The organism is Streptomyces sp. NBC_00354 (assembly GCF_036106915.1).
Taxonomy (GTDB): domain Bacteria; phylum Actinomycetota; class Actinomycetes; order Streptomycetales; family Streptomycetaceae; genus Streptomyces.
Genome location: NZ_CP107983.1, coordinates 6,607,387 through 6,719,950, shown reverse-complemented (window position 1 = coordinate 6,719,950; position 112,564 = coordinate 6,607,387). Strand labels below are relative to the sequence as shown.

Genomic DNA, 112,564 nt, shown 5'->3' with positions numbered 1-112,564 from the left:
GTGGCCTTCGACGCGAGCGCCGAGGAGCGAGAGACGCGCGGGTTCATCTCGATGACGATGACGCGGCCGTCGGCCGGGTCGATCGCGAACTGGATGTTGCAGCCGCCGGTGTCGACGCCGACCTCGCGGATGATCGCGATGCCGATGTCGCGCAGCCGCTGGTACTCGCGGTCGGTGAGGGTCATCGCCGGGGCGACGGTGATGGAGTCGCCGGTGTGGACGCCCATCGGGTCGAAGTTCTCGATGGAGCAGACGACGACCACGTTGTCCTTGGTGTCGCGCATCAGCTCCAGCTCGTACTCCTTCCAGCCGAGGATGGACTCCTCCAGGAGCACCTCGGTGGTCGGGGAGAGCGTCAGGCCCTGGCCGGCGATGCGGCGCAGCTCGTCCTCGTCGTGGGCGAAGCCGGAGCCGGCGCCGCCCATGGTGAAGGAGGGGCGGACGACGACGGGGTAGCCGCCCAGGGTGTCGACGCCCTTGATGACGTCGTCCATGGAGTGGCAGATGACCGAGCGGGCGGACTCGCCGTAGCCGATCTTGGCCTTGACGGCCTCGACGACGCCCTTGAAGAGGTCGCGGTCCTCGCCCTTGTTGATGGCCTCGACGTTGGCGCCGATGAGCTCGACGCCGTACTTCTCCAGCACACCCTGCTCGTGCATGGAGATCGCGGTGTTCAGCGCGGTCTGGCCGCCGAGGGTCGGGAGCAGCGCGTCGGGGCGCTCCTTCGCGATGATCTTCTCGACGAACTCGGGGGTGATCGGCTCGACGTACGTGGCGTCGGCGATCTCCGGGTCGGTCATGATCGTCGCCGGGTTGGAGTTCACCAGGATGACCCGCAGGCCCTCGGCCTTGAGGATGCGGCAGGCCTGGGTGCCGGAGTAGTCGAACTCGGCGGCCTGTCCGATGACGATCGGGCCGGAGCCGATGACCAGGACGGACTGGATATCGGTGCGCTTAGGCACGCTCGGCCTCCATCAGGGCGGTTTCCATCAAAGACGTGAAGCGGTCGAAGAGGTACGCGGCGTCGTGCGGGCCGGCAGCCGCTTCGGGGTGGTACTGGACGGAGAAGGCCGGCTGGTCGAGCAGCTGGAGGCCTTCGACGACCTGGTCGTTCAGGCAGACGTGGGAGACCTCGGCGCGGCCGTAGGGGGTCTCGGAGACCTTGTCGAGCGGCGCGTCCACGGCGAAGCCGTGGTTGTGCGCGGTGATCTCGACCTTGCCGGTGGTGCGGTCCTGCACCGGCTGGTTGATGCCGCGGTGGCCGTACTTCAGCTTGTACGTGCCGAAGCCGAGCGCGCGGCCCAGGATCTGGTTTCCGAAGCAGATGCCGAAGAGCGGGGTCTTGCGCTCCAGGACGCCCTGCATGACGGCGACGGGGCCGTCGGCGGTGGCCGGGTCGCCCGGGCCGTTGGAGAAGAACACGCCGTCCGGCCGGACCGCGTAGACGTCCTCGACGGTGGCGGTGGCGGGCAGCACGTGGACCTCGATGCCGCGTTCGGCCATCCGGTGCGGGGTCATGCCCTTGATGCCGAGGTCGATGGCGGCGACGGTGAACTTCTTCTCGCCGATGGCGGGGACGACGTACGTCTCCTTGGTGGCGACCTCGGCGGAGAGGTTCGCGCCCTTCATCTGCGGGGCGGCCTGGACCTTCGCCAGCAGGGCCTCGTCGCGGACGTGCGCCCAGGCCTCGCCCGAGAAGATGCCGACGCGCATGGCGCCGCGCTCGCGCAGGTGGCGGGTCAGCGCGCGGGTGTCGATGCCGGAGATACCGACGACGCCCTGCTTGACCAGCTCCTCGTCCAGCGAGCGCTGCGAGCGCCAGTTGGACGGGACGCGGGCGGGGTCGCGTACGACGTACCCGGCGACCCAGATGCGGGAGGACTCGGGGTCCTCGTCGTTGACGCCGGTGTTGCCCACGTGCGGGGCGGTCATCACGACGACCTGCCGGTGGTACGACGGGTCGGTGAGGGTCTCCTGGTAGCCGGTCATGCCGGTGGAGAACACGGCCTCGCCGAAGGTCTCCCCCACAGCGCCGTAGGCGCGGCCGCGGAAAATCCGACCGTCCTCCAGGACGAGTACGGCGGGAGCTTTGGCTGCTCCCCTGGTGGAGGTCGTCATCGTTCGGCGCCTTCCGTCGTGATGGATTGGTTCATGAGATTGAGTGCTTCGACCCAGGCGGCGTGTTCGGCCGCGCGGTCGGAGCGGAATCCGGAGTCGATCAGCTTGTCGCCGTGCGCCCAGGTGACGACGAGGAGACCGCCCTCGGTGAGTACCTTGCCCGCGATTCCCTTGTCGAGGCGGGCGCCGCGCAGCTGCGCGGCCGGTACGAAGAAGTCGGTGGCACCCGGACGGACCACGTCGAGGCCCGCGTCGGTGAGCGTGAGCTCGACCCGGCTGCGGACGCCCAGACCGTGGGCGACGATCCGGTCGAGCCACTGCCCGGCGGTGGTGGACCCGTGGTACCGGCCGGTCAGGGCCAGCCGGTGCTCGGGGAGACCGCCGGGGGCGGCGGGCAGCTCCGGCAGATCGCTCTGCAGGGCGCCGCGCCATTTCCAGCCCTGCCGCATCAGCCAGTACACGAACGCGATGAAGACGAGCAGACCGATCACCCACGCGAAGCGGGCGCCCCAGTCCGTCACCTCCGCCGACCGTCGTTCGGCGGCCTCGGCGGCCAGTTGGATTACTGCAGGTGTCACGCCAGATTCCCGTCCACGACCGTTGCCCGGCCCCGCAGGAAGGTGTGAGTGACGCGACCCGGCAGCTCACGGCCCTCGTAAGGCGTGTTGCGGCTGCGGGAGGCGAAGTGTGCGGGGTCCACGACACCACGGTACGAGGTATCGACCAGCGTCAGGTTCGCGGGTTCACCTGCCGAGACGGGGCGGCCGTGGTTGTCCAGGCCGCCGATCCGCGCCGGGGCGAAGGACATGCGCTCGGCGACGCCCGCCCAGTCGAGCAGTCCGGTCTCCACCATCGTCTGCTGGACGACGGAGAGCGCGGTCTCCAGGCCCACCATGCCCATGGCGGCGGCGGCCCACTCGCAGTCCTTGTCCTCGTGGGGGTGCGGGGCGTGGTCGGTGGCGACGATGTCGATCGTGCCGTCGGCGAGCGCCTCGCGCAGGGCCATCACGTCGCGCTCGGTGCGCAGCGGCGGGTTGACCTTGTAGACCGCGTTGTACGAACGGACCAGCTCGTCGGTGAGGAGGAGGTGGTGCGGGGTGACCTCGGCGGTGACGTCGATGCCGCGGGACTTGGCCCAGCGGACGATCTCGACGGAGCCCGCCGTGGAGAGGTGGCAGATGTGCACGCGGGAGCCGACGTGCTCGGCGAGGAGGACGTCGCGGGCGATGATCGACTCCTCGGCGACGGCCGGCCAGCCGCCCAGACCCAGCTCGGCGGAGACGACGCCCTCGTTCATCTGGGCGCCCTCGGTGAGGCGGGGCTCCTGGGCGTGCTGGGCGACGACGCCGCCGAAGGCCTTCACGTACTCCAGGGCGCGGCGCATGATCACGGCGTCGTCGACGCACTTGCCGTCGTCGGAGAAGACGGTGACGCGGGCCGCGGACTCGTGCATGGCGCCCAGCTCGGAGAGCTGCTTGCCCTCGAGGCCGACGGTGACGGCGCCGATGGGCTGCACGTCGCAGTAGCCGGACTCCTTGCCGAGCCGCCAGACCTGCTCGACGACGCCGGCCGTGTCGGCGACGGGGAAGGTGTTCGCCATGGCGAAGACGGCGGTGAAGCCGCCGGAGGCGGCGGCACGGGTGCCGGTCAGGACGGTCTCGGAGTCCTCGCGGCCGGGCTCGCGCAGGTGGGTGTGCAGGTCGACGAGGCCGGGGAGGAGGACCTGGCCCTCGGCCTCGATGACGGTGGCGCCCTCGGCGGACAGGTTCTGACCGACCGCTGCGATGGTCTCGCCGTCGATCAGGACGTCCTGCGCCTCGCCGCCGAGTACCTTCGCCCCACGAATCAGGATCTTGCTCATGATTACTTGCTCTCCTCGATACGGGGGGTGCTGGTGGTGGTGACGGCGGGCTCGGAGCCTCCGAGCAGCAGGTACAGGACGGCCATCCGGGTGGACACGCCGTTGGCGACCTGCTCGACGGCGGTGCAGCGGTCGGAGTCGGCGACCTCGGCGGTGATCTCCATGCCGCGGTTCATCGGGCCGGGGTGCATGACGATGGCGTGCTCGGGCATCTTGGCCATGCGGTCGCCGTCGAGCCCGTACCGGCGGGAGTACTCGCGCTCGGTCGGGAAGAAGGCGGCGTTCATGCGTTCGCGCTGCACACGCAGCATCATGACCGCGTCGGACTTCGGCAGCACCTCGTCGAGGTTGTACGAGACCTCGCAGGGCCAGCTCTCGACGCCGATCGGGACCAGGGTCGGCGGGGCCACCACGGTGACCTCGGCGCCGAGCGTGTGGAGCAGCTGGACGTTGGAGCGGGCGACCCGGCTGTGCAGGACGTCGCCGACGATGGTGATGCGGCGGCCGTTCAGGTCCTTGCCGAGCCCGGCGTCGCGGCCGACCAGGCGGCGGCGCATGGTGAAGGCGTCCAGCAGGGCCTGGGTGGGGTGCTCGTGGGTGCCGTCGCCGGCGTTGACGACGGCGGAGTCGATCCAGCCGGAGGTCGCGAGCCGGTAGGGGGCGCCGGAGGCGTGGTGGCGGATGACGACCGCGTCCGCGCCCATGGCCTCGAGGGTCAGCGCGGTGTCCTTCAGGGACTCGCCCTTGGAGACCGAGGAGCCCTTGGCGGAGAAGTTGATGACGTCGGCGGAGAGCCGCTTGGCGGCCGCCTCGAAGGAGATCCGGGTGCGGGTCGAGTCCTCGAAGAAGAGGTTGACGACCGTGAGGCCGCGCAGGGTGGGCAGCTTCTTGATCGGCCGGTCCGCGACGCGTGCCATCTCCTCGGCGGTGTCGAGGATGAGGACGGCGTCGTCGCGCGTGAGATCGGCGGCCGAGATGAGGTGGCGCTTCATCAGGGTGCTCCGTAAGTCGGTGAGGTCAGAGCGGCGGACTGGCTGGAGTGCAGGCAGGGCAGGCTCGCGCGCGGGCCCCGGCTTCGGGGCCCCGTCACGCGTACGGGCTACTGCCCGGCTGCCGTGTCGGTCCGCTGGCCGAGCAGCACGGCGTCTCGGCCGTCCTCCTCCTGGAGCTGGACCTTGACGGTCTCCCGCAGCGACGTGGGGAGGTTCTTGCCGACGTAGTCGGCGCGGATCGGCAGCTCGCGGTGGCCGCGGTCGACGAGGACCGCGAGCTGTACGGCGCGGGGGCGGCCGAGGTCGCCCAGTGCGTCGAGGGCGGCTCTGATGGTCCGGCCGGAGAAGAGCACGTCGTCGACGAGGACGACGAGGCGTCCGTCGATGTCGTCGCCGGGGATCTCGGTGCGGCCGATCGCGCGGGCGGGCTTCATCCGCAGGTCGTCGCGGTACATGGTGATGTCGAGGGATCCGACCGGGATCTTCGTGCCGGTGATCTCTTCGAGCTTGGCGGCCAGCCGGCGGGCGAGGTACACACCGCGGGTGGGAATGCCGAGGAGCACCACGTCGTCGGCGCCCTTGGCGCGTTCGACGATCTCGTGGGCGATGCGGGTCAGTACCCGCGCGATGTCCTGTGCCTCGAGCACGGGGCGCATCGCCTCGATGCCCTGGGCATCGACGTTCTGAGCAGTCTGAGCGTCCATGAAAAGGACCTCCTTCTCCGCCTCACGGGACGGACCTTAAAGGACGTCTGATGTACGTCCTCCACGGTACCAGGACCCTGGCGGGGAACCGGCACCGGGCCTGTGTGCGCCCCTCGTACGTGGGCGTCGGAGAGCATTCGGCTTGACGCATGCAAGTAACGCTGCGTAACCTCACAGTGAGTTACCAGCCGCGCGGCGGAGCCGCACGTGGTCCATGTCGTCAGTGTCCATGTCGTCAAAGCGTCACAGCGTCCGGGAGCGTTATGTCCAGCGAATACGCCAAACAGCTCGGGGCCAAGCTCCGCGCCATCCGCACCCAGCAGGGCCTCTCCCTCCATGGTGTCGAGGAGAAGTCCCAGGGCCGGTGGAAGGCCGTGGTGGTCGGATCGTACGAGCGCGGGGACCGCGCCGTGACCGTCCAGCGCCTCGCCGAGCTGGCGGACTTCTACGGGGTGCCGGTGCAGGAGCTCCTGCCGGGCACGACTCCCGGAGGGGCGGCCGAGCCGCCGCCGAAGCTGCGCCTCGACCTGGAGCGCCTCGCGGGCGTGCCCGCCGAGAAGGCCGGGCCGCTGCAGCGGTACGCGGCGACCATCCAGAGCCAGCGCGGGGACTACAACGGCAAGGTGCTGTCGATCCGTCAGGACGACCTGCGCACCCTCGCCGTCATCTACGACCAGTCCCCCTCGGTCCTGACCGAGCAGCTGATCAGCTGGGGCGTGCTCGACGCGGATGCGCGTCGCGCCGTGGCGCACGAGGACATCTAGTCCTCGCGCCCAGGACCAGCAGAAACGTTACCGGCGTGGGCCGGGAGCCGGCCGTGGCTCCCGGCCCACGCCGGTTTCGCGTCTCCGGGCACAGCAGCGGAAGCGGAACCGCAGCAGGAGCACGAACAGAAGCAGAAACGGAGGGCCCGCGGCGCATGTACGCTGCGGGCCCTCCGTTCTCGCCTGACCGCCGGGAGCTACTCGCCCCGGCGCAGGCTCGGCTTCAGGTCCTTGAAGCGGGCCAGCAGCCCGTTCACGAACGAGGGGGACTCGTCCGTCGAGAATTCCTTGGCCAGCTGGACGGCCTCGTCGATGGCCACGGCGTCCGGGGTGTCGTCCACCCAGATCAGCTCGTAGGCACCGAGCCGCAGGATGTTCCGGTCCGCGACCGGCATGCGGTCGAGCTCCCAGTCCACGGCGTAGGTGATGATCAGGTCGTCGATGCGATTCACCTTGTCGGCGTAACCCTCGACGAGATCCATCGTGAAGGCGCTGACGGGCGGTTGCCGGTCGTCCGACCGCGCGTGGCGGATCCAGTCCGCGAGGACCTCGCGCACGGGCACCCCGCGCTGGTCGGCCTCGAACAGGATCTGGAAGGCGCGCTTGCGCGCGTTGCTGCGGGCAGCCACGGTTAGCTGCTCACCCGGCCGAGGTAGTCGCTGGTGCGGGTGTCGACCTTGACCTTCTCGCCCGTGGTGACGAAGAGCGGGACCTGGATCTCGTAGCCGGTCTCCAGGCGCGCCGGCTTGGTGCCACCGGTGGAGCGGTCGCCCTGGACGCCCGGGTCGGTGTGCTCGATGACGAGCTCGACGGCGGCCGGGAGCTCGACGTAGAGCACCTCGCCCTCGTGCTGGGCGACCGAGGCGGTGAAGCCCTCGATGAGGAAGTTGGCGGCGTCGCCGACGGCCTTGCGGTCGACCATCAGCTGGTCGTAGGTCTGCATGTCCATGAAGACGAAGTAGTCGCCGTCCATGTACGAGAACTGCATGTCGCGGCGGTCGATGGTGGCCGTCTCGACCTTCGTGCCGGCGTTGAACGTCTTGTCGACGACCTTGCCGGAGAGCACGTGCTTGAGCTTGGTGCGCACGAAGGCCGGGCCCTTGCCGGGCTTGACGTGCTGGAACTCGACGACGGACCAGAGCTGGCCGCCGTCGAGCTTGAGCACCATGCCGTTCTTGAGGTCGTTCGTGGAAGCCACGGTTGCGGAATCTCCTGCACTGGAAGACCACGGGTGCGCGCACAGCCCGCCGCAGCGGGCTAGAGCGCGAGCAGCTCCTTGGTCGTAATGGTGAGTAGCTCGGGACCGCCGTCCGCCTCGGGGCGTACGACGAGCGTGTCATCGATCCGGACACCTCCCCGGCCCGGGAGGTGAACCCCCGGTTCGACGGTGACCGGCACGCAAGCGTCCAGTTTACCCATTGCCGTAGGTGCAAGCTGCGGGTCCTCGTCGATTTCGAGGCCGACGCCGTGTCCGGTCCACGGAGCGATCGATTCACCATGTCCTGCGGAGTCCAGTACGGACCGCGCGGCACGGTCGACCTCGCGGTACGCGGCGCCGGGCACGAGGGCCTCGCGTCCGGCCCGCTGGGCCGCGAAAACAAGATCGTAGAGCTCGATCTGCCAGTCGGCAGGGCTGGTGCCGATCACGAACGTCCGGCCGATCTCGCAGCGGTAGCCGCGGTAGTTGGCCCCGAGGCAGACGGAGAGGAAGTCGCCCTCCTCGACGCGGCGGTCGGACGGCCGGTGCCGGGAACTGCCCGAGTTCGGCCCGGTGCCGACGGAGGTCGGGAAGGCCGGTCCGTCGGCTCCGTGGTCGACGAGGCGGCGCTCCAGCTCCAGGGCGAGGTGGCGTTCGGTGCGGCCCACCAGGATCGACTCCAGCAGTTCGCCGAGCGCCTGGTCGGCGATCTCGGCGGCGATCCGCAGGCAGGCGATCTCCTCCTCGTCCTTGACGAGGCGCTGCTGCTCCACGGAGGTCCCGAGGTCGGCGAGCCGCAGCTTGGGCGCGACGGAGCGCAGGGCGCGGTGCCGGGCGACGGTGAGGTGGTGCTCCTCGACGGCCAGCGATTCGGCGCGCAGGGAGCCGGCCATGTCGCCGGCGGCGACGGCGGCGTCGCTGCCGGGGGCGGACAGCACGGAGAGTCTGAGCTGATCGTCGAGGCGGCCCTCGTCGGCTTCGCCGCTGGGCGGACCGACGGTGAACAGCATGTCCTCACCGCCCGGCCCGACGAGCAGGACGGCGCCCGGCGGGGACGCCCCGGCGAGGTAGCGGACGTTCGCCGGACGCGTGATCAGCGCGGCGGCGTTCCCCGCGGCGGCGCAGCGGTCGCGAAGCAGGCCCCGGCGGGCCGCGTACACGTCTGACATGTCTTCGAGCGTACGAGCGCCCCGCGCATCCGGCCTGGTGAGCACGCCCGTACGGGGCCCGGCCGCGCGGGGACGGTCAGAAGGCGGGTGCCGCGATGGCCCGGGCCAGGGCTTCGTCCAGGGCCCGGGACGTGCCTTCCACGTCGAGGTCCGAGTTGTCGATGATCGGCAGACCGGAGCCGTACCAGCCGGCCATCCGGCCGTGGATGCGGGCGACTTCCTCGTCGGAGAGGCGCCGGTTCCCCGAGCGGGCGGCATTGCGCTCGAGGACGATCTCCAGGCCGGGGAGGAGGACGACGGGCAGCAGGGCGGGGCCGACGTGACGCTTCCAGCCGCCCAGGCCGACCACGGGCCGGTCCGGGAAGACGGCGTCGTCGAGGATGCAGGAGATCCCGTTGGCCAGGAAGTTGCGGGCGGCGAAGCCGCAGGTGCGGCGGGCCAGCCGGTACTGGGCCTCGGAGTGGTCGTTCCAGCCGGCCTGCGGGTCCGCGAAGCCCGCGCACACCCATTCCCGGACGTCGTCCAGGCTCACGTGCGCGGTCGGCACCGGCCGGGTGCTGGCCCAGTGCCGGGCCACCGTGGTCTTCCCCGCGCCCGCCGGGCCGATCAGCAGCACGGCCAGCGTGGCGCCGCCGGTGCGGGGCACCGCGGGCGGCAGCGGAATGTGCCCCGTCGTGGCCTCGGGGCCGGACGGCGGTGGCGGCGGCACGTGCGGCGGCGGTGCCTGCGGCGGCGCAGGCACCGGCCAGCCCTGCGCAGGGGGTATCGGCGGCTGCGGGGGCGCCGTCGGCTGATGTCCCGGCTGCCCCCAGCCCGCCCCGCCGCCCCCCACTCCTTGCTGCATCCGCTGCCACTCCGTCTCGTTTCCACCGACTGATGCGAGAACGTTATATGACCGCAGGGGCGAAGCCGCCCACCAGCACCGTCAGACTTCGTCCGCCAGTGCGCGCAGCGCCAGCCGGTACGAGCCGATGCCGAAGCCCGCCACCGTTCCGGTCGCCACCGAGGCGATGACCGACGTGTGCCGGAACTCCTCGCGGGCGTACGGGTTCGAGATGTGCACCTCGATCAGCGGCGCGGTGCGCTGCGCGGCCGCGTCCCGCATGGCGTACGAGTAGTGCGTGAACGCACCCGGGTTGATCACGACCGGGATCTTGCCGTCCGCCGCCTCGTGCAGCCAGCGTACGATCGCGCCCTCGTCGTTGGTCTCGCGGACCTCGACGTCGAAGCCGAGCTCCTCGCCCAGCACGCGGCAGCTCTCCACGAGCCCGGCGTACGAGGTGGCCCCGTACACGTCGGGCTCGCGCGACCCGAGCCGGCCCAGGTTGGGGCCGTTCAGCACGAGCACCTTGCGGCTCACGCCGACACCTCGCCGTACGCGGCGATCAGGTGCGCCGGGTCGGGGCCCTCGAGAACGGTGGGCTTGGCCAGTCCGTCGAGGACGATGAAGCGCAGCAGGTTGCCGCGGGACTTCTTGTCGACCTGCATGGTCTGGAGCAGCTGGGGCCACTGGTCGCCCCGGTAGGTCAGCGGCAGGCCGACGGCGGCGAGGATCTCCCGGTGCCGGTCGGCCGTCGCGTCGTCGAGCCGGCCGGCGAGCCGCCCGAGTTCGGCGGCGAAGACCATGCCGACCGACACGGCAGCGCCGTGCCGCCACTTGTAGCGCTCGTTCTTCTCGATGGCGTGCGCGAGCGTGTGCCCGTAATTGAGCATCTCGCGCAGCCCGGCCTCCTTGAGGTCGCTGGAGACCACGTCCGCCTTGACCTGGATGGAGCGCGTGATCAGCTCCGCGGTGTGCGGGCCGTCGGGCGTGCGGGCCGCCGCCGGGTCCGCCTCGATCAGGTCGAGGATCACCGGGTCGGAGATGAAACCGGCCTTGATGATCTCTGCGAGGCCGCTGACGTAGTCGTTGACCGCCAGCGAGTCCAGTGCCGCCAGGTCGCACAGCACCCCGGCCGGCGGGTGGAACGAGCCCACCAGGTTCTTGCCCTCGGCGGTGTTGATGCCGGTCTTGCCGCCGACGGCCGCGTCCACCATCGCGAGGACGGTGGTCGGTACGGCGATCCAGCGCACCCCGCGCAGCCAGGTGGCCGCGACGAAGCCCGCGAGGTCCGTGGTGGCTCCGCCGCCGACGCCGACGATCACGTCGGTGCGGGTGAACCCGGACTGGCCGAGCGCCTTCCAGCAGTACGCGGCGACCTCGGCCGTCTTGGCCTCCTCGGCGTTCGGCACCTGGATGGCGACCGCCTCGTAGCCCTGCCCGGCCAGGTCGTCGCGCAGTGCCTCACCGGTCGAGGCCAGCGCCTCGGGGTGGATCACGGCGACCCGCTGGGCCTTCGTACCGATCAGTGCGCCGAGCTCGCCGAGCAGCTGCCGGCCGACCAGCACGTCGTACGCGTCGTGTCCGGCTACTGCGCCGACCTGGATGCGCGTCACCTGGTCTGTCATACGTCCTTCAACTCCAGAGCGTCGAGGACCGCCTGGGCGACCTCTTCGGGGGTGCGGTCGTCGGTGGCCACCACGACGCGCGCGACTTCGGTGTACAGGGGGCGACGGGCCTCCATCTGCTCGCGCCACTGGCGGCGCGGGTTGACGGCGAGCAGCGGGCGCGCGGCGCCCAGGCCGACGCGCCGGACGGCTTCCTCGACGTCCATGGAGAGGTAGGCGACGGGCAGCCCGGCCAGCAGCTCCCGGGTGCCCGCGTCGAGGACGGCGCCGCCGCCGAGGGCGAGGATTCCGGTGTGCTGGGCGAGGCCGGCGGCGACCGCCTGCCGCTCCAGCTCACGGAAGTACGGCTCGCCCTCGTCGACGAAGATGTCCGAGATCTCGCGGCCCTGGGCCGCGACGATGTCGGCGTCGGTGTCCCGGTAGGGGACGCCGAGCCGTTCGGCGAGCAGCGCCCCCACCGTGGACTTGCCGGACCCCATGGGGCCGACGAGGACGACCAGTGGTCCGCCCGTCACCGGATCTGCAGGTTGTCGAGGTACGACTGAACGTTGCGGCGGGTCTCGGGGACGGAGTCCCCACCGAACTTCTCCACGACGGCGTCGGCCAGCACCAGGGCGACCATGGCCTCCGCGACGATGCCCGCGGCGGGCACGGCACACACGTCGGAGCGCTGGTGGTGGGCCACCGCTGCTTCGCCGGTCGCCACGTCCACGGTCGCGAGGGCCTTCGGCACGGTCGCGATCGGCTTCATCGCGGCCCGTACGCGCAGCAGCTCGCCGGTGGTCAGTCCGCCCTCGGTGCCGCCGGAGCGGCCGGAGGTGCGCCTGAGGCCCTCGGGGGTGGAGACGATCTCGTCGTGGGCCTGCGAGCCCGGTACGCGGGCCAGGTCGAAGCCGTCGCCGACCTCGACGCCCTTGATGGCCTGGATGCCCATCAGCGCGGCCGCGAGGCGGGCGTCCAGGCGGCGGTCCCAGTGCACGTGCGAGCCGAGGCCGACGGGCACCCCGTACGCGAGGACCTCGACGACGCCGCCGAGGGTGTCGCCGTCCTTGTGGGCCTGGTCGATCTCCGCGACCATCGCCTTCGACGCGTCGGCGTCGAGGCAGCGCACCGGGTCGGCGTCGAGCTTGTCGACGTCGGCGGGGGTCGGGTAGACGCCGTAGGGGGCCTTGGCCGCGGCCAGCTCCACCACGTGCGAGATGATCTCGATGCCCGCGGTCTCCTTGATGAAGGACCGGGCGATGGCACCGAGGGCGACACGGGCGGCGGTCTCGCGGGCGCTGGCGCGCTCCAGGATCGGGCGGGCCTCTGCGAAGCCGTACTTCTGCATGCCCGCGAGGTCGGCGTGACCGGGGCGGGGGCGGGTCAGCGCCGCATTGCGGCCGGTCTCCTTGAGCAGCGAGGGGTCGACCGGGTCGGCCGACATCACGGTCTCCCACTTCGGCCACTCGGTGTTGCCGATCATGACGGCGATCGGGGACCCCTGCGACAGCCCGTGGCGGACGCCGCCGAGGAAGGTGATCTCGTCCTGCTCGAACTTCATCCGGGCGCCGCGGCCGTAGCCGAGCCGGCGCCGGGCCAGGTGTTCGGCCACCAGCTCGGTGGTGACCGGGACGCCGGCGGGAAGCCCCTCCAGCGTCGCCACCAGCGCCGGACCGTGCGACTCCCCGGCGGTCAGCCAACGCAACCTGCTCAACGATGCTCCTCATGCTCGCGCCTGGTACTGCGGCGGCGCGGCCGGGTGCGCGGCCCGGACCCGCCATACCCGATCCTCCCACGTCCGGGCCGGTGCACCGCCCTCCGGTCCAGCTGGCGGACGCCGGTGCACCCTCCCCACCCTGGCGGGTCGGGTTTCACGCGAGCAAGATCAGTGTGCGCAGTGCATCAGGTGTGCCGGCCGGGCCTGGCCATGATCCGCCGGACACCCCCTAGTGGCGGGCGCGCAGGGCGGCCTCGCCGGCGGCCCGTATGGCGGCCAGCGGCGCGGTGTGGCGGCCGGTCATCTGCTCGACCTGGAGCACCGCCTGATGGACGAGGAGGTCCAAGCCGCCGAGGAGGCGGCCGCCGCGCTGCGACCAGGCCGCCGCGAGGGCGGTCGGCCACGGGTCGTACAGGACGTCGAACAGGGTGCCCGGGCCGGCCGGTACGGCGGCTGCCAGCCAGTCCGTGGCGCTGGCCGGGGTGGTCGCGATGACCAGCGGCGCGCCGAGCCCGTCGGCGGCGTCCGCCCAGTCGGCCGTGCGGACGGCCACGCCGAGGCGCTCGCCCCACTCCTGCATCTCGTCGGCGCGGGCCCGGGAGCGCACGTACACCGTGACCTCGCCGGAGCAGATCCGGGCGAGGGCGGCCAGTGCCGAGGAAGCGGTGGCGCCGGCGCCGAGGATGGTGGCGTTCTCCACCTTGTCCACGCCGCGCTCGTGGAGCGCGGAGACGATGCCGGGGATGTCGGTGTTGTCGCCGAGGCGCCGCCCGTCCTTGGTCAGGACGACCGTGTTGACCGCCTCGACCGAGGCGGCGGTGTCGCTGATGCCGTCGAGCAGCGGGATGACGGCGCGCTTGAGCGGCATCGTCAGGGACAGCCCGGCCCACTCGGGGCCGAGGCCGGCGACGAACTGCGGGAGCGCGGCCTCGTCTATCTCGAAGCGGTCGTAGGACCAGTCGTCGAGGCCGAGCTCCTGGTACGCGGCGCGGTGCAGCACCGGTGAGAGGGAGTGCTCGATCGGTGAACCGAGCACGGCTGCGCGTATCACTGCCCTGCCTTCTTCCGTTCCTCTTCGTACTTCTGGCGGTTCTGGTTGTGCTCCGCGTTCGTCACGGCGAAGAGCGTCTCGTTCTCGTTCACCGACACGAAGTAGTACCAGGGTCCGGTGGCCGGGTTGATCGCCGACTTGAGCGCGTCCGGGCCCGGGTTGCCGATCGGGCCGGCGGGCAGGCCCTTGATCTTGTAGGTGTTGTACGGGTCGTCGAGCTTGCGCAGGTCGCTGACGGCACCGACGTCCAGGGTGCTCTGGCCCTTGATGTAGTTGACCGTGGAGTCGAAGTCGAGCAGACCGTACGTCTCGGTGTTGCCCGGCTTGAGACGGTTGTAGACCACCCGGGAGATCTTGTCGAAGTCGTGCTGGTACTTGCCCTCGGCCTGGACGAGGCTCGCGACGGTGACGAGCTGCAGCGGGTTCGCGAGGCCCAGCTTGGAGGCCTGCCCCTGGAGGTCCGCGCTCGCGTAGGCCTCGTTGGACTTGGCCACCATCTGCTTGAGCAGCGACTGGGGGCTCGCGTCCTTGCTGAGGTCGTAGCGGGCCGGGTAGAGGAAGCCCTCCAGCGGGTCCTTGATGTCCTTGCTGTTGTTGGCCCACTCGGGCAGACCGAGGTTCTTCGCCTCCTTGAAGGCAACGTCCTTGGTCGTGCCCTCCTTGAGCTTGAGCTTCTCGTCGATGGCCTTGTAGACCTGGATGTTCTTCCAGCCCGGGATGACGTCCAGGGCGTTGACCCCGGCGCCGTTCACCATGAGGTCCACGGCGGCCTTGCCCGACATGTGCTCCTTCATCACGTAGGAGCCTGCCTGGATCGCACCGCCCTTGGGGTTGGCCTTGGCGGCGGCGACGAAGGCGTCCGCGCTCTTCACGACGCCGTGCGACTTGAGGATGCGGCCCATCTCACCGACGCCGGTGCCCTTGGGGATGTCGATGGCGACGGAGCCCTCGCCCTCACCGGTGTAGTCCTCGCCGGTGCTGAACTTGGACTTGATGTAGTCGTAGCCGTAGTAGCCGCCACCGCCGATGACGCCCACGATCACGACGGCTGCGATCAGGCAGGCCGCGCCGTTGCGGCGCTTGGGCTTGCCCTTCGGGCGGCCGCGGCGTCCGCCGGCGTCCGGCTCGTCGGAATCGTCGTCGCCTCCGCCGCCGCCGGGCAGGATCGAGGCCTCCTCGGCCTCTTCGTCGGCGTACTCCGCCTCCGGCTCTTGCTCCTGCTCCGTGACCAGGTGGCGCCGGCCCGGGGGCTGCGGCGGCGGGTAGGCCTCGGGGGTGCCGTAGAGGTCGGGGGCCTCGCCCGGGTAGCCGCCGACGGGCTGCTGGACGTACGGGTCCGCGCCGAGGTACGGGTCGGCCTGCGGGACAGCGGTGTACTGGCCCTGGCCGGTGTCCCAGCCCTGGCCGTCGTAGACCGGCTGCTGCTGCGGCTGCGGGTGCAGCAGCTGTTGCTGCTGCTGGTGAGCCTGGTGGGGCTGCTGTGGGGCATAGCCCTGCTGCTGCTCCGGGTACTGCCCCTGCTGCCCGTACTGCTGCTGGTACTGGAGGTCCTGCTGGTACTGGAGGTCCTGCTGGTACTGGTCCTGCGGGTACTGCTGATACTGCGGGTTCTGCTGGTACTGCTGCGGGTCCTGCTGGTACTGCGGCTCCTGCGGATGCTGCTGCGGGCCACCGGCATAGGGCATCCGAGCCTGCTGGGCCTCGTGCCCGGTCCACCCCTGGTCCCCGTACAGGGGGTCCTCCGGGTGCCACGGTTCGGGGCCACGGCCCCGGCCATACTCAGTCATCGATCCCCTAGAGCCGCGAGACGGAGGCAACGGCTACATCCGCCGCGGCACCCGGTTCCGCCTCTGAAGTGGTGGGCGACGACTTGTTCGAATGCCGCCGCATCGCGCGGAACGTTACCGTATCGCGATCAGACAACCACTTCGACGCACTCACCGGGCGGATTACCTGATACCCGTTCGGTCTCAAGAGCGTTCTGAAGGATCACCACTGCGGCCGCCTGGTCGATCACCGAACGGCCCTTTTTCGCGTTCTTCCCCGAGGCCCGCAGCCCCTGGGCGGCGGTGACCGTGGTCATCCGCTCGTCCACGAGACGGACCGTCACCGGCTTGATTCCCTTGGCGAGTTCCGTGGCGAAGACGCGCACCTTGGCCGCGGCCGGCCCCTCCCGCCCGCTGAGCGAGCGGGGCAGACCGACCACGACCTCCAGGGGTTCGTACTCCTCGACGAGCTGCCGCAGCCGCCGGTGGGCGAAGGGGATGTCCCGGCCCGGAACGGTTTCCACCGGTGTGGCCAACACCCCATCGGGATCGCACGAGGCGACCCCGATACGGGCGTCCCCGACATCGATGGCGAGACGGCGGCCGCGGCGCAGAGTCATCGTCAGACCGTCTCGACGACGAGGCGCTCGACCGCGGCGATGGCCTCGGGGATGGCGGCCGGGTTCTGGCCGCCGCCCTGGGCGACGTCCGGCTTGCCGCCACCGCCGCCGCCGAGGGTCTTGGCAGCGGTGCGGACCAGGTCGCCGGCCTTGAGACCGCGCTCGCGGGCGGCCTCGTTGGTGGCGATGACGGTCAGCGGGCGGTCGTTGGCCGTGGTGAACAGGGCCACGACGGCCGGGCGGTCGCCCTGGATGCGGCCGCGGACGTCGAGGACCAGCTTGCGCAGGTCGTCGGCGCCGGTGCCGTCCGGGACGGTGCCCACGACGAGGGCGACGCCGCGGATGTCCTGGGCGTTCTCGGCGAGACCGGCGGCGGCCTGGAGGACCTTCTCCGCGCGGAACTTCTCGATCTCCTTCTCGGCGTCCTTCAGCTTGCCGAGCATGGAGGCGATCTTCTCCGGCAGCTCCTCCGGACGGCCCTTGACCAGCTCCTGGAGCTGGGCGACGACCGTGTGCTCCTTGGCGAGGAAGTTGTACGCGTCCACGCCGACGAGGGCCTCGACACGGCGCACGCCGGAGCCGATGGAGGACTCGCCGAGCAGCTTCACCAGACCCAGCTGGGCGGTGTTGCCGACGTGCGTACCGCCGCACAGCTCCTTGGAGAAGTCGCCGATGGTCACGACGCGCACGCGCTCGCCGTACTTCTCACCGAACTCGGCGATGGCGCCCTGCTTCTTCGCCTCGTCGATGCTCATGATCTCGGCGGTGACGTCGAGCTCGCGCGACAGCACGTCGTTGATCTTCTGCTCGACGTCGGTGAGGACCGTGCCGGGGACGGCGTTCGGCGAGCCGAAGTCGAAGCGGAACCGGCCGGGGCTGTTCTCGGAACCGGCCTGGGCGGCCGTCGGACCGAGGGCGTCGCGCAGCGCCTGGTGGGTCAGGTGCGTGGCCGAGTGGGCGCGGGCGATGGCCCGGCGGCGGTTGATGTCGATGGCGGCGTACGCGGAGGCACCCACCGTCACCTCGCCGACCTGGACCGAGCCCTTGTGCACGGAGACACCGGGGACCGGCTGCTGGACGTCGCGGACGTTGATGATGGCGCCCGAGTCGAGCTTGATCCGGCCCTGGTCGGCGAGCTGGCCGCCGCCCTCGGCGTAGAAGGGGGTGCGGTCGAGGACGACCTCGACCTCGTCGCCCTCGGAGGCGGCGGGCGCGGAGACGCCGTTGACCAGGAGGCCGACGATGGTGGACTCGCCCTGGGTGGTGGCGTAGCCGGTGAACTCGGTGGCGCCGGAGCCGTCGGCGATCTCCCGGTAGGCGGACATGTCCGCGTGGCCGGTCTTCTTGGCCTTGGCGTCGGCCTTGGCGCGGTCGCGCTGCTCCTGCATCAGGCGGCGGAAGCCGGGCTCGTCCACGGAGAGGCCCTGCTCGGCGGCCATCTCCAGGGTGAGGTCGATCGGGAAGCCCCAGGTGTCGTGGAGCAGGAACGCCTTGTCGCCGGAGAGGACCGTGCCGCCGGCGGCCTTGGTCTCGGTCACGGCGGTGTCGAGGATGTTCGTGCCACCCTTGACGGCCTTGAGGAAGGCGGCCTCTTCGGCGAGCGCGACGGTCTCGATGCGCTTGCGGTCGGTGACGAGCTCCGGGTACTGCTGGCCCATCGTGTTGATCACGACGTCGACCAGTTCCTGGACGACCGGGCCGGTGGCGCCCATGAGGCGCATGTTGCGGATGGCGCGGCGCATGATGCGGCGCAGCACGTAGCCGCGGCCCTCGTTGCCGGGGGTGACTCCGTCGCCGATGAGCATGACGGAGGTGCGGATGTGGTCGGCGACCACGCGCATCGAGACGTCGGTGCCCCGCGCGGCGCCGTACTGCACGCCGGTCAGCTCGGTGGCCTTGTCCATGACCACGCGCAGGGTGTCGGTCTCGTACATGTTCTGCACGCCCTGCAGGATCATCGCGAGGCGCTCGAGACCCAGACCGGTGTCGATGTTCTTCGACGGCAGGTCGCCGAGGATCGGGAAGTCTTCCTTCCCGTCGCCGGCGCCGCGCTCGTACTGCATGAAGACCAGGTTCCAGATCTCCACGTAGCGCTCGTCGTTGACGGCCGGGCCGCCCTCGACGCCGAACTCGGGGCCGCGGTCGTAGTTGATCTCCGAGCACGGGCCGCACGGACCCGGGACGCCCATGGACCAGAAGTTGTCCTTCTTGCCCAGGCGCTGGATGCGCTCGGCGGGGACGCCGACGACGTCACGCCAGATCGTCTCGGCCTCGTCGTCGTCGAGGTAGACGGTGATCCAGAGCTTCTCGGGCTCCAGGCCGTAGCCGCCGTCCGCCACGGAGCTGGTGAGCAGCTCCCAGGCGTACTTGATGGCGCCTTCCTTGAAGTAGTCGCCGAAGGAGAAGTTGCCGCACATCTGGAAGAACGTGCCGTGGCGGGTGGTCTTGCCGACCTCTTCGATGTCCGGCGTACGGACGCACTTCTGCACGCTGGTGGCCCGCGAGGCCGGGGGCTTGGTCTCGCCGAGGAAGTACGGCTTGAACGGGACCATGCCCGCGTTGACCAGCAGCAGAGTCGGGTCGTCCGCGATGAGCGACGCCGAAGGGACAACGGCGTGACCGCGCTCCTCGAAGAAGCTCAGCCAGCGGCGGCGGATTTCAGCCGACTCCATCAGTGGTCCTCATTCCGGTTGTACGAACCCGTCGAGCGGTTCTCGTGGCTCGAGCGGTGGGTGGTCTTGTCGTTCTGGATGGCCCGCAGCCGCCGCTGCCCCGGGAGGGCGGTGACGTTGTCGGGCCGGGCTGGGTCCATGGCGTCCCGCCTGAGCCCCAGTGCGTCGTTCAGCTCGTCCTCGCGCTGCGACATTCCCGCCTTGACGTCGAGGGCGAAGTCCTTGAGGCGGTGGCCCGCCTCCACGGCCTTGTCGGCGGCCTGGGCGGCGAGGCTCTCCGGCGTCAGCTTCTTGAGCTGGCGGTTGACCTTGGTGGTGGCCCACACGCCGGCGGCTGCGCCGGCGGTGAACCAGAAGGCTCGGCGGAACATCGGAGGTTTCAGCCCTTCTGCTTCCGGCGCCGGGTCGTCGGCACCGTACGGCCAACGATCACGGTGCGTCGGGGCGCCTTCTGCGGCGCGTCTTCCGTGGATTTGCCCAGTGCCTTGCGGACGCCGTAGCCGAAGGCCGCGACCTTGACCAGCGGCCCGCCGAAGGTGGAGGCCACGGTGGAGGACAGCGCGGAGGCGTTCGAGGTGACTTCCTGGACGTCGCTCGCGATGGCGTCGACCCGGTCGAGCTGGGTGCGTGCGGAGCGGACGGTGGTGGAGGCGTCCGCCAGCAGCGGGACGGCCTGGTCGGTCACGTCGGCCACCAGCTTGGTCGTCGCCTTGAGCACCTGGGCCAGCCTCACCAGCACCACGGCGAGGAAGGAGACCAGAATGGCCCAGAAGACGGCCACGAGGATCCCGGCCACCTCTCCACCGGACACGTTGCACCGCTCTCTGCCTGTTGATCACTACGTAGAAAAGTCGTTCTCCGACCCTATCGCGCCGGAGATCCACCGCCGTACCGGAATTCGAAGTCCGGCGGAACCGCCTTGTACGCAGCGCATCCGGACCAGTACCCTCCGTGTCCCATGCGACAGAGGCCCGTGCGACAGAGGACCTGCGGCAATCTTCCCTCGGAGCTGAGCCGCTTCGTCGGGCGGGGTGCGGAACTCGCCGAGGTCGGGAGGCTGCTGGAAGCCTCCCGGCTGGTCACCGTGACCGGCGTCGGCGGGGTGGGCAAGTCCCGGCTGGCGCTGGCGGCGGCCCGGGAGGCGGCCGAGGCGGCGGGTGCTGCACAGGAACGCTACTGCGACGGTGTGTGGCTGGCCGAGCTGTCCTGCGTACGCGATCCGGCGCTGCTCGAACTCACGCTGGCGGAGTCGCTCGGGCTCACCGACCACACCACGCGGCCGCCCCGGACGGTCCTCGCCGAGCACCTCGCCGAGCAGCGGCTGCTGCTGGTCCTGGACGGGTTCGAGCAGCTGGTCGACGAGACCGCCGAGCTGGTGCGGGAGCTGCTGCGCCGCTCCCCCGGCCTGCGGGTGCTGGCCGCCGGGCGGCGGCCGCTGGACCTCGACGGGGAGCAGGCCTTCCCGCTGGCGCCGCCGGGCCCCGAGGAGGCGCTGGAACTGCTGGCCGAGCGGGCGGCGGCCGCCGATCCCGGCTTTGCTGTGACCGCGGCCAACCGGGCCGCACTGGTGGAGCTGTGCACCCGGCTCGACGGGATCCCGCTGGCGCTGGAGCTGGCGGCGGGGCGGCTGCGGGCGCTGTCGCCGGAGCAAGTGCTGACCCGGCTGGAGGACCGGTTCGCGCTGCTGACGGGCGGGGCGCGCGGGGCCCTCCCGCGGCACCGGGCGCTGCGTACGGCGATCGGCTGGAGCCACGAGCTGTGCACCGCGCAGGAGCGGCTGCTGTGGGCGCGGCTGTCGGTGTTCGCCGGGCACTTCGACCTCGATGCCGTCGAGTACGTGTGCGCGGGAGCGGACCTGCCGGTGGAGTCGGTGCTGGACGTGCTCGGGGAGCTCCTCGCCCAGTCGCTGCTCGCCCGGGAGGAGACTGCGGCCGGGGTGCGCTACCGGATGCTGGAGACCGTACGGGTGTACGGGGCGGGGTGGCTGGAGTCGCTGGGCGACGCCGGGCGGCTGCGGCGGCGCCACCGGGACTGGTACGTGGGGCTGGCGACCTGGTGCGAGCTGGACTGGTTCAGCCCGCGCCAGCAGGAGGTGGCCGCGCTGGTGGAGGCGGAGCTGCCGAATCTGCGGCTGGCGCTGGAGTGCTGTCTGGGGGATCCGGACGAGGCCCATCTGGGCCGGTACCTGGCGGGGACGCTGTGGTTCTACTGGGCCGGCTGCGGCCGGCTCACCGAGGGCCGGTACTGGCTGGACCGGACGCTGGAGCCCGGCCCGGCGGAGTCGGAGCACACGGGGTCGCGGCTGAAGGCGCTGTGGGTACTGGGCTACGTGGCGGCCCTGCAGGGCGATGCGGTGGCCTCGATGAGCGCCCTGTACGAGTGCCGGGACGGGGCGGCGCGGACCGGGAACCCGGTGGCGGAGGCGTACGCGGTGCACCGGCTGGGCTGCCTGGCGCTGGTCTCCGACGACATGGCGCGGGCCGGGGAACTGCTGGGCTCGGCGCTGGAGCGGTACCGGGACGCCGGGGAGCTGAACAGCAATGTGCTGATGTGCCAGGTGGAGCTGGCGATGGCGATGGCCTTCCAGGGGGATCTCGCGGGCGCGCTCTCGCTGTGCCGGGAGGTCCGGGACATCTGCGAGGAGCGCGGGGAACGCTGGACGAAGGCGTACGCCCTGTACGTCATCGCGTACGCGGCCCTGGACGCGGGGGGCACGGCCGAGGCCCGGCTGCTGCTGACCGAGTGCGTGACGATCAACCACACCTTCCGCGACCTGGTCGGGCTGGTGCTGGCGGTGGAGCTGCTGGCCCTGGTCACGGCGGTCGAGGGCCGTCCGGCCGAGGCGGCGGTGCTCCAGGGCGCGGCGGAGCCGATGTGGGACGGGGTGGGCCTTCAGCTGTTCGGCTCGGGCTACTTCAACGCCCCGCGGCTGATGTGCCGGGAGCGGGCGGGCGAGCTGCTGGGGGCGGAGCGGTACGAGGCGTGTGCGCAGCACGGCCGGAGCCTGTCGCCGGAGGAGGCGGTCGAGCGGGCGCTGCGGGCGCCGGAGCCCGTGCCGGCGGCGCCGGAACCGCTGCCGAGGCCGAGGGCCGGGGAAGCGCCGGGCACGGCGGGCGGTCCGGGGGGTCCGGGCGGTCCGGGGGGTGCGAAAAACAGGAAGCCCGTCGGCTCCCCCAAGGGGGAACCGACGGGCTGACCAGCCTGTGAGGCTACGGCCGCTGGATCAGCGGGCGTAGTACTCGACGACGAGCTGCTCGTCGCAGATGACCGGGATTTCCTTGCGGTTCGGGTCGCGGTCCAGGCGGAAGGCCAGGGCCTTCAGGTTGACCTGCAGGTAGCGCGGGGTCTCGCCCTCGCCTGCGTAGCCACCCTCACGGGCAACCTGGAACGGAACCTTCTCGCGGCTGCGCTCGCGCACGGTGATGACGTCGTCCGGACGGACACGGAACGACGGCTTGTCGACCTTGCCACCGTTGACCTCGATGTGGCCGTGAACGACCATCTGGCGGGCCTGGTAGATGGTGCGGGCGATGCCCGAACGCAGGACCAGGGCGTCGAGGCGACGCTCGAGCTCGACGACCAGCGCCTCGCCCGTCTTGCCTTCGGCCTTCTTGGCGCGGTCGTACGCGCGGGCCATCTGACGCTCAGAGATGTCGTACTGAGCGCGCAGACGCTGCTTCTCGAGCAGGCGAACCTTGTAGTCCGAGTTCTGCTTGCGGCCACGGCCGTGCTCGCCCGGCGGGTAGGGACGAGCCTCGAAGTACTTGACGGCCTTCGGGGTCAGCGCAATGCCGAGGGCACGCGACTTCTTGACCTTGGGTCGCTTCTGGTTCACGGGGAACCTACCTCCATGTAAGTTAGGTGAGGCTTACCTTAGCGAGGAGGACGTAATGTCTCGACCACATGGGATCCCCCTGCCCAGTGCGCAGCGCAGTTCGAATTCAGACGAAACAGAATCCGCTTGCGCCGACGATAAGCAAGGTCAGCCGCGTCCCAGGGAAGGCGTTCGGCAGCTCACCGGAGCCGAACGCGTACGAACCCTCGTAGAGTCCAACGCCTCAGTATCCCTCACGCTGCCGGGTGCTGTTGACCAGCTGCGATCTCTTGACCTGGCAGAGTTCGGGACAGGGATGCCGGCCGCTCGGACCGTCACCCCGGACGGGGACGTGATTCTCCTGGTGTCAGGGGAATCCGCGGCTGCCAGGGCAGCCGCTTACGCCCAGGACGACGACCTCACCGCCGTGATCGAGATCACGGATGTGGCGCCGGTGTCCGTGCCCCATCGTATCCGAGGCCGTGCGCGGCTGGCCGGGTGGCTGACGCAGGTGCGCGGGGACGACCGCGCGGCCTGCGCGGCGCTGCTGGCGGAGCGCCGGCCGGTGGGCGAACTCCTCGGGCTGCACGGCCGGCCGTCCTTCGTGATGCTGCGCCTGGAGGTCGGCGAGATCTCGGTGGACGACCTGTGGGGCGCGGAGCACGTGGAACCGGAGGACCTGGCCACGGTGGAACCGGACCCGATGGTGAACCACGAGACCGAGCTCCTCCAGCACCTGGCCGCCGCGCACCACGACCGGATCGCGGACCTGTGCGCGCTGCTGGGTCCACGGGAGAACGCCGGCATGACCGCGGTCCCCCTGGCCCTGGACCGGCTGGGCCTGCGGGTCCGCTTCACGGGCGACGGATCCTCCTTCGACGCCCGCTTCGACTTCCCGGCGCCGGTACGCGACGTCTGCGACCTGCGCCGGGCGATGCACCACCTGTTCGCGGCGGCGGGTCACCAGTAGCGAGGAAACCGTGATCGCCGGACACGCATGATCTTCCTGTGCCACCGTGATGTCGCTGGGTGACGTCACGGCTACACGGAGGAGCACAATGGCTGTCCCGACCCCTGAGCAGAGCGCGGCTGTCGACTCCTTCAGGCGCGGGGACCACCTGGTCCTCCAAGCGGGCGCCGGGACGGGCAAGACCACGACCCTGGCCATGCTGGCGAAGGGCACGGCGGCACGCGGCCGGTACATCGCCTTCAACAAGTCCATCGCCGTGGACGCGGCCGGCAGGTTTCCCGGCACGGTGGAGTGCAGGACCGCCCACTCCCTTGCCTTCGGCGCGGTGGGCCGGGGCTATGCCTCGCGGCTGAACGCCCCGCGGGTCCCCGGCTGGAAGACCGGGGCCCGGCTCGGCATCGCGGTCGGCATGCGCGTGCGGATCGGCGAGCGCAACGTCAGCAACAAGGCGCTGTCGTACACCGCGCTGCGGACCGTCACCCGCTTCTGCCAGTCCGCGGACAGCACCATCCGGCGCCACCACGTCCCGCGGCTGCGCGGCATCGAGGCCGAACATCTCCACGCCCAGCTCGTCGACGTGGTGCTGCCTTACGCGCTCAAGGCCTGGGAGGACCTGCAGAACCCGCACGAAGGCGTGGTCCGGTTCGACCACGACCACTATCTGAAGATCTGGGCCCTCACCGATCCCGTGATCCCGGCCGACTTCCTGCTGCTGGACGAGGCCCAGGACACCAATCCTGTGGTCGAGAAGATCTTCACCGCGCAACGCGACCACGCCCAGCTGGTGATGGTCGGCGACTCGGCCCAGGCCATCTACGGATGGCGCGGCGCCAGGGACGTGATGAGCGACTTCGACGGGACCCAGCTGGCCCTGTCCCAATCCTTCCGCTTCGGCTCCGCGCTCGCCGAGGAGGCCAATCGGTGGCTGCACCTCGCCGAATCCCCGATCCGGCTGACCGGCACCCCGGCCATCGAGACCCGTCTGGAGCGGGTGGAGAAGCCGGAGGCCATCCTGTGCCGGTCCAACGTCGGCGCCATGCTCGAAGTCATGCGACTGCTGGAGGACGGCCGCAGGGTCGCCCTCGTCGGCGGCGGCGAGGCACTGAGCGCCCTCGCCCGGGCCGCGCGCGACCTCAAGGCCGGCAAGCGCAGTACGCACCCCGAACTGATCCTCTTCGACTCCTGGGGGGAGCTCCAGGAGTACGCCGAGTACGACCCCTCGGGCCGGGACCTGCTGCCGCTCGTCGATCTGGTGGACGAGCACGGTGTCGACGTCATCCTGAGCGCCGTGGAACGGCTCTCCGCCGAACAGGGCGCCGAGATCGTGGTCTCCACAGCGCACAAGGCCAAGGGCCGCGAATGGGCCTCGGTCCGCATCGGCGAGGACTTCACCGAACCGGTGGATGCCGAGGAGACGGACGAGAACGGGGATCCGCTTCCCGGTGAGATCGACGACGCGGAGGCACGCCTCGCCTACGTCGCCGTCACCCGCGCGCGTCTCCGGCTCGACATCGGCGGCCTCGGCTGGATCAACCGGCGTCCCGACGGCCGTCCGGGCGCCGGCCCCGCCGGCCCCTGGGACACTCTGGGACCCGCCCCGGAGTGACGGACCCGGGCGCCGGCGGCGCGGTCAGGCACCTCCGCGGAGGCGTTCTCGGACTTTCTCCACCACATCCGCGTACCGCGCCTCCGCGCCGTACCGCGTCGGCTCGTAGTACCGCTTCCCGTGCACCGCATCAGGGGCGTACTGCTGTGCAGCGATCGCGCCCGGCACGTCGTGCGGGTACACGTACCCCACCGCGTGGCCCAGCTTCGCCGCGCCCTTGTAGTGCCCGTCCCGCAGGTGCGTCGGCACCGGGCCCGCCAGCCCCGCCCGGACATCCGCCAGCGCCGCACCGATCGCGGTCGTCGCGGTGTTCGACTTCGGGGCCAGGGCCAGCGCGATCGTCGCGTGTGACAGGGTCAGCGCGGCCTCCGGGAATCCGATCATCGCCACCGCCTGCGCCGCGGCCACCGCGAGCGGCAGGGCCGTCGGGTCCGCCAGCCCGATGTCCTCGCTCGCCGAGATCATCAGGCGGCGCGCGATGAACCGCGGGTCTTCCCCGGCCTCGATCATCCGCGCCAGATAGTGCAGCGCCGCGTCCACGTCCGAGCCGCGGATCGACTTGATCAGCGCACTCGCCACGTCGTAGTGCTGGTCCCCGTCCCGGTCGTACTTCACCGCCGCCCGGTCGACCGCTTCCTCCACCGTCCGGAGGCTGATCTCGGACTCCCCCTTGGCGATCGCCGAACCGGCACCGGCCTCCAGCGCCGTCAGCGCCCGCCGGGCATCGCCGCCGGCGATCCGCAGCAGGTGCGCCTCCGCGTCCGCCGGCAGGGTCACCGCCCCGCCCAGGCCCCGCTCCTCCGTCAGCGCCCGCCGCATCAGCGCGCTCAGGTCCTCGTCCGTCAGCGGCTCCAGCGTGAGCAGCAGCGACCGCGACAGGAGCGGGGAGATGATCGAGAAGTACGGGTTCTCCGTGGTCGCGGCGATCAGCGTCACCCAGCGGTTCTCGACGGCCGGGAGCAGCGAGTCCTGCTGGGCCTTGCTGAACCGGTGGATCTCGTCGAGGAAGAGGACCGTGTCCTTGCCGTACCCGCCGGCCGCCCGCTTGGCGCCCTCGATGACGGCGCGTACCTCTTTCACGCCCGCCGTGATCGCCGACAGCTCCACGAACCGCTTCTGCGTCGCCTGGCTCACCACGTACGCCAGGGTGGTCTTGCCGATGCCGGGCGGGCCCCACAGGATCACCGACGAGGCGCCGGCCGGACCGCCCGCCCCGTCCCCGACCAGCCGCCGCAGCGGTGATCCGGGCTTCAGCAGGTGCTGCTGGCCGACGACCTCGTCCAGGGTGCGGGGGCGCATGCGGACGGCGAGCGGGGAGCTCGCCGGATCCTTCTCCCGGCGGTCTTCGGCAGCGGCGGTGAACAGGTCTGGTTCCACACAGGAAGCCTATGCGAGCCCACTGACAGCCCACCGACAGCGGGCCGCGGGCTCAGGGAGGCCTCAGGAGGTCCAGAAGTCCCACCAGCGCGTCAGGATCAGCATGCCGATGATCCCGACGTGCAGGACCGGCAGCACCCAGGTGAACTCGTCGAGGAAGGAACGCAGCCAGCCCGGGGCGGGCAGCAGGCCCTCCCGCACGTTGTGCGCGGTGACGTACCAGAACATGAAGATCGTGGCGACCCATGCCAGCGAGCACCACAGGCACAGCGAGTTGATGTTGTACAGCGACTGGTACATCAGCCAGGCGCAGAAGACGACGCCGAACAGCATGCCCGCGTTGAGGGTCAGCCAGTACCAGGGGCGGAAGCGGGCCCCGGCCAGCACGCTCATGCCGACGCAGACCACGATCCCGTATGCGACCAGCCCCAGCATCGGGTTCGGGAAGCCGAAGGCGGACGCCTGGTCGCTCTTCATGATGTTGCCGCAGGAGACGATCGGGTTCAGGCTGCAGCCCGGCGTGAAGTTCGGGTCCTCGAGCAGCTTGAACTTGTCGATCGTGATCACCCAGGCCGCGAGCAGTCCCGCGGCGCCCGTGATCACCAGCAGCAGGGCGAGTGCCCGGCTGGCGCCGACCGTCCGCGGGGCGGTGTCTGCGTCCGTACCTCGTGTCGTCATACCGCCCGCTCCACATCTGCAAGGTCAACAAGCACCGGCCATTGTGCCGTACTGAGCCGGTGTCCACCGTTCGGTGGACATAAGGACGTACGCACGGGGGGACCGGTGGAGCGGGTTCCGCCACACCATTTGAGACATGACACGGAACGCGGTGGAAGTACGGGGGCTTCGCAAGCAGTACGGCGAAGTCACCGCAGTGGACGGACTCGATCTGACGATCCGGCAGGGCGAGGTCTTCGGCCTCCTCGGGCCGAACGGCGCCGGCAAGAGCACGACGGTGGAGATCCTGCAGGGCCACCGGGAACGGGACGGCGGCGAGGTCACCGTGCTCGGCGCGGACCCGGCCGCCGCCGGGCGGGCATGGCGCTCGCGCGTCGGGATCGTCTGGCAGGACGAGTCGGCGCCCGCGGAACTGACGGTACGGGAGACGGTCGAGCACTTCGCCCGCTACTACCCGGCCCCGCGCGACCCGGCCGAGGTCATCGCCCTGGTCGGCCTGGAGCAGAAGCGGGACCAGCGGGTGAAGGGCCTCTCGGGCGGCCAGCGGCGCCGGCTCGACGTGGCGCTCGGCGTCATCGGCGATCCCGAGCTGCTGCTCCTCGACGAGCCGACCACCGGCTTCGACCCGGCGGCGCGGCGCCAGTTCTGGGACCTGATCCGGCTGCTCGCCGCCGAGGGCACCACCATCGTGCTCACCACGCACTACCTGGAGGAGGCCGAGGCCCTCGCCGACCGCCTCGCGGTCATCGCGAGCGGCAGGGTCGTCGCCGACGGCGAACCGGCCGAGCTGCGCTCCCGGTTCGGCACCGGCGCCACCGTCGAGTGGACCGAGGCCGACGGCAGCCCCCGCAGCATCGCCACCGAGACCCCCACCCGTACGGTCGCCGAGCTCATGGCCCGCTTCGAGGGCGAGATCCCGGGGCTGAAGATCGGCCGGCCCACCCTGGAGGACGTGTACCTGCGCCTCACGGGCCAGCTCGTACCCACGACCGCGCAACAGCCGGAGGACGCACGATGAGCACGACCGCCACGACCGCGACGACCGGCGGCAGGGCCGCCGCGGCTGCGAAGGCGCTGCCCGGCGCCTGGACCCTGGGCCTGAGCCACGGGGCCCTGGAGATCAGGCAGTTCGTCCGCCAGCGCGACGCGATGATCTTCACCTTCGCCTTCCCCATCGTCTTCCTGGCCCTCTTCGCCTCGATCTTCCGCGACAGCGTGGAGAACACCGGGATCACCGCCTCCCAGCTGTACGCGGCCGGCATGGTCGCCGCGGGCATCATGTCCACCAGCTTCCAGTCGCTCGGGATCTCGATCGCCGTCGAACGGGACGAGAAGGTGCTGCGCCGGCTGCGCGGGACGCCGATGCCCCCGGCCGCGTACTTCCTCGGCAAGGTCTGGATGGTGCTGGCCACCGGACTCGCCGAGACCGCGATCCTGCTGCTCGTCGGCTCCACCCTGTTCGGCCTCGACCTGCCGGCCTCCGCGGCCAAGTGGCTCACGTTCGGCTGGATCTTCGTCCTCGGCCTGACCGGGTGCGCCCTGCTCGGCATCGCCATCAGCAGCCTGCCCAAGTCCGGCAAGAGCGCCAGCTCGGTGGTCGTCCTGCCGTTCCTGATCCTGCAGTTCATCTCCGGCGTCTTCATCCCGGTCAACGCGATCCCGGACTGGCTGCTGAACATCGGCGCACTGTTCCCGCTCAAGTGGATGTGCCAGGGGCTGCGCGGGGTGTTCCTGCCGGAGTCCGCGGCCGTCCTGGAGCAGGCGGGCAGCTGGGAGTACGGAAAGGTCGCCCTGGTCCTGGGGGCCTGGGTCGTCGGAGGATTGGTCCTGTGTCTGCTGACCTTCAAGTGGAAGAACCGCCGCGACGGCTGAACGGGTTCACGGGGACGGCCGGAGCGCGCGAACCCCACGTCTGGGACCGCGCGTTCGGGCCGTGGGACCTCTACTTCGGCGTCGTGTGGGTCGCGACCGCGGCCTTCGTGCTGGGCGCGGACTTCCCTTCGCTCTCGTACCGGATCCCCGCCGTCGCCCTGCTCGCGCTGCTGATCCCCTGGTACGCGTGGGCCGGCCGGCCCCTGCTCCTGATGGATCCCGGCGCCGAACCGGGGCTGTCCCTGCGCTACCTGGGGGTGATGCTGGCCCTGTTCCTGCCCGCCGCCTGCCTGGTCGGCGAGACCCGGCTGATCACCTTCGCGCTCGCCCCGCACTTCTTCATGCTGCTGCCGCTGCGCCGGGCGATCGGCGCGATGGGGGTGGTGGCCCTGCTGCCGGTGGCCGGGTGGGCGCTGCTGTGGCGGCCGACGGGCCACATCGTCTTCGTCAACGCGGTCAGCTCGTTCGTCACGTTCGCCTTCTCCGCCTTCTTCGGCGCCTGGATCCTCCGGATCATCGAGCAGAGCCAGGGGCGGGCCTCGCTGATCGCCGAACTCGACGCCAGCCGGGAGGAGGTGGCCCGGCTGTCCGCCGCTCAGGGCGCCCATGCCGAAAGGGAACGCATGTCCCGCGAGATCCACGACACCCTCGCCCAGGGCTTCACGAGTCTGCTGATGCTGGTCCAGGCCGTGCAGTCGGAGATGGACACGGATCCGGAGCAGGCCCACCGGCATCTGGAGCTGATGGCCGCCACCGCCCGGCAGAACCTGGCCGAGGCCCGGGCACTGGTCTCGGGCGGCGCCCCCGCGGACCTGGACGCCGGCTCGCTGCCGGACGCGGTACGCCGCCTCGCGGCCCGGCAGGACCCGCCGGCGGCGGTGTCGGTGACCGGGGAGGTCCGGCCGCTGGCCGCGGTACTGGAGGTGGTGGCCCTGCGGTCCTGCCAGGAATCGCTGTCGAACGCGTCGAAGCACGCGGGGGCGGCGGCGCGCTGCGCGGTGTCCCTGGCTTACGGTGACTGCGAACTCACCGTCACCGTCAAGGACACCGGGCGGGGCTTCGACCCGGCGGCCCCCGCCCCGGGCCACGGCCTGCGGGGGCTGCGCGCCCGTGCGGCGGAGGTCGGCGGGACGGCGGTGATCGACAGCGCGCCGGGGACCGGCACGACGGTCACGGTGGCTCTCCCGACGACTCGCTGAGGAGCCGTACGACATGATCCGCATCCTGCTGGCCGACGACCACCCGGTGGTACGGGAAGGCCTGCGCGGCATGCTCAGCGCCGAGCCGGACCTGGAGGTCGTCGCGGAGGCCGCGAACGGCCCGCAGGCGGAGGCGCTGGCCGCGCAGCTGGTCCCCGGCCTGGACCTGATCCTGATGGACCTGCGGATGCCGGGCGGCGACGGCGTCGAGTCCATCGCCCGGATCAGTGCGGCAGGGCTGCCGGTGCGGGTGGTGGTCCTGACGACGTACGAGAACGACCGGGACATCCTGCGGGCGGTGGAGGCGGGGGCGGCCGGCTACCTGCTGAAGGACATGGCGCGGGCCGAACTGGCCGACGCGATCCGCGCGGCCGTGCGGGGCGAGACGGTCCTGGCCCCGTCGGTGGCGGGCCGCCTGGTCGACCGCCTCCGCACCCGCCCCGAGCGCCCCCGCCTCTCCGACCGCGAGGTCGCGGTCCTGCGCCTGGTCGCGGAGGGGGCGACGAACGCGGAGATCGGCCGGCGCCTGTTCGTCGCGGAATCCACCGTCAAAACGCACCTGCTGCGCATCTTCGCCAAGCTGGAGGTCACGGACCGCACGGCTGCGGTGACCACAGCCATGCGGCACGACCTCCTCTGAGGGCCTGCGTCAGGCCAGCTTGGTCCGGAGGACCTCTACGACGTCCGTCACGGCGACCGGGGACTGTTCCCCGGACTCCATGTCCTTCAGCTGGACGACACCCTCCGCCAGGTCGCGGTCACCCGCGACGATCGCGAAGCGCGCACCGCTGCGGTTCGCGTCCTTCATGGAGCCCTTGAGGCCCTTGCCGCCGTACGACATGTCCGCCGCGACGCCCGCCTTGCGCAGCTGCGTCACCAGCCCGAACACGGTCGGCTTCGCCTCGCCCAGCGCCACCGCGAACACCGACGTCGACGCCGGGATGTCCAGCTCGACGCCCTCGGCCTGGAGCGCGAGCACCGTACGGTCCACGCCCAGCGCCCAGCCCACCGACGGCAGGGCCGGTCCGCCGATCATCTCGGACAGGCCGTCGTAGCGGCCGCCGCCGCCGACCGCGGACTGCGAGCCCAGGCCGTCGTGGACGAACTCGAACGTGGTCCGCGTGTAGTAGTCCAGCCCGCGCACCAGCTTCTCGTCGTCCTCGAAGGCGACGCCGGCCGCCGTGATCAGCGCCCGGACCTCCTCGTGGTACGCCTTGCACGCGTCGCACAGGTAGTCGCGCAGCACCGGAGCTCCGACGAGCTGCTTCTGCACGTCGGCACGCTTGTCGTCGAGGACGCGCAGCGGGTTGATCTCGGCCCGGCGCACGGTCTCCTCGTCGAGGTCGAGACCGCTCAGGAAGGACTGCAGTGCCTCCCGGTACACCGGGCGGCACTCCTTGTCGCCCAGCGAGTTCAGCAGGATGCGGAAGTTGCGCAGGCCCAGGGTGCGGTACGCCTGGTCGGCCAGGATGATCAGCTCGGCGTCCAGCGCCGGGTCCTCGGCGCCGATGGCCTCGGCACCGACCTGCGAGAAGTGGCGGTAGCGGCCCGCCTGCGGCTTCTCGTAGCGGTAGTACGAGCCCGAGTACCAGAGCTTGACCGGCAGGTTGCCCTTCTTGTGCAGGCTCGCCTCCAGCGCCGCGCGCAGCACCGAGGCGGTGCCCTCCGGGCGGAGGGCCAGCTGGTCGCCGCCCTTGGTCTCGAAGGCGTACATCTCCTTGGAGACGATGTCGGTGGACTCGCCGACGCCTCGGGCGAAGAGGCCCACGTCCTCGAAGCCGGGCGTCTCGATGTAGCCGTATCCGGAGTTGCGGAGCGGGGCCGCGATGGCCTCGCGCACCGCCAGATACGTCACGGAGACCGGCGGGATCAGGTCGTACGTGCCCTTGGGGGCCTGGAAAGTAGCCACGAAACTCTCGTCACATTCCTCGTCGTGGAGCGGCCGTCGGGTCCGCTCCGAGGCCGGCGGCGACCTCCCGCAGGTACGGGTTCGTCGCGCGCTCACGGCCGATGGTGGTCTGGGGACCGTGGCCGGACAGCACCACGGTCGAGTCGTCGAGCGGCAGGCACACGCGGGCCAGCGACTCGAGCATCTCGGCGTGGGAGCCGCCGGGCAGGTCGGTGCGTCCGATGGAGCCGGCGAACAGCAGGTCGCCCGAGAAGAAGACCGGCGGGATGTCCGCCAGCTCGGGCATCCGGAAGGTCACCGACCCCCTGGTATGCCCGGGCGCGTGCGCCACCGAGAAGTCCATGCCGGCCAGCTTCAGCCCGGCGCCGTCCGTCAGCTCGCGGACGTCGTCCGGCTCGCCCACGGTGAGCTCGCCCATCAGCGGCATCCCGATGGAACGCCCCAGCGCCTTCTCGGGGTCGCTCATCATGAAGCGGTCCTCAGGGTGGATCCAGGCCGGTACGTCGTGCGCTCCGCACACCGGGACCACCGAGGCCACGTGGTCGATGTGGCCGTGGGTGAGGACGACCGCGACGGGCTTGAGCCGATGCTTCTTCAGCGTCTCCTCGACACCCTGGGTGGCCTGGTGGCCCGGGTCGATGATGACGCACTCCTCACCTGCGGCGGGGGCGACCACGTAACAGTTGGTCCCCCAGGCCCCGGCGGGGAACCCGGCAATCAGCACGTTCGTCCTCAATCGTCGTCCGGCGGGAGCTTCAGCAGCGGCCGAGATCGGAATGCTGCTGCTCAGAGCCTACCGGCGCCGCTCGTTACACAGCGAACCCATATACGGTACGGCCTAACCGAGCCCGGACAGCGGTGCCAGACACGTACAAGGAGACGACCCGGTGGTCACGAGCGATCAGCGGCGGCGACAGCTCGCCAAGGAGAAGTACGAGCGCCAGCAGAAGCGCCGGGCCGAGGCCCGGCGGAAGTCGCGCCGGCGTGCGGCCGTGATCGGGGCGGCGGTGGCCGTGGTGGTCGCGACGCTGGTCGGCCTCGTGGTGGGCGGCGTCTTCGACAAGGACAAGAAGGACCAGGCGGCGGATCCGGCGGCGAACCCGTCGGCCTCGCCCTCGCCGAAGCAGTCGCCCTCGCCGGCGATGGCGATCGACAAGAACGCGAAGTACACGTTCGGCCTGAAGACCAGCGCGGGCGAGATCAAGTTCGAGATGGACGCGGCGAAGACGCCGGAGACCGTCAACTCGTTCAAGTCGCTCGCCGACAAGGGCTTCTTCGACAACACCAAGTGCCACCGCCTCACCACGTCCGGGATCTTCGTACTCCAGTGCGGCGACCCGGAGGGCACGGGCATGGGCGGCCCCGGCTACACCATCGCGGACGAGAACCTCGACTCGCTGGGCAAGCCGAACGAGCAGGGCCAGGTGATCTACCCGGCGGGCACGGTGGCGATGGCCAATACCGGCCAGCCGCACAGCGGCGGCAGCCAGTTCTTCCTGGTCTACAAGGACAGCCCGCTGGCTCCGTCGTACACGCCGTTCGGCAAGATCGACGCGGCGGGCCTGAAGGCGCTCGAGGCGGTGGCCAAGGCCGGTACCGCCGACGGCGGCCAGGACGGGGCCCCCAAGACCCCGGTGACCATCGAGAAGGGCGCCGTCACCCAGAACTGACGGGCCGCGGCGGCCTCGGGACCGGCCGCTGTCCGCCCCCTACGGCGATATTCCGTCGTGCGGGATGCGGACAGCCGGCCCGGCGGTCGCCTATGTTTGCGTTGTGCAGGGCGGGCGCTGCCCGCCCCCGGAAACTGTGGACGATGCCCAGGGGGTGAACCCCTCGCAGGCATCAGGTGGAGGAGGCGCTGTGAGCAGCGACCCGTGGGGCCGCGTCGACGAGACGGGCACCGTGTACGTGCGTACTGCCGAGGGCGAGAAGGTCGTCGGCTCTTGGCAGGCGGGCACCCCTGAGGAGGCCCTGGCCTACTTCGAGCGCAAGTACGAGGGCCTGGTGGTCGAGATCGGCCTCCTCGAACGGCGGGTGCGGACCACCGATCTGTCCGCCAAGGACGCGCAGACGGCCATCGACCACCTGCGCACGCAGGTGGAGGAGCACCACGCCGTGGGCGACCTCGACGCCCTGCGCGTCCGGCTGGACAAGCTGGTCGCGACCGTGGACTCGCGGCGCGAGGAGCGCAAGGTCCAGAAGGCCAAGCAGACGGACGAGGCCCGTGCGGCCAAGGACGCGCTGGTGGCCGAGGCCGAGCAGCTGGCGCAGAGCGACCAGTGGCGCAGTGCGGGCGAGCGGCTGCGGGCCCTGGTGGACACCTGGAAGGGTCTGCCGCGCCTCGACCGCAAGTCGGACGACGAGCTGTGGCACCGCTTCTCGCACGCCCGTTCCGCCTTCTCCAAGCGCCGCAAGGCGCACTTCGCCTCGCTCGACGCGCAGCGCGAGGACGCCCGCAAGGTCAAGGAGAAGCTGGTCGCGGAGGCCGAGTCGCTGTCGAAGTCGACCGACTGGGGTCCGACGGCCGCCCGCTACCGCGAGCTGATGGCGGACTGGAAGGCGGCGGGCCGGGCGCAGCGCGAGTCCGAGGACGACCTGTGGAACCGCTTCCGCGGTGCGCAGGACGTGTTCTTCGCGGCGCGCGGCGAGGTGTTCGCGGAGCGCGACGCCGAGCAGGTGGAGAACCTGAAGCTGAAGGAGGAGCTGGCCGACGAGGCCGAGAAGCTCGTCCCGATCACGGACCTGAAGGCGGCCCGGGCTGCGTTCCGCTCCCTCAACGAGCGCTGGGAGGGCATCGGCCACGTGCCGCGGGACGCCCGTCCGAAGGTCGAGGGCCGGATGCACGCGGTGGAGCGTGCAATCCAGGAGGCCGAGGAGGGCGAGTGGCGTCGTACGAACCCGGAGGCGCGGGCCCGTGCGGCCGGTCTGACGGGTCAGCTGCAGGCGGCGGTCGACAAGCTGCGTGAGCAGATCGACGCGGCCCGTGCCGCGGGCAACAACGCGAAGGCCGACAAGCTGGCCCGCGAGCTCGAGGGCCGCCAGGCCCTGCTGGACCAGGCGCTGAAGGGCCTGGAGGAGTTCGGCGGCTAGTCACGGCGCTTGTACGTGCAAAAGGGCCCCGGTACGGAATGTCGTACCGGGGCCCTCGTACGTGCGCTGCGCGCGCCCGGCTACGGCCTGCGGGCCGAGGTGACGCGGTAGACGTCGTAGACGCCCTCCACGCCCCGTACGGCCTTCAGGACGTGTCCCAGGTGCTTCGGGTCGCCCATCTCGAAGGTGAACCGCGAGGTGGCCACCCGGTCGCGGGAGGTCTGGACGGCCGCGGAGAGGATGTTCACGTGCTGGTCCGACAGCACCCGGGTGACGTCCGACAGCAGCCGGGACCGGTCCAGCGCCTCCACCTGGATGGCGACCAGGAAGACCGAGGACTGGGTCGGCGCCCATTCGACTTCCAGCATCCGCTCGGGCTCCTGCGAGAGGGAGTCCACGTTGACGCAGTCCGCCCGGTGAACCGATACGCCACTGCCGCGCGTGACGAAGCCGACGATCGGGTCGCCCGGGACCGGGGTGCAGCAGCGGGCCAGCTTGACCCACACGTCGTCGACGCCCTTGACGACCACGCCCGGGTCGGCGTTCTTGCGGCGCGTGCCCCTGGTCCGGGACGGCGGGACGCTCTCCTCGATGTCCTCGTTCGCGGCTTCCTCGCCGCCGAGGGCCTGCACCAGCTTCTGTACGACACCCTGCGCGGCCACGTGGCCCTCGCCGATCGCCGCGTACAGGGAGGAGATGTCGGGGTAGCGCATCTCGTGCGCGAGGGTGACGAGCGAGTCGCCGGTGAGGATGCGCTGGATCGGCAGGTTCTGCTTGCGCATGGCCCGCGCGATGGCGTCCTTGCCGTGCTCGATGGCCTCGTCGCGGCGCTCCTTGGAGAACCAGCCGCGGATCTTGTTGCGGGCCCGCGGGGACTTGACGAAGCCGAGCCAGTCGCGGGACGGGCCCGCGCCCTCGGCCTTGGAGGTGAAGACCTCGACGAGGTCGCCGTTGTCGAGGGTCGACTCGAGCGGGACGAGGCGGCCGTTGACGCGTGCGCCTATGGTCCGGTGGCCGACCTCGGTGTGGACGGCGTACGCGAAGTCCACCGGGGTCGCCCCGGCCGGCAGCGCGATGACGTCGCCCTTGGGCGTGAAGACGAAGACCTCGTTGCGGGAGAGGTCGAAGCGCAGCGAGTCGAGGAACTCGCCCGGGTCCTCGGTCTCCTTCTGCCAGTCCAGCAGCTGGCGCAGCCAGGCCATGTCGTTGACGGTGTCCTGCCCGGCGCTGCCCTTCGCTGCCTGCGGGACGTCGGTGCGGACCTTGGAGGTGCCGGCGACGGTCTGCTGCTTGTACTTCCAGTGCGCGGCGATGCCGTACTCGGCGCGGCGGTGCATGTCGAACGTGCGGATCTGGAGCTCGACGGGCTTGCCGCTGGGTCCGATGACCGTCGTGTGGAGCGACTGGTACATGTTGAACTTGGGCATCGCGATGTAGTCCTTGAACCGGCCGGGGACCGGATTCCATCGCGCGTGCACGGTGCCGAGGGCCGCGTAGCAGTCCCGTACGGTGTCGACGAGGACGCGGATGCCGACCAGGTCGTAGATCTCCGCGAAGTCGCGGCCGCGGACGATCATCTTCTGGTAGACGCTGTAGTAGTGCTTGGGCCGGCCGGTGACGGTGGCCTTGATGCGGGCGGCCCGGAGGTCGGTCTGCACCTCGTCGGTGACGACGGTGAGGTACTCGTCGCGCTTGGGCGCCCGCTCGGCGACGAGGCGGACGATCTCGTCGTACATCTTGGGGTAGAGGATCGCGAAGGCGAGGTCCTCGAGCTCCCACTTGATCGTGTTCATGCCCAGCCGGTGCGCCAGCGGGGCGTAGATCTCGAGGGTCTCGCGGGCCTTCTTCTCCTGCTTCTCCCGCTTGAGGTAGCGCATGGTGCGCATGTTGTGCAGGCGGTCGGCGAGCTTGATGACCAGGACGCGCGGGTCCTTGGCCATGGCGACGACCATCTTGCGGACGGTCTCGGCCTGGGCGGCCTCGCCGAACTTGACCCGGTCGAGCTTGGTGACGCCGTCGACGAGCAGGGCCACGGCGTCGCCGAAGTCGCGGCGCAGGTCCTCCAGCCCGTACTCGGTGTCCTCGACGGTGTCGTGCAGCAGTCCGGCCATCAGGGTGGCCGGGTCCATGCCCAGCTCGGCGAGGATGGTGGTCACCGCGAGCGGGTGGGTGATGTACGGGTCGCCGCTCTTGCGCTTCTGACCGCGGTGCCAGCGCTCGGCGACCTGGTACGCCTGCTCGATCTGGCGCAGCGTCGCCGTCTCGATCTTCGGATCGTTGCTGCGGACTATGCGGAGCAGCGGTTCCAGTACCGGGTTGTACGGGTTGGAACGCTGGACGCCGAGGCGGGCGAGCCGGGCGCGCACGCGGTTGGAGGACCCGGCCGACTTCGCGGGCGCGGGCTTCACGGGCGGGGCCGGCGGGGGCGTGGCGGGGGGCGCCGCGGCCTGCTCGGCCTGCGGGTCGGGCTGCGCGGCGGAGAGTGGCTGGACCTCGTCTGGCAAGAGCGCTCCTCTGGGGGTCCCCCCGGACGAAGTGTGGGGGAGGATCCGGTGCCCGTGTCCGGTCCGGATAACCCATGGTAGCGATGGTTCCGGCCCCCCGTTCGCCGAGCCCCGGGCTCCGGCCCCGGCCCCGCCTGCGTGCGGGGCGCGGGGGACCGGGGGCAGAGCCCCCGGCAACGGCACCGCACACGCGAACGGCGGGTACCCGGGATGGCCCGGATACCCGCCGTTCGGCAGATGAAGAAGGTCAGACGACGATCAGTGCGTCCATCGGGGCCCCCGCAAGGGCGCCGGCCAGCCGCTCACGGCCCGGCAGGAACGACAGCTCCATCAGGACCGCCACACCGGCGACCTCCGCCCCGGCCCGCCGGATCAGCGAGAGCGAGGCCTCGGCGGTACCGCCCGTGGCCAGGACGTCGTCGATGACCATGACCCGGTCGCCGGCCGACAGGTCCTCGGCGTGGACCTCGATCTCCGCCGTGCCGTACTCCAGCTCGTACGACTGCGCGAGCGTGGCGCCCGGCAGCTTCCCGGCCTTGCGCACCGGCACGAAGCCGATGCCCGCCTGGACCGCCACCGGAGCCGCGAGGATGAACCCGCGCGCCTCCAGCCCGACGATCTTCGTCGCCCCGTACTGCCCGGCCAGCTCCACCAGCGCGTCCGTCAGGGCCGCGAAGGCCTTCGGGTCCGCCAGCAGCGGGGTGATGTCCTTGAACATCACGCCCGGCTTCGGGTAGTCCGGGACGTCCTTGATCCGGCTGAGCAGCAGCTCGCGCGCCTCGGGGGACAGCGTGCTCACCGGCGCCGTCCCGGCCGGCCCTGGGCCACGACCTGCGGGGCGTCGCCCGCCTCGTTGCCCTCGTCGTCCGCGGACTCGCCCTTCGCCGCCGCGGCCGCCCGCTTGGCGAGCACCCGCTTCTTCAGGGCCTTCATCGCCGGCTCGCGCTCCTTGAGGTCCACGACCAGCGGGGTCGCGATGAAGATCGAGGAGTACGCACCGGCCGCGAGGCCGACGAACAGCGACAGCGAGATGTCGTTCAGCATGCCGGCGCCCAGGAAGCCGCCGCCGATGAAGAGCAGCGCCCCGACGGGGAGCAGCGCGACGACCGTGGTGTTGATCGAGCGGACCAGGGTGCCGTTGATGCTGCGGTTGGCGATCTCGCTGAACGTGTAGCGGGTCTGCTTGGTGATGTCCTTCGAGCCCTCCTTCAGACCGTCGAAGACGACGACGGTGTCGTAGAGGGAGTAACCGAGAATCGTCAGCAGACCGATCACGGTGCCCGGCGTGACCTCGAAACCGACCAGCGCGTACACGCCGACGGTGATGGTGAGGTCGTGGATCAGGGCGATCAGCGCGGCGACCGCCATCCGCCACTCGAAGGCGATGGCGAGGTAGATCACCACGAGGACCATGAAGACGCCGAGGCCGGTCCAGGCCTTGTTCGCGATCTGGTCGCCCCAGCTGGGGCCGACCAGGTCCGCGTTGATGTCGGCCTCGGTGACCTTGAGGTCGGTGGCGAGCTGCTTCTTGACGCCCGCCGCGTCGTTCGTGTCCAGACCCGAGATCTGGATGCGCATGCCGCCCGTGCCGAGCTCCTGGACGATCGCGTCGTGGCCCGAGGCCTTCTCCGCGACCTCGGTCGCCTTGGCGACGGAGACGGCCGTCTTCGGGGTGGTGAAGACGGCACCGCCCTTGAACTCGATGCCCATGTTGAGGCCCTGAACGGCCAGGGCCACGATCGCCGTGATGGTGATCAGGATGGAAACGCCGTACCAGATGAAACGCTTGCCGACGAAGTCGTAGCCGACCTCACCGCGGTACAGCTTGGCGCCGAGATCTCCCAGCTTCGACATCTCTCACGCCTCCTTTACGTCGACGGGAGCGGTGACGGAACCGGAGCCGGTACGGCGGGACCGGCGCAGCGGCGGCTTGGCGCCAAGCCGCTTCGGGTCCAGTCCGGACCAGGGGTGACCGCTGGAGAAGAACTTCGTACGGGCCATCAGCGTCATGATCGGCTTGGTGAAGAGGAACACCACGACCACGTCGAGCACGGTGGTCAGACCCAGCGTGAAGGCGAAGCCCTGCACCTTGCCGACCGTCACGATGAACAGCACGGCGGCGGCCAGGAACGACACGAAGTCGGACACCAGGATGGTGCGCCGGGCTCGCGGCCAGGCCCGCTCCACGGCCGGACGCAGGGTGCGGCCCTCGCGGATCTCGTCGCGGATGCGCTCGAAGTACACGATGAACGAGTCCGCGGTGATGCCGATCGCGACGATCGCACCGCAGACGGCGGGCAGGTTCAGCGCGAAGCCGATGCCCTTTCCGAGCAGCGCCATGATCGAGTACGTGAGGATCGCGGACACCAGGAGGCTGACGATGGCGATGAAGGCCAGGCCCCGGTAGTACACGAGCAGGTAGATCACGACGAGGGCGAGGCCGATGGCACCGGCGATCAGGCCGGCCTTCAGCTGCTCGCCGCCGAGCGCGGCGGTGACGGTGGTGACGCTGTCCTCGCTGAAGGAGAGCGGCAGGGCGCCGTACGAGAGCATGTTGCCCAGGTCCTGCGCGGACTGCTGGTTGAAGCCGCCGGAGATCTCGGCGTTGCCGCCGGTCAGCGCCTGGCTCACGGACGGGTCGGAGACGACCTCGCCGTCGAGCACGATCGCGAACTGGTTCTGCGGCATCTGCTTGGTGGCCAGCTCACCGGTGATCTTGGCGAACTTGTCGGCGCCCTTGTCGGTGAACTGCATGGTGACGATCCACTGGCCGCGCTGCGGGTCGATGACGCCCTTGGCGTCCTTGACGTCCGTACCGGCGACACCGGCGGGGCCGAGGATCCACTTGCCCCAGGCGTCGCCGCGCTTGCCACAGGCCAGCGTCGCGTCCTCGGGCTTGGCGCCCTTGCCGACGGCGGCGCGCTGCGCCTCGTTGGTGCAGTCCAGCGCGGCGAACTTCGCCTGCAGGTCGGCGGCGGCCGCCTCGATGCCCGACGGGGTCGGGGTCGGGGACGGAGCCTTGTTGTCGTCTGCCTTCTTCGACTCGCTCGCCGAGGGCGAGGGAGTGGCGGTGGCGCCCGGGGCCTTGAGGGCCTCGCTGAGCGCACGGCCCTGGGAAGTGGCGCTGGACGACGGGGTGGCCGGGGTGCCGGGCTTGCCGCTGCCCTCGGCCTTCGGGGCGCCGGAGCTGCTCGCGGAGGGGCTCGGCGTGGCCTCGGGGGCTGCCGGGGCACCGTCTGCGAAGGCCAGGACCGGGCGGAAGTACAGCTGGGCGGTGGTACCGACCTGCTCGCGAGCCTGCTTCTCGTTCGTCCCCTTGGGGATGTTCACGATGATGTGGTCGCGGCCCTGCGTCTGGACCTCGGACTCCGACACGCCGAGACCGTTGACACGGCGCTCGATGATGCCGACCGCCGTCTCCATGTTGGTCTTGTTGATCGCGTCCGGCTTGCCGGGCTCGCTCTTGGCCTTGAGCGTGATGCTCGTACCGCCCGCGAGGTCGATGCCGAGCCGGGGGGTCGTCTGCTTCGTGAGGAACATCCCCGCGGTGAGCGCCACCATCGCGATCAGGATGATGGCCAGGGCGCGCCCCGGCCTCCCCTGAGCCCCCGTGGGCCGCCGGCCCTTCTTCGGTGCTGCCACCTTGTCGTATCTCCCTGTCCAACCGCCCTGCGCCGGGTCAGCGCGCGGACGGCCACGAAAAATGTGTGGTGGGGACCCCTGCCCCCCGCAGAAGTGTGACTGACGGGGACCGCGCCGGCCGCCGGTCAGGCGCCTTCACGGTCCCCGGCCGCGCGCTACTTCGTGCCGGCCTCGCCGTCGGCCTTGCCGTTCTTGGGCTCGTCCTTGGGCTCGTCGGCCTTGGGCTCGTCGGCCTCGGGCTCGTCCTTCTTGCCCAGGTCGAGCTTCGGGGCCTCGCCCTCGGGCTTGTCCGCGTCCTTGTCCGCGTCCTTGTCCAGGGTCAGCGAGGAGGCGTCGTCCGGAACTACCGGCGTGTCGATCGTCAGATCATCGCCGGCTCCGTGGACGATGCGGTTGTATTCCGCGTCCTCCAGGACGGCGCCGATGGAGTTCTTCGCGTAGATCGCGTGGACACCGGGGGCCACCTCGAGGGTGACGGTGTCGTCGCCGATCTCCTTCACCGTGGCGTACATGCCGCCGATGGTGCGGACGCCGGTGCCCGGCGCCATGTGGTCACGCATCTGCGCGGCCGCCTGCTGCTTCTTCTTCGCGGAGCGGGTCATCAGGAACATCGCCCCGATGAGCACGATGAACGGGAGGAGTGTCACGAGATTCACGGGACGGAGATCCTTCGCACGACCGCACGGGAGACGGCCTTCTTCTACGGGGGTGGGCATGCCGGCCTGAAGGGTCGGCATCGGCGGAGTCTAGGCGAGTCCGCACCGATGGAACAACGCCCAGCATGGCACCGCAGTTCCTGAGCGGGCGAACCTCCGCGCCGTCAGGCCCCGAACAAGCCCTGTTGTCCGCTTGATCCACTCCCGTGCTGCTGGGGCGGGACAAGGCCCAGGTGAGCCCATGCGGCGGGGGTCGCGACCCGGCCCCTGGGCGTACGGGCGAGCAGCCCCTCGCGTACCAGGAACGGCTCGGCGACCTCCTCCACGGTCTCGCGCTCCTCGCCGACGGCGACGGCGAGGGTGGACAGCCCGACGGGACCCCCGCCGAACAGCTTGAGCAGGGCTTCGAGCACGGCCCGGTCGAGCCGGTCGAGCCCGCGCCCGTCCACCTCGTACACCTGCAGGGCGGTGCCGGCCACCTCGCGGTTGATCACGCCGTCGGCCCGGACCTGCGCATAGTCCCGGACCCGGCGCAGCAGGCGGTTGGCGATGCGCGGGGTGCCGCGGGAGCGGCCGGCGATCTCGGCGGCGCCGGCGGTGTCGATCTCCACGTCGAGGAGGCGGGCGGAGCGGTGAATGACGCGTTCCAGCTCCTCGGGGGCGTAGAACTCCATGTGCCCGGTGAAGCCGAAGCGGTCGCGCAGCGGCGGCGGGAGCAGGCCGGCGCGGGTCGTCGCCCCGACGAGGGTGAAGGGCGGCAGCTCGAGGGGGATGGCGGTGGCCCCGGGCCCCTTGCCGACGATCACGTCGACGCGGAAGTCCTCCATGGCCATGTACAGCATCTCCTCGGCGGGCCGGGACATGCGGTGGATCTCGTCGAGGAAGAGGACCTCGCCCTCTTGGAGGGAGGACAGGATCGCGGCGAGGTCGCCGGCGTGCTGGATGGCGGGGCCGGAGGTGATCCGGATGGGCGCTCCCATCTCGGCGGCGATGATCATGGAGAGGGTGGTCTTGCCGAGGCCGGGCGCGCCGGAGAGCAGGACGTGATCGGCAGTGGCGCCGCGCTGGCGGGCCGCCTTCAGCACCAGATCGAGCTGCTGGCGGACCTTCTCCTGGCCGACGAACTCGCCGAGGTCCTTGGGGCGCAGGGCCGCCTCGACGGCGGTGTCCTCGCCGTCCGCTGCCGCCGCCACGATCCGGTCGTCGCTCTCGTCATCCCAGTTCACGCTGTCAGTCTGCCTTTTTCGGTTCGTACGGTGGTCTCGGGGACTGCCCCGCGCAGCGGTACCCGTCCCGGCGCCGGCGAGGTCAGCGGGCTCGGTTCAAGGTCTGGAGGGCCGCTCGGAGGAGCTGGGGGACGGGGGCCGAGCCGCCGGCGGCGATGGCGGCCTCCGCCTGCGGGGTCACTGCGGACACCGCCTCCTCCGCCTCCCTGGAGGCGTACCCCAGGCCGATCAGGGCCGCCGAGAGCTGCTCCGTCCAGGGGGCCGGCCCGGAGGCGGCAGGGGCGCGCTGTGCGCCGACCAGCGGTACGCCGAGCTTGTCCTTCAGCTCCAGCAGCAGCTTCTGGGCCCCCTTCTTGCCGATCCCGGGGACGGCCATCAGGGCCTTCTCGTCCCCCGTCGAGACGGCCACCCGCAGCGCATCCGGACTGTGCACCCCCAGCATCGCCTGCGCGAGCCTCGGCCCCACCCCGCTCGCCGTCTGCAGCAGTTCGAAGACCTGCCGCTCGTCGTCGTCGGCGAAGCCGTACAACGTCAGCGAGTCCTCCCGTACGACCAGCGACGTGGCCAGCCGCGCCGTCTCCCCCATCCGCAGGCCGGCGATGGTGTTCGGCGTGCACTGCACGGCCATGCCCACTCCCCCGACCTCGATCACGGCCAGGGTGGGGGCGAGCGCGGCGACCGGGCCGCTGACGAAGGCGATCATGAGGGGCGGCCTTTCGAGGCGTGCAGGGCGACCGCCTGCTGAAGGCGGTTCTGGGCGGGGGCCCGCCAGATGTGGCAGATGGCAAGCGCGAGGGCGTCCGCGGCGTCGGCCGGCTTGGGCGGGGCGGACAGCCGCAGCAGCCGGGTCACCATCGCCCCGACCTGCGCTTTGTCGGCCCGGCCTGATCCGGTGACGGCGGCCTTGACCTCGCTGGGGGTGTGCAGGGCGACCGGTATCCCGCGGCGCGCGGCGCAGAGCATGGCGACGGCGCTCGCCTGGGCGGTTCCCATCACCGTCCTGACGTTGTGCTGGCTGAACACCCGCTCCACGGCGACGACTTCGGGCCGGTGTTCATCGAGCCACTGCTCGATGCCCGCTTCGATCGCGACGAGCCGGTCCCCCAACTCCGCGTCCGCGGGCGTCCGTACGACCCCCACGCCGATCATGGTCAGCGGACGGCCGGCGACGCCCTCGACCACGCCGACACCGCACCGGGTCAGCCCCGGGTCCACGCCGAGTACGCGCACTCCGCCCCCACCCCCTTCGATTGCCAGTGCGTGCAGGCTAGCCGGTGGCACTGACAAAGCGGCGGGCCGACGGGGTGTGTCCCCGTCGGCCCGCCGCTGATGCCCGATCAGGCGTCGACCTTCTCCATGACCTCGTCCGAGACGTCGAAGTTGGCGAAGACGTTCTGCACGTCGTCGCTGTCCTCGAGTGCGTCGATCAGCTTGAAGATCTTGCGCGCGCCCTCCTCGTCCAGCTCGACCTGCATGGTCGGCAGGAAGTTGGAGTCGGCCGAGTCGTAGTCGATGCCCGCCTGCTGGAGCGCGGTCCGGACCGCGACCATGTCGGTGGCCTCGCTGATGATTTCGAAGCTGTCGCCGAGGTCGTTGACCTCTTCGGCACCCGCCTCGAGCACCGTCTCCAGGACGTCGTCCTCGGAGAGCTCACCCTTGGGCAGCAGGACGACACCCTTGCGGTTGAACAGGTACGAGACCGAGCCCGGGTCGGCCATCGAGCCGCCGTTGCGGGTCATGGCGACACGCACGTCGGACGCGGCACGGTTGCGGTTGTCGGTGAGGCACTCGATGAGCACCGCGACACCGTTCGGACCGTAGCCCTCGTACATGATCGTCTCGTAGTCGGCGCCGCCGGCCTCAAGACCACCGCCGCGCTTGACCGCGGAGTCGATGTTCTTGTTCGGGACCGAGCTCTTCTTGGCCTTCTGGATGGCGTCGAAGAGGGTCGGGTTGCCGTCGATGTCGGCGCCGCCCATACGGGCCGCGACCTCGATGTTCTTGATCAGCTTCGCGAAGAGCTTGCCGCGCTTGGCGTCAACCACGGCCTTCTTGTGCTTCGTCGTAGCCCATTTAGAGTGGCCGGACATCTGCCTGTCTCCTTCGCGTCACCAACAATGTTCGCCTCAGATCCTACCGGGACGCCGTTACAGCCCCGCGCGCACCATGTCGACGAAGTACGCGTGGACCCGGTCGTCACCCGTGAGCTCCGGGTGGAACGAGGTGGCGAGGACATTGCCCTGGCGCACGGCGACGGTGTGACCGTCGTACGTGGCGAGCACCTCGGCGGCGCCGCCGACGGACTCGACCCAGGGTGCCCGGATGAAGACGCCCTCGACGGGGCCGCCCTCGATGCCCGCGAAGTCGACCTGCGCCTCGAAGGACTCGTTCTGCCGGCCGAAGGCGTTGCGGCGCACGATCATGTCGATGCCGCCCAGGGTCTCCTGGTCCTCACGGCCGTCCAGCAGCTTGTCGGCGAGCATGATCATGCCGGCGCAGGTGCCGTAGACCGGCATCCCGGCGCGTACCCGCTCGCGCAGCGGCTCCAGCATGCCGAACAGCACGGCGAGCTTCGACATGGTCGTGGACTCGCCGCCGGGGATCACCAGGGCGTCGACCTCGGCGAGCTCCTCGGGACGCCGGACCGGCCTGGCCACGGCGTCAGCCGAGGCCAGGGCGATCAGGTGTTCCCGTACGTCGCCCTGGAGGGCAAGTACCCCGACGACGGGGTCAACGGGGGTGTTCGTCATGGTGATGACTACCAGCCGCGGTTGGCGTAGCGCTCGGACTCGGGGAGGGTGTCGCAGTTGATGCCGACCATGGCCTCGCCCAGGTTGCGGGAGGCGTCCGCGATGATCTTCGGGTCGTCGTAGAAGGTGGTGGCCTTCACGATGGCGGCGGCACGCTTGGCCGGGTCGCCCGACTTGAAGATGCCGGAGCCGACGAAGACGCCCTCGGCGCCGAGCTGGCGCATCAGGGCGGCGTCGGCCGGGGTGGCGACGCCACCGGCGGAGAACAGCACGACCGGGAGCTTGCCGAGCTCGGCAACTTCCTTGACGAGCTCGTACGGGGCGCGCAGCTCCTTGGCGGCGGCGAACAGCTCGTTGTTGTCGTAGCCGCGCAGGCGGGCGATCTCGTTCTTGATCTGGCGCAGGTGGCGGACGGCCTCGACGACGTTGCCGGTGCCGGCCTCGCCCTTGGAGCGGATCATGGCCGCGCCCTCGGCGATGCGGCGCAGGGCCTCGCCCAGGTTGGTGGCACCGCAGACGAAGGGGGTGGTGAACGCCCACTTGTCGGAGTGGTTGACCTCGTCGGCCGGGGTCAGGACCTCGGACTCGTCGATGTAGTCGACGCCGAGGGACTGCAGGACCTGGGCCTCGACGAAGTGGCCGATGCGGGACTTGGCCATGACCGGGATGGAGACGGCCTCGATGATCTCTTCGATCATGTTCGGGTCCGACATGCGCGCGACGCCGCCGTCCTTGCGGATGTCGGCGGGGACCCGCTCGAGGGCCATGACGGCCACGGCGCCGGCGTCCTCGGCGATCTTCGCCTGCTCGGCGTTGACCACGTCCATGATCACGCCGCCCTTGAGCTGCTCGGCCATGCCGCGCTTGACGCGGGACGTGCCGATCGCGGACTCAGCGGACTGCGGGGTGGAGGGAAGCGTGCTCACGGATTGACCTCACTCGAAGGGAAGACGGGTGCTGCGGTGGTACTGCGCGCAAGTGCTGCGGTGGTACTCCGCCGAGCAAACCGCCCCCGACCAGTCCACCGCAAGGGCCAATGAGGAGCCGGTGGCCTCTTTCAAATTGGCCTTTGGGTACAACTAGGGCCGGCCGGGGCCACTACGGCCGGTCGGCAAGATCCACCGGGGGCTCATCGTCCATTTCGAACGCGAGCGGGAACGGGGCGTGGCCGGCCAGCCGGAACCAGCGGACCTTGCGGTGGCGGCGCAGCGCCCGGGCGGCCCGCACGGCGTCGTTGTGGAACCGCCGTGCCATGGGCACCCGGCGGACCGCCGCGGCCAGCTCCTCGGCGGCCGCCTCGCCGCCGGGGGCGGCCTTGAGCACCTCGACCTGGGCGGCATCGGAGAACACCGCGCGCAGCGCCTGGCTGAGCTCGCTCTCGGCGACCTCGCGGTGTTCCTCCTCGGCCTGGCGGGCGGCGTGTGCGGCCTCGTACAGGACGATGGAGGAGGCGGGGTCGAGCGCCCCGGAGGCGGCCACCTCGATCACCACCGAGGCGCGCCGCACGAGCTGCGCGTCGAGGGCGGCGCGGGCGGCGTCCATGCGCGAGTGCAGCCGGTCCAGCCGTCCGGCGGTCCAGCTGAGGTAGACCCCGATGACGCCGAGCGCCAGGGCAGTCCAGACAAGGGTTTCGATCACGGCCCGCGACAATACCCTCCCCGTCGACGCGCCCCGTGCACGGCTGCCCCGGCGGGCCCGCCCGCGGCCCGCCGGGCCCCGGGAGGGGGCCCTCAGGCCGACGGGTCCCGGGTGAGGCCGAGGCGGGTGCGCAGGCTGACGCGCTCGTCCGTGGCCACCGCAGCCGCGCCGTCCGTCACCGTTTCGTAGACCGCGAGGATGTCCGCTCCGACCGTCGACCAGTCGAAGCGGCGTACATGCGCCGAGCCGCGGGCGCTGAGCTCCGCCCGGCGGGCCGGGTCGCGCAGCAGGGCCACCGCGCCTGCGGCCAGCGCGTCCGCGTCCTCGTTGGTGAACAGCTCCCCCGCCGCGCCCTGGTCCAGGACCTGCGCGAACGCGTCCAGGTCGGAGGCGAGCACCGCGGCCCCCGCCGACAGCGCCTCGACCAGGATGATGCCGAAGCTCTCACCGCCGGTGTTCGGGGCCACGTACACGTCGACGCTGCGCAGCAGCCGCGCCTTGTCCTCGTCGGAGACCATGCCGAGGAACTCGACCCGCGCCCGCAGGTCGGCGGGCAGGGAGGCGACCGCCTCCTCCTCGTCGCCGCGGCCGGCCACGAGGAGCCGTACGTCCGGGCACTGCGCCACGATGCGCGGGAAGGCCGCCATCAGCACCGGCAGGCCCTTGCGGGGCTCGTCGATCCGGCCGATGAAGCCGAGGGTCTGCCCGGACCAGGCGGGATTCGGCTCGGCTCCGGCGAAGAAGTCCACGTCGACGCCGTTGGGGATCACGACCGCGTCCCCGCCCAGGTGCTCGACCAGCGTGCGCCGCGCGTACTCGCTCACCGCGATCCGCGCGCTGATCTTCTCCAGCGCCGGCTGGAGGATCGGGTACGCCGCGATCATGGCGCGCGAGCGCGGGTTCGAGGTGTGGAACGTGGCCACGATCGGGCCCTGCGCCGCCCAGCAGGACAGCAGTCCGAGCGAGGGCGAGGCCGGCTCGTGGATGTGGATCACGTCGAAGACGCCGTCGTGCAGCCAGCGCCGCACCCGGGCCGCCGACAGGAAGCCGAAGTTCAGCCGGGCCACCGACCCGTTGTACGGCACGGGCACCGCCCGCCCCGCCGAGACCACGTACGGCGGCAGCGGCGTCTCGTCGTCCGCCGGGGCCAGCACCGACACCTCGTGGCCGAGGCGGATCAGGTGCTCGGCGAGGTCCCGGATGTGGAACTGGACGCCGCCGGGCACGTCCCACGAGTACGGGCAGACAATGCCGATCTTCACGCGGAGCGCTCCTCCAGGTCGTCCAGCCACAGCCGCTGCAGCATGTGCCAGTCCTCCGGGTGCTCGGCGATCCCCTGGGCGAAGGCGTCGGCCACCGCTTGGGTCATGACGGCCGTCTGCTCGGCCCGGGTCCCTGTCTTCGGCACCGCCACCTCGGGATGGATCCGGCCGTACATCTTCGGCGACTCTCCGTAGTGCAGGGTCGCCGGGAGCAGCACCGCCCCCGTCTGTTGCGCCAGCAGCGCCGGCCCGGCCGGCATGCGTGCCGCCGAACCGAAGAAGTCCACCTCGACCCCGGAGGCCGACAGGTCGCGATCCGCGACCAGGCACACCAGACCTCCGGAGCGGAGCCGGCGGGCCAGGGTCCCGAAGGCCGTGCCGCCGCTGTGGGGCAGCACCTCCATGCCGAGGCTCTCCCGGTAGGCCACGAAGCGGTCGTAGAGGCTCTCCGGCTTGAGCCGCTCGGCGACCGTGGTGAACGGGACGCCGATGTGGCCGATGGCCCACGCTCCGGCGAGATCCCAGTTGGCCAGGTGCGGCAGGGCGACGACGACCCCGCGCCCGGAGGCGAGTGCCTCGCGCAGGAGGTGCTCGTCCTTGAACTCGACGTCCGTGCTGAAGCGCTTCGGGTCCATCGTCGGCAGCCGGAAGGATTCCATCCAGTACCGCATGTACGAGCGCATGCCGGCCTGCGAGAGCTCCCGCAGCCGCTCCGGACCGGCGTCCGGCACGACTCGAGCCAGGTTCGACTCCAGCCGCAGCACGCTCTTGCCGCGCTTCTTCCACGCGAAGTCGGCGATCCGGCGGCCGAGGGCCACCGCGGCCGGCTCCGGCAGCTTCTTCACCGCGGCCCAGCCGAGCCCGTACACGCCGTCGACCAGCTTGTCCTGCACCGTGCCCATCAGGCCGCGCCGCCCTCGGCCACGGCGGCCGCCGCGTCGGCCTCCGCCGCCTCACGGCGTACGGTGACCACCCGCTGGATCAGCGTGACCAGCGAGCCCACGGCCACGACCCACAGGGCGACCGGCAGCAGCACCCCGATCCAGGAGGGCGCCCCGAAGGTCTCCAGCCCGGACAGGCCGGCCGCGACCAGCGAGATCACCAGCCGCTCGGCGCGCTCGATGAGCCCGTTGACGGCGACCGGCAGCCCGATCGACTCGCCGCGGGCCTTCGTGTACGAGACCACCTGGCCGCTGGCCAGGCAGAAGATCGCCACCGCGCACAGCACGTTGTCGTTCCCGTTGCCCGCGTACCAGAGCGCGAGGCCGCCGAAGATCGCCGCGTCGGCCACCCGGTCGAGCGTCGAGTCGAGGAACGCGCCCCAGCGGCTGGAGACGCCCGCCTGGCGGGCCATGTTCCCGTCCACCAGGTCGGAGAACACGAACAGGGTGATGGTGATCGTGCCCCAGAAGAACTCCCCCCGGGGGAAGAAGACCAGCGCTCCCGCCACCACTCCGGCCGTGCCGATCAGGGTGACCGCGTCCGGGCTCACCCCCCGCCGGAGGAGAAATGCGGCGAATGGCGTGAGAACACGCGTGAAGAATGCACGCGCGTACTTGTTCAGCATGGCCTTCCCGGAGGGTCGCTGGGCCGCACGGCCACATCGGCCACCGGCTGGCCCATCGTAGCCAGCGCCCCGGGCGCCCACTGCCGCGCACCCACCGGTTCGCGCCAGACAATCAGCGCTCCATGCCCGCGACACGCTCCGGACAGCGCCGGGTACTACGTATGGACGCAGTGTGACGCCAGTGCAAAGCTCGAAGGACCCCGATCAACCTCCTCACCGTCACACCGGGAGGCACGAGCACCATGGGAGCCACATCACACCAAGCCGGAGCCGCCGGCAGGGCACCGACGGCCGACCGGCCGTCGTCCGTACGGAACGTCGTGCTGGTCGGCCACAGCGGAGCCGGCAAGACCACGCTGGTCGAGGCCCTCGCCCTGACGGCAGGCGCCGTCAACCGGGCCGGCCGGGTCGAGGACGGCGGCACCGTCTCCGACTACGACGAGATCGAACACCGGCAGCAGCGGTCCGTACAGCTGTCCCTCGTCCCCGTCGAATGGGACGGAATCAAGATCAACATCCTGGACACCCCCGGATACGCCGACTTCGTCGGCGAGCTCAGGGCCGGTCTGCGCGCCGCGGACGCGGCCCTTTTCGTCGTCTCCTCCTCCGACGGCATCGACGGCGCCACCCGCATGGTCTGGGACGAGTGCGAGGCCGTCGGCATGCCCCGCGCCATCGTCGTCACCCATCTGGAGGCCGCCCGGGCCGACTATGCGCAGATGGCCACCGTCTGCGGCGAGATCTTCGGAGCCGAGGACCCCGACGCCGTCATCCCGCTCTACCTGCCCCTGTACGGGCCTCCCGGCCCCGACGGGCACACCCCGGTCGCCGGCCTGCTCGGCCTGCTCTCCCAGCGCGTGTACGACTACACCTCCGGGGAGCGCGTGGAACGCGACCCCGCGCCCGACGAGCTCGCCCTCATCGCCGATGCCCGCTCCCGCCTCATCGAGGGGATCATCGCGGAGAGCGAGGACGAGAGCCTCATGGACCGCTACCTCGGCGGCGAGGACATCGACATCAAGACACTCGTCGACGACCTCGAGCGCGCCGTGGCCCGCGGCACCTTCCACCCCGTCCTGATGGCCGCCCCCGCCACCGACGGCGCCCGCCAGGGCCTCGGCACCGTCGAGCTCCTGGAACTGGTCACCGGCGGCTTCCCCACCCCCCTGGAGCGCGCCGCCGTCGCCGTCACCGCCCCGGACGGCGCCGACCGCCCGGCCGTCACCTGCGACCCCGACGGGCCGCTCGTCGCCGAGGTCGTCAAAACCTCCTCCGACCCCTACGTCGGCCGCGTCTCCCTCGTCCGCGTCTTCTCCGGCACCCTGCGCCCCGAGGAGACCGTGCACGTCAGCGGCCACGGCCTGGCCGACCGCGGGCACGAGGACCACGACGTCGACGAGCGGATCGGCACCCTCACGTCCCCCTTCGGCAAACAGCAGCGCAGCCTCACCCAGGTCATCGCCGGCGACCTCGCCTGCGTGGCCAAACTCACCCGCGCCGAGACCGGCGACACCCTCTCGGCCAAGGACCGGCCCCTGCTCATGGAGCCCTGGTCGATGCCCGACCCGCTGCTCCCCCTCGCCATCGCGGCCCACAGCAAGGCCGACGAGGACAAGCTCTCCCAGGGCCTGGCCCGGCTCGTCGCCGAGGACCCCACGATGCGGCTGGAACAGAACCCGCACACCCACCAGGTCGTCCTGTGGTGCCTCGGCGAGGCCCACCAGGACGTCGCCCTCGAACGGCTGCGCACCCGCTACGGGGTCCAGGTCGACCCCGTCCCGCACAAGGTCAGCCTGCGCGAGACGTTCGGAGCCAAGGCCGCCGGCCGCGGCCGCCACGTCAAACAGTCCGGCGGACACGGCCAGTTCGCCATCTGCGAGATCGAGGTCGAACCCCTCCCGCCCGGCAGCGGCATCGAGTTCGTCGACAAGGTCGTCGGCGGCGCCGTGCCCCGCCAGTTCATCCCGTCCGTCGAGAAGGGCGTACGCACCCAGGCCGCCCGCGGGGTCGCGGCCGGCTACCCGCTGGTCGACGTACGCATCACCCTCCTCGACGGCAAGGCGCACTCGGTGGACTCCTCCGACGCCGCCTTCCAGACCGCGGGCGCCCTCGCCCTGCGCGAAGCCGCCGCCGAGGCCCGCATCCACCTCCTCGAACCGGTCGCCGAGCTCGCCGTCCTCGTCCCCGACGAGTACGTCGGCCCCGTCATGAGCGACCTCGCCGGCCGCCGCGGCCGCGTCGTCGGCACCGAACAGGCAGACCCCGGCCGCACCTGCGTCCGCGCCGAGATCCCCGAGATCGAGATCGGCCGGTACGCCGTCGAACTGCGCTCGGTCTCGCACGGCACGGGCCGGTTCACCCGCGCCTACGCCCGGCACGAGCCCATGCCGCCCCAGATCGCCGACAAGGTGCGTGAACAGGCCGAGAAGGGAACCTGATTGACATAGCGCCAAAGACGCCTTGGAAGCCGCCCACCCAACCCGCTTGCGGTGGGCGGCATTTCCCTGTCCCATGACCATGGGAAGAGATACGCCGATAGGCTCATCTGCGCGGCAAAAGAGCACAACGCACAGCGATGGGGGCAACGGTGGCGGACGACGGATTCGACTTCAGGCCCGGGGCACAGGTCCCCCTCCAGGGGGGTGGGGGCCAGACCGCGGCGACCAACGCCCTCGCCTCGGCCGCGTACCGGGACGGCGGCAAGGACTCCAAGCTGTCCGACCTACTCAAAGCCGACAACGAGTACCACAAGTCGACGATCAAACCCCCCAAGGTCTCGCTCTTCGAACCCAACCTGGGCGAGGCCTTCTGCCGCGCCGTCGAGGCCCGCACCCTCGCCTCCGGCCGCAAACCGCTCATCCAGTCCTTCGGCCTCGACCCGCAGACCGTCGTCGAGCACTGCCTGGCCGCCTCCCGCCTCCGCAAGGAGCGCGACCGCAAGCTGCGCCTGATCATGCTGGTCGCCGGGGTGCTGTTCCTGCCCGGCCTGCTGCTCTGGCTGGGCCTGTTCCAGCTCCGCAAGTCGCTGGCCAAGGGTGACGGCAAACGCTCGTCCTGGATGGGCACCCTGCTGCTCGTCGGCGTCGCCGTCGTGGCGGCCGTGCTCATGTTCCGGCTGCCGTTCACCGGCTTCCTGGGCCTCTACCTGCGCGGCATGATCATCGTCCCCGCCGTGGGATGGCTCCTCGCCCGCCGGATCTGCGAGGCCACCGCCGCCGACATGCGCTCCCGCTGGGACGGTCTGCTCGCGGGCGACGGCATCGGCGCCAAGATTCCCGAGGCGGTCCCCGGCAACCCGGACGAGAAGGCCCGCGAGGACCTACGGCACTCGCTCGCCAAGCTCACGGCCGAGGACCGCAGCAACTCCGTCTTCTACGCCGGCCCCAAGGGCATCCTCGGCATGGGCACCCGCTGGGGCAGCTGGCAGATGGCCGAGGAGCTCGCCCCCAAGACCGAAGGCATGGAGATCCACCCGTTCCGCAGCTGGGACGTCATACGCGCGATCGACACCGAACTGCGCAAGCTGGAGCGCGGCCCGCTGCACACCGGCGGCCTGCCGCCCGCCTCGATCCAGCACTGGATCGTCACCCCGGTCGGCGAAGGCGCCGCGGAGGTGGCCCGCCCCACCGGCGCCGACGTGGACACCTTCCTCGTCAAGCCGCACGAGATCACCCGGATCTGCAACGAGCAGCAGTTCAGCGGCGGCAACCGGCACTACCTCGGCATCCAGTACCCGCTCTGGGACGGCCAGCTGGTGATCACCATGCTGGTGACGGTCACCGTGCTGTACAAGACCCTGCGCGTCGAGGTGACCGGCCACGCACTCGGACCGGTGCACGGCCTGTTCACCACCAAGTCCGCGGCCCCCAAGGTCGAGGTACCGAAGTCCGTCCGGTTCTGGGAGACCGTGGAGCGCACGCTGCCGCTGGTGGACGCCCAGGAGGTGGTCCGTCTCGCCGTCCGCGCCCCGCTGACCTGGTTCCCGCCGATCCTCGATTTCTTCGGCGGCAAGCTGGTCCTGCCCGAGCCCTTCGGTCTGCGCCACGTCTGGGCGGGCCAGCCCTGGCGCCACCGCTTCATGGCCGACGACGCACTCCGCGCCGCCACCCCCGTCCTGCGGGCGGTGCACGCGGCCGCGATGCGGGTCCTCGAGGAGAACGGCGCCGACATCGACCGCTTCAGCAACCGTTCGATGATCGTCAGCGGACTCGTCCAGGACGCCGCCCCGCGCAAGGCGGACGTGTACGACGCCTAGACGGGGCGCCCCGGGGCCGGCCCGCGGCCCCGGGGGGCGCCCGGCCGTCTCAGTCGGTGGGCCAGGCGTCGGCGAGCATCTGGCGGGTGTCCGCCAGAAGTTGGGGCAGCACCTTGGTGTGGCCGACGACCGGCATGAAGTTCGTGTCCCCGCCCCAGCGGGGCACGATGTGCTGGTGCAGGTGCGCCGCGATGCCGGCCCCCGCGGCGGCGCCCTGGTTCATGCCGATGTTGAACCCGTGCGCCCCGGACGCCTTGCGCAGCGCGATCATGGCCCGCTTGGTGAGATCGGCCAGCTCGGCCGTCTCCGCCGCGTCGAGCTCCGTGTAATCGGCGACGTGCCGGTACGGGACGACCATCAGGTGGCCGCCGTTGTACGGGTACAGGTTCAGCACGGCGTAGACGTGTTTGCCCCGGGCCACGACCAGGCCGTCCTGGTCGGACATCTCCGGAATCCCGCAGAAGGGACAGCCGTCCCCGGCCTCCGGACCGGTCGGCTTGTTCTCCCCCTGGATGTACGCCATCCGGTGGGGCGTCCACAGACGCTGGAACGCGTCCTGCGTGCCCACACCGATCTGCTGCTCCGGCTCAGTCGTCATGGGATGCAGCATATGACCTTGCCCCCGAAGGGCGTGTCGCCGGGGCGAAGACCGGCGGTACGGCCGCGATGCTGGGCCCATGCGCGAACAATCCGAGACCCGGGACGCAGCCTGGGAGCGCCGTACCGAGCTGCCCCTCTTCTATGCCTCGCTGGTCTTCCTCGCCGGGTACGCGGTCCGCGTCCTGGCCAACGACGCCCACAGCGTCTGGCGGGACATCGCGAGCATCGTGGTCTTGGTGACCTGGCTCTGCTTCATCGTGGACTTCCTGGTGCGGCTGATCCTCAGCCGCCAGCGGCCGCGGCGTTTCATCCGGACACACTGGCTGGACGCCCTGGTCGTCCTGCTGCCGACGCTGCGGCCGCTGCGCATGGTCAAGGTCCACGACGCCATCCAGGCCAAGCACCACGACCGCCCGCGCCGCAGCCTCTACCCGCGCGTGATCACGTACGCCGGTCTCTCGTCGGTGCTGCTCGGCTTCTCCGGCTCGCTCGGCATGTACCACGTCGAACACACAGACCCGCAGTCCCCGATCCGGACGTTCTGGGACGCGGTGTGGTGCGTGTGCCAGACGCTGACGACGGTCGGCTACGGCGACGTGGTCCCGGTGACCCCGGAGGGACGGCTGATCGCGGTCGCGCTGATGACCTTCGGCCTGGGCCTGCTGGGCGCCGTGACGGGTTCCTTCTCGTCCTGGCTGATCCAGGTCTTCCGCCGGGAAGGCGAAGACGAGGGGCCCTCGGGAGACGGAAGTTCCCCGGGGGCCCCTCAGAAATGAGCTGCGCCGGTCAGACCTGGACGCGGTCCTCGACGACCTTGGCCAGCTTGGCCAGGGCCTCGTCCTTGGCGATGCCGTTCTCCTGCGACCCGTCGCGGTAACGGAAGGAGACGGTGCCCGCGGCCATGTCCTCGTCACCGACGATGATCATGAAGGGGACCTTGAGCTTCTGGTGGTTGCGGATCTTCTTCTGCATCCGGTCGGAGGAGGCGTCCACCTCGACCCGCAGGCCCTTCTTCTTCGCCTCGGCGGCGAACTCCTGCAGGTACTCGACGTGCCCGTCGCCGATCGGGATGCCGACTGCCTGGACCGGGGCCAGCCACGGCGGCATGGCGCCCGCGTAGTGCTCCAGCAGCACGGCGAAGAACCGCTCGATGGAGCCGAACAGCGCGCGGTGGATCATGACCGGCCGCTGGCGCGAGCCGTCGGGCGCGGTGTACTCGAGGTTGAACCGCTCCGGCAGGTTGAAGTCCAGCTGCACCGTCGACATCTGCCAGGTGCGGCCGATGGCGTCGCGCGCCTGCACGGAGATCTTCGGGCCGTAGAAGGCCGCGCCGCCCGGGTCGGGGGTCAGCGGGAGGCCCTGCTTCTCGGCCACCTGCTGGAGGACCGCGGTCGCCTCCTCCCAGACCTCGTCCGAGCCGACGAACTTCTCCGGGTCCTTGGTGGACAGCTCCAGGTAGAAGTCGGTCAGACCGTAGTCGCGCAGCAGGTTCAGCACGAAGGTGAGGGTCCGGTCGAGCTCCTCGGCCATCTGCTCACGGGTGCAGTAGATGTGCGCGTCGTCCTGGGTGAAGCCGCGGGCGCGGGTCAGGCCGTGGACCACGCCCGACTTCTCGTACCGGTACACGGTGCCGAACTCGAACAGACGCAGCGGCAGTTCGCGGTAGGAGCGGCCGCGCGCGTCGAAGATCAGGTTGTGCATCGGGCAGTTCATGGGCTTGAGGTAGTAGTCGGTACCACCGTCGAGCTGCATGGGGGGGTACATGCCCTCCGCGTACCAGTCCAGGTGGCCGCTCTTCTCGAAGAGCGCGCCCTTGGTGGCGTGCGGGGAGTAGACGAACTCGTAGCCCTCTTCCTCGTGCCGGCGGCGCGAGTAGTCCTCCATGGTCCGGCGGATGATGCCGCCGCGCGGGTGGAAGACGGCCAGGCCGGAGCCGATCTCGTCCGGGATGGAGAAGAGGTCCAGCTCGTTGCCGAGCTTGCGGTGGTCGCGCTTCTCGGCCTCGGCGAGGAAGTCGAGGTGGGCCTTCAGCTCCTCCTTCGACGGCCACGCGGTGCCGTAGATGCGCTGGAGCATCGGGTTCTTCTCGCTGCCGCGCCAGTAGGCGGCCGCGTTGCGCATCAGCTTGAACGCCGGGATGTTGCGGGTGGTGGGCAGGTGGGGACCGCGGCAGAGGTCCTTCCAGCACAGCTCGCCGGTCTTGGCGTCCAGGTTGTCGTAGATGGTCAGCTCGCCGCCGCCCACCTCGACGTTCGCACCGTCGTCGGTCGAAGCGGAGCCCTTGATGCCGATGAGCTCGAGCTTGTACGGCTCGTCGGCGAGCTCCTCGCGGGCCGCCTCGTCGGTGACCACGCGGCGGGAGAACTTCTGCCCGCGCTTCTGGATCTCCTGCATCTTCTTCTCGACGGCCTTGAGGTCCTCCGGGGTGAAGGGCCGGGCCACGTCGAAGTCGTAGTAGAAGCCGTTCTGGACCGGCGGGCCGATGCCCAGCTTGGCCTCGGGGAACAGCTCCTGCACGGCCTGAGCCATGACGTGCGCGGTCGAGTGGCGCAGGATGTTCAGGCCGTCCTCGGAGGAGATCTCGACGGGCTCGACGATCTCGCCGTCCTCGACGACATACGCAAGATCCTTGAGCTCGCCCGCCACACGCGCGGCGACGACGGTGCGCTCGCCGGCGAACAGCTCGGCCGCCGTAGTGCCCGTGGCCACCACGCGCTCGTCCCGCTCGGAATCGCGTTGGATGATCACACGGACGTCTGACACCGGTCTCTCCTGACTCAGGGGATGCGCCAGCGAACGCTGCGCGCCTGAATCGTACCGAGCCGAGAGGCTCCGCCGCGAAACGGTTGTGCCTTCCCGGGTTGGTTACGGTGGACCCGCTGCCCCCGCGCCACCCTGCTCCGGAGGAATCGTGCCCGTGCCGAACCCGCTCGACGTCCGGCCGCTGGACCTGGCCGAGGACTCCGCGGCGACGGCGGTCCACCGGATCGGCCGGGCCGCGTACGCCGTGGAGGCGGAGCTGATCGGCTTCGACGGCATCCCGGCGCTGCGCGAGAGCCTCGCGCAGATGCGGGAGCAGCCGCTGCACTGGCTCGGCGCGGTCGCGCAGGACGGTGGGATCGCCGGTTTCCTGGCGTGGCAGGAGGAGCCGGACGGCAGCGCCTGCATCGACCGCCTCTGCGTGTCCCCGGCCTGGTTCCGCCGAGGCGTCGCCTCGCTCCTGCTCCGTCACGTCCTGTCCGAGCTCCTCCCCGCCGTCACGGTCACGGTCACCACGGGCGCGGCGAACACCCCCGCACTGACCCTGTACACCCGCCTGGGCTTCACCCGCGGCCCGGACTTCTCCCCCGCTCCGGGCCTCACGATGGCCTCCTTCACCCGCAGACCCGGCCCCGCCGGCGTTTGAGGCGCGGAGTCCGGGGCGGAGCTCCGGGCCCCTGTCAGTCGTCCGTCGGAAGGACGTCCCCCGGATCGAGCGCCTCGTCCAGCGACTTCATCAGCCGGTCCCGCTCGACCTCGTCCAGCGGGACCGGCGTCACATCCGTGGCATCGGTCAGCCGCCGGAACCCGCCCCGGCGCTGCAGCCGCCCGCTCACCCGGATCGGCACGCCCACCAGATGCGCATGCCCCGCCACCCGGTACGCCTCCTCGTCGAGGACGGCCCGTACGTACGGGATCTCCGCCCCGGCGAGGACCCGCAGCCGGATCGTGCCCCCGCCGCCCGGGGCCGAGCGCCGCATCCGGACCACCGCGCCCGCCACCCGCACGGGAACCGCCGGTTCGTCGCGGGTGTAGCGCGCCGCCGCATCCCGGAGCACCGGCAGGTCCCCCGGCGAGAACTCCACCGGCTCCGGCCGGGCCGCGCACCCCGCCGGGACCCCGGCCGCCGGCGCCCAGGCCAGGGCGATGCGGGCCCCCTCCGAACCCCGCACGAGCGCGATCAGCGCATCGGCCAGCTCCCGGCTGACCCCGGCCTCGACCGCCGCGTCGAAGGCCTCCATGCCGCCGGTGGCCCGCCGGTAGTCCACGGCCTCGCGCGCCGCGTGCAGGGCGTGGTGCAGCCGGGTCATGGTGCCCCGCCCGCCGTCCACCGGGACGTACGCGGTGAGCCTGCGCCCGCCGGGGGCCGGCCCCACCAGGACCCCGTCCAGGGCGCGTTCGGCCTGTCCGCGGTGCCGGGCCCCGTAGTACCCGGCCCTGGCCCGGTCCGCGAGGGCCCCGGCGAGCAGGAGCTGCCTGGCGGCCGAGCGGAGCTGTTCCTGCACGGTCCACGCCGCCGCGCCCCGGGGCCCGTACGGCCCCTCGGGACCCTCGGGGATCCGCCGGTCCCAGCGGATCTCGTCGCTGGGCACGCTCAGTCCGTACAGCACCTCCCGTGCGGACGGCAGCGCGCTGCGCGCGAGCGCGGTCAGGGCCTCCTCCAGCAGGTCGACGCAGTCGGGGAAGGCCCGGCTCTCCGGAACGAGCAGGCTGTTCCCCCCACCGGCCGGCCCGGGAAGGGCAGGCGGCGTCCAGCGCCCGTACCGCCCGGCGGCCCCGCCCCGGCGCTGCCAGCCGTGCCGGTGCAGCAGGGCTCCCAGCACGGCCGGGTCGACGTGGGCGGGATCGGGCGTCCCCGAGTCGGAGAAGTCCCCGTACTCGGACGGGGACGTCACCGGTTCGAGGTTCGGTGAGTGCCAGTGCATCAAGGTGTCCCTCCCGACCCGACCCGGGTCATGATCTCGCACAGCGCCCGGTCGTCGAAGATCCGCGTGGTGGGGATCCGCACGGTGGTCCGGCGCCGGCCGGTCACGGGGTGCCCGGCGAGGTTGGTCCAGTAGCAGCAGTGCCGCAGGTCGAGCCGGTCGTGGCCGGCGGCCAGCCACTGGTCGCGTTCTCGCGGGACGAGCATCACGACGAGGATCTTGTGGACGGCGACCGGCGTGCGGGCCAGCTTCACCAGGTGCTCGTTGTCGAGGGTGAACGCGAAGGTGGGCCCGGCCGGTCTGGGCGGTATCTGGTAGGTCGCCTTCAGCTGCACCTTGATGGTGACCTCGTCGTCGACGAGGTGCTCGGGCGCGCCGTGGTTGACCTGCCAGTCGATGCCGTTGTCCGGAAAGGGCTGGGAGAGCGAGCAGCCGGCCGCGGCGGCGACTGCGTGCAGGTATCCCACCTGGAGGGTCTCCATGCAGGCGGTGGTGGCGAGTGTGCCGCGCAGCGGTCCGGTCCGCGCCTCACTCCGCGGATCGGTCCGCCCCTGCAGCATCCCGCCCGGTTCGGGCTGCGCGAGCGCCATGGCCGGCTCCCCATGCCTTCCGGGCCCTGCCGAATGTGGGTGGACGGGGTGATGACCGGTCATGCGTGCGGTCCCCCAGGGAAGTTGTCTCCGTACCAGAGGGCCCGCAAACGGCGTACGGCGCAAACAGGCCGGGTATCACCGATGCGGGCAAGGGTGGCACGTTCCGAGGCGGCGGCGCCCGGTTGCACCCAACTGCCGATCGGGAACGAGGAGTTCGCCATGACGCGCTGGTACGAGGGCCCGCTGGCCGCATTCGACACGGAGACGACCGGGGTGGACGTGGAGCAGGACCGGATCGTGTCCGCCGCTCTCGTCGTACAGGAGTGTGCGGGCGGCCGGGTCCGCTCCACCCGCTGGCTGGTCAATCCCGGGATTCCGGTGCCCCCGGGCGCCACGGAAGTGCACGGTCTGACCGATGACCACCTCCAGCGCAACGGGCGGTGGCCCGCGCCGGTCGTGGAGGAGATAGCCCGTGCGCTCGGGGAGCAGCAGGTGGCGGGCCGGCCGGTGGTGGTGATGAACGCGCCGTTCGATCTGACGCTGCTGGACCGGGAGTTGCGCCGGCACCGGGCGTCGACGCTGGCGCGCTATCTGGACAACCGGCCGCTGACGGTGCTGGATCCGCGGGTGCTGGACAAGCATCTGGACCGGTACCGCAAGGGCCGCCGGACGCTGACGGACCTGTGCGCGCACTACGGGATAGAGCTGGAGGGGGCGCATGACGCGGGTGCGGACGCGTTGGCCTCGCTGGAGGTCGTACGGGCGGTGGGCCGCCGGTTCGCGGCGCGGCTGGAGCGGCTGACGCCGGCGGAGCTGCACACGCTGCAGGCGGTATGGCATGCGGCGCAGGCGCGCGGGCTGCAGGCGTGGTTCACGCGTCAGGGGACGCCGGAGTCGGTGGATCCGCACTGGCCGCTGCGGCCGGAGCTGCCGGCGGCTGCGTAGGCAACGACCCCCGGAGATGCGGAAGGCCGGTCCGTCGTGTGACGGACCGGCCTGACCCGGTGGGCGATACTGGGATCGAACCAGTGACCCCTTCGGTGTGAACGAAGTGCTCTCCCGCTGAGCTAATCGCCCGGGAACGAGTTGAACCATACAAGAGGCACGGGGTCTGGTTCAAACCGCTTCCGGTGAGGCCGCCAGACGGGCGGCGAGGGCGCGCCGGCCGGCCCGCATCATCAGGGCGTGGTTGAGCCGGAACGCGGGCCGCGCGGGGACCGCGAGGCGGCGCAGCAGGGGGCTGCGCACCTCGACCTCCTGCTCGTACAGGGCCCGTGTCGCGCGCCCGCCGGCGCCTCGGCGGGCTCGTACGGTCCACCGCGCCCAGCCCTCGATGTCGCCGTGCAGGGCGGCCTCCAGGAGGCCCCGGCCGGGGTCGCGGAGGAGTTCGGTGGCGGTCATGCGGATCTCGTACGGGAGGACGGAGCGGATGTGCAGGGTGCCGCTGTGTCCGTCGATCTGCTCGACCGCACGGACCTGGGGCCACCAGCGCGGGTAGTCCCCGGTCCGTTCGAGCACGGCGTAGACCCGGGCGGGCGGGGCGTCGAGGTCCCACACGCTGCGGAAACGGTAGCGGTTCCAGCGGTCCCGGTGGCGGCGGTCCGTGTTCCCTGCGCGGCTGCGGTCCGTGTTCCCTGCGCGGCTGCGGTCCATGCCTCCAGTCTGGACCGGCGGACCTTCGCGCGGGCGCCGCTCTCGTACATCCACTCCTTCCGTGCGTACTCAGGGCGGATCTGAGTACGCACGCCCATGTCCTGACGGCGTGACGGGCACCACACTCCGGAACATGGCGACTCCACCACCCGACATCCCCCTCCCGCCCGGCCGGGAGCTCGTGCTCATCGACCGTGAGCTGGCCCAACTCGACGCCCGGCGCGGATATCTGCTGGCCCGCCGGGAGTGGCTGCTGCGGCTTCCGGCGCCGGGCGGGTGGGTGACGCCGGGCGTCCCCGCCCGTCCGCAGGAGGCCTCGGCCCCGAGTGCGCAGAACGTGCTGCTGACCTTGGGCGCGGTGCTGCTGGCGGTGGCTGCGCTGGCGTTCACGCTGGTCAGTTGGGGGTCCATGGGGATCGCCGGGCGCAGTGCGGTGCTGGCCGTGGTGACGGCGGCCGCGCTGGGCGCGCCGGCGCTGCTGCTGCGCCGGGGTCTGCGTTCGACGGCCGAGTCGGTGGCGGCGGTGGGGCTGCTGCTGACGGTGCTGGACGCGTACGCGGTGTTCGCGGTCGCCGCGCCGGACACCGACGCCGCGGCGTACGCGGCGGGGGCGGCGGCCGTACTGGCGGCACTGTGGGCGGGGTACGCCCGGGTGCTGCCGGGGCTGCTGATCCCGCTGCCGGCGGCGGTGCTGACGGCGCAGCTCCCGCTGCCGCTGGCGGCGGTGGCCTCGGCGGCGGACCCGGTGGGGGTCGGCTGGGCGCTGCTGGCGACGGCGGCGCTGGACGCGGCGCTCGTGCTGTCGGCGCCGGGGGTCCGCGCGCGGGCGTCGGTGTTCGGTCCGACGGCGGTGAGCGGGGCCGTCCTCGCGGCGGGGGCCCTGCTCGCCGGGCTGTCGGAGTCGTTGCAGGCCGGCTCGGCGACTGCGGCGGCCGGTCCGGCGCTGCTGCTGGCGGCCTGCGCGGTGCTGGGCGTGGCGGTGGCCTGGCGGGAGCCTTCGGCGATGGCCGCCGCGGTCGCCGGCGCTCTGGCGGCGGTGGCGGCGCTCGGCGGCCTGGCCCGTCCCGTGCTGTCGCGGGAGTGGACCGTGGTGGTGTTCCTGCTGCTCGCCCTGCCGCTGCTGGCGGCGGTACGGGCCGGCGCGCTCCCGGTGGCGGTCCGCCGCGGCCTGGCCCGGGCCGGTGCGGGGGTGGCGGCCCTGACCGCGGTGTCGGCGCTGCTGCCCGCGATGGGCTCGCTGGTGTTCCGGGCCGGGGTGCTGGGCGAGGTGTGGGCGGCGACGACCCCGCCCCGCGACGCGTACGGGCCGGGCCCGGCGGCCGCGGTGACCCTGCTGGTCGCGGCGGGGGCCGCCGGGTGGCTGGCGCGGGTGCTGCCCCGCCCGGAGCCGGGCGTGATCGCGGTGGTCCTGGCCTGGGCGGGGCTGTTCACGGCGCCGCTGGCGTACGGGCTGCCGGTCGCGGCGGTGCTCGCGGCCCAGCTGGTGGTGACGGCGGCGGCCGGGGTGTGCGCGCTGCGGATCGCGCGCGGCCCGGGGTACGCGGCTGCGGTGTGCGCCGCGGTGGGGGCGCTGGACCTGTCGGTGGCCGCGCTGGACGGCCGTACGGCCACCTTCGCGGTGTTCGGGCTGCTGGGTGCGGGCTGCGCGGCAGGGGCGGCGTACAGGCCCGCCGCGCTGCCCACACGGGCCGGCGGGGCGGTGCTGGCCGTCGGGTACGCGGCGGGCACGGTGGCGGCGCTGGGGGTGGTGTGGGGGCTCGCGGTGTCCTGGTGGGCGCTGCCCCTGCTGGCGGTCCCGGCCGCGGTGGCGGCGCTCGGCCCGCGCCTGGGCCGGGTGCGGATCCCGGCGGAGATCGCGGCGGCCGTGGTCGGCGCGGTGGCGCTGCTCCTCCCCGTCCGGGAGCCGGCTCTGTCGGCACTGGTGTGCGCGCTGGCCGGGGTGGTCTGCGCGGGCGCGGCGGTACGGGCGGACCGGCGCGGGCTCGGCTGGGCGGCCGGGGCCCTGTTCGTGGCGGCGACCTGGATCCGGCTCGCGGCGTCCGGGGTGGCGGCGCCGGAGGCGTACACGCTGCCGGTGACGGTGCTCGCCCTCGCGGTGGGTTTCGTGCGCCGCCGGAGGGATGCGCAGGCCTCGTCGTGGACGGCTTACGGGCCGGGGCTGGGGGCGACGCTGCTGCCGAGCCTGGTCGCGGTCTGGGGCGACCCGTACTGGCTGCGGCCGCTGCTGCTGGGCCTCGCGGCGCTCGCGGTGACGCTGCTCGGAGCGCACCGGCGGCTCCAGGCCCCGCTGCTGCTCGGCGGCGGCGCCCTTGCGGCGGTGGCCCTGCACGAGCTGGCCCCGTACGTGGTCCAGGTGGTCGACGCGCTGCCGCGCTGGCTGCCGCCGGCGCTGGCGGGGCTGCTGCTCCTGGTGGTGGGGGCGACGTACGAGAAGCGGCTGCGGGACGCGCGCCGGCTGCGGGCGGCCCTCGGCCGGCTGAGGTAGCGGCGGGAACGGGGAAACGCCAAGGGCCCGGAGACGATGAAAGTCTCCGGGCCCTTGGTCCGGGTGGGCGATACTGGGTTCGAACCAGTGACCCCTTCGGTGTGAACGAAGTGCTCTCCCACTGAGCTAATCGCCCGGACGCACCGCAAACATTACCCCATGTCAGCGGTGGTTCCCGACCATCACTGGTCCTTGAGGTCCCAAGGCAGCGTGAGGCCGTACTTCCAGAGATAGAAGCCGATCAGCGCGCCCGCGATCAAGAGTCCGACGCTGGTCAGGATGATGTTGCGGCGGCGGACCTTGGGGTCCAGCGCCTTCTGCGCGGCCTCGGTCACCTTGCGCTTGGTCCAGCGGAGCACCAGGTGGGCCCAGGCGAACTCGGTGGCCCAGATCGCCAGGCCCGCGAAGATCGCGACCCAGCCGGGCCCGGGCAGCACGAGCATGGCGACACCGGCACCGATGACGGCGAGGCCGACGATGAAGACGCCGACCTGCCAGCTGAGGTGCAGGGTGCGGCGCGACTTGATGAAGGCGGGAGCCTTCGATACGTGCGGCGCTTCTTCCGTGGTCTGCTGAGTGCTGGTGTCGTCGGCTGCGGACGCTTCGGTCCCGCGGTCACTCCCCGTATTCATAGGCCCGAATCTACCGGAGCCGGAAGCACACGTGAATGGTGGTTTGGATCCGCCGTCCGAGGGACCCAGAGGTCCGCAAAACGGTCAGAGGGGTTTACAACGGCACCGTAGGTGGCATGTCGATTTCGCCGACGTGCGAATCCCCGAGCGCACACTGAGCGAAAGGCCCTGGCGCTTATGAACACCACGGTCAGCTGCGAGCTGCACCTGCGCCTCGTTGTGTCGAGCGAGTCCTCACTGCCTGTCCCGGCGGGCCTGCGGTATGACACGGCCGATCCCTACGCCGTGCACGCCACCTTCCACACCGGCGCCGAGGAGACGGTCGAGTGGGTATTCGCCCGAGACCTCCTCGCTGAGGGCCTCCACCGGCCCACCGGAACCGGAGACGTCCGCGTCTGGCCGTCCCGCAGCCACGGTCAGGGCGTCGTCTGCATCGCCCTGAGCTCACCGGAGGGAGAAGCACTGCTCGAAGCACCCGCCCGCGCACTCGAGTCGTTCCTCAAGCGGACGGACGCCGCGGTTCCACCCGGGACCGAACACCGGCACTTCGACCTCGACAAAGAGCTCTCCCACATCCTGGCCGAAAGCTGAACCAGGCTCGCAGGGAGCACCTCCCGGCCTGCGCCGGGGGCCACTCCGCACCGTCCGACTCGGGGCGACGGTGCGGGCTGGACAAAAACCACATACGACAGTGCCGGCGCTGTTCTTGCGGAAGCCACCCGCGAGGACGGCGCCGGTGTGCGTGACGCAGTCGCAGCTGAGGCACCTCCCGGTGCCGCCCAGGGACGACTAGAGTCGGCCCCCAGCGGCGGCACTGGTCCGTCGCCGCAGGCCCGGCCCCCAGGGAGCGACCACCGTGCAGATTCCCCACGACACCCGTCGCGCGCTCGACGTCGTCGTCGCGCTGGTGAACACCACGGCCGAGACGGACCACCCCGACGGGCTGGCGGACGTCGGCTCGCTGCGCGAGTTCGTACGCGAGTACGAGATCAGCGACGTCGGCGATCTCGGTGTCCGCGACCTCGCCGGAGTGCGTACCGTCCGCGGCAAATTCGCCCAGGTGTTCGGGGCGGCCAATCCGCGGACCGCGGCAGGACTGATCAACGAGCTGGTGGCGACCGCCGGCACCACCCCGCAGCTGACCGACCACGACGGCTACGACTGGCACGTCCACTACTTCGCGCCGGGCGCCTCGCTCGGCGACCACCTCGCGGCCGACGGCGGCATGGCGCTGGCCTTCATCGTGGTCTCCGGGGAGCAGGAGCGACTGCGCCGCTGCGAGGCCCCCGACTGCCGACGGGCCTTCGTGGACCTCTCACGGAACCGTTCGCGCCGCTACTGCGACAGCCGGACCTGCGGGAACCGGCTGCACGTGGCGGCGTACCGGGCCCGGCGCAAGGAGGCCGACGCGGGACCCTCAGAGCAGGAAGAGGTCGTGCACGGCGGCCAGCAGCAACAGGGTGCCGATCACCCCTAGGAAGATCATCAGGGGCGGCTGGGAAAGCGCGAAGAGGCAGCCTCGCGGCTCCTCGGCAACGGGGGCGGGGACCGGGGCCGGCGCGGGAATCGTCGGCTCACCCTGCGATGTCTCGAGCATGTCGGGGCGATGATGACCCAAGGTGCCCCGATCGGGCCTTCAACACGCCATCGTTTACGCGGGAGTTCACCCCTTCTCGTCAAGCCCGCGGGAATTTCGTGCGCGGACCTCAGATGCCGTGCTTCTTCAGAATCGCTTCGATGTCGGAGAAGTCATCCGCAGGAGTGGCGGGGGCGGCGCCGCTGCGGGGCTCCGGCTGCGGACGGGCGCCCGGGCCGAGCGAGGGGGCGGACGCGGCCGGAGCCACGGCCTCCCGCGCGGGGCGCCCCTTCGCGCCCTTCGCCGGCTTGACCGCCTTGGCCGGCTTCTCCCCGGCACCGAGGCTGCGGCGCTCGACGGCCCGCGTGGTCATGAACAGCACCCAGGACAGCCCGAGCAGCCCGAAGCCCGCCCAGACGGCCGGGTTGAAGACCATCCCGGACACCCACTCCACGAAGCCCGTCATCACCAGGGCGACCGGCACCAGCGCGTACGCCGCGATGCGCGCGGCGGCGAGGAAGCGCTTGCGGTACGCGGTCACCGCGGCGACGCCCAAGCCCGCCGCGGACACCGCGGAACATATGGTCTCGGCAAGCATGCGGTCCTCCAGGGGTGGGCGAACTGTCCCTTCCATCCTGCACCGGGCACCGCCGCAGCGGCCATGTCCCGAGCGGATCCCGGACCGATCTCCGGGAGATCTCGGGGTCGCGCCTCCTCCTCAGGGGCGTCGGGAGGTCCGTTTCGGTGGCCGCGCCCGGCGGCTGGGAGACTGTCCGCATGACCGATTCCGTGATCCTCGACGTCTGGTGCGAACTCCAGTGCCCGGACTGCCACCACGCCCTGGGCGACGTAGACGCCCTGCGGGCCCGCTACGGCGACCGGCTGGACATCCGGCTGCGCCACTTCCCGCTGGAGAAGCACAAGCACGCCTTCGCCGCGGCGCAGGCCGCCGAGGAGGCCGCGGAGCAGGGCCGGGCCTGGCCGTACGTGGAGGCCGTACTGGCCCGCACCGCGGAGCTCGGCGAGCGCGGCGAGGCCGTACTGCTGGACGTGGCGCGTGAACTCGGCCTCGATGCCGAGGAGTTCGACACCGCCCTGATCGACGGCCGGCACATCCTGATCGTCGACGCCGACCAGGCCGAGGGCAAGGCGATCGGCGTGACCGGCACCCCGACGTACGTGATCGGCGGCGAGCGCCTCGACGGCGGCAAGAGCCAGCAGGGCCTGCGCGCCCGCATCGAGGAGATCGCGGACCGCCTGCTGGCCGCCGGCAACGGCTAGCCGGCGTCGGCTAGAGGAGGTCCTTGGCGTAGTTGACGTCGGTCGTCCGGTAGCCGAGGGACTCGTAGAGCCGCAGGGCCGGGGTGTTGCCGGCGAAGACCTGGAGGCCGAGGGTGCGGTGGCCCGCGGCGAGGGCCTCGCGCTCGGCGAGCAGCATCAGGTCGCGGCCGTACCCACGGCCCCGGTGCTCCTCGGCGACCGCGACGTCGAAGACGTACGCGCCCCCACCGGCCGGCGCCACCCACACGTGGCCGACCGGGGCGCCCGCCGCCTCCAGGACGCAGAGGGTGGTGCCCTCCGTGGCCAGTCCGTGGGGGAGCTGGCGCTCGTGGTCGGCCACCGACTTCGCCCGCGCGGCCTCCTCCGGCATGCCCCGGCTGGTCCAGTCGGCGGTGTAGCCGTCGATCGCGTCGACGAGCCAGACCTCGTACTCGGCCTCCGTCATGGGGCGGCCGAGGACCCCCTCCCGGAACCCGGGCGGCTCCGCGGGGAGCTCCTTGGCCATGATGCGGCTGTACTCGGCGTACCCGAGCGCCTGCGCCATCCGCAGGCCGCCCGCCGAGGCGGCGGGTACGCAGACCCGGACGCGGCGGCAGCCCCAGCCGCGCAGCACCTCCTCGGCGGCGAGCGCCCCGACCGTGGCCCGGCCGCGCCGCCGGTCGGGCTCGTCGACGGCGAGGTCCCGGATCTCCCCGACCGTCGGCCCGAAGGGCGTGTCGCAGGCGACCAGCAGCGCGCCGACGCGCCTGCTGTTGACCCGGATCTCGTACGGGCGCGACCGCGCGCCCCCGGTGCTCTGCTGAAGCGGCCCGCTCGGCCGCAGGGTGGTGGTCATCAGTCGAGTTCTACCCCGCCCTGCGGCCCGTGCGACAGCCTTTAACGGGGCAGTCCGGGTGCCACGGGCCTCACGGCGTCACGGACGGCACGGGGCTCACGGGTCCAGGTCCTCGCCGGAGCGCGCGTCGAAGATCCGCATCGCCTCGGCCGTGACGGGTCCCGGCACGGCCGCGCCCGTCGCACGGTCGTCGACCCGGTGGACGGCCTGCACATCGCGCAGCGTGGAGGTCAGGAAGATCTCCTCGGCCTGCTCGAGCGCCTCGAAGGGCAGGTCCGTCTCCTTGGCCCCGGCCCACTCCACGACGAGGGCGCGGGTGATGCCGGCCAGGCAGCCGGAGGCGACGGGCGGCGTGTGCAGCTCCCCGTCGAGTACGACGAACACGTTGGAGCCGGTGCCCTCGCAGAGCCGCCCGACGGTGTTCGCGAACAGGGCCTCGGAGGCCCCGGCCCGGTGGGCGGCGGCCAGTGCGACGACGTTCTCCGCGTACGAGGTGGTCTTCAGGCCGGTCACGGCGGAGCGCTCGTTCCGCACCCAGGGCACGGTGATCACGGCCGTGGTGTCCGGGCGGCGGGCGGTCTCGCCGAGGGCCACGACCAGGGTGGGGCCGGACTCCCCGCGGTCGGAGCCGAGCGGGGAGACGCCGCCCGTGTACGTGATGCGCAGCCGGCCGAGCGGCATCGGGTTGGCCTCCAGGACGGCCGCGCAGGCCCGGCGCACCTCGTCCAGGTCGGGGTCGGGCAGCCCGAGACCGCGGGCCGAGCGGGTCAGCCGCTCCAGATGCCGGGTGAGCGCGAAGGCCGTGCCGTGTTCCGCCTTCAGCGTCTCGAACACACCGTCGCCCACGGTCAGCCCGTGGTCGAACACGGACACCTGTGCGCTGTCGGCGTCCCGCAGCGCGCCGTCGAGCCAGATCCTCACCGTACGATCCCTCCGCTCACCCAGGGGTACCAGTCACCTCATGGGCTCCTGACGCTACCCGGAGCAGCCGGGCGGCCTTCAGTTCGGTCTCGGCCCATTCCCGCTCGGGGTCGGAGCCCCAGGTGATGCCGGCTCCGGTGCCGAAGAGCAGGCGCGGGCCTCCCGGCCCCTGGCGGTCGATCCAGAAGGTGCGGATGCCGACGGCGAGCTCGGCGGTGCCGCGGTCGGCGTCGACCCAGCCGATGCCCCCGCAGTAGGGGCCGCGGGGGGCGGTCTCGAGGGCTTCGATGATCCGCAGCGCGGAGGACTTGGGGGCGCCGGTGACGGAGCCGGGCGGGAAGGTGGCGGCGAGCAGCTCGGGCCAGCCGGCGCCGTCGGCGAGTTCGCCGCTGACGGTGGAGACGAGGTGGACCAGGCCCGGGTGCTCCTCGACGGCGCACAGTTCGGGGACGGCGACGGAGCCGGTGGCGCAGACCCGGCCGAGGTCGTTGCGCACGAGGTCCACGATCATCACGTTCTCGGCGTGGTCCTTGGGCAGGAGGTCGGCGACGGTCCGGCCGGTGCCCTTGATGGGGCCGGACTCCACGTGGCGGCCGGCCCGGCGCAGGTACAGCTCGGGGGACGCGGTGGCGATCTCGACGCCGTGAGCCGGTAGGCGAATCGTTCCTGCATACGGGGCCGGGTTGCCGCGCGCGAGCAGCGCCGTGAGGGCGTCGACGTCGGCGCGGTCCGGGTCGGGCAGCGGCGCGGACATCACGCGGCAGAGGTTGGCCTGGTAGACCTCGCCGGCGGCGATGTACTCGCGGATGCGGCGTACGCCGGCCGTGTAGTCGGCGCGGTCCAGGGAGGAGGACCACCGGTCGGCGGCGGGGCCGCGCCAGGCTCCCGCGACGGGCGCCGGGACGGGGTCGGGGCGTATGTCGCCGAAGCGGGCGCAGACCAGACGCCCCTCGAAGTCTGCGGACACCGCCCAGAAGCCGGTGGAGTCGAGGGCGGAGGGGTCGCTGGTGACGTCTCGGAGGTCGGTCGCGAGGAGGCCGCCGAAGCGGGCCAGGGGGAGCAGGTCGTGCACGGCTGCGAGTCTATGACCGGTGACGCCGCGGCGCCGGTGAGGTGACCGGCGGTGATCGAGCGGCAGCACGCTGCGGAAACGCGTTTTTGAGCTGGCCCGGGAATCCGCTAGAGTTCAACACGTCGCCAGGGAGCGAAGGGGGAAAACCCCGGAGCGAACACGGTGACCTGCGGACGTAGCTCAGTTGGTAGAGCACCACCTTGCCAAGGTGGATGTCGCGAGTTCGAGTCTCGTCGTCCGCTCGAAGTGGGGGATCTTCCCGAGAACCCCTGCAGCTCCAGGTGGAGTGGCCGAGAGGCGAGGCAACGGCCTGCAAAGCCGTCTACACGGGTTCAAATCCCGTCTCCACCTCCAAGGACGATTAGCTCAGCGGGAGAGCGCTTCCCTGACACGGAAGAGGTCACTGGTTCAATCCCAGTATCGTCCACTGGTCCGCAAGGATCCCCGCGCGATTAGCTCAGCGGGAGAGCGCTTCCCTGACACGGAAGAGGTCACTGGTTCAATCCCAGTATCGCGCACGCAGTACACGCACCACCTGCGGTTTCTTACCGCGGTCCCGCGCGATTAGCTCAGCGGGAGAGCGCTTCCCTGACACGGAAGAGGTCACTGGTTCAATCCCAGTATCGCGCACCACCTCCGGAAGCCCCGGCCGTTTCGACGGCCGGGGCTTCCGCGTTGTCGAGGCGGCTCAGGAGGAGAAGAGCATCCGGCCGAAGCCGCCCTTGTGGTGGCCGTGGTGACCGTGGCCGTGGCCGCCGTGGTGCGGGGCGCCCCAGGCGGGGGCGGGCGCCGCGTGAGCGGCCGGGTACGGGGCCGGCGGCGCGGCGGGCGGCGGGACCTGGCCGTACTGGCCGCCGGTGTACTGGGACTCCAGGCGGGTCAGCGCCTCCAGCTCACCGTAGTCGAGGAAGATGCCGCGGCAGTTGCTGCACTGCTCGATCTGGACACCGTTGCGGTTGTAGGTGTGCATCATCGCGTGACACTTCGGACACTGCATGACCGGATCAACTCCTCGCCGTCTGCTTCGACACCGGATGCATGCCCGGTGGCGTGAGCCTCACCCTACGACGGAGCCTGCGGCTCCAAGTCGGGCGGGAGGGTGGCGATTCGGGCACAGGAGTCCACCATCAGCCGTTCCAGGTCGTCGAGTCGGCGGTGGTTTTCTACCGATTTGGCCAGGGCCAGGGCCGCGGTCTGCACGGTCAGGGCCCGGGCGGCGAGGTCCAGTTCCGGCCAGGGGTCGGAGCCGGCCGGCCCGGCCGCCGGGCCTCCGGCGGCGCGGTAGGAGTCGAGGAAGCGGACCCAGGTCCCGGTGTCGAGCAGCCCGGCGGCGTACCAGGCGGCGGGCCGGGCCAGATCCCAGGCGGGGGTCCCGATCCCGAGGTCGTCGACGTCGATGAGCCGCCAGCCCCCGTCGGGTCCGGGGCCCCGGACCAACTGCCCGAGGTGCAGGTCCCCGTGGCACAGCGCCCCGCCCCGGGGCGCCGGCGCCTCCCCCCGCACCCAGGCGGGCAGGGTCCGCGCGGCGGCCCGTACGAGGTCGCCGGCGGGGCGGCCCTCGGCCGGGCTGGGCACGAGGGCGGAACCGGTACGGGACCCGGCCGCGCCTCCGGAACCGGCCGCACCGGTGGCAGCGGGGACGCCCACGGGCCCGGCCGCCCCTGCGAAACCGGCGGCAGCGGCACCGGCAGACCGGCCGGGAGCCGTCGCCCGCGCCAGGCGGCGCAGGGCACGGGCCAGTTTGGCCGGACCGCGCATCGGCGGGACCGGGCCCGGCAGCCGGTGCACGGGTACCTGGTGCAGGGCCGCCAGCAGCCGGCCGGCCGCCTCCCAGGGGGCGTCCTCGGGGCGCTCCGGGTCGACCGGGGCCCCGTACGGCCACAGGGACACGGGCCGGCCCCCGAGGTAGCCGACCTCGGGGCGCAGCGGGGCCAGCAGCACCCCGGCCAGCGCCTCGTCCGCGGCGATCCGCATCCGCACGGCGAGGCCTTCGCGGTCGCTGTCCCCGGCGTGCGCCTTGGCCACGATCTCGCCGCAGCGCACGACGGTCCCGTCCTCCCGCTCGGCGAGGAGTTCGTACGGGGCGTCCTGCTCCCCCGCGCCGGCGTACGCCGCGAGGGCGGCGGGCAGTGGCTCCTGGTTCATCGCGGCTCCACGGCTCCCGTCGCTGGCGTCTCGGGAGCAGGTTACGGAACTGCGGGACGGCATGAAAAAGGGTGCTGCCCGTCCGACTCCCCAGTCGGACGGGCAGCACCCTTCTCCTGCCGTCCGTCGCGCCCCCGTCCCCACGGGGTGCAACAGGCCGATGTCCCGGTCCGGGCCGCTCTCCCGGACCCGGGGCGCCGCTCAGCGCCCCAGCATCACGCCCACGGACGACGCCTGTACCGCCACCTGGTCGAACCCTCCGAAGAGGAAGAGCAGGAGGGCGGCCAGGGGGAGCACCATGGCCGCGGCCACCAGTGGATGGCGCGTGCCGGACTCATGGCCGTTGAACGCGAATGCCTTGCGTCCTTGCCGTGCGATGTCCGCCATGGTCCTCTCCCTGTCGGTTGCAGCGGCGGGTCCGTGACCTCGGGGGACGAGTGCGCCACCCGCCGCTTGTCTTCAACACTAGGCGGGCGCACGGCCCCTGGCCTCCTGCCCTCGTACCCATTGGCAGGCCTCCAGGAGGATGACGGGGCCACCTCTCGTGTACTCCCCTGGGTGGAGACCGCTCCCCCGTACTGGGGGTCTTCCCGGAGGGGATGACCGGAGGGTAGTGAGTTCGCTCACTTCCGTCACCCCCCGCGCATGCATGTCCGCCGACGGGGTACGCACAAGATCCCTCTGCCCGCCGGCCCCGCGCACGCGCTCCCCGTCCGCCGTGCGCCCGGCGCACCACCCTTCCGAGTGCCTCAATCCCCTTGGCGCCAGGGCCGTTTGGCCGTACCGGCAAGTGCCGTACGGACATGGGTCCGTGTGGGTGAGGAACCCTCAAGTGGGCCGTGCCGCACTGACAATCGAATCCTCGGGCGAGGGCGCGGCCTCTGAGCGCGCGTGGCGGATGGTCCGTAAGCTGTGGCACGTCAACAGGACGACCGGTCAGCGGGGTGGACATGGCGATGATGCGGCTCCGGCGCGAGGACCCGCGTGTCGTCGGCTCATTCAGGCTGCACCGACGGCTCGGTGCCGGCGGTATGGGCGTGGTCTACCTGGGATCCGACCGGCGTGGCCAGCGTGTCGCGCTCAAGGTGATCCGGCCGGATCTGGCCGAGGACCAGGAGTTCCGCTCGCGTTTCGCGCGCGAGGTGTCCGCCGCCCGGCGGATCCGCGGCGGGTGCACCGCGCGCCTGGTGGCCGCGGACCTGGACGCGGAGCGGCCGTGGTTCGCCACCCAGTACGTGCCCGGCCCGTCCCTGCACGACAAGGTGGCCGAGGAGGGTCCCCTCACGGCCGCGCAGATCGCCGCGATCGGCGCCGCGCTCTCCGAGGGACTGGTCGCCGTGCACGAGGCGGGGGTCGTCCACCGCGATCTCAAGCCCTCGAACATTCTTCTGTCTCCCAAGGGCCCCCGGATCATCGACTTCGGGATCGCCTGGGCCACCGGTGCGAGCACTCTCACCCATGTGGGCACGGCCGTCGGCTCCCCCGGCTTCCTCGCGCCCGAGCAGGTGCGCGGGGCGGCCGTCACCCCGGCCACCGACGTCTTCGCGCTGGGCGCCACCCTCGCCTACGCGGCGACCGCCGACTCGCCCTTCGGGCACGGCAGTTCCGAGGTCATGCTGTACCGCGTGGTGCACGAGGAGCCTCATCTGGTCGGGGTCCCGGACGCGCTCGCGCCCCTCGTCCAGGCCTGCCTGGCCAAGGATCCCGAGGAGCGGCCCAGCACGCTGCAGCTGTCGATGCGGCTGAAGGAGATCGCGGCCCGCGAGGCGCAGGGGCTGTCCGACGGGCGCCCGCCGGTGCAGCGCGCGCGGACCGAGCGGCCCACCGGGCTGCTGGCGGAGCGGGGCGATGCGTACGCCGACCAGCGCACGGAGCGCCGTACGGGGGGCACGCCCGTGCCCCAGGCGCCGAACCAGGGACAGGGCCAGGGACAGGGCCGCGGCCAAGGCCCGGACAGCGGACCGCACGCCCGGTCCTCCGGCGCACGGCCTCCGTCCTCGCGGCCCTCGTCCTCGCGGAACCCGGGCGGCCCGTCCTCCCGGCCGACGGCGGGGCGTACGGGCGGCCGCCCGGCCCCGCGTACGACGGGCACGGGGCGGCGGCCGTCGCGGCCGGACCCCAGACTGATGCGGCAGCGGCTGATCGTGTTCGTCGTGGTGACGCTGATCGTCGCGCTGGGCATCGCCGCGGCCCAGAAGTTCTGACGTCCTGGAGTTCTGACGTCCTGACGTCCTGGCGTCCTGGCGTCCTGGCGTCCTGGCGTCCTGGCGTCCTGGCGTCCTGAGGTTCTAGAGCTCCGGCGGGGTGGGCGCCGGGGACTGGGGCGGGCGGGTCGCATAGAAGGCGACCGCCGAGGCCGCGGCCACGTTCAGCGAGTCGATCCCCTCCGCCATGGGGATGCGGACCCACTCGTCGGCGGCCCGCAGCGCGTACGTGGACAGGCCGTGCCCCTCGGACCCGAGCATGATCGCGGAGCGCTCGAAGCGCTCCGGCGGGACCTGGTCCAGCGGCGTGGCCTTCGGGCTCGGCGTCATGGCCAGGATCCGGTAGCCGGCCTCGCGGACCTTCTCGAGGTCGGCGGGCCACTTGTCGAGGCGCCCGTACGGTACCGAGAACACGGACCCCATCGAGACCTTGATGGCGCGCCGGTAGAGCGGGTCCGCGCAGTCCGGGGAGAGCAGTATCGCGCTGATGCCGAGGGCGGCGGCGCTGCGGAACGCCGCCCCCAGGTTGGCGTGGTCGACGAAGCCCTCGAAGACGGCGATCCGGCTGCCCGCCCCCTCCGCCGCGAGCAGCTCGTCGGCGGTCGGGAGCGGCTTGCGCTGCATCGAGGCGAGGGCGCCGCGGTGCACGTGGTAGCCGGTGACACGTTCGGCGAGCTCCGGGGTGACGGCGTAGACCGGCGCCGGGAGCTCGTCGATGACGTCGCGCATGACGTCGACCCACTTCGCGGAGAGCAGCATCGAGCGCATCTCGTACCCGGCGTCCTTGGCGCGTCTGATGACCTTCTCGCCCTCGGCGATGAACAGGCCTTCTTCGGGCTCGCGCCGGCGCCGCAGTTCGACGTCGGTCAGGCCCGTGTAGTCGCGCAGGCGCGGGTCGTCGGGGTCTTCGACGGTGATGAGATCAGCCACAGGGTGATACTGCCTTGTCCGGGGTGTGGTGCCAACGGCCCGGCCGGGCGTTGGGGGTGTCTTGTCGGTCGGGCCGGATCAGGGAGCGGCGTCCGGTGCGTGCGATCGCAAGGCCGAGGAGGGAGACGACGCGGTGGGGCACCTCCCAGCGATGGCCGGGGGGACGTCGGCGAGTGACGGGAACGCGGCGAGCGTGCGTACCGGACGCCGCGAGCCCGGCCTGACCGACAAGCCACACCCGCACGCTTCAGGCGGTCGGGGTACCGACGTTGACGACCTCGCCGATCACGATGACCGCGGGCGGACGGATCTCCTCCGCCCGTACGGTCTCGCCGACGGTGGCGAGGGTGGCGTCGACGCGGCGCTGGGTGGCGGTGGTGCCCTCCTGGACGACCGCGACCGGGGTGTCGGCGGAGCGGCCGTGGCGGACCAGGGCCTCGGCGATCAGGCCGATCTTGTCGACGCCCATCAGGATCACCAGGGTGCCGGTGAGCTTGGCGAGGGAGGCCCAGTCCACGAGGGAACGCGGGTCGTCGGGGCCGACGTGGCCGCTGACCACGGTGAACTCGTGCGCCACGCCGCGGTGGGTGACCGGGATGCCGACGGCGCCCGGCACCGAGATGGAGCTGGAGATGCCGGGGACGACGGTGCAGGGGATGCCGGCCCCGGCGAGGGCCTGGAGCTCCTCCATGCCGCGGCCGAAGACGTACGGGTCCCCGCCCTTGAGCCGGACCACGGCCTTGCCGGCCTTGGCGTGCTCGATCAGGGCGTTGTTGATGGCCTCCTGGGCCATGAAGCGGCCGTACGGGATCTTCGCGGCGTCGATGACCTCGACGTGCGGCGGGAGTTCGTCGAGCAGGTCGCGGGGGCCGAGCCGGTCGGCGATGACCACGTCGGCCTCGGCGAGGAGGCGGCGCCCGCGGACGGTGATCAGGTCGGGGTCGCCGGGGCCGCCGCCGACGAGGGAGACGCCGGGGGTGCGGGTGCGGGCCGTGGCGAGGGAGCCGTCGCGCAGCCCCTCGACGACGGCGTCACGGACGGCGGCGGAGCGGCGGGGGTCGTTGCCGCTCAGGACGGCGACGGTCACGCCCTCGACCCGGCCGGTGGCCGGGGTCCAGGCGGTGGCCGCCTCGGCGTCGTCGGCCCGCACGCACCAGACCCGGCGGCGCTCGGCCTCGGCGGAGGCCGCGTCGTTGGCGGCCCGGTCGCGGGTCGCGATCAGCGCGTACCAGGCGCCGTCGAGGTCGCCGTCCTGGTAGCGGCGGCGCTCCCAGCGGATCTCGCCGGTCTCCGCCATGGCGTCCACGGAGGGCGTGGCGGAGGGGGAGATCAGCAGGACGTCGGCGCCGGCCGCGACGAGCGCGGGCAGCCGGCGCTGGGCGACCTGGCCGCCGCCGATGACGACGACGCGGCGGCCGGCGAGGCGGAGTCCTACGGGGTACGCGGGGTGTTCGGCCATGGCGGTGCGGCTCCTGATGCGGCGGTGTCTGCAGGCCGCTGCTGCGCTGGAGCGGCTGGGTCGGGTGGGGTGACGTGCGCTTTCCCTGTCCGGGTCCACGATACGACCCGTGCCCCCACCCCTGGGGCTCCACCCCCGGACTCCCCCGGCCCCGGAGGGTGGGACCGCTGCGCGGGGCTTGTCCCCTACCCGCCCTTCGCCCGTTCCCCGGGCTCCGCCCGGACCCGCGCGGCGCTCGAGCGAACGGGCGCGGAGCGCCTGTCAGGGGGGCCGGGGGCTTGCCCCCGGTGCCGGGAAGGGGCGGGGTGAGGGCAAAGCCCCGCGCGGCGGACCGTGGCTACTTCTCGGTGACGCCCGCCGAGTCGAACGTGGCCACCTCGTGCATCGCGCGGGCCGCGCTCTGGACCAAGGGGAGAGCCAGCAGGGCGCCCGTGCCCTCGCCGAGGCGGAGGTCCAGGTCGACCAGCGGGCGCAGGCCGAGCTTGTTCAGGGCCACCACGTGCCCCGGCTCCGCGCTGCGGTGGCCCGCGATGCAGGCCGAGAGCGACTCGGGGGCGATGGCCCGGGCCACCAGGGCTGCCGCGCCCGCGCTCACGCCGTCCAGGATGACGGGAGTGCGCAGGGAGGCTCCGCCGAGGAGCAGGCCGACGATGGCCGCGTGTTCCAGGCCGCCGATGGCCGCAAGGACGCCGACCGGGTCCGCCGGGTCCGGCTGGTGGAGTTCCAGTGCGCGGCGTACGACCTCGACCTTGCGGGCGTGCGTCTCGTCGTTGATGCCCGTGCCGCGGCCGGTGACCTCCGCCGGGTCGACCCCGGTGAAGACCGAGATCAGGGCTGCGGAGACCGTCGTGTTCGCGATGCCCATCTCGCCGGTCAGGAGGGCCTTGTTGCCTGCTGCGACGAGGTCGCGGGCCGTCTCGATGCCCACCTCGATGGCCGCGATCGCTTCCTCGCGGGTCATCGCCGGGCCCGTGGAGAGGTCGGCCGTACCCGGGCGGACCTTGCGCGGGAGCAGGCCCGGAGTGGCGGGGAGGTCGCCGGCGACACCGACGTCGATGACACAGACCTCGGCGCCCACCTGGTTCGCGAACGCGTTGCAGACCGCGCCGCCGCCCAGGAAGTTGGCGACCATCTGCGTGGTGACCTCCTGGGGCCACGGGGTGACGCCCTGGGCGTGGACCCCGTGGTCGCCCGCGAAGATCGCGACCGCGGCCGGCTCCGGGATCGGCGGCGGGCAGACCCGGGAGAGGCCGCTGAGCTGGGCGGAGATGATTTCGAGCATGCCCAGGGCCCCGGCGGGCTTGGTCATGCGCTTCTGGCGCTCCCAGGCCTCGCCCAGCGCCTTCGCGTCGAGCGGGCGGATGCTGGCGACCGTCTCCGAGAGCAGGTCGTGCGGCTCCTCGCCGGGCAGCGCGCGGCGGCCGTACGTCTCCTCGTGCACGACCCAGGCCAGCGGCCGGCGCTGCGACCAGCCGGCCTGCGCCAGCTCCGGCTCCTCCGGGAACTCGTCGACGTAGCCGACGCACAGGTACGCGACGACCTCGAGGTGCTCCGGCAGGCCGAGCTCGCGGACCATCTCGCGCTCGTCGAAGAAGCTGACCCAGCCGACGCCGAGGCCCTCGGCGCGCGCGGCGAGCCAGAGGTTCTCGACGGCGAGGGCCGAGGAGTACGGGGCCATCTGCGGCTGGGTGTGCCGGCCGAGGGTGTGACGGCCGCCGCGGGTGGGGTCGGCGGTGACGACGATGTTCACCGGGGTGTCGAGGATGGCCTCGATCTTGAGCTGCTTGAACTGCTTCGCCCGGCCCTTGGGCAGCGACTTCGCGTAGGCCTCGCGCTGGCGCTGGGCGAGCTCGTGCATCGACCGGCGGGTCTCGGCCGAGCGGATGACGACGAAGTCCCAGGGCTGGGAGTGGCCCACGCTGGGCGCGTGGTGCGCGGCCTCCAGGACGCGGAGCAGCACCTCGTGCGGGATCGGGTCGGTGCGGAAGCCGTTGCGGATGTCGCGGCGTTCGCGCATGACACGCAGGACGGCCTCGCGCTCTGCGTCGGTGTACGCGGGGGCCGCTTCGCCGGCGGAGGGCTCCACGACGGGCTCGGACGCGGCCTCGGCGACCGGCTCGGCCGCTGCTTCGGCCTCCGGCTCGGCAACCGGCGCGGGGGTGGTCTCGGGAGCGGCTTCGGGCTGCACCCCTGCGGCCTCCGGAGCGGGCTCCGGTACGGCTTCCGGCGCGACGGGAGCCGCCGGGGCCTCGGGAGCGACCGGCTCGGCTGCGAGGGGCGCCTCGGCGACGGGCTCGACGGCCTCGGGGGCTTCGGGGGCCTCAACCACCGCTTCTGCAGGCAGGGCCTCCGGCTCCGGCGCGGCGGCCGGCATCTCCACCACGGCTGCGGGCGCCACCGGTACGGCCTCGGCCACGACCGGCTCCGGCTCCGCCTCCGGCTCGACGGCGGGCGCCACCGGGGCCTCGGCGGGCTCCGCGGCGACCGGCGCAGGCGCCTCGGCGACGGGCTCCGGCGCGGCCTCCACGACCGGGGCGGGCTCCGGCGCGGCGACCGGCTCCGGCTGAAGGGCTTCCGGGGCTTCGGGGACTTCGGCGGCCACGGGTGCCATGACGGGCTCGGGGGCAACGACCGGCTCGGCTGCCATCACGGGCTCCGGAGCCACCACGGGCTCGGCTGCCATCACGGGCTCCGGAGCCACCACGGGCGCCGGCTCCGCCGTCCACGGCTCGCCGGCCTGCGGCGGGGTCTCGCCCGGCTGCGGGGCGGCCGGTACGGCGGCGGCCTCGGGGCGCGGGACGTCCAGGTACTCGGGACCGGCGGTCGCCGGCCCGGCCACCTGCACCGGAACCGGAGCCACCGGGGCGCTCACGGCAGCGGCGACGACGGGCATGACCTGTGCGACGGGCGCCGCGGCAGCCATGGGAGCGGCCGCCGGACCCCGGTCGGCGAGCGAGCGTACGACTCCGCCGGTGGCCTCGGGCACGGGCGGACCCATGTGCAGCGGCCGACGGGCGGGCACCGCCTGCGCGACGGGCGCGGCCGGGGTCATCGGGGCGGCGGCCTGCGGCGGGACCACGAGGCCGCCGAGGTCGAGCGCGCCGGTGTCGCGGCCGCCGGCCTCGTGCGCACCCGCGCTGTACGAGGCGTCGCCGTAGGAGGGATCGGGGAACGCGGGCTGTGCGGGGAACGCGGGCTCCGCGTACGCGGCGGGCGCCTCGGGGTACTCGGCGTAGGGCGCGTCGCCGTACGAGGTCTCGACGGGGAAGACGGGCGCCGGCAGGACGACCTGCGGGTCGCTCCACGCACCCTGGCCGCTCGGCATCAGCAGCAGTTCCTCGTCCTCCGGCTCGGCCGGGTTGTCCACGAGGTCCTGGAAGGCGTAGCCCTGGACGGGAGCGGGGACGGGGCCCGGGTTCTGGACCGGAGCGGGAATGCCCTGCTGATCCACCATGCCCGCGTTGTCCGGGAGACCCTCGCCCGGTACCTGGCCGGTGTCAGTCATGCGTACCCCTCGCCCATCGGTTGTGCCTCTTCGATCGCCCGGTCGCCCACGGGGCCGCCAGGCGGCGTTGCCGTGCGGGGTTGCCGTGCGATGCGTTTCGTCTCTCGCACGCCCTGCGCGACAACCAGTAAGCATTGTCGCGCCCGTTAGCCACCACGGCAGCCATAACTGCCATGGTCCGCTGTGGACTGCGCCACGTCGCGCATCGGGCGGTGCCGTCACCCCCGGACACAGCAGGGCGGTACGACGATCGGCCAGCCTACCGCGGCGTCCGGCCCAGGGGGTGTCCGGGGCGTTCGGCTGCCAGGAGGAACACGACGGAACGGTCTTGTTCACCCCACGTACGGGTGTCCAGTCCCACGGACTGGAGGAGCGCGCACTCGACGGTGTAGCCGCCCTCGGTGAGCGCGCGGCCGATCGCCTCCGCCTCGTCGCGGGTGGAGGCGTGGCTGACGATCCGTTCGGGGCGGCGGTCGGCGACGGCCCGGGCGGCCTCGGCTCCCCCGCCGCCGATGCGGACGACGTCGGGTTCGGGGAGGTCTTCCAGTACGTGCGGTGCGCGGCCGGCGACGACCTGGAGCTGTACGCCCCGCTTGCGGGCGGCGGCAGTTGCGCGTTCGCAGGCGCGCGGGTCGGCGTCCACCGCGATGACGGCGGCGCCGAACGCGGCGGCCTCCACGGCGAAGGCGCCGGAGCCGGTACCGATGTCCCAGACGAGGTCTCCGGTGCGCGGGCCGAGGCGGGCGAGCTGGGCGGCGCGCAGCTGGGCCGACTCGCCTTCCCCGGCGTCGGCCAGGGGGCGGGCCCAGCCGCGGGCGCCGGTCTGGGCGGGGCTCTGGCCGAGCAGCCATGCCGGTTCGGCGGTGGCGGCGGAGGAGAGGGCGGAGGCCTGTCCTCCGATGACGATGACGACGTTGGGGTCGCGCCAGTTGTGGTCGGCGGCCCGGTCGGAGGTCAGGACGGTCACCTGTTCCTGGGCGGTGCCGAGCTCCTCGCAGATGACGAAGGTGCGGTGGACATCGCCGAGCAGGAGGGCGAGTTCGGCGGGGCCGGCGCCGGGCGAGGTGAGGACGGCGACCTTGGCGTGGGCCCGGCAGACGTTGACGGCGCGGCGCAGGGTGCGGGGGTGGGCGACGACGACCTGGGCGTCGTCCCAGGGCATGCCGGCGCGGGCGAAGGCGGCGGCGACGGAGGACACGGCGGGGACGACCTCGACCTCGAGGCCGTGCTCCGGGGCGCGCAGGGTGCGTACGGCGCCGAAGAAGCCGGGGTCCCCGTCGGCGAAGACGACGGCGGTGCCGCGGTGGCCGGCGATGCGGCGGGCGGCGAGGCCGAGGCTGCCCAGGCGGATGCGTTCGGCGGTGGGCGGGACCTCGGGGAGTGCGAGGTGGTGTGCGGCGCCGGCCACGAGGGTGGCTGCGGAGAGCGCGGACCGGGCGGCCGCGGTCAGGGGCGAGCCGTCCCAGCCGATCACCGTGACCCGGTCGGCCATCGTCGTCAGTCTCCTGGGGTGGGGGCGGGCGAGGTTTCGCCGGCAGGGGCGGGCACGGTGAGACTACCCGGTCATCGGGTCAGCTCCAGTCGGCGCCGATGGCGTAGCCGCTCGCGCCCGCCTGTGCGCCGCGGCCGTATCCGTAGTCGTCGTGGCTGTTGTAGCCGTCGTAACCGTCCGGGTCCGCGGTGTAGTCGATGTCCTCGGGGAGCAGGCTCCAGACGATGAGGTCGGTGCGGGTGTCCGCCCAGGAGCCGTCGGGGTTCTGGGTGCGCACTATCCCTGCGTTGCGCAGGACGCCTTCGCTGATGCAGCCGATCTTCTGGGCCACCTGCTGCGAGGCGGTGTTGTCGGCGGCGGTGCGCAGTTCGAGGCGTTCGAAGCCCTGGTCGCGGAAGAGCCATTGGACGACGGCGAGTACGGACTCGCTGGCGTAGCCCTCGCCGCGGGCCCAGGGGGCGGTGACGTAGCCGACCTCGGTACTGCGGGTGCGCCAGTTGGTGTTCTGCAGGTGCACGATGCCGACGAGGCGCTGGGTGAGGAACTCGGTGACGGCGAAGACGATGCCTCTGCCCTCGGTGCGCTCCGCATGGGAGACCCGGGTGGCCCAGGCCTGGGCGTCGGCCTGGGCGTAGGGGTGCGGTACGGAGGTCCAGGCGGTGACGTGCTCGTCGTTCATCATCTCGGCGAGCGCCGTGACGTCCTCCCCGTCGAAGGGGCGCAGCACCAGCCGGTCCGTGCTGATGGTGACGTCCGGGAAGGTGGTAGTCATGCGCAGCTCCATGCCGTTGCTGGACCGTTTGTGCGGGTCGTAGGCACAGCATGCAGCATCGACAGCGGGATGTGGCGGCCGGGTTGCCCGGAAGCGGGCAGAGCTCGGCCCCGCACACCCACCCGGGGCGTACGGGGCCGGACGGCTGGGACGATCAGGCCTTCGGGGCGCCGAAGGCGGGGACGACCGAGCCCTGGTACTTGTCCTCGATGAACTTCTTGACCTCGTCGGAGTTGAGGAGCTTGGCGAGCTTCTCGATCCGCGGGTCCTTCTCGTTGCCGGCCTTCACCGCGAGGAAGTTGGCGTACGGGTTGCCCTCGGCCTTCTCCAGGACCAGCGCGTCCTTGGCGGGCGAGAGCTTGGACTCGAGGGCGTAGTTGCCGTTGATGACCGCGGCGTCCACGTCGTTCAGGGCGCGCGGGACCGTGGCGGCCTCCAGCTCCTTGAACTCCAGGCCCTTCTTGTCGGTGATGTCGGACAGCTTGGCGGCGGTGCCGACACCTTCCTTGAGGGTGATCAGGTTGTTCGCGGCGAGCAGCTGGAGCGCGCGGCCCTCGTTGGTGGTGTCGTTGGGGACGGCGATGGTCTGGCCGGCCTTGATGTCGGTGAGGGCCTTGACCTTCTTGGAGTAGAGGCCGAGGGGCTCCAGGTGCACGTTCACGACGGGCACGATGTGGGTGCCGTTCTTCTTGTTGAAGTCGTCGAGGTACGGCTTGTGCTGGAAGTAGTTGCCGTCGACCTGGCCCTGCTCGGTGGCGGTGTTGGGGAGCACGTAGTCCGTGAACTCCTTCACCTCCAGCTTGAGGCCCTCCTTGGCCGCGAGCTTGTCCTTGACGAAGTTCAGGATGTCGGCGTGCGGGCTCGGGGAGGCGGCGATGACGAGCGGCTTGCTCTCGTCGGCCTTGCCGCCGTCGGCCTTGGTGGAGGACGGGTCCGAGGAGCTGCCGCAGGCGGTGAGGCCGAGGGCGAGCGCGGCGGAGGCGGCGGTGAGGGCGGTGACCTTGATGTTCTTACGCACGAAGAGTGCCTTTCATTGCGGTGCAAGTGCGCAGGTCGTGCGCGGTTCTTGCGGGTGGTGGCGGCCCAAGCACGACAAGTGCGGGCTTTCTGGGGTGGAGAGGTCTGAGGGTGTCGGCCTGCGCCGGTCAGGCGGTCCGGCCGCGGCGGGCGAGGAGGCGGACCACGCCGTCGCCGATCAGCTGGATCACCGTCACGATGGCGACCAGGACCACGACGGTGGCGAGCATGAAGCCGGTCTCGAAGCGCTGGAAGCCGTAGGTGATGGCCTTGGAGCCGAGCCCTTCGCCGCCGACCGCGCCCGCCATGGCGGAGTAGCCGATCAGCGTGATCAGGGTGGTGGTGACGCCGGCGACCAGCGAGGGCAGGGCCTGCGGGAGGAACACCTTGCCGACGAGGGTGGGGACGCCGCCGCCCATGGACTCAACGGCTTCGATCAGGCCGTGGTCCACCTCGCGGACGGCCGTCTCGACGAGGCGGGCGAAGAAGGGGATGGCGCCGATGGCGAGCGGGACGATCATGGCGGTGGGGCCGATGAAGGTGCCGACGACGGCGGTGGTGACGGGGATCAGGGCGATCAGCAGGATGATGAACGGCAGCGAGCGGCCTATGTTCACGATCACGCCGAGGACCTTGTTGAGCGGCCGGTTCTGCAGGAGGCCGCCCTTGTCGGTGAGGACGAGCAGGATGCCGATGGGCAGTCCGCCGAGGACGGTCACCAGGGTGGACCAGAGCACCATGTAGAGGGTGTCGTACGTGCCCTGGGTGAGCAGGGGCTGCATCTCGGACCAGGTCACTGGGCACCATCCTTGACGAGCTGGGCGAGCTCGGCGTCGGCGTCTTCTGTGTTTTCGGGGTCGTCGACGTGGTCGACCTGCAGGCCCTGCTCGCGCAGGAAGCCCACCGGAACGACGTTGTCCTCGTAGCGGCCGGGCAGTTCGATCCGCATGCGGCCGATCTGGCGGCCGGCGACGGTGTCCATCGCGGCACCGAGGATCGAGATGTCGATGTTGTACGTCCGCGCCAGCTGGGAGATGACCGGCTGGGTGGCGGCGTCCCCGTGGAAGGTGACGTCGACGACCGTGCGGTCGGGGCCGGTGGCGGCGCCGCTGACGGGGAAGAGTTCGCCGGCGAGCTCGGAGCCGGGGGTGGCGAGCAGTTCGGCGACGGTGCCGGACTCGATGATCCGGCCCTGCTTCATCAGGGCTGCCGAGTCGCAGACCGTCTTGACGACGTCCATCTCGTGGGTGATGAGCAGGACGGTCAGGCCGAGCTGCCGGTTGAGGTCGCGCAGCAGCTGGAGGATCGAGCGGGTCGTCTCGGGGTCCAGGGCGCTCGTGGCCTCGTCGGAGAGCAGCACCTTGGGGTCGCCGGCCAGGGCGCGGGCGATGCCGACGCGCTGCTTCTGGCCGCCGGAGAGCTGGCCGGGGTAGGCCTTGGCCTTGTCGGAGAGGCCGACGAGGTCGAGGAGTTCGAGGGCCTTGCGGGAGCGCTCGCGGCCGGAGACGCCGAGGATTTCCAGGGGCAGTTCGATGTTGCTCTGCACGGTGCGCGAGGACAGCAGGTTGAAGTGCTGGAAGACCATGCCGATGCGGCTGCGGGCCTCGCGGAGCTCCTTGCCGGCGCGCCGGCCGCGGCCGGCCAGGGCCGTGAGGTCGACGCCGTCGACGGTCACGGTGCCGGTGGTGGGGCGCTCGAGCAGGTTCACGCAGCGGATCAGGGAGGACTTGCCGGCGCCGCTCTGGCCGATGACTCCGTAGACCTCGCCCTCGCGGACGTGCAGATCGACGCCGTCCAGGGCGGTGACCTCGCGGCCACGGGACTGGTAGACCTTCGTGAGGCCCGATGTGGTGATCACAGGAATTCCGTCGCTGTCGAGTGCGCGGCGCAAGCGGGTGCCGGGCACGGGGCAAACATCTGGGGACGCGATACGGGTCAGATCATCAGAAAACGACGCTGACGACGCGTGCGCGGGGCAGGGAGCGATCCAGTGCCGCTTCGGGGCGGCGTACGGACGGGCTCGGCCGGTCTCGCTTCGGGGCGCGAGACTGCAAGGAGAGGGGCCCTCAGAAGGCGCACATTCGACACATACAACGAGCACCGGGCGTCATCGTCGCCTCGGTCGCAAGGGTGCGGCTGCTCGTCGTGGTCATGGGCCCCAGTAAAGCAGACCTATCCCTTCACCGATCAACGATGTCCGCATAGCGGACGGAATCCGGCCGCATTCCGGACAGCGCCGGTCAGGGCCGGTCAGGGCCGTTCATCCGCGACGAAGGCCCAACCGGCCACGCTGACCTGCGCGGACACGGCCCGGGAAGCCCGTACGCGGTGGTACCCGCGGGGCCGGGCGGGAGCCTCCGCTGTGGCCAAGGCCACGACATACGCGTACCGCAGGGCCGCCCGCCCGCAGGGGTGCGCGCGGCCGGTGCGGCGGCCCGTAATACCCTCGCTGCATGCTCGACGCCCTGACCGTCGCCCTCGGCGCGGCCGCACTCGCCCTCGCCGCCTGGTGCGGATACGCCGCTCTGCGGGACCAGCCGACCAAGGACTGGCACTTCATCGGCATGGGCGTGGTGACCCTGCTGGCCCTGGCCCAGCTGGTGGTGGGCGTGGTGAAGCTGGCGCAGGGCGGCAAGCCCGACGAGGGCACGGTGATCTTCGTGGCCTACCTGGTGGGCGCCTTCGCGGCGGTCCCGGCCGCCGGGCTGCTGTCGCTGAGCGAGCGGACCAAGTGGGGCTCGGTGACGGTGGCCGCGGGCGCGCTCGTCCTCGCCGTGCTCGAAGTACGCCTCTATGACATTTGGGGAACCCCCGGTGCCTGACACGCAGATGGACGACACGGCCGCCACCCCCGCCGAGCGGGGGCGGCTGGTCTCCGGGCCCGGGCTGCTGCTGGTCTGGCTGTACGGGGTGATCACGGTCGGCGCGGTCTCGCGCTCGGTCTACCAGATCTCCACCGAGTTCGACCGGGCCCCGCTGCCCTACACGCTGACCGGCCTGGCCGCACTCGTCTACTGCTTCATCACGTACTCACTGGTGCGCGGCGGGGAGACGGCCCGCAGGGCGGCGCGCGCGTGCTGCGCCGCCGAGCTGGCCGGGGTCCTCGTCGTCGGCACCTGGACCTTGGCGCGGCCCGAGTCCTTCCCCGACTCGACGGTGTGGTCGCAGTTCGGGATGGGCTACCTGTTCATCCCGGTGATCCTGCCGATCACCGGGATGCTCTGGCTGCGCGCCAAGCGCTGAGCGTCCGACGCCGGGCGTCCGACGCCGGGCGTCAGGCGCCGGGCGTGAGGCGCCGGGCGTCAGGCACTGACCGCGAAGTCGGCCGCGTCGGTGGCCTCCTTCTCCAGGATCACCAGGCGTACGCCGTCGGAAGCCGTACGGCCGCCGACCTGTACGTAGCCGGCCTTGCGGTAGAGGCGCAGGTTGGACTCGCTCTTGTGGCCGGTGTGCAGGCGGAAGCGGGTGGTGTCGCCGTGGCCCGCGAGGGCCTCCTCGACGGCGCGCAGCAGCCGGGCGCCGAGCCCGTGGCCCTGCAGGCGCGGGTGGACGCACAGCTTGGCGATCTTGCCGGTGCCGTCCTCGTCGACCTTGCCGCGCACGGTGCCGACCACTTCGTCGCCGAGCCGGGCCACCAGTACCGTGTCCGACTCCAGCTCCGCCTTGAGGGAGTCCAGGGTCTGGGTGAGCGGCTGGATGCGGTAGTTGCCGTACAGCTCGGCCTCGCGCTGGAACGCCAGGTACTGCAGTTTGAGGATCTGCTCAGTGTCCTCGGCAGCTGCCGCCGAAATGGTCACGCTCATGCCCATGTGCGCATGCCTCCCGCTCACCTGGTAGCCCATTGGTCTACCGCTCCCTTCCCCGAAGGCGAGGGGCCGCAACCTCTGACGCCAGCATTCTGCGCAGACATCCCAGGCATCGGGAACGGACGGGTCCCAAACTTCCTTGTGAGATACCCAACTCTCCTGCGATTTCACGGTAGGTGAGGTCTCTGGGCGAAAGAAGTGCCCTCATGAGCTCCGGACACCGTCCGGGCAGTCGGGCGACGGCCGACCGGAGGGCGCGGTTCTCCTCCCCGTGCAGCAGGGCGTCTTCCGGTTCGGCGCCCGCGCTCCCGGGCCGGCCGCCGTACGGGATCTCGCGGCGGGCTCGGCGCCGGGCGAGGCGGGCTTCGGCTCGCACCGCCCGGCGCAGCCAGCGCGCCGGTTCGGCGGGGGCGGGGCCGTGTTCCAGCAGCCTGACCCAGACGGCTTGTTCCAGGTCGGCCGCTTCCACGCCGGCGCCCGGGGCCTCCGCGGCCGCCTCGGCGGAGAGCAGCGGGCCCAGTTCCTTCAGGAGGTCGGAGTCCTTCAGCAGGTCCATGCCGGGCGGGACGCACGGGCCGTGCCCGGCGGTTTCCCCGCCCGGCACAGCCCACCCGTACGTGATGTTCCGCTTATCGGTTGACGCGCGGCGGCCCGGCGTTGTCCGAAAGGCGCCCCGAGGCGCCCATTACGGGACAGCCCTCAGCGGCCGCGGCCCGGGCGGAAGGCCTCCGCCGCGAGCAGTCCGGTGTCCGCGTTGTCCGTGAAGATGCCGTCGATGCCCTGCTCGAAGTACGTCTTGAAGGCGCCGAAGGCGTCCCCGTAGGCGGCCGGGTCGGTGCCCTTGCGGTACTCGGCCGGCAGGAAGCTGTTCTCGTTGCGCGCGGTGTAGGGGTGCAGCACCAGCCCGTGGGCGTGGGCGTCCTTGACCAGCGTCGTCGGGGTGCCGAGCTTCCCGGCCGCGTCGCGCGGGATGATCAGGTCCATGGTCGGGCCGATGCCCTGGGCGAATCCGGCGATCCACTTCAGGCCCTCGGGCTTGACCAGGTCCGTCACCGTCCGCGGGTCCTTGGCCTGCTCGAAGTCCCAGGGCCGGGTACCCGCCGCGGACAGCAGGACCACGCGCGGCGCGGAGACCAGCTTGGAGAGCCGCTGGATGCTGGAGGGCTCGAAGGACTGGAGGAAGAGCGGTGCGTTCCGGCCGTCGCGGCCGTAGCGGCGCAGCAGCTTGGCGAGGGGCTCCTCGAGGCCCAGGCCCAGGGACCGGAAGTACGTGGGGTGCTTGGTCTCGACGTGCAGCCAGACGCGCTTGCCGCGCCGCTTGCCCTCACGGTCGGCCCAGCGCAGCACCTCTTCGAAGGTGGGCACGTCCCACCGGCCGTCGTAGAGCGTGTTGCGCTGGCGGACGGCGGGGATACGTTCCTTCGCCCGCAGGGTCTTCAGCTCGGCGAGGGTGAAGTCCTCGGTGAACCAGCCCGTGACCGCGACCCCGTCGATCGACTTGGTCGTACGGCGGGAAGCGAACTCGGGGTGGTCGGCGACATCGGTGGTGCCGCCGATCTCGTTCTCGTGGCGGCACACCAGGTGGCCGTCCTTCGTGGGCACCAGGTCCTGCTCGACGACGTCCGCGCCCAGGTCGAGGGCGAGCTGGTACGACCCGAGGGTGTGCTCGGGCCGGTAGCCCGAGGCTCCGCGGTGGCCGATGACCAGCGGGACGGGGAGGTCCCGGTAGCCGCCGCCGTGGCGCGCGTCGGCCGCGAAGGCCGCCTCCGCCGATTCCGCGGTCTGCGCCGTCTGCGCCGCCGAGGCGGATCCCGCCGAGAGCCCGGCCATGCCGCCGCCCGCCGCCAGGACGGCCGCCCCCAGGACCGTGCGCCGTGCTGCCCCACCCTGTGTCATGAGTGCCACTCCTGTCGTATGGAAGGGCCGGCGGCACCCGGGGTCTCCGGGTTCCTGCGGCCCCATTCGGCCTGGCGATCGTAGGCAGCAGCCGGTGGCGCGGGGGTGGGCCCGCGGGGAACGTGGCGGAAACGTGTGTCAACACTGCGTATCCACCTCGTGAACCCGATGTGCACTCGGAGCTGACCCACGAGTATCGTCCTCACCTGCACTACCGCCGTGTGGTGCGAAAACCGCTTTTCGATGCCGGAGGGCTCACGTTGTTCCGTACATCGCTCATCAAAGCCACCGTCGGACCGGTCATGCGCATGATGTTCCGCACCCGTGTGGAGGGCATCGAGAACATTCCGGGCACCGGGCCGGTGATCCTGGCGGGCAACCACCTCACCTTCATCGACTCCATGATCCTTCCGCTGCTGTGCGACCGTACGGTCCACTTCATCGGCAAGGACGAGTACGTGACGGGCAAGGGCATCAAGGGCCGCGCCATGGCCTGGTTCTTCACCGGGTCCGGCATGATCCCGGTCGACCGTGACGGCGCCAACGGCGGCGTCGCCGCCCTGATGACCGGCCGCCGGATCCTCGAGGAGGGCAAGATCTTCGGGATCTACCCCGAGGGCACCCGCTCCCCCGACGGCCGCCTCTACCGCGGCCGCACCGGCATCGCCCGCCTGACCCTGATGACCGGCGCCCCCGTCATCCCCTTCGCGATGATCGGCACCGACAAGCTCCAGCCCGGCGGCGCGGGCATGCCGCGCCCGGGCCGGGTCACCGTCCGCTTCGGCGAGCCGATGGAGTTCTCCCGCTACGAGGGCATGGACCGCGACCGCTACGTGCTGCGCGCCGTCACCGACTCGGTGATGGCGGAGGTCATGCGGCTCTCGGGCCAGGAGTACGTGGACATGTACGCCACCAAGGCGAAGGCGGCCTGACCCTCCCCGCTACTGCCGCTGAAGTGACCGGCTGACGCCCGCCGCGGTCGTCGTGGCGAGGACCCAGCCGGTCACGATCAGCACGTACGACAGCCACTGGTACCAGCCGCTCGGCGCGTACGCGGACTCCTGGCCGAAGCCGATGATCGGCAGCATCAGGTCGATCGTGTAGAAAACGGCGTTGAAGTCGGGTGCCTCCCCCGCCTTCAGCGGCCGGGGCGCGTGCAGGCTGTATGCAATCGAGCCCACGAGCAGCAGCGCCAGCAGCCAGCCCGCGGCGCGCAGCGGCCGGAAGCCGTAGCCGACGGTGCCGTCCTGGAGCAGCCCCCAGAGCCTGGCGTGCCGGGGCAGGGTGCGGCGGTGCCGGCGCAGCTTGGCGAGCTGCACGGTCCGGGTGCCCGCCTCGTCCCCGGCCGTACGGTAGGCGGCGGCGAGCTGCTCGTACGCGTACGGGAGGTACCCGGACTCCTCACGCTCCAGCGCGGGCAGCCGCTGCTCGGGCGGCAGGTGCGGGGCGAGGGTGCGGTAGGTGAGCCCGTCGATGGCGATCCGCTCGGGCCACGTGTCCGGATCGATGTGCAGCAGTTCGAAGGTGGAGCGGCGCAGGTTCACCCCGCCCTGGATCGGGGGGCACCGGCGCAGCCACATCTCGCCTATGGCGCAGCTGGAGGCGCGCAGGGCGGTCCCGCCGGCGTTGCCGAGGTCGGCACGGGTGAGGTTGGCCTGGCCGGGTATGCGGGAGCCGGTGAGGTTGACCATGCCCCGGGCGTGCAGCCGGTGCGCGCGCAGGTCGGTGCCGACGCTCAGTGTCTCGGCGTGCAGGGCGATGCCGCCGGGGGCGAGCAGGCGGGCGCCGTCGAGCTGGACCTGTCCGCCCACGATGGCGCCGTTGAGCCGCAGTTGGCCGTGCACCGTCAGGTCGTTGGCGATGATGTCGGTGCCGATCTCGGCGTGGTTGAGCTGGAGCGCGGCCTCGCCCGCCTCCTCGTCGGAGACCGGCCCGATCACGGCTCCCTGGAGGAAGAGCCCGCCGGAGATCCTGGCGCCCTGGAGGCGTACGGGGCCGGTGATCCGGCAGCAGGAGAGCCGCAGGACCAGATCCACGCGCAAGTTGGCGGCGGTCATTCCGGGCAGCGTCGAGTAGCCGAGGACGAGTGCCTTCAGCTGGGCGCCGTACAGGAGGGGTTTGCGCTCGAACCAGCAGTCCCTCAGTCGGATGGCGTGGTCGACGACGGCGTACCTGAGGTCGAGTTTGCCAACGATCCTGGCCCCTTTGAGCTTGATCCCGGCGACCTGCCCCTCCTCGTCACGGCCGGCGCCGAGCAGGAGGGCACGGAGCACCTCGGCGCGGATGGTGCGCTCCGGTCCCCAGCCGGCCCCGTCGACGGAGCTGTCGCCGGGCTCTTCCCGGAAGTCGACGCCCTCGCCGCGCGGGAAGGCGTGCCATACGCGGCGTTCCGCCGGGGTCAGCTCGTTGATCTCCATCGCGGGGATGGTGTCCTGCGCGTCAACGGACTGTCAACTCTGTCCAGGACACCACCCCTTGGGGGTGCAGCGCTCGAGGCCGTCAGTGTGCGACGCCGTCCTGGAGCTTCTGCCCCTTGAGCAGGAACCAGGCCGCCACCGCGGTGGCCAGCAGCACGGCCGCGCCCACGCCGGAGGCGAACCGCAGGCCGTCCACGAAGGCCTCCTGGGCCGCGGCGACCATGGTCTGCGCGGTGGCGGGGTCCACGGCCTTGGCGGCCTCGACGGCGCCGCCCAGCGATTCGTGCGCGGCGTCGGCGACCGGTCCGGAGACCGCCGCCGGGGCGGTGAAGCCCTGGTAGACACCCGTGACGATGGAGCCGAGCAGGGCGATGCCGAGGGCCGCGCCGAGTTCGTACGCGGTCTCGGAGACGGCCGAGGCCGAACCCGCCTGCTCCTTGGGGACGCTGGAGAGGATCACGTCGGCGGTGACGGTGAAGGAGAAGCCGGCGCCGAGGCCGACGACCAGCAGGGCAGCGCCGAGCAGCGGGTAGCCGCTCTCCTTGTGGACCAGGGTCAGCGCGCCGAGCGCGAGTCCGATGGCCGCGAGGCCGCCGGTCACGATCGACCGTACCGAGTACCGGCGGGCGTACCGGCCGGCGACCAGGCCGGTGACCACCGCGCCGATGGCGGCGGGCAGTTCGGCCAGGCCCGCCTCCAGGGGGTCGCGGCCCTGGACGAGCTGGAGGAACTGGGAGAGGAAGAAGACGAGGCCGGAGAGGCCGAAGACGGTCAGCAGGTCGGCCAGGACCGCGCCGGAGAAGCCGCGGTGCCTGAAGAGCCGCATGTCGAGGAGCGGCGACGGCAGGCTGAACTGACGGCGGACGAAGGCGTACAGGCATGCGGCGCCGACGACGGCAGCGGCCCCGACGCCCCAAGTGACGCCGTGGGTGGCGACTTCCTTGACGGCGTAGACGACACCGATGACGCCGACGAGCGAGAGGGCGACGCTGACCAGGTCCCAGGGGCCGGCGACCGGGTTCTTGGACTCGGGAAGCAGCTTGATGCCGACGAGGACCAGGGCGATCATCACGGGCAGGTTGATGAGGAAGACCGAGCCCCACCAGAAGTGCTGGAGCAGGGCTCCGCCGACGACGGGCCCGATGGCCGCACCGGCCGAGGCGGTGGCCCCCCAGATGCCGATGGCGAGGCTGCGCTCCTTGGGGTCGTGGAAGATGTTCCGGATCAGCGCGAGGGTGGACGGCATCAGCGTCGCGCCGGCCACGCCGAGCAGGGCCCGGGCCACGATCATCATCTCGGGGCTGGTGGCGTAGGCGTTGAGGACGGAGACGGCGCCGAAGGCGGTCGCGCCGAGCAGGAGCAGCTTCTTGCGGCCCATGCGGTCGCCGAGGGAGCCCATGGAGACGAGCAGGCCGGCGATCACGAACGAGTAGATGTCGCCGATCCACAGCAGCTGGGTGCCGGACGGCTTGAGGTCCTCGCTGAGCGAGGGTGTGGCGAGACCGAGTACGGTGGCGTCCACCGCGACCAGCAGAACGGCCAGGACGAGCACGCAGAGCGCCGGCCAGCGCCCCCTGCTCTCCCTGCCCGTGATCGCCTCCGTCCCCTTCTCCTGGGTCAGCTGTTCGATGCGGCTCATTTCTCCACACTCCGTCGGGCGCCACCGAGCAGCAGCTCGGTGATCATGTACTGGAAGTCCTTCGCGGCGACCCGGCCGTCCATGACGGCCCAGGCGCAGGTGCCGATGAGGCCGTAGAGGGCCTCGGTGAGCCAGGCGGGGCTCAGGTCGATCCGGATGTCTCCCTCTTCCTGGCCGCGCCGGAAGAGCGCGCTGACGCGGGCGTCGAGCCGGGCCCATCCCTCGTTGACCTGGTCACCCTCGAAAAGCTGGTTCTCGGTGACGAGGAAGGCCAGCAGCTGGGCATCGCGCTCGGCCTCGGCGACGAGCCGGCGCAGCCCTTCGACCGCCGTGCCCTCGTCCAGGCGGGCGTTGTCGAAGGCCGTCTCGAACTGGCGGATGCCGAGTTCCTCGAGGGCCCGTACGAGGGCGTCGCGCCCGGCGAAGTGCCGGTGGAGGGTCGCGCGCCCGATGCCTGCGGCGCGGGCGACCTCGTCCATCGTGGCGGTCGATTTGCGGGAGAGCAGGGCTGCGGCGTCGCGGAGCACCTGGTCACGATCCATGGCCATGAGACAAGCATACCCCGAATGAGACGTTCATGTCTCACCCAGTAAATGGGGTGCCCCCGGGCACCCGGAACGGAAGGCTGTCGGGATGACGCCCAAGCCCTTGCTGCTGCCTGCCGCGGCTCCCGTACATCGACTGGCCGCAGATGCACGGGCGGGCCCCGCGCGGCACCTTCTGGAAGACGCAGTACATCCTGGAGTACGCGGGCGCACGGGAGTTCGCGTGGATCGACGACGACATCACGGCGATGGACCGGGAGTACGTGGACCAGCGCCACCCGGCTCGGACGCTGTTGATGCGCATCGACGAGCGGACCGGGCTGGTCCGGGGGGACTTCGAGCGGCTCGCCGGCTGGGTGGCGTGACGGGGCGGGGCCGGACCGCGGTTTTGATCACGCTCACCGGCCCGATCTAGCATGCGCATGCCACCCCCCGTGATCTTGCCGTCCGACGAAAGCGACCCATGCGCATCAAGCGGATCCTCGCCACGACCGCCGCTCTCACCTGTCTCGCCGTCCTCCCCGCATGCAAGGGAGGCGGCCAGGCGGCCCCACCGGGCGCGCCCGCCTCGTCCGCGGCCCCGGCCGGCGCCGCGAGCTCGCTCGCCGAGGCCCAGCAGTACATGCGCGAGTTCACCGGGTGCGAGGACCTGGGCTCGAAGCCCGACGACCCGAGGCTGCCGAGCGGCGACTTCCCCAAGGTCGGGCAGTGGTCGGTCACCGAGGTCGGCGTCTGCCGCGACGGGCGCCAACAGGGCAACATCGCCATCGCCGTCCCCAAGGACATGAAGGCGTTCCAGGCGGGCTACAAGCAGTACGTCATGGACAAGATGTCCGGGGGTGACGGGGCCTACGGGCTCTTCAGCAACGTCCTGGTCGGCAAGGGCTTCGTCGCCTTCCCCACCAACTCGAAGAGCGCCATGGCCCTGGTCCAGGGGAACATGCGCGTCCTGGTCTGCAACCCGGGCGGCCGGGTGCCCGAGGGATACAAGCGGGAGAAGCCACTGGTGGAGGGCTGCGGCCTCACCGACTTCTTCGCCGCCGAAGACGGCTCCGGCAGTCCGAACTTCGAGACCCCGCAGGATCCGGCGGGCGGCGGCGAGAAGCCCGGCCAGCCGAAGACCGGCAGCCTGGGGCTCCCCCGCGCGGGCAGCATCGCCGAACTGCGCAAGCTCGTCGGCAACAGCATGGACTGCGAGAAGCACTTCTCCACGGACCCCGACGCGGTGGCCATCGAGTCCATCGACTACCAGCCCGCGGTGAAGGGGAACGCGCTGGACTGGGGGATCACGGGCCGCGCGCTGTGCGGTCAGCCCGCGGGGGCGCAGCGCGCCGTCAACCTGAGCTGGCTCGACACCGTCGGGGACATGAAGAAGCTCCAGACCAAGGCAAAGGCCGCCCAGCAGGCCGACCTGAAGGACGACGGCAAGCTGAAGGCGACCGTGAGCATGCTGCTCGTCGGGGAGAACATCGCGGTCGAGACCAACAACCCGTCGTCCCGGTTCGACCTGTACCAGCGGCAGTTCCTCTACCTGAACTGCGTCCCCGGCTTCTCCGCCCCTTCCGGGTACCGGCTGGAGAAGTCCCAGGTCGAGGGCTGCGTCCTGACCAACTACGAGCCGGAGCACCCGGTGGGCTAGCCCGTACGGACATGCCCGCGGGGGCGGTGGGAGCCTGTGCTCCCACCGCCCCCGCGGGCATGACGGCTGCTAGTGCTTGTGGGTCGCCCAGGCGTGCTGGATGACCAGGTCGGCCTTCAGCTCCGCGAGCTGCTTGGCGACCGCCGAGGGGGCGGTGCCGCCCCGGCCGTTGCGCGAAGCGAGGGCGCCGGGCACGTTCAGGACCGTACGGACCTCCGGCGTCAGGTGCTCCGAGATCTTCGCGAACTGCTCGTCCGTGAGCTCGTCCAGCTCGATCCCGAGCCCCTCGCACTCCTTCACGCACTCGCCGGCCACCTCGTGCGCCACCCGGAACGGCACGCCCTGCTTGACCAGCCACTCCGCAATGTCCGTGGCGAGCGAGAACCCCGCCGGAGCGAGCTCCTCCATCCGCTTCCGGTTGACCGTGAGAGTGGCCATCATCCCGGTGAAGGCCGGGAGCAGGACCTCGAGGGTGTCGCAGGAGTCGAAGACCGGCTCCTTGTCCTCCTGGAGGTCGCGGTTGTACGCGAGCGGGAGGGCCTTGAGGGTGGCCAGCAGGCCCGTCAGGTTGCCGATGAGCCGGCCCGACTTGCCGCGCGCCAGCTCCGCGATGTCCGGGTTCTTCTTCTGCGGCATGATCGACGACCCGGTCGAGAAGGCGTCGTGCAAGGTCACGAAGGAGAACTCCTTCGTGTTCCAGATGATGATCTCCTCCGCGATCCGGGACAGGTTGATCCCGATCATCGCGGTGATGAAGGCGAACTCGGCGACGAAGTCGCGGGAGGCCGTGCCGTCGATCGAGTTGCCGACCGAGCCGCGCTCGAAGCCCAGGTCGGCGGCGACCTGCTCCGGGTCCAGCCCCAGCGAGGAGCCGGCCAGCGCGCCCGAGCCGTACGGGGAGACCGCCGTCCGGGTGTCCCACTGCCGCAGCCGCTCCGCGTCCCGGGACAGCGACTGCACGTGGGCCAGTACGTGGTGCGCGAAGAGCACCGGCTGCGCGTGCTGGAGGTGGGTCCGGCCGGGCATGGCCACGTCGTGGTGTGTCTCGGCGAGGCCGACCAGTGCGTCCTGGAGGTCCGCGATCAGGCTGCCGACGATCCGGGCGTGGTCGCGCAGGTACATCCGGAAGAGGGTGGCCACCTGGTCGTTGCGGGACCGGCCTGCGCGCAGCTTGCCGCCGAGGTCGGCGCCGAGCCGCTCCAGCAGGCCCCGCTCCAGGGCGGTGTGCACGTCCTCGTCGGCGATGGTGCCGGTGAAGGAGCCGTCGGCGACGTCGGCTTCGAGCTGGTCGAGGCCGGCGATCATGCGGTCGAGCTCGTCCGCCGTGAGCAGGCCCGCCTTGGCGAGGACCCGGGCGTGGGCACGGGATCCGGCGATGTCGTACGGCGCGAGGCGCCAGTCGAAGTGGACCGACGCGGACAGCTTGGCGAGGGCCTCGGCCGGGCCGTCGGCGAACCGGCCGCCCCAGAGCCGGACGTCACCACCGTTGTTGCTGCTCACAGCTACTGCTCCTCAAGACTGCATGTGCATGGGCTTCGGATGTGAAACTGCCTCCCCGCCGCGGAGGAAACGGGGAGGCAGTCGGGTACTGCTCGTACTGCTGGTCCGTCAGGTGAGGCCGCGGCGCGCCGCGATCTTCGACGAGAGGCCGAAGATCTCGATGAACCCCTGTGCCTTGGACTGGTCGAAGGTGTCGCCCGAGTCGTAGGTCGCGAGGTTGAAGTCGTACAGCGACTCGTCCGACTTACGGCCGGTGACGACGGCTCGGCCGCCGTGCAGGGTCATCCGGATGTCACCGGTGACGTGCTGGTTGGCCTCGTTGATGAAGCCGTCCAGGGCCCGCTTGAGCGGGGAGAACCACAGGCCGTCGTAGACCAGCTCGCCCCAGCGCTGCTCGACCTGCCGCTTGTAGCGGGCGAGTTCGCGCTCGACGGTGACGTTCTCCAGCTCCTGGTGCGCCGTGATCAGCGCGATCGCGCCGGGAGCCTCGTACACCTCACGGGACTTGATGCCCACGAGGCGGTCCTCGACGATGTCGATCCGGCCGACGCCCTGGGCGCCGGCCCGCTCGTTGAGCTGCCGGATCGCCTGGAGCACCGTGACGGGCCTGCCGTCGATGGCGACCGGGACGCCCGCCTTGAAGGAGATGACGACCTCGTCGGCCTCGCGCGGCGCGGCCGGGTCGGCGGTGTACTCGTAGATGTCCTCGATCGGCGCGTTCCAGATGTCCTCGAGGAAGCCCGTCTCGACGGCGCGCCCGAAGACGTTCTGGTCGATGGAGTACGGGGACTTCTTGGTGGTCGCGATCGGGAGGTCCTTGGCCTCGCAGAAGGCGATGGCCTTGTCCCGGGTCATGGCGTAGTCGCGGACCGGGGCTATGCACGTGAGGTCGGGGCCGAGGGCGGCGATGCCGGCCTCGAAGCGGACCTGGTCGTTGCCCTTGCCGGTGCAGCCGTGGGCGACGGTCGAGGCTCCGTGCTTGCGGGCGGCGGCTACCAGGTGCTTGACGATGGCCGGCCGGGAGAGGGCCGAGACCAGCGGGTAGCGGTCCATGTAGAGGGCGTTCGCCTTGATCGCCGGGAGGCAGTACTCGTCGGCGAATTCGTCCTTGGCGTCCGCGACCTCGGCCTCGACGGCACCGCAGGCGAGCGCGCGCTTGCGGATGACGTCCAGGTCCTCGCCGCCCTGGCCGACGTCCACGGCAACGGCGATGACCTCGGCGCCCGTCTCCTCGGCGATCCAGCCGATGGCGACGGAGGTGTCCAGACCGCCTGAGTAGGCGAGTACGACGCGCTCGGTCACGGGTTCCTCCTCACACAGTGCATCCTCGTAGGCATAACTATGCAGTACTCCGTATGTTTCGTCAATCAAGTCCGTCGTCGCGCCGCTGACCAGCCCGGATATCAGGCGCGGGACCCGTGTTCGGCCACCTACCATCAGCGGGCAAGTTGATTCGGGGGAGGGCACATGCGGCTCATACGGCAGGACATCGGGCAGGGGCACGACGCAGCGCTCGCGCTGATGCAGCGGCCGGACACCAACATGTCCGACGCGGCGCGGGTGCTGCTGCTGCGCCCGGACACCGAGGTGTTCACCGGCAGGCTCCTCTGGCACCGGCCGGACGCCTGGATCGCCTTCGACGAGGAGGTGCGGCGGCTGGCCTCCCGCCCGTACGAGCCCCTGCGCAGCAACCGGCTGGAGGCCCGGCTCTGCGACCCCGACGGGCGGGTCCGCGCGTCCGCGCTCGCCTTGTGGCGGAACCCGCCGGTCCTGCTCGTCCTGATCCGGTGTGCCGACCGGGTCCCGGCGGTACGGGAGCGCGCCCGGCGGGTGCTCGGCAGGATCGTGGCCAAAGACCCCGAGCCCATGCTGATCGCCCTCACCCCGCTCGCCCTGCGACTGGGCCGGCGCGAGCACGGCGCCTGGGCGGTGGGACAGCTGGAGGCCGCGCTGAGCGGCAGGTACTCCCTCCTCACCGCGTGGTGGCGCCCCGGGCGGCCCTCGACGACGTGGAGCTGGAGCTCCCTGACCAGGGAGCAGCGCGCCGGCGTCCTGGACCAACTGCGCAGGACGCCGGCCCTGCCGACCCGGCAGTTCGCCGCCCGCCTCACCCTCGCCGACGGGCGGCTCGGCGTACGGGAGCTCGCCCGGCAGGCCGCCACGGAGCACGACCCGTCGACGTGCCGGATGTTCACCGATGCCGCCCTGGCGGCGATGGCCGCCGACGCGCCGGACGACGAGGCGGTCGACACCCTGCTCGGCGGACGCATCCCGATGGTCCGGGCCGCCGGGGTCACCGCCCTGCGCCGGGCCGGCCGGGCGGCGGAGGCCTCCCGGCACCTCACCGACCCGTCCGGTCTCGTACGGGCCTGCGCCCGCTGGCTGCTGCGCCAGGACGGCGGCGACCCGTACATGCACTACCTCGGGCTCCTCGTGGACGCGGAGCACGTGAGCCGGTATGCGGTGACCGGCTTCTCCGAGTGCGCCCCGCGCACCGACGCCCCGCTGCTGAGCGAGCTGCTGGACCATCCCGCCGGGGCGGTACGGGCCGCGGCCCTGACCGGGCTGCGCCGGCTGGACGCCACCCCCGACGACGCAGCCCTGCTCCCGCTGCTGGACGACTCGTCGGCGTCGGTGGCCCGCGAGGCCGCGCTGTGCCTGCGTCCCGTGGCCGGGCGGCTGGACCCCGAGGGGCTGGCCGCCCGTACCGCCCCCGACCGGCGCGTGCACACCCGGCGCGCCGCGTTCCGCCTGCTGCGCGCCCGGGGCGGAATCGCCGCGCTGCGTGCCGCGGTGGCCCTGTCGGCGGACCCCGACCCGTGCCTGCGCCGGGTCGCGGCGGACACGGTGACCACGTGGGACTGGCTCCACACCCTGCAGGAGGGACAGGCGGAGCGGGCGGAGCTCGGCGCGCTGCTGGCGAGGTCGGCGCACCTGCTCCCCGTCCACACGCTGCGGTGGTGGCGCGCCCGCCTGGGTCTGCAGGAGAACGACTGCGCGGAACTGGACGCGCTGCTCACACGGTCGCCGCACAACGAGGACCGGCGGCTGTGGCGCTCGCGCCGAGGTCTGTGGGCCTGAAATTCCCCGGCCCGAACCGGCCGTTCTGGCCGATAATCGGATCATGGGAAAGCTTCACGAACGTATCGACGGCCGGCTGCGCAAGTTCATCGAGGAGCAGCCGGTCTTCTTCACGGCCACCGCCCCGCTCGCGGGTGACGGCCATGTCAACCTGTCCCCCAAGGGCCGCGCGGGAACGCTCGTCGTCATCGACGAGCAGACCCTCGCCTACCTGGACTTCGGCGGCAGCGGCGCCGAGACCATCGCCCACGTCCGCGAGAACGGCCGGATCACGCTGATGTGGTGCGCGTTCAGCGGGCCGCCCAACATCGTGCGCATCCACGGCGAGGGCGAGGCCGTCTTCCGCGACGACCCCCGCTGGGGTGAACTGATCGGCCTGTTCGGCGATGCCGACGGGCCGTCCGCCCGGGCGGTCATCCTGGTCCACGCCCGCCGGATCGCCGATGTGTGCGGGTACGCCGTCCCCTTCATGGAGTACCAGGGCGAGCGCACCCTCCACGCGGAGTACTTCGGCCGCAAGACGGACGAGGAGTTCGGGGAGTACTGCGAGAAGAAAGTCGCAGTGAGCCTCGACGGCCTGCCTGCACTGCCTCTGCCCCTTCCGCCCCGTACCGTCTGACATGTGCTGCGTACCGCTCTTGTCACCGGCTCACTGATCGTCACCAGCCTGCTGTCGCAGGGCCCCTACGGGCCTGCGCCGCTGCCGGCCCGTCTCGCCGACACGGGCGGCGGCAGCCAGCTGATCACCGCCGTCGCGCCCGCGCCGGGATCCACCACGGGGAAGCTGACCTGGTGGGACCGGCGGGCGGGGCGCTGGTTCGAGGCCGGCAGCGCGCCCGCCCGGTTCGGGGCCAACGGACTCACCGAGGGCGCGACCCGCACGCAGGGCACCAGCACCACCCCGACGGGCCTGTACGAGCTGCCGTACGCCTTCGGGATCAGACGGGCGCCGGCCGGCACGGAGTACGGCTACCGGCGGGTGACCGCGGACTCCTGGTGGTGCCAGGACAACGCGTCGGCCGCGTACAACCGCTGGGTGGAGCCGCTGCCCGCGGACTGCGCGCCCGGCGAGGCCGAGCACCTGGTCACCTACGAGAAGCAGTACGCGCACGCGCTGCTGATCGCCTTCAACTACGACCGGCCCGTGCGCGGCCGCGGCGCCGGGATCTTCTTGCACGTCAACGGCAAGGGAGCGACGGCCGGTTGCGTGTCGGTGGACGAGCGGGACATGCGGTCGATCCTGCGCTGGGCGGACCCGGACCGACGCCCGCACATCGCGATCGGCACGCAGGAGGGGCCGCTGGCCGTCACCCGCTACTAGGCCCTGTCCCAGGGGGTGCGGCATTGCCGCCGGGCTCGGCCGCGTCCTCGTCGGCGGCCCGGTACTCGTACGCGTCCTCCCACCAGACCTTGTCGTCCAGCCACTCGTCGTCCTCGTCCTCCTCGTCGTCCTCGTCGTCCTCTTCGACGACCGCGTCGGCGCCGCGCCACCTGCTGCGGTCACCGATGCTCCGCAGGACGTGGCAGCGCTGCTGTTCGTCCAGCGCCGCGAAGGCCGGATGCGGCGGCTCGGCGCGGACCAGGTCCCCCAGCGGGTCGCCGCACTCCGTCCGGGTCCGGACCTCCCTGCCGGCTCTTTCGGCGAACGCCAGCGCCACCAGGCCGAGCGCGGCCACCGCGGCGCAGGCCCATTCCCGTACCCCGTGCGGCCGCTCGGCCAGCAGCAGCACGCCCGCCAGGCCCCAGAAGAACATCACCAGGACGATGCCGACGCAGCCGCAGCACGCCGGCAGCCGGTTCCCCTCGCCGTCCGGCATACGGGGGAGATCGGGCAGCCGGGCCTCCCTTTCCTTCCCGTACGCGCTGCGCCGCTCCACGTACCCCTCGTCGCACCGGTCGATCCAGCCGATCGAAACGGGCTCGGGATCGTGCCGGCGTACGGCCTCCAGCAGGGCGGCGGGCAGCGGGTGGGCGGGCGTCCGGGCGGGGTCGCGGCCCTCCTCGGTCAAGAACGCCGCGCCTTCCCCGTCGATGCGGAGATACCCGTCGAGGACGAGTTCGGCGGCCGCCGCCTCGGTCGCCTCGTTCCGCAGCAGGGCGGCGTGGTACGGCTCGAGTTCGAGGGCGGCGACGAGCCGGAGGATCTCGCACCGGATCCGGGCCAGGCGCCGCCACCGCAGGCCGATGGGCCCGTACACGGCGGCGGTCACGACGGACACCGATAGGGCGAGGACGAGTCGGAGCACGCCCCGAGGCTACGTCTGCGGCGCCGGGTCCGGCACCGGAATTCCGGCGCCCCGGACGTCCCCGCTCAGCTCTCCTTCTGGGCCAGCCTCAGCAGGTGGTCCGCGAGGGCCTGGCCGCCTGACGGGTCGCGGCTGATCAGCATCAGCGTGTCGTCACCCGCGATCGTGCCCAGGATCTCGCGGAGTTCGGCCTGGTCGATCGCGGAGGCGAGGAACTGGGCAGCCCCCGGCGGGGTGCGCAGGACGACGAGGTTCGCGGAGGCCTCCGCCGAGATCAGCAGTTCCCCGGAGAGGCGCCGCATGCGCTCCTCCTTCGCCGACTCGCCGAGCGGGGCCTGCGGGGTGCGGAAACCGCCCTCGCTGGGCACCGCGTAGATCAGCTCGCCGCCGGTGTTGCGGATCTTCACCGCGCCCAGCTCGTCGAGGTCCCGGGAGAGCGTCGCCTGGGTGACGCTCAGCCCGTCGTCGGCGAGCAGTTTGGCCAGCTGGCTCTGGGAGCGGACCGGCTGCCGGTTGAGGATGTCCACGATCCGGCGGTGGCGGGCGGTGCGGGTCTGCGGGACGGACGGGCCGTTCTGCTCGTGTTCCTGCGCCTGGCTCATCGTCGTCTCATTCCCCGGTGTGTCCGTCCCCGTTGGCTGCGTCGAGGATGCCGGGCAGGGCCCGGACGAACGCGTCCGCCTCGGCCTCGGAGAGTACGTACGGCGGCATGAGCCGTACGACGTCGGGGGCGGGCGCGTTGACCAGGAAGCCGGCATCTTGGGCCGCCTGCTGCACCTGCGGTGCGAGCGGTCCGGTCAGCACGATACCCAGGAGAAGGCCCTCACCACGGACATGGGAGACCAGCGGGTGCCCGGCAGCCTCGATTCCGGAGCGCAGCCGCTCCCCCCGCGCCTTGACCCGGTCGAGCAGGCCGTCGGCGGCGATGGTGTCGATGACGGCGAGGCCGGCGGCGCACGCGACGGGGTTCCCGCCGAAGGTGGTGCCGTGCTGGCCGGGCCGGAGCAGGTCCGCGGCGGACCCGAAGGCGGCGACGGCGCCGATCGGCAGACCGCCGCCGAGCCCCTTCGCGAGCGTGACGAGATCGGGCTCCACGCCCTCGTGGGCCTGGTGCTCGAACCAGTGGCCGCAGCGCCCGATGCCGGTCTGCACCTCGTCGAGGACGAGCAGGGTGCCGGTGGCCCGGGTGATCTCCCGGGCGGCCGTCAGGTAGCCGGCCGGGGGCACGACGACCCCGTTCTCGCCCTGGATCGGCTCGATGACCAGGAGCGCGGTCTCTTCGGTGACGGCAGCTCGCAGGGCCTCCACGTCCCCGTACGGGACGTGCGTGACATCCCCGGGCAGCGGAAGGAACGGGTCCTGCTTCTTGGGCTGGCCGGTGAGCGCGAGGGCGCCCATGGTCCGGCCGTGGAAGCCGCCGTCGGTGGCGACCATGTGGGTCCGCCCGGTCAGCCGGCCGATCTTGAAGGCGGCCTCGACGGCCTCGGCTCCGGAGTTGCAGAAGAAAATCCGGCCGGGGCGCCCGAAGAGCTGGAGCAGCCGCTCGCCGAGCGCGAGTACCGGCTCGGAGGCGTAGAGGTTGGAGACGTGGCCGAGGGTGGAGATCTGCCGGGTCACGGCTTCGACGATCGCCGGGTGGGCGTGGCCGAGGGCGTTGACCGCGATTCCGCCGACGAAGTCGGTGTACTGCTTGCCGTCCGCGTCCCAGACCTGGGCGCCTTCGCCGCGTACGAGGGCCAGCGCGGGGGTGCCGTAGTTGTTGGTCAGCGTCTCCTGCCAGCGGGCGCCGTACCGCTGATTACCGGTCCCCTGGGCGTCGGCCCCCTGGTCGCCGGTCTCCTGATGGCCCGTCATGTGCGCACCCCTCCCTGTGCGTCGGGCACGACCATCGTGCCGATTCCCTCGTCGGTGAAGATCTCCAGCAGGATCGAGTGCGGGACCCGCCCGTCGATCACCCGGGCCGTGCTCACGCCGCCGCGGACGGCGTGCAGGCAGCCCTCCATCTTGGGCACCATGCCGCTGGACAGCTCGGGCAGCAGCTTCTCCAGCTCGCTGACGGTGAGCCGGCTGATGACCTCGTCGCTGCTCGGCCAGTCCGCGTAGAGGCCCTCGACGTCGGTGAGCACCATCAGCGTCTCGGCGCCCAGCGCGGCGGCGAGCGCCGCAGCCGCCGTATCGGCGTTCACGTTGTACACGTGGTGGTCGTCGGCGCTGCGCGCAATGGAGGAGATGACCGGGATCCGGCCGTCCGCCAGCAGCGCCTCGATCGCGCCCGTGTCGATGGCGGTGATCTCACCGACCCGGCCGATGTCGACGAGCTCGCCGTCGATCTCCGGGGTGTGCCGGGTCGCGGTGATGGTGTGGGCGTCCTCGCCGGTCATGCCGACGGCGAGCGGCCCGTGCTCGTTGAGCAGCCCGACCAGCTCGCGCTGGACCTGCCCCGCCAGGACCATCCGTACGACGTCCATGGCCTCGGGGGTCGTCACGCGCAGGCCGGCCTTGAACTCGCTGACCAGGCCCTGCTTGTCGAGCTGGGCGTTGATCTGGGGACCGCCGCCGTGCACCACGACCGGCTTGAGGCCGGCCTGGCGCAGGAAGACCACGTCCTGGGCGAAGGCGGCCTTGAGGTCCTCGTCGATCATGGCGTTGCCGCCGAACTTGATGACGACGACCTTGCCGTTGTGGCGGGTGAGCCAGGGCAGGGCCTCGATGAGGATCTGCGCCTTGGGCAGCGCGGTGTGCTTGCGCGCGGTTCCGGTGCCGGGCTGGCCGGCCTTGTCGTCGCTCATGAGCTGTATGCGCTGTTCTCGTGGACGTACTCGGCGGTCAGGTCGTTGGCCCAGATCACGGCGGACTCCGAGCCGGTCGCGAGGTCCGCGGTGATGCGGACCTCGCGGTCCTTCATGGAGACCAGGTCGCGGTCCTCGCCGACCGAGCCGTTCTTGCAGACCCAGACGCCGTTGATGGCCACGTTCAGCCGGTCCGGGTCGAAGGCGGCCCGGGTGGTGCCGATGGCGGAGAGCACCCGGCCCCAGTTGGGGTCCTCGCCGTGGATGGCGCACTTGAGCAGGTTGTTGCGGGCGATCGACCGGCCGACCTCGACCGCGTCGCCCTCGGTGAGCGCGCCGACGACCTCGATGCGGATGTCCTTGCTGGCGCCCTCGGCGTCGCCGATCAGCTGGCGGGCGAGGTCGTCGCAGACGGTCCGTACGGCCTCCGCGAAGACCTCGTACGCCGGCACCTGGCCACAGGCCCCGGAGGCGAGCAGCAGCACCGTGTCGTTGGTGGACATGCAGCCGTCGGAGTCGACCCGGTCGAAGGTGGTGCGGGTGGCGGAGCGCAGCGCCTTGTCGAGGGTGGCGCTGTCCAGGTCGGCGTCGGTGGTGAGGACGACGAGCATGGTGGCCAGGCCCGGCGCGAGCATGCCCGCGCCCTTGGCCATGCCGCCGACGCTCCAGCCGTCCTGGTGGGTGACGGTGGCCGTCTTGTGCACGGTGTCGGTGGTCTTGATGGCGATGGCGGCGGCCTCGCCGCCGTCCTCGGAGAGCGCCGCGACGGCGGTGTCGATGCCGGGGAGCAGCTTGTCCATGGGGAGCAGGACGCCGATCAGGCCGGTGGACGCGACGGCGACCTCGCCGGCGTTGTGCTCGCCGCCCAGCGCCTCGGCCACCTTCTCGGCAGTGGCGTGGGTGTCCTGGAAGCCCTTGGGGCCGGTGCAGGCGTTGGCGCCGCCGGAGTTGAGGACGACCGCGCTGACGGAGGCGCCGCGCAGGACCTGCTCGGACCAGAGCACGGGCGCGGCCTTGACGCGGTTGGAGGTGAAGACGCCCGCTGCGGCCAGCCGGGGCCCGTGGTTGACCACGAGGGCCAGGTCCGGGTTGCCGTTCTCCTTGATCCCGGCCGCGATGCCCGCGGCCGTGAACCCCTGTGCTGCCGTGACGCTCACGGTGCGACTCCGATCGTGGAAAGCCCGAGCTCCTCGTGGAGGCCGAGGGCGATGTTCATGCTCTGCACCGCGCCGCCGGCGGTGCCCTTGGTGAGGTTGTCGATGGCGCTGATCGCGATGATCCGCTGTGCGGACTCGTCGTACGCGACCTGGATCTGAACGGCGTTGGAACCGTGGACGCAGGAGGTCGCCGGCCACTGCCCCGCGGGCAGCAGGTGGACGAAGGGCTCGTCCGCGTACGCCTTCTCGTACGCGGCGCGCACCGCGTCGGCGGTGGTGCCCGGGAGGGCCTTTGCGGAGCAGGTGGCCAGGATGCCGCGCGGCATCGGCACGAGGGTCGGAGTGAAGGAGACGGAGACCTTCTGCCCGGCGATCGGGCTGAGGTTCTGCACCATCTCGGGGGTGTGCCGGTGCCCGCCGCCCACCCCGTACGGGCTCACGGAGCCCATGACCTCGGAGCCGAGCAGGTGAGGCTTGAGCGCCTTGCCGGCGCCCGAGGTGCCGGTGGCGGCGACGATCACGGCCTCCGGCTCGGCCAGCTGCGCGGCGTAGGCCGGGAACAGGGCGAGGGAGACGGCGGTCGGGAAGCACCCGGGAACCGCGATGCGCTTGGACCCCTCCAGCGCGGCGCGGCCACCGGGCAGCTCGGGGAGCCCGTAGGGCCAGGTGCCGGCGTGCGGGGCGCCGTAGAACGCGTCCCAGTCGGCGGAGTCCTTGAGCCGGTGGTCGGCGCCCATGTCGACGACGAGGACGTCCTCGCCGAGCTGGGCGGCGACGGCGGCGGACTGCCCGTGGGGCAGCGCCAGGAAGACGACATCGTGGCCGGCGAGGACCTCGGGCGTGGTCGCCTCGAGGGTCCGGCCCGCGAGCGGCACGAGGTGCGGCTGGAGGGTGCCGAAGAGCTGCCCGGCGTTGGAGTTGCCGGTCAGCGCGCCGATCTCCACCTCGGGGTGGGAGAGCAGTAGGCGCAGGACCTCTCCGCCCGCGTACCCGCTCGCTCCGGCCACCGCTACACGTACCACCATCGGACCCTCCTCCTTGATGGCATGACTATACGTACCGCCGCACTTTTATGCAAAGCCCGCCGGGATCTGAATGGAGCAGGCTCGGTGGTGCCCCGGGCCGCAGGAACCGAGGGTGGGTGAGGACCCACCGGTACCGGCGTCCGCCGGCCCCCCGGCCCGCCGAGAGGGAGGACTGAACCGTGAACGCTTCGTCCGGGGATGCCGAGGCCGTCGTCGCGGAGGCCAACGATGCCGCGCTGCGGCACCTCGCGTTCGGCGACACCCGCGATCCGGAGAACGAGCGCCGCGGATTCATGGGAACGGCCGAACAGGGCGAGATCCGGGACGCGGACGGCCGTGTGGTGTGGGTGGTCATCGACCGCTCATCTCCACGGAGACCGCGGCCGCCGCGCTCGCGCTGTACCGCCGCCACCGCGGGGAGCGCCCCGTCACCGGCGTCCTGTACACGCACAGCCACGCCGACCACTTCGGCGGCGTCAAGGGCGTGATCAGCGTCGAGGAGGTCGCGGCCGGCGTCCCGGTGCTCGCTCCGGAGGGGTTCCTGGAGCACGCCGTCAGCGAGAACGTCTACGCCGGCACAGCCATGAGCCGCCGCGCCACGTACATGTACGGCGCCGCCCTGCCCAAGGGCCCGCGCGGGCAGATCGGCTCGGGGCTGGGCCCCACGACGTCGACGGGCACGGTCACCCTGATCCCGCCGACCGTACGCATCACGCGCACCGGGCAGAGCGAAACCGTCGACGGCATCCGCATGGTGTTCCACATGACCCCGGGCACCGAAGCCCCGGCCGAGCTCAACATCCACTTCCCCGAGCACGCCGCCCTGTGCACCGCCGAGAACGCCACACACACCCTGCACAACCTGCTCACGCTGCGCGGCGCCCAGGTCCGCGACCCGCACGACTGGGCCCACTACCTGACCGAGGCCGTCCAGCTCTTCGGCGCCGCCACCGACGTCGTCTTCGCCTCGCACCACTGGCCGGTCTGGGGCCGCGAGGACGCCCTCGCCTTCCTTTCCGAGCAGCGCGACCTGTACGCCTACCTCCACGACCAGACGCTGCGCATGATCAACCAGGGGCTCACCGGGCCGGAGATCGCCGAGCGGATGCAGCTGCCCCCGGCGCTGGAGCGCGCCTGGCACACCCACGGCTACTACGCTCCGTCAGCCACAACACCAAGGCCGTCTACCAGCGGTACATGGGCTGGTTCGACGGCAACCCGGCCCACCTGTGGGCCCACCCGCCCGCCGAGGCCGCCACCCGGTACGTCGACTTCATGGGCGGCGCCGGGGAGGTGCTGCGCCGCGCCCGCCAGTCCTACGCGCAGGGCGACTTCCGCTGGGTCGCCGAGGTCGTCCACCACGTCCTGTTCGCCGACCCGGGCAACACCGAGGCACGCGCCCTCCAGGCCGATGCCCTGGAGCAGCTCGGATACGGCAGCGAGAACGGCACCTGGCGCAACTTCTACCTCACCGGTGCGCTCGAGCTGCGCCACGGCTCCGTCGGCACGCCCACCACCACCGCCTCCGAGGATCTGATCAACACCCTGACGCTCGACCAGCTCTTCGACTCCCTCGCGATCCGTGTCGACGGGCCGCGCAGCTGGGACGCCGACGTCACCGTCCGCTGGCATCTCGGCGACGGCCGGGGTCCCAGCACCCTGCGCCTGAAGAACGGCGTGCTCACCCACGTACGGGGCCTCGGGCCGGCCGCCGGTGAACCGGACGTCGAGATCACCCTGGACGAACCGGCGCTGCGCGGCCTCCTGCTCGGCCGGGCCGCGCTCGCGGACCTGGTCGCCCAGGGCCGGGCCCGGGTCTGCGGCGACCCGGCCCGGCTCGCCGAGCTGACCGGCCACCTCACCGAACCCGACCCGGACTTCGCGATCGTCACGCCCTGACCGGACGGACCCGGGCTACGCCGGCCGGTCCAGCGCGTGGCGGACCCACACGTTCGGCTCCACGTACACCGCGTAGCCCTGTTCGAGCTCGCAGCGGACCGGGGCCAGGGCTCCGGGCACCCGGACCGGGCCCGTCGCGTCGAAGTGCAGCCCGGTCCACTCCCTCCACTGCGCGAGCGAGCCGGTGATCGTCATCGACAGCGGGGCCACCGAGTCGACCACCGCGCCCGCGCGGGCGTGGACCCTCAGCCACGGGTCGTACGGGAGACCGTCCTCGCGCGTGCGGTACGCGTACTCCTGGATCGGGGTGTCCGGCTCGGCCGGCTTGCCGCTGGGCCGGACGGGGGCCACCACCTCGGCGAACCCTCGGGCGCGGGCGTTGTCCCGCATCGCGGCCAGCATCCGCGCGGACAGGCCCTCGCCCTGCCGGTCCGTGGCGATGGTGATCTCGATGGCGCTCACCGTGTCGGGGGCGATCCCGCGCCGCAGGTCGGAGAAGGCCCACATCAGGACCTGGTCCCAGCCCCGCGCGGGCAGCACCCCGTCCCGGCCCGGCGCGTGCAGCGCGAACGGCACGCTGTACCCGCGGGCGACGACCGCATCGCCGTCGGTGGCGACCAGGACGTAGTCCGCCAGCTCCTGCGTCATCCGCGGATAGAGGAGCCAGGCGACGGAGTCGTGCTGGGCGAACTGCGGCCAGGGATCCTTCATGTCCCAGAGCCGTTCGGCCAGTTCGGGGCGCTCCGCGAGGGTGGTGATCTGTATACCGGTCATGGCCGCAGGCTAGGCCCTGTCGTCAAAGTGGCGCCTGGAGCGAGAGGTGCCAGTGGCCCGAGCGGCCCGTCAGGGTGATCGTCGAGAGCGGGCGGACGTCCACGTTCCAGTACGTCAGCGGGGCCGCCTTCAGTGCGTACACCAGGGCCGCCCGGACCACCGAGGGCTCCGCCACGGCCACGATCGCGCCCCCGTCGTCGGCGGGCCGGGTGTCCAGCCAGCCGCCGATGCGGGAGATGAACGCGAGCAGGGATTCGCCGCCGTGCGGGGCGGCAAGGGGGTCGGTGAGCCAGAGGTCCACCGCTCCGGGGTCGCGCTCCGCCACCTCGGCCAGGGTCAGCCCGCGCCAGCGGCCCATGTCGCAGTCGCGCAGCGCCGGCTGCGCGAGCGGCGCGTACCCGAGGGCCTGCCCGGTGGCCCGGCTGCGCGGGCTGGGCGAGCAGTAGCGGAGTTCGGCGGCGCCCAGGGGCACGAGCCCGCGCGCTGCGGATTCGACCGCGTGCCAGCCCGCCCCGTCCAGCGGGCGGTCGTCGTCGAAGCGCTCGGCGAGCAGCGAGGAACCACGGGCTGCGGCGACGAGCGAGACCCGAACATTCATGCCGAGATGGTGAGCCGCATGCCGCACGGGGTCAAGCGCCTGGACCGACGGCGTCGCCGGCCCCGCTGCGCAGTCGGCGTACGGCCTCGTTCAGCTCCCCCGCGCCGGACACCCCGGCGAAGCTGAGCCGTACGTACGGACCCGGCGGCTCGGCACAGAAGTACGGGCGGCCCGCGGCGACCGCGACCCCGGCGCGCAGGGCCGCCGCCGCGAAGGCCGTGTCGTCGCCGCCCTCGGCCATCCTCGCCCACAACTGGTATCCGCCCGAGGGCAGATGGGGCAGGGTCAGCCCCGGCAGCTCCCGGCGCAGCGCGCCCGCGAGCACGTCCCGCCGGTGGCGCAGCTCGGCGGCGACGGCCCGCAGGTGGCGGGGCCAGGCGGGCGCCCCGACCAGCTCCAGGGCGGCCTCCTGCAGCGGCCGGGACACGAAGAAGCTGTCCACGATCTGGATGGCCCGCAGCCGGTCCAGCACCGGGCCGCGGGCGGCGAGCGCGCCCACCCGCAGGCTGGGCGAGGTGGCCTTGGTCAGGGACCGGACGTGTACGACCACCCCGTCGTGGTCCTCGGCGGCCAGCGTCGGGGGCAGCGGACCGGCGTCGTCGTGGCCCAGGGCCCGGGC

At 71.8% G+C, this 112,564-nt stretch carries 106 protein-coding genes, 7 tRNA genes and 2 pseudogenes (2 of these 115 running past the window's edge); 34 read left to right on the top strand and 81 right to left on the bottom strand.

The window, feature by feature from the left end:
• From carB to pyrR, 6 genes are all read right to left on the bottom strand, one after another.
• On the bottom strand, positions 1-962 hold the beginning of the coding sequence (gene carB / locus OHT74_RS30870) for a carbamoyl-phosphate synthase large subunit (protein WP_328621970.1). It extends 2,347 nt beyond the left edge of the window; only the first 962 of its 3,309 coding nucleotides appear in the window; the start codon lies at positions 960-962; its stop codon lies beyond the left edge, outside the window.
• A complete protein-coding gene (gene carA / locus OHT74_RS30865; protein ID WP_328621969.1) occupies positions 955-2,118 on the bottom strand; it encodes a glutamine-hydrolyzing carbamoyl-phosphate synthase small subunit in 1,164 nt (387 codons plus the stop codon). The genes carB and carA overlap by 8 nt, the downstream gene beginning before the upstream one ends.
• Positions 2,115-2,696 (bottom strand): PH-like domain-containing protein, encoded by a 582-nt coding sequence (locus tag OHT74_RS30860; RefSeq protein WP_328621968.1) that lies wholly within the window; start codon positions 2,694-2,696, stop codon positions 2,115-2,117. Before OHT74_RS30860 ends, carA begins: the two co-directional genes overlap by 4 nt.
• The gene (locus tag OHT74_RS30855) at positions 2,693-3,979 is read right to left on the bottom strand and encodes a dihydroorotase (RefSeq protein ID WP_328621967.1); all 1,287 of its coding nucleotides are present in this window, start codon (positions 3,977-3,979) and stop codon (positions 2,693-2,695) included. Before OHT74_RS30855 ends, OHT74_RS30860 begins: the two co-directional genes overlap by 4 nt.
• 2 nt (positions 3,980-3,981) lie before the next feature.
• Positions 3,982-4,971 (bottom strand): aspartate carbamoyltransferase catalytic subunit, encoded by a 990-nt coding sequence (locus tag OHT74_RS30850; protein WP_030294587.1) that lies wholly within the window; start codon positions 4,969-4,971, stop codon positions 3,982-3,984.
• Between the two features lie 107 nt (positions 4,972-5,078).
• Entirely contained in the window at positions 5,079-5,675 is a 597-nt protein-coding gene (pyrR, locus tag OHT74_RS30845) for a bifunctional pyr operon transcriptional regulator/uracil phosphoribosyltransferase PyrR (protein ID WP_266668907.1), read from the bottom strand.
• 263 nt (positions 5,676-5,938) lie between these two features.
• Between pyrR and bldD the strand changes: the two genes are divergently transcribed.
• Entirely contained in the window at positions 5,939-6,439 is a 501-nt protein-coding gene (gene bldD, locus OHT74_RS30840; RefSeq protein ID WP_007263032.1) for a transcriptional regulator BldD, read from the top strand.
• A 197-nt stretch (positions 6,440-6,636) separates the two neighbouring features.
• Here the strand turns inward: bldD and nusB are convergent, their stop codons facing one another.
• The 14 genes from nusB to OHT74_RS30770 all read right to left on the bottom strand — a co-directional run bounded on the left by nusB (position 6,637) and on the right by OHT74_RS30770 (position 19,873).
• Entirely contained in the window at positions 6,637-7,068 is a 432-nt protein-coding gene (nusB, locus tag OHT74_RS30835; RefSeq protein ID WP_054227611.1) for a transcription antitermination factor NusB, read from the bottom strand.
• Positions 7,069-7,070: 2 nt separating this feature from the next.
• The gene (gene efp / locus OHT74_RS30830; protein WP_266668904.1) at positions 7,071-7,637 is read right to left on the bottom strand and encodes an elongation factor P; all 567 of its coding nucleotides are present in this window, start codon (positions 7,635-7,637) and stop codon (positions 7,071-7,073) included.
• A 59-nt stretch (positions 7,638-7,696) separates the two neighbouring features.
• The gene (locus OHT74_RS30825; protein ID WP_266668902.1) at positions 7,697-8,806 is read right to left on the bottom strand and encodes an aminopeptidase P family protein; all 1,110 of its coding nucleotides are present in this window, start codon (positions 8,804-8,806) and stop codon (positions 7,697-7,699) included.
• A 76-nt stretch (positions 8,807-8,882) separates the two neighbouring features.
• On the bottom strand, positions 8,883-9,650 hold the full coding sequence (locus OHT74_RS30820; RefSeq protein WP_328621966.1) for an AAA family ATPase: 768 nt from the start codon (positions 9,648-9,650) through the stop codon (positions 8,883-8,885).
• A gap of 81 nt (positions 9,651-9,731) precedes the next feature.
• Positions 9,732-10,166: a type II 3-dehydroquinate dehydratase gene (gene aroQ, locus OHT74_RS30815; RefSeq protein WP_266668898.1), complete on the bottom strand. Its 435-nt coding sequence runs from the start codon at positions 10,164-10,166 to the stop codon at positions 9,732-9,734.
• Positions 10,163-11,254 carry a 3-dehydroquinate synthase gene (gene aroB / locus OHT74_RS30810; RefSeq protein WP_328621965.1) on the bottom strand — a complete coding sequence of 364 codons (1,092 nt, stop codon included), beginning with the start codon at positions 11,252-11,254 and terminating at the stop codon, positions 10,163-10,165. Before aroB ends, aroQ begins: the two co-directional genes overlap by 4 nt.
• On the bottom strand, positions 11,251-11,769 hold the full coding sequence (locus OHT74_RS30805; RefSeq protein WP_266668895.1) for a shikimate kinase: 519 nt from the start codon (positions 11,767-11,769) through the stop codon (positions 11,251-11,253). The genes aroB and OHT74_RS30805 overlap by 4 nt, the downstream gene beginning before the upstream one ends.
• The gene (gene aroC, locus OHT74_RS30800; RefSeq protein WP_328621964.1) at positions 11,766-12,950 is read right to left on the bottom strand and encodes a chorismate synthase; all 1,185 of its coding nucleotides are present in this window, start codon (positions 12,948-12,950) and stop codon (positions 11,766-11,768) included. Before aroC ends, OHT74_RS30805 begins: the two co-directional genes overlap by 4 nt.
• Before the next feature lie 232 nt (positions 12,951-13,182).
• On the bottom strand, positions 13,183-14,004 hold the full coding sequence (locus tag OHT74_RS30795; protein WP_328621963.1) for a shikimate dehydrogenase: 822 nt from the start codon (positions 14,002-14,004) through the stop codon (positions 13,183-13,185).
• Positions 14,001-15,791, bottom strand: coding sequence for an endolytic transglycosylase MltG (gene mltG, locus OHT74_RS30790; RefSeq protein ID WP_328621962.1), 1,791 nt, complete (start codon positions 15,789-15,791; stop codon positions 14,001-14,003). The genes OHT74_RS30795 and mltG overlap by 4 nt, the downstream gene beginning before the upstream one ends.
• 128 nt (positions 15,792-15,919) lie before the next feature.
• On the bottom strand, positions 15,920-16,390 hold the full coding sequence (gene ruvX, locus OHT74_RS30785; protein ID WP_266668884.1) for a Holliday junction resolvase RuvX: 471 nt from the start codon (positions 16,388-16,390) through the stop codon (positions 15,920-15,922).
• Between the two features lie 2 nt (positions 16,391-16,392).
• Positions 16,393-19,062: an alanine--tRNA ligase gene (gene alaS / locus OHT74_RS30780; RefSeq protein WP_328621961.1), complete on the bottom strand. Its 2,670-nt coding sequence runs from the start codon at positions 19,060-19,062 to the stop codon at positions 16,393-16,395.
• Positions 19,062-19,433, bottom strand: coding sequence for a DUF6167 family protein (locus OHT74_RS30775; RefSeq protein ID WP_267000486.1), 372 nt, complete (start codon positions 19,431-19,433; stop codon positions 19,062-19,064). The genes alaS and OHT74_RS30775 overlap by 1 nt, the downstream gene beginning before the upstream one ends.
• Positions 19,434-19,441: 8 nt before the next feature.
• Positions 19,442-19,873, bottom strand: coding sequence for a DUF948 domain-containing protein (locus OHT74_RS30770; RefSeq protein WP_328621960.1), 432 nt, complete (start codon positions 19,871-19,873; stop codon positions 19,442-19,444).
• A gap of 147 nt (positions 19,874-20,020) precedes the next feature.
• Here OHT74_RS30770 and OHT74_RS30765 point away from each other — a divergent pair, with 147 nt between their 5' ends.
• On the top strand, positions 20,021-22,258 hold the full coding sequence (locus OHT74_RS30765) for an ATP-binding protein (protein WP_328621959.1): 2,238 nt from the start codon (positions 20,021-20,023) through the stop codon (positions 22,256-22,258).
• A 27-nt stretch (positions 22,259-22,285) separates the two neighbouring features.
• Here the strand turns inward: OHT74_RS30765 and rpsD are convergent, their stop codons facing one another.
• A complete protein-coding gene (rpsD, locus tag OHT74_RS30760; protein ID WP_030294564.1) occupies positions 22,286-22,897 on the bottom strand; it encodes a 30S ribosomal protein S4 in 612 nt (203 codons plus the stop codon).
• A gap of 295 nt (positions 22,898-23,192) precedes the next feature.
• Between rpsD and OHT74_RS30755 the strand changes: the two genes are divergently transcribed.
• A complete protein-coding gene (locus OHT74_RS30755; protein ID WP_443047598.1) occupies positions 23,193-23,846 on the top strand; it encodes a DUF2470 domain-containing protein in 654 nt (217 codons plus the stop codon).
• A gap of 88 nt (positions 23,847-23,934) precedes the next feature.
• Positions 23,935-25,452, top strand: a complete 1,518-nt coding sequence (locus tag OHT74_RS30750) for a UvrD-helicase domain-containing protein (RefSeq protein ID WP_328621957.1) — start codon at positions 23,935-23,937, stop codon at positions 25,450-25,452.
• A gap of 24 nt (positions 25,453-25,476) precedes the next feature.
• On the opposite strand, the gene OHT74_RS30745 is transcribed toward OHT74_RS30750, so the two are convergent.
• Together OHT74_RS30745 and OHT74_RS30740 are read right to left on the bottom strand one after the other, a co-directional pair.
• Positions 25,477-26,829 (bottom strand): replication-associated recombination protein A, encoded by a 1,353-nt coding sequence (locus OHT74_RS30745; RefSeq protein WP_266631046.1) that lies wholly within the window; start codon positions 26,827-26,829, stop codon positions 25,477-25,479.
• A gap of 63 nt (positions 26,830-26,892) precedes the next feature.
• A complete protein-coding gene (locus OHT74_RS30740) occupies positions 26,893-27,507 on the bottom strand; it encodes a vitamin K epoxide reductase family protein (RefSeq protein WP_266668870.1) in 615 nt (204 codons plus the stop codon).
• 136 nt (positions 27,508-27,643) lie between these two features.
• Here OHT74_RS30740 and OHT74_RS30735 point away from each other — a divergent pair, with 136 nt between their 5' ends.
• From OHT74_RS30735 to OHT74_RS30720, 4 genes are read left to right on the top strand one after another with little or no spacing between them, the layout of a single operon-like run.
• The gene (locus OHT74_RS30735; RefSeq protein WP_328621956.1) at positions 27,644-28,525 is read left to right on the top strand and encodes an ABC transporter ATP-binding protein; all 882 of its coding nucleotides are present in this window, start codon (positions 27,644-27,646) and stop codon (positions 28,523-28,525) included.
• Positions 28,522-29,379, top strand: a complete 858-nt coding sequence (locus OHT74_RS30730; protein WP_328621955.1) for an ABC transporter permease — start codon at positions 28,522-28,524, stop codon at positions 29,377-29,379. Before OHT74_RS30735 ends, OHT74_RS30730 begins: the two co-directional genes overlap by 4 nt.
• Positions 29,337-30,578, top strand: a complete 1,242-nt coding sequence (locus OHT74_RS30725; RefSeq protein WP_328621954.1) for a sensor histidine kinase — start codon at positions 29,337-29,339, stop codon at positions 30,576-30,578. Before OHT74_RS30730 ends, OHT74_RS30725 begins: the two co-directional genes overlap by 43 nt.
• Before the next feature lie 13 nt (positions 30,579-30,591).
• Complete coding sequence (locus OHT74_RS30720) at positions 30,592-31,218, top strand: response regulator (RefSeq protein ID WP_267000473.1); 627 nt, start codon at positions 30,592-30,594, stop codon at positions 31,216-31,218.
• Between the two features lie 9 nt (positions 31,219-31,227).
• On the opposite strand, the gene hisS is transcribed toward OHT74_RS30720, so the two are convergent.
• Together hisS and OHT74_RS30710 are read right to left on the bottom strand one after the other, a co-directional pair.
• Positions 31,228-32,487 (bottom strand): histidine--tRNA ligase, encoded by a 1,260-nt coding sequence (hisS, locus tag OHT74_RS30715; protein ID WP_266668860.1) that lies wholly within the window; start codon positions 32,485-32,487, stop codon positions 31,228-31,230.
• Between the two features lie 10 nt (positions 32,488-32,497).
• Positions 32,498-33,211, bottom strand: a complete 714-nt coding sequence (locus tag OHT74_RS30710; RefSeq protein WP_266668858.1) for an MBL fold metallo-hydrolase — start codon at positions 33,209-33,211, stop codon at positions 32,498-32,500.
• Between the two features lie 163 nt (positions 33,212-33,374).
• Here OHT74_RS30710 and OHT74_RS30705 point away from each other — a divergent pair, with 163 nt between their 5' ends.
• Together OHT74_RS30705 and OHT74_RS30700 are read left to right on the top strand one after the other, a co-directional pair.
• Positions 33,375-34,157 (top strand): peptidylprolyl isomerase, encoded by a 783-nt coding sequence (locus OHT74_RS30705; protein ID WP_267000469.1) that lies wholly within the window; start codon positions 33,375-33,377, stop codon positions 34,155-34,157.
• 190 nt (positions 34,158-34,347) lie between these two features.
• Entirely contained in the window at positions 34,348-35,577 is a 1,230-nt protein-coding gene (locus OHT74_RS30700; RefSeq protein WP_266668855.1) for a DUF349 domain-containing protein, read from the top strand.
• 80 nt (positions 35,578-35,657) lie between these two features.
• Here OHT74_RS30700 and OHT74_RS30695 read toward each other — a convergent pair whose 3' ends face one another.
• The 15 genes from OHT74_RS30695 to pgsA form a co-directional block, all read right to left on the bottom strand.
• Positions 35,658-38,081 (bottom strand): RelA/SpoT family protein, encoded by a 2,424-nt coding sequence (locus tag OHT74_RS30695; RefSeq protein WP_267000467.1) that lies wholly within the window; start codon positions 38,079-38,081, stop codon positions 35,658-35,660.
• Between the two features lie 247 nt (positions 38,082-38,328).
• On the bottom strand, positions 38,329-38,880 hold the full coding sequence (locus OHT74_RS30690; RefSeq protein ID WP_443047597.1) for an adenine phosphoribosyltransferase: 552 nt from the start codon (positions 38,878-38,880) through the stop codon (positions 38,329-38,331).
• Positions 38,877-39,935, bottom strand: a complete 1,059-nt coding sequence (gene secF, locus OHT74_RS30685) for a protein translocase subunit SecF (protein WP_266668851.1) — start codon at positions 39,933-39,935, stop codon at positions 38,877-38,879. The genes OHT74_RS30690 and secF overlap by 4 nt, the downstream gene beginning before the upstream one ends.
• A gap of 3 nt (positions 39,936-39,938) precedes the next feature.
• Positions 39,939-41,723, bottom strand: a complete 1,785-nt coding sequence (gene secD, locus OHT74_RS30680; RefSeq protein WP_266668849.1) for a protein translocase subunit SecD — start codon at positions 41,721-41,723, stop codon at positions 39,939-39,941.
• A gap of 155 nt (positions 41,724-41,878) precedes the next feature.
• Entirely contained in the window at positions 41,879-42,379 is a 501-nt protein-coding gene (gene yajC / locus OHT74_RS30675) for a preprotein translocase subunit YajC (RefSeq protein WP_267000461.1), read from the bottom strand.
• A gap of 164 nt (positions 42,380-42,543) precedes the next feature.
• Positions 42,544-43,605 (bottom strand): Holliday junction branch migration DNA helicase RuvB, encoded by a 1,062-nt coding sequence (gene ruvB, locus OHT74_RS30670; protein WP_266668845.1) that lies wholly within the window; start codon positions 43,603-43,605, stop codon positions 42,544-42,546.
• Positions 43,606-43,687: 82 nt separating this feature from the next.
• The gene (gene ruvA / locus OHT74_RS30665) at positions 43,688-44,308 is read right to left on the bottom strand and encodes a Holliday junction branch migration protein RuvA (protein ID WP_328621953.1); all 621 of its coding nucleotides are present in this window, start codon (positions 44,306-44,308) and stop codon (positions 43,688-43,690) included.
• A complete protein-coding gene (gene ruvC, locus OHT74_RS30660; RefSeq protein WP_266668841.1) occupies positions 44,305-44,835 on the bottom strand; it encodes a crossover junction endodeoxyribonuclease RuvC in 531 nt (176 codons plus the stop codon). Before ruvC ends, ruvA begins: the two co-directional genes overlap by 4 nt.
• 107 nt (positions 44,836-44,942) lie before the next feature.
• Positions 44,943-45,695: a YebC/PmpR family DNA-binding transcriptional regulator gene (locus OHT74_RS30655; RefSeq protein WP_053676652.1), complete on the bottom strand. Its 753-nt coding sequence runs from the start codon at positions 45,693-45,695 to the stop codon at positions 44,943-44,945.
• 57 nt (positions 45,696-45,752) lie between these two features.
• On the bottom strand, positions 45,753-46,355 hold the full coding sequence (gene pdxT, locus OHT74_RS30650) for a pyridoxal 5'-phosphate synthase glutaminase subunit PdxT (RefSeq protein WP_266668838.1): 603 nt from the start codon (positions 46,353-46,355) through the stop codon (positions 45,753-45,755).
• An 8-nt stretch (positions 46,356-46,363) separates the two neighbouring features.
• Complete coding sequence (gene pdxS / locus OHT74_RS30645; RefSeq protein WP_030294529.1) at positions 46,364-47,281, bottom strand: pyridoxal 5'-phosphate synthase lyase subunit PdxS; 918 nt, start codon at positions 47,279-47,281, stop codon at positions 46,364-46,366.
• A 172-nt stretch (positions 47,282-47,453) separates the two neighbouring features.
• Entirely contained in the window at positions 47,454-47,993 is a 540-nt protein-coding gene (locus OHT74_RS30640; protein ID WP_266631008.1) for a hypothetical protein, read from the bottom strand.
• Positions 47,994-48,085: 92 nt separating this feature from the next.
• The gene (locus OHT74_RS30635; protein ID WP_266668836.1) at positions 48,086-49,255 is read right to left on the bottom strand and encodes a glycosyltransferase family 4 protein; all 1,170 of its coding nucleotides are present in this window, start codon (positions 49,253-49,255) and stop codon (positions 48,086-48,088) included.
• Entirely contained in the window at positions 49,252-50,157 is a 906-nt protein-coding gene (locus OHT74_RS30630) for a phosphatidylinositol mannoside acyltransferase (protein WP_266668835.1), read from the bottom strand. Before OHT74_RS30630 ends, OHT74_RS30635 begins: the two co-directional genes overlap by 4 nt.
• Positions 50,157-50,822 carry a phosphatidylinositol phosphate synthase gene (gene pgsA / locus OHT74_RS30625; RefSeq protein ID WP_328621952.1) on the bottom strand — a complete coding sequence of 222 codons (666 nt, stop codon included), beginning with the start codon at positions 50,820-50,822 and terminating at the stop codon, positions 50,157-50,159. The genes OHT74_RS30630 and pgsA overlap by 1 nt, the downstream gene beginning before the upstream one ends.
• A 242-nt stretch (positions 50,823-51,064) precedes the next feature.
• Between pgsA and OHT74_RS30620 the strand changes: the two genes are divergently transcribed.
• On the top strand, positions 51,065-53,260 hold the full coding sequence (locus OHT74_RS30620) for an elongation factor G-like protein EF-G2 (protein WP_328621951.1): 2,196 nt from the start codon (positions 51,065-51,067) through the stop codon (positions 53,258-53,260).
• A gap of 149 nt (positions 53,261-53,409) precedes the next feature.
• Positions 53,410-55,077, top strand: coding sequence for a hypothetical protein (locus tag OHT74_RS30615; protein WP_328621950.1), 1,668 nt, complete (start codon positions 53,410-53,412; stop codon positions 55,075-55,077).
• Positions 55,078-55,126: 49 nt separating this feature from the next.
• Here the strand turns inward: OHT74_RS30615 and OHT74_RS30610 are convergent, their stop codons facing one another.
• A complete protein-coding gene (locus tag OHT74_RS30610; RefSeq protein WP_266668823.1) occupies positions 55,127-55,687 on the bottom strand; it encodes an HIT family protein in 561 nt (186 codons plus the stop codon).
• A gap of 67 nt (positions 55,688-55,754) precedes the next feature.
• Here OHT74_RS30610 and OHT74_RS30605 point away from each other — a divergent pair, with 67 nt between their 5' ends.
• Positions 55,755-56,453, top strand: coding sequence for a potassium channel family protein (locus tag OHT74_RS30605; RefSeq protein ID WP_266668821.1), 699 nt, complete (start codon positions 55,755-55,757; stop codon positions 56,451-56,453).
• Positions 56,454-56,463: 10 nt separating this feature from the next.
• Here the strand turns inward: OHT74_RS30605 and thrS are convergent, their stop codons facing one another.
• Positions 56,464-58,440 carry a threonine--tRNA ligase gene (gene thrS, locus OHT74_RS30600; RefSeq protein WP_266668819.1) on the bottom strand — a complete coding sequence of 659 codons (1,977 nt, stop codon included), beginning with the start codon at positions 58,438-58,440 and terminating at the stop codon, positions 56,464-56,466.
• Between the two features lie 154 nt (positions 58,441-58,594).
• Between thrS and OHT74_RS30595 the strand changes: the two genes are divergently transcribed.
• Complete coding sequence (locus tag OHT74_RS30595) at positions 58,595-59,083, top strand: GNAT family N-acetyltransferase (protein WP_328621949.1); 489 nt, start codon at positions 58,595-58,597, stop codon at positions 59,081-59,083.
• Positions 59,084-59,117: 34 nt separating this feature from the next.
• On the opposite strand, the gene OHT74_RS30590 is transcribed toward OHT74_RS30595, so the two are convergent.
• Both OHT74_RS30590 and OHT74_RS30585 read right to left on the bottom strand, forming a co-directional pair.
• On the bottom strand, positions 59,118-60,362 hold the full coding sequence (locus OHT74_RS30590) for a hypothetical protein (RefSeq protein WP_443047596.1): 1,245 nt from the start codon (positions 60,360-60,362) through the stop codon (positions 59,118-59,120).
• A complete protein-coding gene (locus tag OHT74_RS30585; protein ID WP_266668796.1) occupies positions 60,362-60,952 on the bottom strand; it encodes a DUF4365 domain-containing protein in 591 nt (196 codons plus the stop codon). Before OHT74_RS30585 ends, OHT74_RS30590 begins: the two co-directional genes overlap by 1 nt.
• 222 nt (positions 60,953-61,174) lie before the next feature.
• On the opposite strand from OHT74_RS30585, the gene OHT74_RS30580 reads away from it, so the two are divergent.
• Positions 61,175-61,900, top strand: a complete 726-nt coding sequence (locus tag OHT74_RS30580) for a 3'-5' exonuclease (RefSeq protein WP_266668794.1) — start codon at positions 61,175-61,177, stop codon at positions 61,898-61,900.
• A 60-nt stretch (positions 61,901-61,960) separates the two neighbouring features.
• Here OHT74_RS30580 and OHT74_RS30575 read toward each other — a convergent pair.
• Positions 61,961-62,032, bottom strand: a tRNA-Val gene (locus OHT74_RS30575).
• Between the two features lie 39 nt (positions 62,033-62,071).
• Positions 62,072-62,608 (bottom strand): SRPBCC family protein, encoded by a 537-nt coding sequence (locus tag OHT74_RS30570; protein ID WP_266668792.1) that lies wholly within the window; start codon positions 62,606-62,608, stop codon positions 62,072-62,074.
• A 133-nt stretch (positions 62,609-62,741) separates the two neighbouring features.
• Here OHT74_RS30570 and OHT74_RS30565 point away from each other — a divergent pair, with 133 nt between their 5' ends.
• On the top strand, positions 62,742-65,093 hold the full coding sequence (locus tag OHT74_RS30565) for an SCO7613 C-terminal domain-containing membrane protein (RefSeq protein ID WP_328621947.1): 2,352 nt from the start codon (positions 62,742-62,744) through the stop codon (positions 65,091-65,093).
• Between the two features lie 64 nt (positions 65,094-65,157).
• Here the strand turns inward: OHT74_RS30565 and OHT74_RS30560 are convergent.
• Positions 65,158-65,229 (bottom strand) — tRNA-Val (locus OHT74_RS30560).
• A 46-nt stretch (positions 65,230-65,275) separates the two neighbouring features.
• The gene (locus OHT74_RS30555) at positions 65,276-65,725 is read right to left on the bottom strand and encodes a TIGR02611 family protein (protein WP_266668788.1); all 450 of its coding nucleotides are present in this window, start codon (positions 65,723-65,725) and stop codon (positions 65,276-65,278) included.
• Positions 65,726-65,902: 177 nt separating this feature from the next.
• Between OHT74_RS30555 and OHT74_RS30550 the strand changes: the two genes are divergently transcribed.
• Positions 65,903-66,316, top strand: a complete 414-nt coding sequence (locus OHT74_RS30550) for an SsgA family sporulation/cell division regulator (protein ID WP_030011909.1) — start codon at positions 65,903-65,905, stop codon at positions 66,314-66,316.
• A 265-nt stretch (positions 66,317-66,581) separates the two neighbouring features.
• Complete coding sequence (locus tag OHT74_RS30545) at positions 66,582-67,202, top strand: CGNR zinc finger domain-containing protein (protein ID WP_267000433.1); 621 nt, start codon at positions 66,582-66,584, stop codon at positions 67,200-67,202.
• On the opposite strand, the gene OHT74_RS30540 is transcribed toward OHT74_RS30545, so the two are convergent.
• Positions 67,143-67,322, bottom strand: coding sequence for a hypothetical protein (locus OHT74_RS30540; RefSeq protein ID WP_267000432.1), 180 nt, complete (start codon positions 67,320-67,322; stop codon positions 67,143-67,145). The two genes, OHT74_RS30545 and OHT74_RS30540, sit on opposite strands and share 60 nt — an antisense overlap.
• A 109-nt stretch (positions 67,323-67,431) precedes the next feature.
• Complete coding sequence (locus OHT74_RS30535; RefSeq protein WP_266668782.1) at positions 67,432-67,899, bottom strand: hypothetical protein; 468 nt, start codon at positions 67,897-67,899, stop codon at positions 67,432-67,434.
• A 179-nt stretch (positions 67,900-68,078) separates the two neighbouring features.
• Here OHT74_RS30535 and OHT74_RS30530 point away from each other — a divergent pair, with 179 nt between their 5' ends.
• On the top strand, positions 68,079-68,582 hold the full coding sequence (locus tag OHT74_RS30530) for a DsbA family protein (protein ID WP_328621946.1): 504 nt from the start codon (positions 68,079-68,081) through the stop codon (positions 68,580-68,582).
• Between the two features lie 10 nt (positions 68,583-68,592).
• On the opposite strand, the gene OHT74_RS30525 is transcribed toward OHT74_RS30530, so the two are convergent.
• The 3 genes from OHT74_RS30525 to OHT74_RS30515 form a co-directional block, all read right to left on the bottom strand.
• Positions 68,593-69,417, bottom strand: a complete 825-nt coding sequence (locus OHT74_RS30525) for a GNAT family N-acetyltransferase (protein ID WP_266668778.1) — start codon at positions 69,415-69,417, stop codon at positions 68,593-68,595.
• Positions 69,418-69,513: 96 nt separating this feature from the next.
• Complete coding sequence (locus OHT74_RS30520; protein ID WP_266668776.1) at positions 69,514-70,338, bottom strand: aminotransferase class IV; 825 nt, start codon at positions 70,336-70,338, stop codon at positions 69,514-69,516.
• A 16-nt stretch (positions 70,339-70,354) separates the two neighbouring features.
• A complete protein-coding gene (locus tag OHT74_RS30515) occupies positions 70,355-71,410 on the bottom strand; it encodes a chorismate-binding protein (RefSeq protein ID WP_328621945.1) in 1,056 nt (351 codons plus the stop codon).
• A gap of 169 nt (positions 71,411-71,579) precedes the next feature.
• On the opposite strand from OHT74_RS30515, the gene OHT74_RS30510 reads away from it, so the two are divergent.
• From OHT74_RS30510 to OHT74_RS30490, 5 genes are all read left to right on the top strand, one after another.
• A tRNA-Gly gene (locus tag OHT74_RS30510) sits at positions 71,580-71,652 on the top strand.
• A 38-nt stretch (positions 71,653-71,690) separates the two neighbouring features.
• Positions 71,691-71,764: transfer RNA gene (locus tag OHT74_RS30505), tRNA-Cys, on the top strand.
• A gap of 1 nt (position 71,765) precedes the next feature.
• A tRNA-Val gene (locus tag OHT74_RS30500) sits at positions 71,766-71,837 on the top strand.
• Between the two features lie 19 nt (positions 71,838-71,856).
• Positions 71,857-71,928, top strand: a tRNA-Val gene (locus OHT74_RS30495).
• A 40-nt stretch (positions 71,929-71,968) separates the two neighbouring features.
• Positions 71,969-72,043, top strand: a tRNA-Val gene (locus OHT74_RS30490).
• Positions 72,044-72,098: 55 nt separating this feature from the next.
• Here the strand turns inward: OHT74_RS30490 and OHT74_RS30485 are convergent.
• From OHT74_RS30485 to OHT74_RS30475, 3 genes are all read right to left on the bottom strand, one after another.
• The gene (locus OHT74_RS30485; protein WP_266668772.1) at positions 72,099-72,407 is read right to left on the bottom strand and encodes a TFIIB-type zinc ribbon-containing protein; all 309 of its coding nucleotides are present in this window, start codon (positions 72,405-72,407) and stop codon (positions 72,099-72,101) included.
• 65 nt (positions 72,408-72,472) lie between these two features.
• On the bottom strand, positions 72,473-73,555 hold the full coding sequence (locus tag OHT74_RS30480; protein WP_328621944.1) for a phosphotransferase family protein: 1,083 nt from the start codon (positions 73,553-73,555) through the stop codon (positions 72,473-72,475).
• 201 nt (positions 73,556-73,756) lie between these two features.
• Positions 73,757-73,942, bottom strand: coding sequence for a hypothetical protein (locus OHT74_RS30475; protein ID WP_030294485.1), 186 nt, complete (start codon positions 73,940-73,942; stop codon positions 73,757-73,759).
• Positions 73,943-74,499: 557 nt separating this feature from the next.
• Here OHT74_RS30475 and OHT74_RS30470 point away from each other — a divergent pair.
• Positions 74,500-75,759: a serine/threonine-protein kinase gene (locus OHT74_RS30470; protein WP_443047595.1), complete on the top strand. Its 1,260-nt coding sequence runs from the start codon at positions 74,500-74,502 to the stop codon at positions 75,757-75,759.
• Positions 75,760-75,843: 84 nt separating this feature from the next.
• On the opposite strand, the gene OHT74_RS30465 is transcribed toward OHT74_RS30470, so the two are convergent.
• From OHT74_RS30465 to OHT74_RS30430, 8 genes are all read right to left on the bottom strand, one after another.
• Positions 75,844-76,689: a TrmH family RNA methyltransferase gene (locus tag OHT74_RS30465; RefSeq protein ID WP_266668766.1), complete on the bottom strand. Its 846-nt coding sequence runs from the start codon at positions 76,687-76,689 to the stop codon at positions 75,844-75,846.
• 247 nt (positions 76,690-76,936) lie between these two features.
• Positions 76,937-78,148 (bottom strand): uroporphyrinogen-III C-methyltransferase, encoded by a 1,212-nt coding sequence (gene cobA, locus OHT74_RS30460; RefSeq protein WP_266668764.1) that lies wholly within the window; start codon positions 78,146-78,148, stop codon positions 76,937-76,939.
• 337 nt (positions 78,149-78,485) lie between these two features.
• Entirely contained in the window at positions 78,486-81,653 is a 3,168-nt protein-coding gene (cobT, locus tag OHT74_RS30455) for a nicotinate-nucleotide--dimethylbenzimidazole phosphoribosyltransferase (protein WP_328621942.1), read from the bottom strand.
• Positions 81,654-81,912: 259 nt separating this feature from the next.
• A complete protein-coding gene (gene cbiE, locus OHT74_RS30450; protein WP_328621941.1) occupies positions 81,913-83,145 on the bottom strand; it encodes a precorrin-6y C5,15-methyltransferase (decarboxylating) subunit CbiE in 1,233 nt (410 codons plus the stop codon).
• Positions 83,146-83,224: 79 nt separating this feature from the next.
• The gene (locus OHT74_RS30445; protein ID WP_266668758.1) at positions 83,225-83,917 is read right to left on the bottom strand and encodes a GNAT family N-acetyltransferase; all 693 of its coding nucleotides are present in this window, start codon (positions 83,915-83,917) and stop codon (positions 83,225-83,227) included.
• Between the two features lie 154 nt (positions 83,918-84,071).
• On the bottom strand, positions 84,072-84,935 hold the full coding sequence (locus OHT74_RS30440) for a MetQ/NlpA family ABC transporter substrate-binding protein (protein WP_266668756.1): 864 nt from the start codon (positions 84,933-84,935) through the stop codon (positions 84,072-84,074).
• A 127-nt stretch (positions 84,936-85,062) separates the two neighbouring features.
• The gene (locus OHT74_RS30435; protein WP_266668754.1) at positions 85,063-85,731 is read right to left on the bottom strand and encodes a methionine ABC transporter permease; all 669 of its coding nucleotides are present in this window, start codon (positions 85,729-85,731) and stop codon (positions 85,063-85,065) included.
• Positions 85,728-86,792, bottom strand: coding sequence for a methionine ABC transporter ATP-binding protein (locus OHT74_RS30430; RefSeq protein WP_266668748.1), 1,065 nt, complete (start codon positions 86,790-86,792; stop codon positions 85,728-85,730). Before OHT74_RS30430 ends, OHT74_RS30435 begins: the two co-directional genes overlap by 4 nt.
• Before the next feature lie 595 nt (positions 86,793-87,387).
• On the opposite strand from OHT74_RS30430, the gene OHT74_RS30425 reads away from it, so the two are divergent.
• A complete protein-coding gene (locus tag OHT74_RS30425; RefSeq protein WP_266668746.1) occupies positions 87,388-87,756 on the top strand; it encodes a hypothetical protein in 369 nt (122 codons plus the stop codon).
• Between the two features lie 7 nt (positions 87,757-87,763).
• Positions 87,764-88,177, top strand: a complete 414-nt coding sequence (locus tag OHT74_RS30420) for a hypothetical protein (RefSeq protein ID WP_266673199.1) — start codon at positions 87,764-87,766, stop codon at positions 88,175-88,177.
• Between the two features lie 59 nt (positions 88,178-88,236).
• On the opposite strand, the gene OHT74_RS30415 is transcribed toward OHT74_RS30420, so the two are convergent.
• The 3 genes from OHT74_RS30415 to OHT74_RS30405 form a co-directional block, all read right to left on the bottom strand.
• Entirely contained in the window at positions 88,237-88,743 is a 507-nt protein-coding gene (locus OHT74_RS30415) for a GNAT family N-acetyltransferase (RefSeq protein ID WP_030294460.1), read from the bottom strand.
• Positions 88,744-88,780: 37 nt separating this feature from the next.
• The gene (locus OHT74_RS30410; protein ID WP_266668743.1) at positions 88,781-89,296 is read right to left on the bottom strand and encodes an RNA polymerase sigma factor; all 516 of its coding nucleotides are present in this window, start codon (positions 89,294-89,296) and stop codon (positions 88,781-88,783) included.
• Between the two features lie 143 nt (positions 89,297-89,439).
• Entirely contained in the window at positions 89,440-90,636 is a 1,197-nt protein-coding gene (locus OHT74_RS30405; protein WP_328621940.1) for a glycerophosphodiester phosphodiesterase, read from the bottom strand.
• 302 nt (positions 90,637-90,938) lie between these two features.
• Here OHT74_RS30405 and OHT74_RS30400 point away from each other — a divergent pair, with 302 nt between their 5' ends.
• Positions 90,939-91,568, top strand: coding sequence for a lysophospholipid acyltransferase family protein (locus OHT74_RS30400; protein WP_267000400.1), 630 nt, complete (start codon positions 90,939-90,941; stop codon positions 91,566-91,568).
• A 9-nt stretch (positions 91,569-91,577) separates the two neighbouring features.
• Here the strand turns inward: OHT74_RS30400 and OHT74_RS30395 are convergent, their stop codons facing one another.
• The 3 genes from OHT74_RS30395 to OHT74_RS30385 form a co-directional block, all read right to left on the bottom strand.
• A complete protein-coding gene (locus tag OHT74_RS30395) occupies positions 91,578-93,053 on the bottom strand; it encodes a membrane-associated oxidoreductase (RefSeq protein WP_328621939.1) in 1,476 nt (491 codons plus the stop codon).
• A gap of 82 nt (positions 93,054-93,135) precedes the next feature.
• Entirely contained in the window at positions 93,136-94,692 is a 1,557-nt protein-coding gene (locus OHT74_RS30390) for an MFS transporter (protein ID WP_328621938.1), read from the bottom strand.
• Positions 94,689-95,240, bottom strand: coding sequence for a TetR/AcrR family transcriptional regulator (locus tag OHT74_RS30385; RefSeq protein ID WP_266668733.1), 552 nt, complete (start codon positions 95,238-95,240; stop codon positions 94,689-94,691). The genes OHT74_RS30390 and OHT74_RS30385 overlap by 4 nt, the downstream gene beginning before the upstream one ends.
• Positions 95,241-95,350: 110 nt before the next feature.
• Here OHT74_RS30385 and OHT74_RS30380 point away from each other — a divergent pair.
• A pseudogene (locus OHT74_RS30380) lies at positions 95,351-95,602 on the top strand (hypothetical protein); the annotation flags it as partial.
• A 98-nt stretch (positions 95,603-95,700) separates the two neighbouring features.
• Positions 95,701-96,876 carry a hypothetical protein gene (locus tag OHT74_RS30375; RefSeq protein WP_328621937.1) on the top strand — a complete coding sequence of 392 codons (1,176 nt, stop codon included), beginning with the start codon at positions 95,701-95,703 and terminating at the stop codon, positions 96,874-96,876.
• Positions 96,877-96,945: 69 nt separating this feature from the next.
• Here the strand turns inward: OHT74_RS30375 and argH are convergent, their stop codons facing one another.
• The gene (gene argH, locus OHT74_RS30370) at positions 96,946-98,376 is read right to left on the bottom strand and encodes an argininosuccinate lyase (RefSeq protein ID WP_266668727.1); all 1,431 of its coding nucleotides are present in this window, start codon (positions 98,374-98,376) and stop codon (positions 96,946-96,948) included.
• Positions 98,377-98,484: 108 nt separating this feature from the next.
• Positions 98,485-99,678 (bottom strand): argininosuccinate synthase, encoded by a 1,194-nt coding sequence (locus tag OHT74_RS30365; protein WP_328621936.1) that lies wholly within the window; start codon positions 99,676-99,678, stop codon positions 98,485-98,487.
• A 165-nt stretch (positions 99,679-99,843) separates the two neighbouring features.
• On the opposite strand from OHT74_RS30365, the gene OHT74_RS30360 reads away from it, so the two are divergent.
• From OHT74_RS30360 to OHT74_RS30350, 3 genes are read left to right on the top strand one after another with little or no spacing between them, the layout of a single operon-like run.
• Positions 99,844-101,457, top strand: a complete 1,614-nt coding sequence (locus OHT74_RS30360) for a hypothetical protein (protein WP_328621935.1) — start codon at positions 99,844-99,846, stop codon at positions 101,455-101,457.
• A 43-nt stretch (positions 101,458-101,500) separates the two neighbouring features.
• Entirely contained in the window at positions 101,501-102,076 is a 576-nt protein-coding gene (locus OHT74_RS30355; RefSeq protein WP_266668721.1) for a pyridoxamine 5'-phosphate oxidase family protein, read from the top strand.
• Positions 102,077-102,082: 6 nt separating this feature from the next.
• A complete protein-coding gene (locus tag OHT74_RS30350) occupies positions 102,083-102,778 on the top strand; it encodes a L,D-transpeptidase family protein (RefSeq protein WP_443047737.1) in 696 nt (231 codons plus the stop codon).
• On the opposite strand, the gene OHT74_RS30345 is transcribed toward OHT74_RS30350, so the two are convergent.
• From OHT74_RS30345 to argC, 6 genes are all read right to left on the bottom strand, one after another.
• Positions 102,765-103,703, bottom strand: a complete 939-nt coding sequence (locus OHT74_RS30345) for a hypothetical protein (RefSeq protein WP_328621934.1) — start codon at positions 103,701-103,703, stop codon at positions 102,765-102,767. The two genes, OHT74_RS30350 and OHT74_RS30345, sit on opposite strands and share 14 nt — an antisense overlap.
• A 65-nt stretch (positions 103,704-103,768) precedes the next feature.
• Positions 103,769-104,305: an arginine repressor gene (locus OHT74_RS30340; protein WP_266668717.1), complete on the bottom strand. Its 537-nt coding sequence runs from the start codon at positions 104,303-104,305 to the stop codon at positions 103,769-103,771.
• Between the two features lie 7 nt (positions 104,306-104,312).
• A complete protein-coding gene (locus OHT74_RS30335; RefSeq protein ID WP_266668715.1) occupies positions 104,313-105,557 on the bottom strand; it encodes an acetylornithine transaminase in 1,245 nt (414 codons plus the stop codon).
• On the bottom strand, positions 105,554-106,492 hold the full coding sequence (gene argB / locus OHT74_RS30330; protein WP_267000370.1) for an acetylglutamate kinase: 939 nt from the start codon (positions 106,490-106,492) through the stop codon (positions 105,554-105,556). The genes OHT74_RS30335 and argB overlap by 4 nt, the downstream gene beginning before the upstream one ends.
• On the bottom strand, positions 106,489-107,649 hold the full coding sequence (gene argJ, locus OHT74_RS30325) for a bifunctional glutamate N-acetyltransferase/amino-acid acetyltransferase ArgJ (protein ID WP_266668711.1): 1,161 nt from the start codon (positions 107,647-107,649) through the stop codon (positions 106,489-106,491). Before argJ ends, argB begins: the two co-directional genes overlap by 4 nt.
• Complete coding sequence (argC, locus tag OHT74_RS30320; RefSeq protein WP_328621933.1) at positions 107,646-108,674, bottom strand: N-acetyl-gamma-glutamyl-phosphate reductase; 1,029 nt, start codon at positions 108,672-108,674, stop codon at positions 107,646-107,648. Before argC ends, argJ begins: the two co-directional genes overlap by 4 nt.
• A 293-nt stretch (positions 108,675-108,967) precedes the next feature.
• Here argC and OHT74_RS30315 point away from each other — a divergent pair.
• A pseudogene (locus tag OHT74_RS30315) lies at positions 108,968-110,573 on the top strand (alkyl/aryl-sulfatase).
• A 15-nt stretch (positions 110,574-110,588) separates the two neighbouring features.
• Here the strand turns inward: OHT74_RS30315 and OHT74_RS30310 are convergent.
• The 3 genes in view from OHT74_RS30310 to OHT74_RS30300 are tightly spaced (at most 31 nt apart) and all read right to left on the bottom strand, a layout consistent with a single transcriptional unit that may run on beyond the window.
• Positions 110,589-111,347, bottom strand: a complete 759-nt coding sequence (locus tag OHT74_RS30310) for an N-acetyltransferase (RefSeq protein WP_328621932.1) — start codon at positions 111,345-111,347, stop codon at positions 110,589-110,591.
• Between the two features lie 22 nt (positions 111,348-111,369).
• Entirely contained in the window at positions 111,370-111,945 is a 576-nt protein-coding gene (locus OHT74_RS30305) for a histidine phosphatase family protein (RefSeq protein ID WP_266668703.1), read from the bottom strand.
• A 31-nt stretch (positions 111,946-111,976) separates the two neighbouring features.
• Positions 111,977-112,564 carry the 3' portion of an aminotransferase-like domain-containing protein gene (locus OHT74_RS30300; protein ID WP_266668701.1) on the bottom strand. The gene runs 858 nt beyond the window's last position, so only the last 588 of its 1,446 coding nucleotides appear in the window; its start codon lies beyond the right edge, outside the window — the gene reads right to left on this strand; the stop codon is at positions 111,977-111,979.

What these genes read in the sequence shown, in the direction of transcription:
- carA (WP_328621969.1), bottom strand. Translation starts at nt 2,118, where the DNA reads ATGACGACCTCCACCAGGGGAGCAGCCAAAGCTCCCGCCGTACTCGTC.
- OHT74_RS30855 (WP_328621967.1), bottom strand. Translation starts at nt 3,979, where the DNA reads ATGAGCAAGATCCTGATTCGTGGGGCGAAGGTACTCGGCGGCGAGGCG.
- OHT74_RS30850 (WP_030294587.1), bottom strand. Translation starts at nt 4,971, where the DNA reads ATGAAGCGCCACCTCATCTCGGCCGCCGATCTCACGCGCGACGACGCC.
- pyrR (WP_266668907.1), bottom strand. Translation starts at nt 5,675, where the DNA reads ATGGACGCTCAGACTGCTCAGAACGTCGATGCCCAGGGCATCGAGGCG.
- bldD (WP_007263032.1), top strand. Translation starts at nt 5,939, where the DNA reads ATGTCCAGCGAATACGCCAAACAGCTCGGGGCCAAGCTCCGCGCCATC.
- OHT74_RS30825 (WP_266668902.1), bottom strand. Translation starts at nt 8,806, where the DNA reads ATGTCAGACGTGTACGCGGCCCGCCGGGGCCTGCTTCGCGACCGCTGC.
- OHT74_RS30820 (WP_328621966.1), bottom strand. Translation starts at nt 9,650, where the DNA reads ATGCAGCAAGGAGTGGGGGGCGGCGGGGCGGGCTGGGGGCAGCCGGGA.
- aroB (WP_328621965.1), bottom strand. Translation starts at nt 11,254, where the DNA reads ATGACAGACCAGGTGACGCGCATCCAGGTCGGCGCAGTAGCCGGACAC.
- mltG (WP_328621962.1), bottom strand. Translation starts at nt 15,791, where the DNA reads ATGACTGAGTATGGCCGGGGCCGTGGCCCCGAACCGTGGCACCCGGAG.
- ruvX (WP_266668884.1), bottom strand. Translation starts at nt 16,390, where the DNA reads ATGACTCTGCGCCGCGGCCGCCGTCTCGCCATCGATGTCGGGGACGCC.
- alaS (WP_328621961.1), bottom strand. Translation starts at nt 19,062, where the DNA reads ATGGAGTCGGCTGAAATCCGCCGCCGCTGGCTGAGCTTCTTCGAGGAG.
- OHT74_RS30775 (WP_267000486.1), bottom strand. Translation starts at nt 19,433, where the DNA reads ATGTTCCGCCGAGCCTTCTGGTTCACCGCCGGCGCAGCCGCCGGCGTG.
- OHT74_RS30765 (WP_328621959.1), top strand. Translation starts at nt 20,021, where the DNA reads ATGCGACAGAGGCCCGTGCGACAGAGGACCTGCGGCAATCTTCCCTCG.
- OHT74_RS30755 (WP_443047598.1), top strand. Translation starts at nt 23,193, where the DNA reads ATGCCGGCCGCTCGGACCGTCACCCCGGACGGGGACGTGATTCTCCTG.
- OHT74_RS30750 (WP_328621957.1), top strand. Translation starts at nt 23,935, where the DNA reads ATGGCTGTCCCGACCCCTGAGCAGAGCGCGGCTGTCGACTCCTTCAGG.
- OHT74_RS30740 (WP_266668870.1), bottom strand. Translation starts at nt 27,507, where the DNA reads ATGACGACACGAGGTACGGACGCAGACACCGCCCCGCGGACGGTCGGC.
- OHT74_RS30735 (WP_328621956.1), top strand. Translation starts at nt 27,644, where the DNA reads ATGACACGGAACGCGGTGGAAGTACGGGGGCTTCGCAAGCAGTACGGC.
- OHT74_RS30730 (WP_328621955.1), top strand. Translation starts at nt 28,522, where the DNA reads ATGAGCACGACCGCCACGACCGCGACGACCGGCGGCAGGGCCGCCGCG.
- OHT74_RS30720 (WP_267000473.1), top strand. Translation starts at nt 30,592, where the DNA reads ATGATCCGCATCCTGCTGGCCGACGACCACCCGGTGGTACGGGAAGGC.
- secF (WP_266668851.1), bottom strand. Translation starts at nt 39,935, where the DNA reads ATGTCGAAGCTGGGAGATCTCGGCGCCAAGCTGTACCGCGGTGAGGTC.
- ruvA (WP_328621953.1), bottom strand. Translation starts at nt 44,308, where the DNA reads ATGATCGCCTTCGTCAGCGGCCCGGTCGCCGCGCTCGCCCCCACCCTG.
- OHT74_RS30655 (WP_053676652.1), bottom strand. Translation starts at nt 45,695, where the DNA reads ATGTCCGGCCACTCTAAATGGGCTACGACGAAGCACAAGAAGGCCGTG.
- pdxT (WP_266668838.1), bottom strand. Translation starts at nt 46,355, where the DNA reads ATGACGAACACCCCCGTTGACCCCGTCGTCGGGGTACTTGCCCTCCAG.
- OHT74_RS30630 (WP_266668835.1), bottom strand. Translation starts at nt 50,157, where the DNA reads ATGGGCACGGTGCAGGACAAGCTGGTCGACGGCGTGTACGGGCTCGGC.
- pgsA (WP_328621952.1), bottom strand. Translation starts at nt 50,822, where the DNA reads ATGCTGAACAAGTACGCGCGTGCATTCTTCACGCGTGTTCTCACGCCA.
- OHT74_RS30620 (WP_328621951.1), top strand. Translation starts at nt 51,065, where the DNA reads ATGGGAGCCACATCACACCAAGCCGGAGCCGCCGGCAGGGCACCGACG.
- OHT74_RS30610 (WP_266668823.1), bottom strand. Translation starts at nt 55,687, where the DNA reads ATGCTGCATCCCATGACGACTGAGCCGGAGCAGCAGATCGGTGTGGGC.
- OHT74_RS30605 (WP_266668821.1), top strand. Translation starts at nt 55,755, where the DNA reads ATGCGCGAACAATCCGAGACCCGGGACGCAGCCTGGGAGCGCCGTACC.
- OHT74_RS30590 (WP_443047596.1), bottom strand. Translation starts at nt 60,362, where the DNA reads ATGCACTGGCACTCACCGAACCTCGAACCGGTGACGTCCCCGTCCGAG.
- OHT74_RS30585 (WP_266668796.1), bottom strand. Translation starts at nt 60,952, where the DNA reads ATGGCGCTCGCGCAGCCCGAACCGGGCGGGATGCTGCAGGGGCGGACC.
- OHT74_RS30580 (WP_266668794.1), top strand. Translation starts at nt 61,175, where the DNA reads ATGACGCGCTGGTACGAGGGCCCGCTGGCCGCATTCGACACGGAGACG.
- OHT74_RS30570 (WP_266668792.1), bottom strand. Translation starts at nt 62,608, where the DNA reads ATGGACCGCAGCCGCGCAGGGAACACGGACCGCAGCCGCGCAGGGAAC.
- OHT74_RS30565 (WP_328621947.1), top strand. Translation starts at nt 62,742, where the DNA reads ATGGCGACTCCACCACCCGACATCCCCCTCCCGCCCGGCCGGGAGCTC.
- OHT74_RS30555 (WP_266668788.1), bottom strand. Translation starts at nt 65,725, where the DNA reads ATGAATACGGGGAGTGACCGCGGGACCGAAGCGTCCGCAGCCGACGAC.
- OHT74_RS30550 (WP_030011909.1), top strand. Translation starts at nt 65,903, where the DNA reads ATGAACACCACGGTCAGCTGCGAGCTGCACCTGCGCCTCGTTGTGTCG.
- OHT74_RS30540 (WP_267000432.1), bottom strand. Translation starts at nt 67,322, where the DNA reads ATGCTCGAGACATCGCAGGGTGAGCCGACGATTCCCGCGCCGGCCCCG.
- OHT74_RS30535 (WP_266668782.1), bottom strand. Translation starts at nt 67,899, where the DNA reads ATGCTTGCCGAGACCATATGTTCCGCGGTGTCCGCGGCGGGCTTGGGC.
- OHT74_RS30530 (WP_328621946.1), top strand. Translation starts at nt 68,079, where the DNA reads ATGACCGATTCCGTGATCCTCGACGTCTGGTGCGAACTCCAGTGCCCG.
- OHT74_RS30525 (WP_266668778.1), bottom strand. Translation starts at nt 69,417, where the DNA reads ATGACCACCACCCTGCGGCCGAGCGGGCCGCTTCAGCAGAGCACCGGG.
- OHT74_RS30485 (WP_266668772.1), bottom strand. Translation starts at nt 72,407, where the DNA reads ATGCAGTGTCCGAAGTGTCACGCGATGATGCACACCTACAACCGCAAC.
- OHT74_RS30480 (WP_328621944.1), bottom strand. Translation starts at nt 73,555, where the DNA reads ATGAACCAGGAGCCACTGCCCGCCGCCCTCGCGGCGTACGCCGGCGCG.
- OHT74_RS30475 (WP_030294485.1), bottom strand. Translation starts at nt 73,942, where the DNA reads ATGGCGGACATCGCACGGCAAGGACGCAAGGCATTCGCGTTCAACGGC.
- cobA (WP_266668764.1), bottom strand. Translation starts at nt 78,148, where the DNA reads ATGGCCGAACACCCCGCGTACCCCGTAGGACTCCGCCTCGCCGGCCGC.
- cobT (WP_328621942.1), bottom strand. Translation starts at nt 81,653, where the DNA reads ATGACTGACACCGGCCAGGTACCGGGCGAGGGTCTCCCGGACAACGCG.
- cbiE (WP_328621941.1), bottom strand. Translation starts at nt 83,145, where the DNA reads ATGGCCGACCGGGTCACGGTGATCGGCTGGGACGGCTCGCCCCTGACC.
- OHT74_RS30445 (WP_266668758.1), bottom strand. Translation starts at nt 83,917, where the DNA reads ATGACTACCACCTTCCCGGACGTCACCATCAGCACGGACCGGCTGGTG.
- OHT74_RS30425 (WP_266668746.1), top strand. Translation starts at nt 87,388, where the DNA reads ATGCTCGACGCCCTGACCGTCGCCCTCGGCGCGGCCGCACTCGCCCTC.
- OHT74_RS30420 (WP_266673199.1), top strand. Translation starts at nt 87,764, where the DNA reads ATGGACGACACGGCCGCCACCCCCGCCGAGCGGGGGCGGCTGGTCTCC.
- OHT74_RS30415 (WP_030294460.1), bottom strand. Translation starts at nt 88,743, where the DNA reads ATGGGCATGAGCGTGACCATTTCGGCGGCAGCTGCCGAGGACACTGAG.
- OHT74_RS30410 (WP_266668743.1), bottom strand. Translation starts at nt 89,296, where the DNA reads ATGGACCTGCTGAAGGACTCCGACCTCCTGAAGGAACTGGGCCCGCTG.
- OHT74_RS30405 (WP_328621940.1), bottom strand. Translation starts at nt 90,636, where the DNA reads ATGACACAGGGTGGGGCAGCACGGCGCACGGTCCTGGGGGCGGCCGTC.
- OHT74_RS30400 (WP_267000400.1), top strand. Translation starts at nt 90,939, where the DNA reads ATGCGCATGATGTTCCGCACCCGTGTGGAGGGCATCGAGAACATTCCG.
- OHT74_RS30395 (WP_328621939.1), bottom strand. Translation starts at nt 93,053, where the DNA reads ATGGAGATCAACGAGCTGACCCCGGCGGAACGCCGCGTATGGCACGCC.
- OHT74_RS30390 (WP_328621938.1), bottom strand. Translation starts at nt 94,692, where the DNA reads ATGAGCCGCATCGAACAGCTGACCCAGGAGAAGGGGACGGAGGCGATC.
- OHT74_RS30385 (WP_266668733.1), bottom strand. Translation starts at nt 95,240, where the DNA reads ATGGCCATGGATCGTGACCAGGTGCTCCGCGACGCCGCAGCCCTGCTC.
- OHT74_RS30375 (WP_328621937.1), top strand. Translation starts at nt 95,701, where the DNA reads ATGCGCATCAAGCGGATCCTCGCCACGACCGCCGCTCTCACCTGTCTC.
- OHT74_RS30360 (WP_328621935.1), top strand. Translation starts at nt 99,844, where the DNA reads ATGCGGCTCATACGGCAGGACATCGGGCAGGGGCACGACGCAGCGCTC.
- OHT74_RS30355 (WP_266668721.1), top strand. Translation starts at nt 101,501, where the DNA reads ATGGGAAAGCTTCACGAACGTATCGACGGCCGGCTGCGCAAGTTCATC.
- OHT74_RS30340 (WP_266668717.1), bottom strand. Translation starts at nt 104,305, where the DNA reads ATGAGCCAGGCGCAGGAACACGAGCAGAACGGCCCGTCCGTCCCGCAG.
- OHT74_RS30335 (WP_266668715.1), bottom strand. Translation starts at nt 105,557, where the DNA reads ATGACGGGCCATCAGGAGACCGGCGACCAGGGGGCCGACGCCCAGGGG.
- argB (WP_267000370.1), bottom strand. Translation starts at nt 106,492, where the DNA reads ATGAGCGACGACAAGGCCGGCCAGCCCGGCACCGGAACCGCGCGCAAG.
- argC (WP_328621933.1), bottom strand. Translation starts at nt 108,674, where the DNA reads ATGGTGGTACGTGTAGCGGTGGCCGGAGCGAGCGGGTACGCGGGCGGA.
- OHT74_RS30310 (WP_328621932.1), bottom strand. Translation starts at nt 111,347, where the DNA reads ATGACCGGTATACAGATCACCACCCTCGCGGAGCGCCCCGAACTGGCC.
- OHT74_RS30305 (WP_266668703.1), bottom strand. Translation starts at nt 111,945, where the DNA reads ATGAATGTTCGGGTCTCGCTCGTCGCCGCAGCCCGTGGTTCCTCGCTG.